We start from the raw sequence: 86,449 nt of genomic DNA, 5'->3' as shown, positions 1-86,449 counted from the left end.
GAAACAGGCTCGGAATTATCATCCGAGTTATCGCCCGATTGTTCATCCGAACTGGGTTCGGCATTATCATTCGAATTATCACCCGATTGTGCATCCGAAACAGGCTCGGAATTATCATCCGAGTTATCGCCCGATTGTTCATTTGAAACAGGCTCGGAATTATCATCCGAGTTATCGCCCGATTGTTCATTTGAAACAGGCTCGGAATTATCATCTGAATTATCGCCCGATTGTTCATCCGAACTGGGTTCGGCATTATCATCCGAATCATCACCCGATTGTTCATCCGAACTGGGTTCGGCATTATCATCCGAGTTGTCGCCCGATTTCTCATTTGAATCGGGTTCGGCATTATCATCCGAGTTATCGCCCGATTGCTCGTCCGAAACAGGCTCGGAATTATCATCCGAATCATCACCCGATTGCTCATGCGAATCATCCGGAGTGTCCTGAGCATTTTCGTTATCCGGTGTTTCTTCGGGATTCTCGTCAAGATTTTCCTGATCTTGCTGTTCTTCTTGCTCTTCTTGCTCTTCTTGCTCTTCTTGTTCTTGCTGTTCTTCTTGTTCTTGCTGTTCTTCTTCCTCTTCCTCTTCCTCTTCGGGGAAAAGTGTTTCTCCGGGGTAAACTATCTTTACATACCCGTCATTGGCAGAAATATATAATTCTGCTTCATCCTCGGTCAGAAAAGCGTTGTAATATACAGAAGTGCCCCAGTTGCCGGTTATATCAAGTACGGTTCTGGATGATGCGGCAGCTTTAAAAGTAATGGTATTTTCAACATTAAGCTCCGGATTTTCAAATTGTACGGTGTGATAAACCTTATAAGGGTCTACACCGCCTATCATTTCATCCTTGTGGGCGGAAATAACGGCAAATCCTGTCGCTGTATCTCCCACACTTTTAAATTCAATAGTATACTCTACATTTGGCTGCAATACGGCAACGGTATGGTTACCGATGCTTGAATCAAGCGGGATTTCAACAATTTCGTCGGTTTCATTAACTGTGGTGACGGTAGTTTGAATATCAAAGGAAGCGCTTGAGATTGTCATGGTGTCGCTGGAAATAACGGATGAGAACAGCGCATAGGCGCTGAATGTCATTAAAAACAGACTAATCAGAATAACAACAACAGACAGTGTGAACCGTGTCAGAAACTTCTTCTCGCGTACATGAATATTGTCGTTTTCTTTATTGTCGGATACATTTTTATAAATCTCGTTCACTATCACACCCTCCTTCTTTGTTAATCATGTTGTTGTGTAGCTGAAACGATTGCTCCGAGATAAACCTTGGGTTGATGGGGAGGTCTGTAATTTGCGATATTGGTGACCTCTTCCGGCATTCTGACTACCAGTGCTATATACGCCTCACCGCCCGGGGCAAGGTATGCCGCGGCAGTGGAGTAGTTGTTGAGAGGCTCGGTTGCAAGCTGCGAGGCAAGAGTTCGTGTGGCAACAAGTGCATCCATCCGGGTCTCAGTGTCCGCAATTGCCAATCCGAATTTCAAATGGTCCTGTAAATTGAAGCTTGTTCCGAAAACATTTATTCCGGGAATATAGCTGTATACGCTTATAGCGGTTTTCCACTCAAATGGTATATCACCGTTGTTCTTCACTCTGATGTATGCCAACTGAGTGTAGCCCGGCTCATACAATGCATCTTTGTCGAAAAGCTCGGTATCGTTCTGAATCGGCTTCCATTCCAAATCCTCCGTTCGGTAGGACACATCGAGCTTAAATTCCGCAACATGGAAAACATTTTTCAATTCCGGTGATGAATCGTGGAACCATGCAAGCGAAGTGCCTGCACCCATGATTCCCCATAATGCAAGCATGAACAGACTGAGGACAAAAGCCAACTGCTTAAACTTGCGGATATTCTTTATTTTCAAGCTTTTTCCTCCTTAATGTAAATTACTGCTTGGTTTTTTTGGATTTCTTTATAAGTAAAATAGAAATTAATACTATTGCAATCAAAGAAAGTGCTGCGATAGCATATAAAACAGGTAAAATTGGCAAATCGCCGGTGGGCGGAGTAATCGGTTCTTCAGGCTCATCGGTGCCGCCCGGAATGCCGGAGCAATCATCTCCACCCGGGCAGTCGGGGCAATGAGATCCGTCGGTGGTATCATGTTCACCGCCGGGACAACCGGGGCAATGTATTATGTCGGGAAGTGTAGGGTCATCAGGCTTTTCACATGTACAACCCGGACAATGCTCCTCTTCTGTGTGCTCATGCGTTGGGTCATCACAGCCCGGACAATGCGATTCATCGGGAGTGTCGGTACTGCCGGGAATGCCGGAGCAATCATCTCCACCCGGGCAGTCGGGGCAATGAGATCCGTCGGTGGTATCATGTTCGCCGCCGGGACAACCGGGGCAATGTATTATGTCGGGAAGTGTAGGGTCATCCGGCTTTTCACATGTACAACCTGGACAATGCTCCTCTTCTGTGTGCTCATGCGTTGGGTCATCACAGCCCGGACAATGCGATTCATCGGGAGTGTCGGTACTGCCGGGAATGCCGGAGCAATCATCTCCACCCGGGCAATCGGGGCAATGAGAACCATCGGTAGCATCATGATCACCGTCGGGACAACCGGGACAATGTATTATGTCGGGAAGTGTAGGGTCATCCGGCTTTTCGCAGGTACAGCCGGGACAGTGCTCCTCTTCTGTGTGCTCGTGTGTGGGATCATCACAGCCCGGGCAATGCGGTTTACTTGGCTTTTCACATGTGCATCCGGGACAATGCTCTTCTTCGGTATGCTCGTGTGTAGGGTCTGTACATCCGGGGCAATGTGCTTCGCCCGGCTTGTCGGGTTCGTCGGGGTCATCCGGATCGCTCGGTGTAACCGTTCCTCCGCCGGAAGGAATGATTACCGCAGATGGCCTTTCTTCAAACATAAATTCCCATTCAACAGCACCGGAAACATTCTGAAATCTGTTATCAAGCTCGGGGGAGACCTCAAGCATTACATTAAGGGTGATTTCACCGTCGGAATGAATTACTCCCAGACGCCTCCAGTCCTTAAGACCTTCAATTTCATGTGCCGCCGATTCAAACACAGTTTCGTCGCCTGTTTTTTTGTCAATGTCAACCGTAAGCGACAAAAACGACAAAAACTCAATTGACAACGGATCGCGATCAACACTAAGTGCACGGAGATAAACAGCACTTTTGAGATTGCTTTCATTCTTTATTGTTATCTCCTGCAAAAACGTATCGCCCGGCATAACATCCTTGAACTCGGGAAAAAGGTCGGGATGAGAGTCGGTGGCTTTCGGTTCAAATACTATTCCGTCCGCTCTGCCTTTATAAATAACACTTACCTCGGCGGCAAAAACAGGCAATGACAGACATAAAATCAAAACTACCGCCGTAAATAAAGATACTGCTCTTTTCATAATTCACCTTATTCCATCGGCCAACCTGACGCGGTGTATGTGTCTGTACCCTCGACAGGATTGTTTTTGGACTGTACTGCGTGTGCAACGATGTTAAGCGAAAGAGTTTTGCCCAAATGACGGTTGTCCACCTTGTCACCCACAATTTCAACACGTGAAAAAACATCGGGAGTAGTCTCGCCGGGCTGTAAAATGCTCTTGTAGTAATACCAGCCGTCAACAAGCTGCCAGTGCTCCCCGTCTATATTCAGCTTAAAGCATTCCTCCGCAGGAAGAACGCTGGAATCGATGCCGTAAACAATCTTTACACGCAGGTAAAAAGGCTGTTCGCATATATTTTCAACGCTGACTTTCTTACTTACCACGTCGCCAGGAACGATATACACACCATCCACCGGGAATGGAGTGCCCTGGTCAGTCATCTCGTGAATCTGCATTCGGATGTCACCGGAGGTTATTATATTGGTACTCTTGCCCACAACAGTATAAAAAGCAAGAGATGCCTGTGTTATCAAGGTCATAATTATCGCCGTGAATGCAAGTATAAACAGCTTAAGCCGTATTTTTTTCAATATAATTTCCTCCTTTCAAAGAATGTAAATGAAAAAGTCAAAACAAAACCTCAAAAACGGATTAAAATATAAGCCTGAAATTTCAATTCGGCAATCAAAAGGCACAAAGCATTTTATGCCCTTTGATTGCCGCCCATCCGACGGATGGGTGGCAGGGATAAATTGTTACATCAAGGGTATATAGCGCTCTGCCATGCAGGCGATGTCTTCCATGGTAAGAAGTCCTTTGCCAATGGCAATTTTCAGTAAGTCGCCGTTGAATGCATCGAATGCATCCTTTGTAATTATACCGCCGAAGTCTTCAAGCGTGAATAAACCGTAGGTTTCAATGTCCTTGTGCATCTTGTCGGCATCGTAAATCATTGAAGACGTATCGACATCGAAGATATTGAACAGACCCGAAATACCGCCGGGCATGGAAAGAACACCTTCTGTGTAGTAGCACAGATGTCCGAATGTTACGGGCGACCATGCGGTGGTAAGCTCTTTTTCAATAACAACACTGTCAAGTGTTGCTGTGTTCCATTCGTCGGATGCAATGTTGCCTTCGGTAACAAAGCTGTGACCGATATAATCGATGTAATTGGAAGCATCGATGTAAACATACTTGCCAAGGTCAAGGTCAAAGAAGCCGTGCTCGTAAATTACTTTCACATCCGAGCCGTCGGAGAAGTAGAGGTGAATTATTTCGTATTCACTCTCGCTCTCGCTGTCAATAAATACGATAGGCGCTTTGTCGTATTTACCTGTCTCAAGATTCCATACAAGAAGCTCTTCGTTTCCTGTCAGACAGTCCACACGCTTCTGACTTCCGTCCGCCAGAGTAATAAGTGTGTCGGGTGTTACGCAGTTACCGCCGCTACTACCTGCTTCCAGCTTTGTCATAGTGCCGTTGCAGAAATCGGAATAATTGTACTGGGCGTCCTTATTTTCTTCGACAGACCATGTGTGTGAGAATTTCAATTCAACGCCGTTGTTGTTATCCTTAAAGGAATAAGAAACGGGGATTGTTCTTGCACTGTTTCCGGAATTTACCAGACCTTTTGAAGAAGCTGCCACAAAATACAGTTTTTCATTACAAACAACAGGCATTGCGTTAACACTGTTGCCACTGTGAACCTGACCGCCGGTAAGTGTTAAAGTAAAATCACCGTTGTCGGGGCTATATGTCCATGTGGTATTTGTGCCGTTTTGTTTTCCGGCAGTTGTAGGTGTGTAATCGGAAAGGTTTATTGTCTTATACTGCTTTTCCGCAACACTCCAGTATTTTATCTGAATACCTTCAAGTGCGGGAGCGGCACCGTGCCATGTTCCGCCGTAGGAGGATGCTACACAAAGACCTGCTTCATAGTTTGAAGCAACAAGAGACGGCGATTCTTTACTGGTTTCCGTTCCCGTAACCTTATAGGTTGCGGTATATTCTTTGCCATTTATTGTTGCGGTCAGGGCGTAGGTTGTACCGCCTGCGGTAACTGCAACGGGAGATGTGGGCTTTGTATTGCCGTTCACCTTGAAATCTGTAACAGTAGTACCGTTGACAGACATGGAAAGCTTGCTGAAATCAAGGGCATAACCGCTTAATTTATCAAGGTCAACATTAAGCTCATAAACCCATCCGTCTGTACCAAACGATTTTCCTGTTGTAAGGCCGTCTGCTGTGTCGGAGTAAGTTACAGTGATGAGGTCACTGTATTTGTCGGGCGTATATTCGCTTTCGGTTTTGAAAGAATCCGCTGTGCCGTTGGTGTTTTTATAAGAGTATACATATGTTTTTCCATTAAGAATGGATACTTCTGCATAGTCGTAAGGTACCGCATCTTTATTTGTTCTGTTATCCGTGATGGTGGTAGTGTTTACTTTGGAAGTCAAAGACTCGGGCATATATGCAATACCAAGGTTCAATGATTCGTTTGTGCCGTTGCCGTCAATGTCATGTAAATACTCTGTCTTTGCCATAACAGTGCTAATTATGGATTGACCTGCGCTGGGAACATACTGCTTGTCATTTTCATCAATCCATGCGTTCTGAACAAGTGTACCCTCAAGTGTAATGGATGCTGCATCTCCGTTAGCATCACATATCGACAGAACACTGAATCCCATAAGGGTTTTACTGCTGTCGTAAGTTGATGCGGTAGGCTTTTGAACTAAAGTTACGTCACGAAGAGTAAGGCTGTTTGCCGAACCAACGAGAATGGATGCAACAGCGCCCAACTCAATGCGGGAGTTGTCAATAACAACGTTACCGCCACTTACGTTGACAGCAGCACGCGCACCCGAAATTCGGGAATTGAGAATCTGGCTGTTACCCGATGCCATTACACCGCTTTTTACGTTGTAATAACGGGTTCTGTCGGTTGTTTCACTACGGTTGCCCGATTCGGTCATATTGCTCTTGTATAATACAGCATAGTCGAAGTTGGGACATACTATCTGCACATTATCCAGCGTACCATTGTTAAGAGTTACAAAGCTGTAACCCATATCCAAAGCCGCAGAGTCACTTCCGCAGGTCATGGTAAAGCCGTTACCGAACAATGTATATCCGCCCGAAACCTCAAGAGAACTGAATCCGCAGTCATTCAACAGTACTACGTTGTTTTTTGTCGCATTTGTTGCGGATGTAGCATTAACGGCATCCACAACCTCCAAGGTAATTGTTGTAGGTGTACAGAAGTCGTAGTCCTGGATTGTTACCTTTACAACGCCTGTGCCGGAGAACTGAATTGTACCCTCTGTCCAGTCGGTTGTATTTGCGGTAAACGTTCCGGAAACGTTGGAGTTTTCGTCTACTTTATCGACGGTTACCCAAACACCGGAGTTATTGATTTTTGCGCCATCCATAGCAGCAAACAAACTGCCTACACTTACAGTGTTTCCATTACCTACACGGTATAAGAAGTCGCCGGTGAATTTGGTTTCAAATTTAACATCCGATTTTTCCTGATCGCCCTCGGTGATGCCAAGGTCGGTAACGATACCACTGTATTTTTCAAGTCCGATGCTGCTTACACCCCAGCTGTATCCGGTGAAGAGCTGATGGAAGGGAAGGTAAATAGCCTGATGGTTTTCTTCCGCGGTGTGAGTGTGCTTACATCCGGTGACGGATGCTCGCTCATCTGCATCAACAACACCGTTGACGTTGTAATCGGTGAAGTTCAATTCGGAATGAGGTACACGGCTGAACTGATAGTCCTCGGAATAGGAAGCCATGGTGTTCTTTTCGAATTCGCAGTAGTAATAATCGTTCCAGTCACCGTAGTTTACGGTACATCCGGTAGCGGAAATGCCGGTCATGTTGGGTATTACTTTGCCATCGTCATTTGTTGTGTTATGACGAACAGAGCCGATGATCATACCGGAATAGCGGTATGCATAGTACTGATAGTTGGCGCAAACGTCATTGTAAACGTCTATTATTGCCGAAACGTGGCAGTTTTCAAAGCTGATGGTGTCGTCGGTTGCGTTGCCGCTTCCATCTACGTTACCGCGGTACATACCCACAAGACCGCCGCAGGCAACGTCCCAGCTACCCCAAAGAGCGGAAATCTTGTTGGAATTATCAACGGTAATGTTCTTTAAAGTAATGTGGTCATCATTTGCGGCACTTGTATTGCCGGCGATACCGATGATACCGCCGTTTCCTGTGTTATATACACGGGGATTGCAGTTTGTGATAGCAATGTTTTCAAATGTTGAATCTCCTGCTGCATACGCGGCGATAACACCCGTGGGTGTGAACTCACCGTCGGATTCGAAGTTATCAACAGTAAGATTTTTGATGGTACCGTCGTAAACGTAGCCGAAAATACCCATTGCGGCATTCCAATAATTGCCGTCGTAGTTGCCTTTCATTACCCAGGTATTCTGATAAATGTCTGAAATAGTGTGTCCGTTTCCGTCGAAAGTACCACTGAATGCACCGCCGTAGGTGTACCATTTTTCCGCGGCTTCACCTTCATTAATTATCGCAGCACCGGAAGCCTTGGTATCCTCGTTAATCTCATAGATTGCTTCGGGCGCATCGTCAAGGCCGAGGGGGGCAATTTCGCCGCCTTCCTTGTGGTATCCGATGGGGTAGAAGATATTGGCATTATCTTCACCACCAAAGTTGATGTCGGCAACAAGCTTGTAATGTGCCTTGCCGTAGGTTTCGTTTTCATTGGAAATGAGTTCGCCCATATATGCAAGCTGGTCGGCATTTGCGATTATGTAGGGGTCATCCTCAGTACCCGTACCGCCCGAGAAAGCGTTTGCAATAGTGCCTTGCCATTCATTTTCGATATCCGCAATAATGGCAACCTCGGAGAATGTGGCAAGAGCCACGGAAATGTTACCTGTGAGTGGATCGTAGATAAAGGTGTTGTGTGCGGTAAGCTGAGAAGCATCCGCAACAGCGGTCATGATATTGTTCACACCGTCTTCGACGTGGATAAGTGTGTAGTTACCGATGTTGAGGTTCTTTGGCATTACGGGGCCAAGGTCAACAATAATCGGCACGTCGTTTGTGTCGGAAACGCCCTCCACGTGAACGTCCACGGGAATGAGTATTTCACTGTTGACAACAGTTATATCGGTGGTTGTATTTTCAAGGGGAGTTACGGTGAGGGAGAGGGTGTCCTGATTGTCCGCCATGACAACGCCCTCGGGTATGGTTGCCGAGGCTGTGCCTGCATCAATGACTGCACCGCCGGAGGGCACTTTACCATTATCGGGAACAACAGTTACCGAGCCTGAAGCAGGACGGATAAGCTCGTCAAAGGTATCGCCAAGGTCATAATCTATACCAAAGCTGTCCTCTTCATAAGAGCTCTGAGATGCAATGGCTGTAATGCTGAAGCCAGAGCCGATGGATTGGTTCTGATACGCGTTGCCCGCAGTGGGAATCATCTGTAAGCCGAGTGTCATAATGATTTCACCCACAGGGGTGGTAAGACTGGTTGAACCTGCCGGAAGAATTGTTCCCGAAGCGGTTGAGCCGCCGTTCATTACATTATTGAGGAAGCCGATGAAATTGAGGTTTTCAAACTGCTCGCGGGTTTCGATTTTTTGGGCACTCTTCGCAAAGCGGACGGCAATAACCTCAGCCAGTTTACCCACAGCACCTTCGGGCATGAGGGTGAACTTATAATTCAGAGCAAGGTCGCCCTTGTTCACAAGCTTTATGTACTTTATCTGGGAATATCCCGGCTCCCAGTTGTCATAACTGAAAATGGTGTTGTACGCATCGTCCTCGATATTGTACCATGGACCGTTTACGGGGTCGTCCGACCAGTACATTTCAAGGTCAATGTTACCTGAGGTTATAATATTCCTGTCGGTAGACACACTTTCTGTAAACCACGCAAAGGTAGAACCCAGCAGCATGGAAAAACACAAAAGCAGTGCTATAAGACTGTGGAAAAAGGCAAACTTAGTTTTTTTCATTACGTAACCGTCCTTGTTGATAATTTAGAATGTTTTTGTCGTTTCAATCGGCAATCAACGGGCACAGATAATAAAATATATGCCCATTGATTGCCGTCTCACCCATGAGGGTGAGAACGGCGCAATTCTCAAAAGAGAATTGTACTGAAATATCAGTTGTTGCCGGGGATAACAAGACCCTGGCTCAGGTCGATGTCGTCGGTGAGGGTGATGGTATCACCATCTTCAGCGTTGTTAATAGCGTCCTGAAGGTCTTCACCGTTGTCAACGTATGTTGTGTTGCCTGCTGTACCTGTAAAGGTATAGGGGATTGTTGCAACATCGATGATATCGGTTTCGTCCGCAGGGTTGGTGAGACGGAGCTTAACAGTAAATGTTTCGCCTGCAAGAGCGTCGTCGATATCAGCTACGCCACAGATGAATTCGCCAACAAGACCGGCTACCATTCCGTATGTCCAGGGATTTTTGGTAACACTGCCGAGAAGAGGAAGTTCTTCACCTGCTGTGAGTGTAACCTCCGTATCATCGAAGCCTAACCAACCGTAAGAACCGTAATTACCGGCGAGGTATATTACAGGAGCATCGCCGGCAATAAGATCTCTGGTAAGACTTACATAGAAATCGCAGTGCCAATCTTTGTAAATGCTGTTTTCTACTTCTTCAACAGACTGATTGGACTTAAAGCTGTATGCTGTTTCCAATTGGTATCCAAGACCGTCGATATCAACACCTACGTGTTCGGGCATAGGTATTACTTCGGCTTCGGGAACTTCAGTTCCGTCGGGCTCGGTAGCAACTGCATCGTATACTAAGGTGAAAGGAGAGAAATTGGTGCTTTCGAAAATGATGTTACCGGTTGTAGCATTGTATACCGCGTCGGTAACTTCTACGTTATTTACACCATCAAAGTGATAAAGCTTAACACCGGTGAGACCTGTTCCGACATGGAACTCAACCTTTAAGGGAACGATATTATCGTCCTTAATACCTGTAACTTCGATATCGTAGGTTACTGCACCTTCATCGGTAGCTACGGTAAATCCGTCAAGGACACTGTCTCTTTGGTCTATGGTTACTTCAATATGTGTTGCATCGTCAGCAATGGAATCGTCTTGCACGATAGCAGAACCGATTTTTCCGCCACTTTCACCTGCACGTTTAATAGGAATTTCGTATGAAGCGGAACCGTCTACAAGTGCTGTTCCGGTACCGGAGAAAGGCATTGCTGCGTCTTTGTCGTAATTATTGCCGAAGCTATCAATTTCCTTCATTTTCTGGGTAGCAACAAGGTTGATACCGAATTCGATAGAAGGAACATTGGTGCCGTTGTGGTTAGCTTCGTTTGTAACGGTTGTAGGCATCCAGAGAGCAAAACCGACGATTTTTTCATCAGAATCTCCGTCATTTTTTGCTTCAAGTGAACCAACACTCATGTTCAAGGCGCCCTTGAGATTGTTGCCGGACATAGCAAGGATGTCATCGCGGCTAACACCCTGTTCAACTACTGAGGTTTTGATGTAGTCGGACAGAGAGAATGAGTCTCCTGCTTTGTTTATGCCTTTTGTTTCGGCATAAACATCAGCACTGAGCTGATAGTTGAGTGCGAGAGAGCCTTCGTTTACAACCTTGAAGTAAGCTACTTTAGTGTAGCCGGGTTCCCACAGGTTGTAACCGAAAATGTCAGTCAGCTCGTTGACAGGCATCCAATCGTCGTTATCATCCAGATAGTAGAGAGCTACATCCAGATTGCCGGACTGAATGGTGTTACGCGCGGAGCTTACGGAGTCGGTAAACCAAGCGAAGGTTGTACCGATAAGCATTGAAACACAGAGCAGCAGTGAGAGAACGCTGAAGCCAAGTGCTTGTGCTGTAGTGCGTTTTTTCATTATTTTCCTCCAGATTTGGCGCGGGGTGTACCTCTCGTCGTTGCGCCGTTTTACGGACGAAAGGGCTTAAAAATTAAGCTGAAATAATTTTTGTTTTGCAATTAAGCATCATACTCGGGCAGCCAGTTGGTGAATGCTGTCTGAGCATCCGCACCTGTGTTTGCAGCCTGTATAGCCTGAGCCAGAACATTTACGGAGAAACCGTCGGTGCCGTAGCTCATGTCTTCCTGTACAAACCAGTAGGGAATGGTAACTGTGCTGAAAAGCTCAGCGGTCGCATCTACATCAAGAGCGTCGTTGAGGTAATAACCGTAGGTGATGGTGTCTGCAGCAGTGTCGGTAGAGGTGAGAGTGTCATCTGCTTCCCATACAGTGCTGTCAACGTTCAGCCAGGTTCTCAGGTCGAGGGTTTCACTGTGGTCAGTGTAAGCCTGTTCAATTTCAGCATAATCGCTGAAGGTCACATAAACTCTGATATACTGGTCATAATCACCTGTGTTTTCAACGGTGGGATTCTTTGCGATTACATCACCGGGAGCGATATGCTCGTAGGTGTTGCCTGTGGTAGTGGTTTCGGTGTTACCGTCGCCATCTGCATCTAAAGCATCATCACCGTCGTTCTCGTTTTCCCAAACTTCAACGGAGAAATCGGGAGTGCCGTCAACGGCGTCGCTGGTGGAAACCTTGAAGGTGTTGGTTACATCAGCGGTAGCGTTGAACCAAGCAAGAGTTCCGAGAGAGAGAATTGCCACTGCACATACCAGAAGAGATACGAGCAGTATGTTTTTCTTGTTCATTTTCATGTAATTTGTCCTCCTTTCTTCAAGAGTGTATTTTAAACCGATTTTTTAGTAATCGGAGTAAAAACTTACTTATTGCTCGACGGGAGCGGATGAATCGTTTTGCTCGGGGGCTTCCTGCTTTTTCTTTTTGAACAGGTCCGGCAGAAAAACAAGCATAGCCAAAGCTGCTGCAATTGCTATTGAAATATATGTACCCGGGGGATTCTGAATGAAATCGGAAGCATATCCCAGATACGGGATTTTGAATTTAGGCACGCCGATAAGATTGTTGAAATGAACGGGAGCGGCGTCGTTTGTGTTGTTGGCATCGCCTTTTGTTATAAAATAGCTGTCGTCGGAGTTTATTTCAACAACACGGTGGGTAGCCACAACAAGATTTTCGTTGAGAACAAAAGTGATAGGGTCGCCCACCTTGACCTCGTGGGGTTTTACTTCCTTTACATATATAAGGTCACCCACGTTGTATTGGGGAGCCATACTGCCCGAGATAACGTTGAATACCCGAAATCCCAAAAGCCTTGCACCCATCAGTATAACTGCAAGTACAACCACGATAACAACAATCAGCGTTGTTATTGCGTTCCATATTTTTCCTAATATATTCTGCATTTCAAATACCTCATGCGGGTTTAATAAGAATTATTACTGCTCGTCAGTGGTTTCCTGTGGGGTATCAGTATCCGACGGATTGGATTTTTCTTCGCTTGTGTCAAGCTGTTGCTTGAGAGCCTTAAGCTCTTCCATTATCTTTGCAGCTTCATCGCGTTCAAGACGAATTTTCTCGCGTTCCTGCTCAAGCTGCAGACGTTCCTGCTCCATTTTTTCGCTCTGTTCCTTTTTGTACTGACGGAACAGACGTACACAGTTTACTCCCTGATAAAGTATAAGAAGCATAAAGGGAACGAATATGCACACAATATATCCCTGAGGGGTTTTCAGAAAATTAAAGAATGTACCCACTCCGGTAAGCTTTGCCTGATATTTTCCCAATACATAAGGATATGTGACGATTGTTGGGTCGTCGTCGCCGGTGGTTGTACCGTAGGTGACAAATCCGGGATTGCCTGAGGCATCGACGGTAAGTCTGCGTATTTTATGCGTGATAACATCGCCGAAGCTTTCGCTGTTCTGCGAAATGTATGTAATGATATCTCCGTCGGTGAGAGTGGTTGCGTCCACTTCTTTTACAAATATAAGGTCGCCTGCCTTAAAGTCTGTCGCCGCCATGGAGTCCGAATTTACGATGTATGCCTTATATCCGAATAAATCTCTGTCATTGCGGTTGAAAGTGGTTACGGATATGACGGTGAAGACCATCATAAATACTGCAAGAGCGACTATAAGCCATATAATCGTGTTCTTGATAATGTTGAACGCCTTTTTCATAAAATACCTCATAAATTACGTATTATTTGTTTCGGAAAAAGTCGAGTTGCGCAAAAATTTGCTAAATTTAAATGTGATTATAAATAAAAAAATGAAAAAAATTGGTTATTATTAATAAAAGCAAGGCTGACTTTTGTGCAAAACGGCTTGGCTAATCATCAAGTTTCGTTTAATATTCCAAAAAAGAATTATTTCTATTATACTTCCAAATTGGAATTTTGTCAAGTACTTTGAACAATATAATTTAATTATAAAAGTCAAACAAGTACTAAATTTTGTTCGGGGTGATAAAATGAAAATCAGGAAACAGGAGTACGGCAACAAGAATGTAATAGGAAGGAATGTGGAACGGCTGAGACTGGAAAAAGGAATAAAGCAAAAGGATTTTATTTCCAAAATGCAGCTTCTCGGATGTGACATTAACCCCACCAGCTATTCCAAGCTTGAAGGACAGGTGCGTGCTGCCACGGACATGGAGGTTTTTGTTATTGCGAAAATACTTGACATTAAAATGGAAGATTTGTTTTGAAAAGAAGAACTGTGTTTCATTTTGAAACACAGTTCTTCGCAGACTCTCGAGAAAGTCGTGATACCGCGACGGAAATAAATTATATTTCAAAAAGAAAAAAATAAATCAAAAAACAATTTAACAGCAGGCGATACATCGAATATCACCTGCTGTTTGTCGCTTTTTGCCGCTTCAAGCCTTATCGTACCTTTGTACGCCGACAGGCTTTAATCGGCAAAATATCCCTGGCTTTTCGAAAGTCTCACAGTGTGCCGATAGGTTTATCGACACACTGAGAAGAACTGTGTTTCGTTTTGAAACACAGTTCTTCGACAATTTATAATTGCATATTTATTATATCGTTATTTTATCCAGTATTCCCGTAAGGTATGCGATGGTGACACCATAGTTGGTCATGGGCACTTTGGCATCCATGGCGCGCTGAATGCGTGACATGACGTATTTGCGGTTGAACATACACGCACCGCACTGAATTATAAGGTCATAGCCCGACAGGTCGGCGGGATAATCTGTGCCCGACGAGAATTCCACCGTCAGCCCCTGACCGATGCGCTTGCGAAGCAGTGCGGGAATTTTCACTCTGCCTATATCCTCGGTGGTGGGAGCATGGGTACAGCATTCCGCGATGAGTACGCGGGAATTTTCAGTAAGGCTGTCTATTGCCGCTGCACCCTCCATGTAGTAGTCAATGTCACCCTTAAGCGCGGCAAAAAGCACGGAAAACGAAGTCAGACGGCTTTTTTCGGGCTTTTTCTGATATACCGTGCCGAAAACCTGCGAGTCGGTGATTATCAGCGACGGTGGTTCCTTGAGTGCATTGAGCGCGTTGTCAAATTTGTCAGCCGTGGTGCAGATTACCGTGCACTTTTTGTCCAGAAGCTCACGTATGGTCTGAACCTGTGGCATAATAAGACGTCCCTTGGGTGCCTGAATATCCTGAGGCATTACGAGAAGTACCACATCGTTTTCACTGCACAAATTCCGTGTTATGCTCTGCACACCGAAATCCTCGGGAACAAGGTGCAAAAGTCCGTCGCGTATTTTGTCGGTGCCGTAACCGTTTTTGGCACTGACTGCAATAACCTTTATTCCCAGCTTTTTTTCAAGCTCTGTGGCTTTTTCATCGGCATTTTCGATAATGTCTGATTTATTAAGCACACCCAGCACGGGTGTGTTTTTATTTTTGAAGAGCTTAAGCCATTCTTGTTCAAGCGAGGTGTCGCCGTCGGTCAGCACCATTACGGCAATATCTACCTTTTCAGCGGCCTTTTCGGTCTTTTCAACACGCTGGGAGCCGAGAATATCCACATCGTCAAAGCCTGCGGTGTCGGTCAGCGTGCAGGCGCCGATGCCCCGTATTTCCATGGGCTTGGCAACAGGGTCGGTGGTAGTGCCGGGTACATCCGAAACAATGGAAACCTCCTGACCTGTAAATGCGTTGATAAGTGAGGATTTTCCGCTGTTACGTCTGCCGAAGAAGCCGATGTGGAGACGGTTGGCGCTCGCTGTGGTAAGGGTTGATGTCATAATATCACCTTTAATTAAAATCTGATATATCTTTTTCCGTTGGCAATGTCCGCCATGTATCCCTTTGTGAGGTCGCGTACCTTGTCGCTGAGTATGTTGGGCATTTCCTTTTCAATAAGTCTTTCGCCCACCTCACGCGTTGCGGGGGAGGCATAGTCAAGAAGGTATTCGCGCAGTGTCATAAGGGCGTTGGGGTGGCAGCAGTTCTGTATCTGTCCTGCCTTGCACAGCTCCATAAAGCGGTCTCCCGTTCTGCCTTCCTTGTAGCATGCGGTGCAGAATGACGGGATGTAACCCAGCTCCATCAGCCATCTTACCACCTCGTCAAGAGTTCTGTTGTCGCTGATTTCAAACTGCGCCGAGTTTTCTTCGGGCTTTTCCGGCTCGCTGTAACCGCCTACACTGGTACGGGAAGCACCGCTTATCTGGGAAACACCCAGCGGAAGCACTTTTTCACGTACGGCAGGGGATTCTCGGGTGGAAATTATCATACCCGTATAAGGCACACTTATGCGTATGAGAGCGCACAGCTTTGCAAAGATTTCATCGCTTATGCCGTTGTCAAACTTGGTGGGGTCGATATCGTCCGCGCGCTTGAGACGGGGAACACTGATGGTATGAGGGCCTACTCCGTGTGCCGCTTCGAGATGCTCGGCGTGCATGAGAAGTGCCGCAAATTCGTAGCGGTACAGCTCCAGTCCGAACAGCACGCCCAGACCAACGTCGTCAATACCGCCCTGCATTGCTCTGTCCATTGCCTCGGTATGATATTCGTAGTTGTGCTTGGGACCCGTGGGATGAAGCTTTAAATAGCTCTCCTTGTGGTAGGTTTCCTGGAACAGAATGTATGTACCGATTTCAGCTTCCTTGAGCTTTCTGTAATTTTCCACGGTAGTGGCGGCGATGTTTACGTTAACACGGCGGATGGCACCGTTTTTGTGCTTTATGCTGTAAATGGTTTTTATGCTTTCCAGTATGTATTCTATCGGGTTGTTGACGGGGTCTTCACCCGCTTCAATGGCAAGGCGCTTGTGGCCCATATCCTGGAGCGCAATAACTTCCTTTGCAATTTCCTCCTGAGTCAGCTTTTTACGGCAGATGTGCTTGTTCTGGTAGTGGTATGGGCAGTAGAGACAGCCGTTTACGCAGTAGTTGGAAAGGTAGAGGGGGGCGAAAATTACTATTCTGTTTCCGTAGTAATCCTTTTTTATCTGCTCGGCAAGCTTGTACATTTTCTGTATGCGGCTTTGGTCCTCACAGGCGAGAAGTACCGAGGCTTCGCGGTGGGTAAGACCTTTTCTGAGCGCCGCTTTTTCAAGGATGCTGTCCACGAGGGTGAGATTATCCTTGTTTTTGTCGGCGTATTCAAGTGTTTCCAGCACTTCCTCATGGCAGATAAATTCTTCGGCTTTGAGTGATTTGGGATTGTACATATCTTTAATTCCTTTCGGTTTAATACTTTTTATCGGGCGTAATCGCCACGTGCGGTTTGTATTTCGTATCCTATACCTCTGAATTGCTCTTTCAGCTTTTCAAGTGCCTGGGCGCTTTCGCAGGCGGTATATGCCTTGTTGTCGTATAATGCGTAGTCGGCGCGTACATCCTCGGGGGAAAGGTTGGGCATAACTACGTTTGCTCCTGCTTTTATGCCCTTTATTCTTCCCTCGGGGTCAAGGGAATTGAGTGCCGTTGTGGCAGGAATAAGAGATTTTGGGTCGATAAGTCGGACTATGGCAAGAAGCCTCAGTGTAAGCTGTACGCTTCCCGCTTCAAACTCCTTAAATGGCGTCTGATGATGAGGTATAAACGGCCCGATACCTATCATATGCGGTTTGAATTCCTGAATGAACAAAAGGTCCTTTGCAATGTGCTCTAAGGTCTGATAGGGTGAACCCACCATAATACCGCAACCCACCTGATAGCCAAGGCTTTTCAGGTCGTAAAGGCATTTTTTGCGGTTTTCTATGGTAAGCGCAGGCGGGTGTAGCAACGAATAATGGACAGGGTCAATACTTTCATGCCGTAGCAGGTATCTGTCGGCGCCTGCCTCCTTCATTGCCTTGTAGCTTTGGTATGAGCGCTCTCCCAGCGAAAGCGTGACGGCACAGTCGGGATACTTTTTCTTTATTTCCGATATTACCTCGCACATAAAGCTGTCGGTGAACAGTGCGTCCTCGCCACCCTGCATCACAAAGGTGCGAAAGCCGATTTCGTAGCCCGTTTCACAGCACTGCATAATGTCATCCTTCGTGAGTCTGTAACGGCACACATTGGTGTTTGACCGACGTATTCCGCAGTAGTAGCAGTCGTTTTTGCAGTGATTTGTAACCTCAATAAGTCCGCGGATAAATATTTTGTTACCGTACACGCTTTTTACAGCATTCACGGCACAGCTGAACAGATAATTTTCGTCGTCGGCGTCCATCGTTTCGAGCAGTGTAAGATATTCTTCGTGCGAAAGCTCGTGTTCAAGCTTTAGTTTATCTATAAGCTGTATGTTTTTTTTCATAGTCATATATTCGAGTATGCCGTTTTGGCGCTGACACCGTCCAGTCTTCCTATTTTGCCCGACATGGCACTGATTATATCCTGAGGGGCATCCATGGCGATGCTTATTATGTTTACCCCTCTTTCACGGTAGGGTATGCCCATTCTGCCGATTATATACTTTCCGTATTCGTGGAGAATTCCGTTGAGCGCATCCACCGATGCGGAGGATTCCACTATTATGCCCACTACGGCGATGCGGGTATTCTGAACATTGTTTTCCATTATTTTCTCCCGTCTTTTCCGCAAGCCCTGCGAGACTTTAACACCCAAGGCATGATACCGAAGCTTTGCCGTAACATGCGTAGAGTCTGTGATTTAAAGATAAAAATGCCTTTGTCCCGAAAGACAAAGGCATAAAAAGACATATTTTGAGCTTTTTTATGAATTTCTCTTTCGGCTCGGAAAAATCCTTGCGGTCAGATATTTTTAATGCTTTGCAATACCTTGTGCTCGGAAGCACCTTGCACTCGGTTTTATGCAACATTATTCTACCACATTCTATAATGAATGTCAATACCAAAAAGAGAATTTGTTAAAAAATTCACAATTCCATAAAACTTGGGAAATTTTCATCCGCGGGGTATATTTTAACCTATGAAGCATACGGGAATATAGCCCACTATTGCATGGTTTTCCGCTGTTACTTCAACAACAACGCGGTTCATGTATTCCAATTTCTCACCTGCGGTTACTTCCAGCTCAAGCGCCGGGGTTCGGGGTGTGTCGGTGTTCAGACGGCATAATGTGACACCGCGGCTGCCCTTTGCCGTAAAGCCTTCGGGAGTGAGAAAACGGAAGTTGAGGGAGTTGGTCTGCTGTGTTTTTGTAAAAAACTTGACGGTGGCTTTTTTGGTTTCAAAAGGCTTTATAAAGGGTGCTTGGGTGTATTCAACGCGTGCGGTAGCGTAAACAAGGTCGATTTCGTAGGAGTAGGGAGACCTGTTGCATAAATCTGTTATGTACTGTTTGCTGTCCATGGGCCACAGCTCATGCTCGTTGCCGTAGTCGGTCTGGCCATCGGTAAACTCCATAGCCCGTGGCTGAGGCCAGTAGGTGCCGTCGCCGTAGAATGGACGCAGTGCGGTATTTACGGAGTTTTCCACCAATGCCATTACCCGGTCGGTAAGCTCGGTACAAGTGGCGGGCACATCGCCTCTGCCCCTTTTGAGAGCAATCGAAACTGTGACAATTTTATCGCCTATATATTCTCTCCAGTCAGAGGGGATTGCGGCTGTTCCGCCCATGATTCCCAGAACGGAGCCTACCGTTGCGGCAGTGCAGTCGGTGTCATCTCCGCAGTTCACGGCGCACAGCAGGGATTTTTTGAAGTCGCCCTCACCGTACAGGAGCCCCAGCACTACGTAACCCAGATTCGCCGGAGCCTGGAACCAGCCCAGATCTTCTGTATCAAGTCGCACCTTTTCACGCGCGTCACGCAGGGAAACTCCGTTGTCGTAGCAGTCAATGGCTATTTTTGCCGCCTTTGCAACACGGCAGTTGTCAGGTATTTTCGAAAAAGCGATGTCAATAAGCTTACGCACGTCCTTTACTACGAAAGCCGCACTTTCAAGAGCGGCGGTGAATATTTCCGCGTAAGTTCCCTCACCCATGCCGTGGTCAACCATGGCATCCTCAATGGCAAGTGCAACGGCGCTGTCTACAATACCGGGGAATAGACATGCCCATATTTCCGAGCGTATCCATGCACCGTTGCTGTGCTTCCATTTTTCGTTGAACAGCTCACCCGAAAGGGGAGGCATGATACCGCGCGCGAGGTTAGCCTTGCAGATGCCGTATTCGTTCCACTCGGGAGTTATTTTTCTCATCCAGTATTCGCCCAGAAGCTGAGAGGTTATGGCACGTGTGCCGTGCTCCTCAACCGCAAGAAGCCACACAAGCTGGAGGTCAAGGTCATCGTTTGGCATAGGCTCACCTTTATCGGTGGTAAAGCCCGTAACGTTCAGAAATCTTCTGTCTCCTTCGAAAGGACCGCCAATGGTTCCGCCGATATTTTTACCCAGCCAGCAGGCGTAGATTTTATCGCGTAATTCCTGTTTGTTTATTCTTATCATGATATTGCTCCTTTTTACAGAGGTAGTAACTATATAATACAGCAAAAAATGGATTTTTCAAGGGCATTATTGCTGTTTGATGATAATATGTAATGCCAAATAAACAATATTCCGTTGACAAAAACGATATTTTATGTTACAATGTACATAGGAGAAGTGTAATTGTCATGAAATACATCCCACTGATTTATACCGCGCTGGAGAAATATGCGCAAAATACACTAAGGCGTTTTCATATGCCGGGTCACGGCGGAGCAATAAAAGACGGTTTTCTGTCGGCTGTGTCGGCATACGATGTGACCGAGCTTAATGAAACCGACAATCTCAGCTGTCCTGAGGGTGTTATAAAAGAAGCGGAAAATCTGGCATCGCAAAAATTCGGCAGCGGCGCAACACTGTTTTCCTGCGGCGGTGCGACGCTTTGTTTGCAGGCGGCGATATTCACCGCGCTTAAAAGGAGACCGCAGGCAAGAGTTTTCTGCCACCGCAGAGTGCATAAATCCGTGCTTAACGCATTTTATCTTATGGGTGTTCAGCCCAAGTGGATAACGGATTATGAGGGTGACTTTTCCGATTGCGACATACTTGTTTTCACATATACCGACTATTACGGAAATATTGTACCTTATGAAAGAATATGTGAAATCAGCCGTAAATACGGCATAATCACCGTGGCGGATAATTCTCACGGAGCACATCTGGCTTTCATGAACAAAGGAATGCTTCATCCCGTAAAGCAGGACATTGATTTTTCGGTGGATTCCTTGCATAAGACCCTGCCTGTTCTTACGGGCGGTGCCTGTCTTAATATAAAGGATAGGGACGATTACGATACCTGCCGTTATGCCATGACGGTTTTCGGCTCCACCAGTCCCAGCTATCTCATAATGGCATCGGTTGACCGTGCACTCAGCGAGGTTGATGAGTGCATTTTTGAAAATACGGCGCAGGTTATACGCGGTATCGAAAAGAGGCTGGGCAGATATTTTATTCATGACAGCGACTCTCTTCACCGCGATCCGTTGAGAATCGTTCTGCGGTGCGAAAATCCGGGAGAGCTGTATAATTTGCTTTACAAAAAAGGCATAAAGTGTGAGTTTTACGATGCCTGCGGTGTGGTGCTTATACCGCCGTACGGCGCAGATGAGCAATATTTTGAACCTCTTGTAAAAGCACTTGAAGAGTATGACGGCGGAATATATTTTCCCACTCAACGCATAAAGTATAAAATACCCGCCGTAAAGCTTTCAATACGGGAAGCATTAACGGCACCCGGCCGTGAAATAACCCTTGAGGAAGCAAACGGAAAAATCAGTGCAAGGGAATATTCTCTTTACCCGCCCGGAATCCCTGTTATAGTACCCGGAGAGGTGTTTGATGATGATATAATAAGCTGTTTAAAAAACAGTTTAAATAAAGTACAAATACTTACAGAAAGAAAGGAAAAAACACTATGAAACTGATAATTGCCATTGTCAATAACGATGATGCTCCAACCGTATCCGCAAAGATCACAAAGGCAGGCTTTAATGTAACAAAAATGGCAAGTACCGGCGGATTTCTGCTCAGCGGTAACACCACCTTCATCTCAGGCGTTGAAGACGACAAGGTGGACGAGGTTATCGATATTATAAAGAAGTACAGCAAGCGCCGTACACAGGCGGCTCCCGTTGATTTTGCCTACACTCCCGCGGCTGTGGGAAGCTTCCCCATGCAGGTTACGGTAGGCGGCGCCACCATATTTGTACTGGATGTTGAAAGGTTTGAAAGAGCTTAAGTGACACCCATCATTCTTAACGAGGATAATCTCAGCTATATGCGGCGGACGGTACAATCCGCCGCCATTCCTCATGCTGTTATAATTGAAGGCGCCGAGGGAAGCGGAAAATACACTCTTGCGCGCCATTTTGCCGCTATGATAAACTGCGAATCGGGAGAGAATGCCCCTTGCGGTGTATGTCCGTCCTGCACAAAGATTTTTAAAGAGGTGCATGCCGATGTTACCTGCGTTGATCTTGCGGAGGATAAAAAGAGCATTTCTGTCTCTCAGGTGCGTCAGGTTATTTCTGAAGCATCGCTTATCCCTTCCGAGGCAAATAAGCGCATCTTCATTATACGCAATGGTCAGGCACTTACCGTTCAGGCGCAGAACGCTTTTCTCAAAATATTTGAAGAGCCTCCCAAGGACGTTATTTTTATAATGCTCACCACCGATAAAAAGCTGCTACTGCCCACGGTGGTATCCCGTGCGGTAACGCTTAAAACACAGCTTCTGCCGCAGGATGTGCTGAAAGCAGAGCTTTGTGCACGAACCAAAAAGGGCGAGGCGGAAACCGAAGCGGCTGTTTCGGTGGCTCAGGGCTCGCTGGGGAAGGCGATGGAGCTTTTAAGCGGTACAAAGATACTCAAGCTTCGTGAAACCGTGGAAAAGTATTTTTCACTGCTTTCAAAACCTGCACCTGTATACGCACTGTGCCGTGAGCTTTCGCCCAATGCTTTTAAGCGGGATGAGCTGCTTATGGTATTTCCGTTTTTTCGTCTTGCTTTCCGCGATATAGCTGTGTGTAAGTGCGGGGGAGGAGCCCCTGTGTTTTTTACCGATACGGAAATTATGAAAAAAGCGGCGGCAAATGTGTCGTCGGAAAATATCATAACTCTTTACGAAAAGACAGATAAGCTGTGCAATGCACTTTTATCGAATATAAATCCATATACGGCAGTGACGGTATTCAATGCATACACCGCCGGATATTTCCGCCTGGGTCAGGCGGGAGAAAAGTAAGTGAACAACTATTTAAGGAACAGATATGGAAAACAACAATAACAACACTCCCGAAAAGGAGCTTACCGGGGCGGCATTTGCCACCTCACATGAAAATAAAAACGAAAACCGTCCTCACCATAACAACGGCGGCAAAAATCATGCGGCTCATGAAAAAAAGCATGACAACACAAAGGCAGATAATGAGATAGCTGAAAAATTGCCGCAGGGCGATGTGGAAATAGTGGGTGTGCGCTTCAAGCCCGTGGGAAAAATATATTATTTTGACCCTAACGGTCTTAAGCTTGAAGGTGAGCAGGGCGTAATTCTGGAAACGGCAAGAGGTATTGAATACGGTACTGTTGCTATTCCCAACCGTATGGTTTCGGGAAACGAAATAGTGTCTCCGCTCAAAAAGATAATACGTGCCGCAACCCCCGAGGACATCAAAAAGCTGGAGAAAAACCGTGAGGTCGAAGCTCGTGCGCGTCAGGTATGGGCGGCTCAGGTGGCAATCCATAAGCTTGAAATGACACTGGTGGATGTGGAGTATACCTTTGACAATACCAAGCTTCTTTTCTACTTTACCGCAGAGGGAAGAATAGATTTCCGTAACTTTGTAAAGGACGTTGCGGCAGTTTTCAAGACCCGTATTGAGCTGCGCCAGATAGGTGTACGCGACGAAGCCAAGCAGATCGGCGGCTACGGTGTGTGCGGACGTGAGTTTTGTTGCCGCACATTTCTGGATGAGTTTCAGCAGGTGTCCATAAAAATGGCTAAGGAGCAGGGGCTTTCGCTTAACTCCGTGAAAATTTCGGGAACCTGCGGACGTCTTATGTGCTGTCTGCGATATGAAAGTCAGGTTTATGAAGAAGAAATAAAGAAAACTCCTCCGGTGGATTCTATCGTGGAAACCCCCGACGGCAAGGGCGTTGTTGTGGAGAGCAATATTCTTGCTGGCCTTATTAAGGTTCGGCTTGATGCCTCCCGCGATACCGCACCGCGTCTGTTCTCGCGTGAGCAGGTGAAGGTTGTGGGTAAAATCAAACGCAACGATAATGCCGAAATAGACGAGGAGCTTAAAAAATTGCAGGATTAAGTCGTAAGGCTTAATCCTCATGTTATAAAGGAGATTTTATGTCACACACTTTTAACGGCAAGTGGCTGTGCGATTCGCGTTTTTTGCGTGAGCCCATCAATGTTCTGCATAAGGAAATGGATAAAACTCCCATTGAAGCAGTTGCAGAGGAGCTTCTTTCACTGCACTGTCTGTTTGTAAAAAAACTGAATATTGATAAAAAATCTCTCGGCAGAATCAAAATGGATATTACCGCCGATGACTATTATAAATTGTACATAAACGGAAGCTTTGTATGTCAGGGACCTGCCATATCATACTATTATCACCAGTACTGGAACAGTGTGGATATAACCGATTATCTTCACGAAGGCGAGAATGAAATTCTTGTTCACGTTTATCACAGCGGTGATATAAACCGTGCCTTTTTCAGTGGCGATATGCGTATGGGCATGATATGTGATTTGTGGTCGGAGGGTGTGCTCATTGCGAAAAGTGACGAATCCTGGCAGTATGCAATTCCCTCATGCTATACGAAGAATCACTATATAGGCTATAAAACCCAGATGCTGGAGGACTATGATTGTACGGCACCTGTTCCTGAATATAAGCCCTGCGCAATAAACGAAAATATTGACTATACCTTTGCGGATGACCCCATTCCGACTATCCCCGTGTACGATAAGGCACCTGTTGCGTCGGAAAAGCTTGCCGACGGCGGTATTTTCTACGATTTCGGCACCGAAATAACCGGTACACTTGTATTTACCGCACTTGGCAAAAAGGGTGATAAGGTCAGGATTCTTTGCGGCGAGGAGCTGTGTGACGAGCCTCAGAGAGTGCGCTACAATATGCGCTGTAACTGCGTTTACGAGCAGTATATGACCCTTGATGACGGCAAATGCGTGTTTGACGAGTACGACTACAAGGGATTCAGATATGTAACTCTTTATCCCGACAACGGTGTGGAAGTATCCGATTTTTACGCCCGTGTGCGCCACTGGTATTTTGATGATGACTACTGCCGTATCGAAACCAACGACAAAATACTGGAAAGCGTTTTCAATATCTGCAAAAACGGTGTAAAATACGGTACTCAGGAGGTGTATGTGGATTGCCCCCAGCGCGAAAAGGGACAGTATGCCGGCGATATGACAATCACCTCCGCCTCTCATCTATGGCTGACGGGCGACAACTTCATGTTCAGAAAAGCCATTGATTCACAGGTGCTTTCCACACGTATCTGCCCCGGAATCATGGCAGTTACCCCCGGCGCTCTGATGCAGGAGATTGCGGATTATTCATTGCAGTTCCCCATACTTGCCCTGCGTGACTATGAGTTTACGGGGGATAAAGAATACCTTAAGAGAAATCTTGAATACAGCGAAAAAATGATGCAGCATTTTGCAAAATTTGCCCGTGAGGACGGACTTGTTCAGGATGTTACCGATAAGTGGAATCTTGTGGACTGGCCGCGTAACCTAAGGGACGATTACGCTCTTAATATAGAAAACCCGATTGCGGAGGGGCTGGGTGTACATAATGTAATAAATGCATTTTATGCCGGCTGTGCCTCGGATATAGACAGAATCAAGAAAATTCTGGGTATCCCGTGCGATGACAGAGCCACCAGGCTCCGTGAGGCGTTCAATAATACTTTCTTCAACAAAAAAACAGGTCTTTACACCGATACACCGACCGCTGAACATTCCTCCATACATTCCAATATGGTTCCCATATATTACGGCTTACAGCCTGAGGGCAGTGAAAAGGCAATAGGGGACTGGCTGGTTGACCGCGTGAAGGACGGAATTCCTTGCGGTGTGTATATGTCTTATTTCCTGCTTAAGGGTCTGTGCAGATTGGGCAGATATGACGATGTATATAAAATTCTCACTTCTCAAGCGGAAAACTCCTGGTACAACATGGTTCGAGAGGGCGGAACAACCTGCTTTGAGGCGTGGGGTGTGGATAAAAAGTCGAACACATCGCTTTGCCACCCATGGGCATCGGCACCTGTATCAATAATTATAGAGGATATTCTCGGATACCGCTTTGACGGAACTCGCGGCAAAAGCCACATTCCGCAGGGCGTAAAAATTGAACTTGTGAGAGGTAGATAAAATGATAAAATATTCATTAGAGTGTCTTGATAAGGTAAAAAGAGCTCATTCTTATAAGAATATTTTCAGCATTCTCTGTGAGCACGGCAACCGATCGGCACTGGAATTCAAAATTGAGGACGAAATAAAGATAATAACCTTTGAACAGATGGAATTCGTCGCAGAATATGTTGCGGACAAGCTTATAAAATACGATATTCCGAAAAATTCATTTATAGCTTTAAAGCTTGAAAACTGTCCGGAGTGGATAGCTTGTTACTGGGGCATACTTATGGCAGGCCACCGCCCGTTTCTTATGGATTACCGCCTGACACCCGAAAACAGCGCTTACTATTTCGAACATACGGGTGCAAAAACCGTAATTACGGGAAATGACACCGTTTTCGGTGAAAATATAACCACAATAAATGCCTTTACTCAGCTTCTCTCCAAGGACCATACAGAACTTTACAACGCCGCAAATGTTACCAAGGAGGGCACGCTGAATGAGCGCCTTGACGCTTATGACTGGGGCGATGAAATGGCAATGTGCACCTCGGGTACGACAGGAGGCTCAAAAATATATACCTACAACGGCGAGGCGCTGGGATATCAGATACTTTCTGCCCGTCCCGTTATTGAGGCAAACGAAAGAGTTTCCTCTGACCGCACCATGAAAAATCTGGCATTTCTGCCGCTTCACCATATTTTCGGCTTCATGGCGTGCTATCTGTGGTATTCCTTCTTCGCAGGCGCACTGGTGTTCCCGAAATCTCAGGCGCCCTCTGTGCTTTTTGCCACCTGCAAGGAGCATAAGGTGACACATCTGCTTGCTGTTCCTTTGCTGGTAAACAGCATTGTAAAGGGTGTACGCCGTCAGCTTTCGGATAAACCGAAATATGTAACGGTACTGTTCAATTTTCTTTGCAATGTCAGCATATTCTTGCAGAAAATCGAGCCCGAATGGGGCATAAGCGTAGCCAAAAAGCTGTTCAAGGGTCTTGTGTTGGACAAATTGGCGGGCGAGTCTCTTGAGGTTATAATTTGCGGCGGCGGACACGTACTGCCGGACTGTATGCGTACCATCAATGCCATGGGCTATTATACTCTGTGCGGATTTGGTATGACTGAGGTTGGTATCACCTCCCTTGAATACCGCAGAAGCATCAAAAAGCGTCTTGCGGGATGTGTGGGAGTTCCCATCCCGTCGGCGGAATACAAAATTGTTCCTCTTGAGGACAGCAACGATGCCAATGTGGGTGAATTGTACATACGCGGTAAATCCATTCACAGCGGACGTATAAAGGACGGACAGGTTCTGCCTCCCGATGTGGATGAGAACGGATGGTTCAGAACCGGTGACATCGGACGTCTTGACAGCGAAGGTGCATTGTATATTGAAGGCAGGGTAAAGGACGTAATAATCAACGAGTCGGGCGAAAATGTTTACCCCGATGAGCTGGAGGATTACTTTGAGGGCTTTGACGGTATAAGCCAGTTCACCGTAGTGGGAATAAAATCTCACAAGGATGACAAATACGAGAATATCTCGGTAGTTTTCAAAACCGACCGCAAGGAATTGACCGAGGAGTACAAAAAGTATCTCGTGGACGAGGTTATGCTCAGAAACGACAAGCTTCCGTTCTACAAAAAGGTTACATCTGTTTACGTCACCTGCGAGGGACTTCCCCTTTCGGGAAGCATGAAGGTAAAGCGTATCGAGACCAAGCGCCTGATAGAAAACGGCGAAGGAGCATATGTCTGCCTTAAAAGCAAAAAGGAAAAAGCGAACGTCTGACAAACGAAACATCCCGAAACGGTTTTGCCGTTTCGGGATTTCAGACTCTCGAGAAAGTTGTGATACCGCGACGGAAAAATATATTAAAAAAAGACGAAAATAAATCAAAAAACAAATTAACAGCAGGTGATACATCGAATATCACCTGCTGTTTGTCGCTTTTTGCCGCTTCAAGCCTTATCGTACCTTTGTACGCCGACAGGCTTAAATCAGCAAAATATCCCTGACTTTTCGAAAGTCTCACAGCGTGTCGATAGGTTTATCGACACGCTGAAATCCCGAAACGGCAAAACCGTTTCGGGATTTTGTTTTAGTTTTATTTCTTTTTGAAATCAATGTTCAGAAATACTATTGCACCCAGCACAAGTGCTATGCCCAGCCAACCGAATAAGTCCGGAAATTCGTCGAAGAATATCATTCCGCATACCGTAGCGACGGCAGGCTCTACCGAAGCCACAATGGAAGCTTTACCGGATTCCAGCCGTTCAAGCCCTGCCGTGTACAGCAGATAAGGAAGAAATCCCGTGCAGATGCCCATTGCAATGCATGACAATATAAGTGAAGGCTGTTCGGATATTACAGATACGACAGGGCGCAGATCGGTAATAATAAAAAGCCCTGCAAATGCAAAAGCAAAGGTGTAAAGCGTTATTGTCATTGAGGAATAACCGCGGTTGATGGCAAACCTGCCGAAAATACTGTATAAAGCGTATGCAAAGCCTGACATCAGCCCGAAGCCCAGTGCGTCGGGAGCGATTTTAACTTCGCTGCCCGAAAGAATACCTGTGACAAACACGCATCCGATAAATGCCGCACACAGGCACAACACCTTCTGAAGCGTCATTTTTTCCCTGAACAGCAGTGCCGACATTACCATTACCATGATGGGTGCGGTATATAAAAGTATTGCCGCCACCGACATTGAGGTTTTTTCAATGGCGGTGAAATAGCAATAGCCGAACAGCGCCAGGCTGACTATTCCCGTGCCGAAAAAACACCACAAATCTTTTGGTTTTACTCTGAAAGAGCCTCTGTCTGCAATCAGTGCCGATACAGCCATGGCAACAGCCGAGACCGCTGCACGCACCATAATTATGTGCAAAGGGGAAAAACCCGACACCGAAAGCCCCCGCACAAAAACACCCATAAAGCCCCACAGCACCCCTGCCATGAAAACGAGTGCTGAGCCGATAAGTCCTTTTTTCATGATTATAACCGTCCTTAAAAATACTTTCGGTATTTTACCACTTTTTGAACGGTTTGTCAATTATAAATTTACTATTGACATACTTTGTGTTTGGTGATAAAATAAAGTATAATGTTTCATGAATAAACGAATGTTCAGTACAAAGGAGAAAAAAATGAAAAAATTACTGCTTCTCACGCTCATCCTTTGCCTTGCGGCTTTGTCCGTAAGCGCTGTGGATTTTCCCGATATGCCTGAGGACTGGTCCGCTCCCGCGCTTAAGGCGGCTGTGGAAAACGGTCTTATAGGAGGCTCCGACGGCGGACTTCTTCTTCCCGAGGATAATCTGACCCGTGCCGAAATGGCAACGGTTATGGTACGTGCCTTCGGCGGCAGCGATAAAGCGGATATTTCTGCATTTACCGATGTCCCCGAAACAGAATGGTACTATGAATACATGGCAAAAGCTGTTAAAATGGGTCTGTTCAACGGCGACGGCAATAAGCTTAACCCCGACGATGCCATTCTGCGTGAAGAAGCATTTGCCGTAATTGCACGCGCACTTGCGCTTTCCGACGGCGACGTTGCCGTTCTTGAGAAATTCAAGGATACGGCAGAGGTTTCCGACTGGGCTAAGGGTGCGGTAAGTGCACTTGTAAGCGCGAAGTACATAAACGGTTCGGGCGAATTCATTCAGCCTCAGCAAAAGATTACCCGCGCCGAGTTTGCACAGGTGATGTATAACATTTTCGGTAAATATATAAGTGCCCCCGGCACTTATAACGAGGATATTGAGGGCAGTGTTATCATATCAAGCGACGGTGTCACTCTCGAAAACTGTACCGTAAAGGGTGACGTTATTGTTGCGGACGGTGTTGTTATCGGCATTGCACTGAATAATATTTCCGTAGAAGGACGCATAGTTTTCAGAGGCGGAAACGCCAACACCATGACGGAGATTTATTCCGACAGAATTGCCATGCCCATTTCCGGTACGGTGGTAAATCACGATATGTACGGAACTCTTATCGGAGGCAAGGATTTCAGTGTAATGAAATATATCCGTCTTGCAAATCCCGAGGGCTTTTTGTACGAGGACGGCAAGGTCATTTCTCCCGACGGTCCTGTTATGAAGTATAAGGATATTGAAATTTCTTTCGGCCTTTTCAAATACTATTACAGAGCATTTCTCAGCCAGGTAGACGGCGGAAACAATGAGATATGGAAACAGGTTAAAAAAGAAATGCCCGAGGATTACGCAGCAATGACCAAGCAGCTTAAGGACAGTGTGGCACAAACTATTATCCAACAGCACATCGCTCTTCCGGTTATGGCACGCGAAAACGGAATTGTTATTGATACTCTCAGAAAAAAAGCGGCAGACAGCGTTGCACAGCTTGAAATGCAGTACGCGCAGTACGGTGTAAGCCTCAGCGAGCTTATGGCAGAGCAGGGCATTACCGCCGATATGCTTATCGAAATGGAAACCGCTTCTCTTGTGGCGGCTGAGCTTGGCACCTTCCTTTACTGTGACGATAACGGAGAAATCATTGTAGACAAGAAAAAAATCGGCACATATATTGAAGAAAAGGGATACATGAGAGCACAGCATATACTCGTTGCTGATGAGGCAACCGCAAATGAGGTGCTGGAAAAGCTTGATAACGGCGAGGATTTCATGGCGCTGGTTGAACAGTATAACACTGACCCCGGTATGACTGAGGAGGGCTATTTATTCTGTGACGGCGAAATGGTGGTTGAGTTTGAAACTGCCTGCAAACAGCTTGAACCGGGAAAAATCAGCACACCCGTGCAGACAACCTACGGCTACCATATAATAAAGCGCCTTGAGTTAACCGATGCCGATTATTCCGCACTGGCAGCAGATATTTCGGCTGCAGAGCTTGGCGAAAAGATGGCTTCCTTTGCAAAAAAAGTGGGTATTGAAGTGATATATTCCGAAATCTTCGACATGGCTGAGCCTGCAAATCTTTATTAATGTATAATAACATTTTTCAAACGCATCATAACGTAAAAGGAGGATAAACCATGAAAATTAAAAATGATTTACTTCGTCTTGCCGACATAATGCGAACAACGTATATTCAAAAGGATATAAAATTGCGTCTTTCGCTTTTTAAAGGTGAGCATGACCCTGAGCCTAAGAGCAAGTCGGTGGGATTTTCGGTAAAAATGAATCTTGCCGAAGCCGCCGCAATCGGTGCCGGTGTGGCACTGGCGGTTGTGGCAATATCCGAATGCCGTCAGAAAATATGTGAAAACCGCGCACTCAAAAGGCTTCTTGAAGAAAAAGAAGAAAAGGAACTCAATTTTTAACTTTTTTAAAACTTTTTCATTCATATCTTTACAACAGGAAAATTATGTGTTATAATACACAATGTGTATCAGCGCAGTGTAGGGACAACGGAACATTATCGTTGTTCACCCGCCCTATGCCGGGCTTTTACATTAAAAAAATAAAATCTTTATGATGAAAGGTGAACAAAAATGCTGAAAGACGAAAAGCAAACAATTATCTCTACCTACCGCACTCACGAAACCGATACCGGTTCTCCCGAAGTGCAGATCGCGATTCTTACCTCAAGAATCAACGCTCTCAACGAGCACCTCAAGGCTAACAACAAGGACCATCACTCCCGTCGCGGTCTTCTGAAGATGGTTGGTCACAGAAGAAACCTTCTCAACTACCTTATGAAGAAGGATATCAACCGTTACAGAGCAATAATCGAAAAACTCAACATCAGAAAGTAATCAGACACTTTGGGGGTGTGGTGTACTACCACATCCCCAAAATTGCTGAATTGAGTGTTTTTTAACCCGTAAAAAACGGCGCGCACAGCGATTAGCAGTTAAAAAAATGCCCGAACATTTCGTTTTTCGGACGTTTTTCTAAGTGCTAATACAGTGTGTTGCCGAAAAAATAAAAGAAAGGCAGAAAAAATTATGTCAGAAATGTTCAAAGACCTGGTTTTTGAAAACCATAAGACTTTCGAGTACACTCTTGCAGGCCGTCCCCTCGTTATCGAGACCGGTAAAATGGCTCAGCTTGCCAACGGCTCCTGTCTGGTTCGCTACGGCGATACCGTTATTCTCGCTTGCGCTACCGCAAGTGCAAAGCCCCGTGACGGAATTGATTTTCTCCCTCTGTCCGTGGATTTTGAAGAAAGACTTTACTCGGTAGGTAAAATTCCCGGCGGCTTCCTCAAGAGAGAGGGACGCCCCTCCGAAAAGGCTATTCTTACCTCCCGTGTTATCGACAGACCTATCCGTCCTCTTTTCCCCAAGGATTTGAGAAATGATATCTGTCTGTCCATGACCGTTCTGTCCGTTGACCAGGACAATTCCCCCGAAATCGCCGCTATGATAGGCGCTTCTGTTGCGCTTTCTATTTCCGATATTCCCTGGAACGGTCCTATTGCAGGCGTATTCATGGGTATGGTAGACGGCGAATTGGTTATCAATCCCAACGAAAAGCAGAATGAGGTTTCCACCCTTCAGCTTACCGTTGCAGGCTCCCGCGAAAAGGTCGTTATGATTGAAGCAGGCGCCAAGGAAGTTAACAACGATGATATGTATAAGGCCATTATGATGGCTCATGACGAAATCAAGAACATTGTTGCTTTCATTGACTCCATTGTTGCCGAAGTAGGCAAGCCCAAGTTCCCCTACGACTCCTGCGAGGTTGACCATGATATGTTTGATGCTATTGCAGAATTTGCAGAGGAAGATGTTAAGGCCGCTCTTGATACCGACGACAAGAACGTACGCGATGAGCGCCTCCAGCCCATCATTGATGCTATCCACGAAAAATTCGACGAAGTATACCCCGAACAGGGCGTTATGATCGACGAATGTATCTATAAACTTCAGAAGAAAATTGTCCGCCGCTGGTTGCTTGATGAAGGTAAGCGTGTTGACGGACGCCGTATGGACCAGATAAGACCTCTGGCGGCTGAAGTAGGTCTGTTCCCCAGAGTTCACGGCTCGGGTATGTTCACCCGCGGTCAGACTCAGGTTATGACCATTGCTACTCTCGGCCCCGTAGGCGATCAGCAGATTCTTGAGGGACTTGACAACGACGAGTTCAAGAGATATATGCATCACTACAACATGCCTGGCTACTCGGTAGGCGAGGCAAAGGCTTCCAGAAGCCCCGGACGCCGCGAAATCGGTCACGGTGCACTGGCTGAACGTTCACTTCTGCCTGTAATCCCCTCTGTTGAGGAATTTCCCTACGCTATAAGACTTGTTTCCGAGGTTATCTCCTCCAACGGTTCTACCTCTCAGGCTTCTGTCTGTGGCTCAACCCTTGCTCTTATGGATGCAGGTGTTCCGATTAAGGCTCCCGTTGCAGGTATCTCCTGCGGTCTTATCACCGAGGGCGAGCGCTGGATGACTATGATAGACATTCAGGGTCTTGAGGACTTCTTCGGCGATATGGACTTCAAGGTTGCAGGTACTAAAAACGGTATCACCTCCATTCAGATGGACCTTAAGATAGACGGTCTTACCCCCGAAATCATCCGTAACGCTCTGGATACCACCTATGCGGCACGTCTTGAAATCCTTGACGATATAATTCTCAAGGCTATCCCGGCACCCCGCGAGGATGTATCTCAGTATGCTCCCAAGATGATTACCACCACCATTGACGTGGATAAAATCCGTGAGGTAATCGGTCCCGGCGGAAAGGTAATCCAGAAAATCGTTGCCGACACCGGTGCTAAGGTTGATATCGAGGATGACGGAAGCATCTTCATCGCCGCTGTTGATAAGGAAGCAGGCTACAAGGCTCTTGCAATGATTAATGCCATTGCAAAAGACCCCGAAATCGGCTCTGTTTACAACGGTAAGGTAACAAGACTTATGACCTTCGGCTGCTTTGTAGAGTTCGCTCCCGGCAAGGAGGGACTTGTACACATCTCCAAGCTGGATAAGAAGCGTGTTGAAAAGGTTGAGGACATCGTTCAGGTAGGCGACATTATCCCTGTTAAGCTTATCGAAATCGACGACAAAGGAAGAATAAATCTGTCCAGAAAGGACGCTCTTCCTGCCGAAGAATAACCGACTTAGGACATTTCCGGAATACACTAATTTAATATGACTAAACGCATGGGGCGGCTGTATGGGCATTATGCGGCGTCGGGCAGAATTTTCTGCACCGATGCCGGTCCGTGCGGCGTCCCATTCGGAGTTTAAGGAATAAATGAAAAAGGTAACCGTTTACACTGACGGAGCCTGCTCGGGAAACCCCGGCGCAGGCGGATATGCCGCGATTTTGCTGTATAACGGCAAAACCAAGGAAATAAGCGGCGGCGAAAGAGAAACCACAAATAACCGCATGGAGCTGTGCGCACTTATTGCAGGCCTTGAAGCTCTCAAAGAGCCCTGTGAGGTGGAGCTGTACAGTGATTCAAAATACGTTATAGATTCCATCACCAAGGGCTGGGTCTATTCCTGGCAGAAAAACGGATGGATAAAGTCGGACAAGAAGCCTGCATTGAACAGAGACCTTTGGGAAAAACTATTGGCACTGCTTCAAATTCACAAGGTTTCTTACGTCTGGGTCAAGGGTCACGCAGGTAACATCTATAACGAAAGGTGCGACAAATTGGCTGTTGAGCAGTCCATGCAGTACAAATAAGAGCGAAAACAATTAACATTAACATAAATGCAGTAAACCGCAAATTCTGCAGGTTTAAAAGAGAGGTTGACGAAAATGTCAAAGTTTGTATACGCCGATAATGCGGCGACAACAAAAGTATCACACCAGGTTATAAACGAGATGGTTCCGTATCTCTGCGAGAACTACGGCAATCCGTCCAGCCTTTATTCAAAGGGACGCGAGGCTAAGGCGGCACTTGAAAATGCCCGCGAGAAAATAGCATCCCTCATCGGCTGTCAGCCTAAGGAGCTGTATTTCACCTCTTGCGGAAGCGAATCGGATAACTGGGCAATACGCGGTATTGCCGAAAGAAATGCTGCAAAGGGTAAGCATATAATCACCTCCGCCATTGAGCACCATGCCGTGCTTCACACCATGAAGGCGCTGGAGAAAAAGGGCTATGAGGTAACATATCTGGGTGTAGGCACAAACGGTATTGTGGACGTTGAAGAGTTCCGCAAGGCTATCCGTCCCGACACCATTCTTGCAACTGTTATGTACGCGAATAACGAAATCGGCACAATTCAGCCCATAAAGGAGCTTTGTGAAATTGCGCACGAAAACAAAATTCCTTTCTTCACCGATGCGGTGCAGGCTGTGGGTCATGTTGATATAGATGTAAATGAGCTGGGTGTTGACATGCTGTCTTTCTCGGGCCATAAGTTCGGAGCACCCAAGGGAATAGGCGCTTTATATATTAAGAGCGGAACACTCATAAACAATCTCGTAGAGGGTGGCGGCCAGGAAAAACGCAAGCGCGCAGGTACCGAAAACGTTGCCGGCATTGTGGCAATGGCAAAGGCGCTTGAGCTTGCTCTGAAAAACGGCAAGGCAAAAAGAGCGTATATCAAAAATATGCGTGATAAGCTTATTGACGGTCTTCTGGAAATTCCTTACACTCGTCTTAACGGCGACAGGGATAACCGTTTGCCGGGTAACGTAAACGTTTCAATTGAGTTTATCGAGGGCGAAAGTCTTATATTGTGGCTGGATATTATGGGCATCTGTGTTTCCACAGGCTCGGCTTGCTCCACCGCATCTCTTGATCCGTCCCACGTACTGCTTGCCATCGGCTTGCCTCACGAGGTGGCGCACGGCTCTCTGCGCATAAGCATAAACGAGGACAATACCCCGGAAGAATGTGACTACATTCTTGAATGCGTTAAAAATACGGTGGAAAAGCTTCGCGCTATGTCACCGCTTTATAATAAATAATCCTTTAAACGGACAGGCAAAAAACTTAATATATTCCCTGACAGCAGTGTTTGAGCACAGGCAACCCCATGAATTTATTTAATTTTGGAGGACAAATTTATGAGCCGTGTAAAACATTTGGTAATGTTGGTATTCAAGCTGTTTCTTGTGGTTTTATGCTTTGCGGCGGCAGCTGTAATGACTGCGCTTCAGAAGCTGCCCACCTCGACCTTTGAGGACCTGAATGGTCGTATGTCACTTGAAAATTGCGAAATAATGGTGATGGACACTGATTTTGGCGAAACGGGCGCATCTCTTTCATATGAGATTGTTGACGGAAAAATAGTTTTTGACCTTGTTCAGAGCGGGGAGAATTATGATGACGTAAATGTTCTCATAACCTATCCCGTATTCGGTTATGACGCTACTGCTATGAGGGAGTATCTTTATGAAACTCTCGGCGATAAGGCGGCTGATGAAGAGGTTTACCTCAAAGCTATGCAGGAAGGTCCATGGAGAAGCAAATATACTTATTCATTAACAGGTGAAGAGAACGAAAATAAGATTTATTATACTCTCACCGATCCCGATTCCGATGAATACATAAAGGAAGCAGTGGGTGAGAGCAGTTCAAAGAAGGCGTATATAAAGGATATGTATGCCGAAAATGGCGAGAATCTTACATTTATGCTTACCTTTGGTGCACCCGGAAAGGGCGCACTGCCGTCGGGAAGATATGTTTTTTCTGCCGACCTTGGTGTGAGCGGTTTATATGATGAGGATGCTCCACAGCTTACCTCATCCGCAAAAATGAAAATTTTCACCACCACCTGCACACAGGCTGTCAAGGACAGAGGGCTTGGTATTTTCAGTGTGGATAGCTGGGTTAATCTCTACAGCGTTGTGGTGCTTATCGGTATGTTTATCTATATCTGGCGCGACCTTCGTTCTGTGGCGAAGATCTTCTGTGCACTGATGGAGTCCATGCCGGAGGGTATCAGTGTAATTGTCAAGGTGTATGTTAACGGTGTCTGTGTGGACGATTACAGCATTATAGAAGGCGGACCGTCGGCAATAGCCGCACTTTTCCTTACGCTCATATGCTATGTTGCGTTTGTTCTTACATATCCTGTCCGTATACTCATCCACCTTGTACGTGATATAGTGTACCTGTTCATGGAGGATTACGATATTGACGGGTATTCAATTACCGGAAACACACTGGGAAGCGTTGGCGTTTATGTTACGCTGTTCGGAATAGGCGGACTTATGAGTGCAAGATTTATTATCGGCGGTATTTGCACTGTTGTAGGGCTTGCAATGTGCATAGCGGCCTACATACTGTGTAAGCGGTGCGAGGAATACGCATAAACAGTAAATTATAAAAGGAGTTTAAAATATATGTACAGCGAAAAAGTTCTTGACCATTTCCAGAATCCCCGTAATGTGGGTGAAATAGAAAACGCCTCCGGCGTGGGTGAGGTTGGTAACGCCAAGTGCGGCGATATCATGAAGATATTTCTTCAGATTGACGAAAACCGCATTATAACCGATGTTAAATTCAAAACCTACGGATGCGGTGCGGCTATTGCAACATCCTCCATGGCTACTGAAATGATTAAAGGCAAGTCAGTGGACGAGGCACTGGAATTAACCAATAAAGCAGTTGTTGAAGCACTGGACGGTCTGCCTGCACCCAAGATACACTGCTCTGTACTTGCCGAAGAGGCTGTAAAGGCGGCTATCGCGGATTACTATCGTAAAAACGGTTGGGAAGTGGATTTTGAGACCGGCTGTGATGGTTGCTGCGACCATTGCGATAAGCACTGATATGAAGAATAAGATTTTAGTCGGACTGTCGGGAGGTATTGACAGCACGTACGTGTGTAAATATCTCTCCGAGCAGGGTCATGAGGTAGTGGGAGCATTCCTCAAGTTTCATGAATACGCCGATATGAGGGATGCCGAGGCTGTTGCAAAAAAGCTGGGCATCCCTTTTGTTACGGCGGATTATACAAAGCTTTTTGACGATGTGGTGAAAAAGAATTTTGTCGACGAATACACCTCGGGACGCACTCCCAACCCCTGCGTTATATGTAACCGCGAGGTTAAATTTCGCGCGCTTATCGAGCAGGCGGATAAATACGGCTGTCAGCTTGCCGCTACGGGACACTACGCAAATATTGTGTGTGAAAACGGTAATTATCTATTAAAATGCGGTGCCGATATGCGTAAGGACCAGAGCTACGTGCTGTGGAATCTGAAACGCGAAATGCTTCCGAGACTTGTTATGCCTATGGGCACATTTGAAAAGGAAGCTGTCAAAAAGGAGCTTTTCGAGGGAGGAATACTTCCCGAATCCACCGAGGAAAGCCAGGAAATATGCTTTATCCCCGACAATGACTACATTTCGTGGCTGGAAAACATAAAAGGCAAATTTCCCGAAGGGGATTTTGTGGATGCAGACGGCAAGGTTATCGGCACTCATAGCGGAATTATCCGCTACACCATCGGACAGCGCAAACGTCTGGGTGCTTTCGGCAGACCTGCCTTTGTATCAGCGATAAATGCGGATAATAACACTATAACCATCGGCTTTGGCGATGAGATAATGCAGGATAAAATAAAAGTTGAAAGCCTTAATTTTGTTTCCTGCGAGCCCTTTGAGGGCGAGGGCGAATTTATGGTAAAGCCCCGTTATAAAGCACCACCGACTCTTGCGCATGTAAAAATACAAAACGGCATGGCGCATGTAGAGTTTGCTTCCCCCGTGCGTGCGCCTGCTCCCGGACAGTCGGCAGTGTTCTATAAAGATGATGTTCTTATGTTCGGCGGACTTATAAAATAAAAGAGGTATAAATCATGCAGAATCGTGCACTTGAATTATTGAAAACCTGGTGCGATACTCTTCTGACCTATCGCGTATCAAGCCATTCACCCAAGCTTGACGGGGCAATTCTTTGTCCCTGCTGTCACTCCATCCACGGCAGAATTGCCGATCTCACATTCCCGCTCACTTTGCTTTATGCGAAAACCGGGGATGAAAAATACATAAATGCTGCCGACCAACTTATCGACTGGACGCAGAGAAATCTGAAACGCCCCGACGGAAGCTGGAGAAACGATGCGGGAAATCAGTGGAAGGGCATTTCAGCGTTTTCTGCTATGTCGGTAGGGGAGGCAATATATAATTTCAGCGACGTTATCCCAACCGATATCAAAGAAAAATGGATGAAGGTGTTTTTACAGCTTACCGAGTTCCTTTACGATTTCTTCCCCAAAATAAAGCCCGTAATCAACTATTACACCGGAACTGCCTGTGAAATGGCACTGGCGTGGAAGCTGACGGGTAACCAAAAGTATCTTGCTATGGCACAGCGCATCCAGTCCGTGTGCTTCAGAAACTTTGACGAAAACGGACTTTTGTACGGCGAGGTGTCGGAGTGCGGAGACATAGGTTTTGTCACCGAGGGCGGATGCCATTACATAGATATGGGTTACAACATGGAAGAATCCTTGCCCATGCTGGTTAGATATTCACTGCTGACGGGTGAAAACAAGGAGTTCTACCGTGACAGATACCGTGACCAGCTTGAGTTTTTACTGGCTGATGGCGGTATTGACGATTCGTGGGGATCGAGACACAACAAATGGACCTGGTGGGGAAGCCGTACTTGTGACGGCGCACTGGAGGGTCTTGCACTGCTGGCGGACGAGCCGATTTTCGCAACAGCCTGCGAAAAGGTGCTTGGTATATATGAAAAAATGACGGTGGACGGACTGCTTTCTCTGCCCATGGCAAAAGAGGCGGACGAGCCTACTTGTCTGCACCACTCATTCTGTCATGCCAAGGCACTGGCAGTGCTTGCGCTGGCTGAGAATGTTACCGCACAAAGAGCCGAGCTACCCTGTGAAAAGAATTACGGCATAAAATTTTTCCAGAACAGTAAGCTTGCATTGGTATCACATAACGGCTGGCGTGCTACCGTCAGCGCGGTAGATACACTTTACACCAAGGGCTGTGAAAACGGCGGCGGAAATATGACTCTTTTAATGCATGGCTTGACTCCCGTGTGTGCCGCCACCATGCGCCGTTACAGCCAGGTAGAGCCGGCAAATATGCAGATGCTGAGAAATTCCGACAGCGTTCCTTGCATGACACCGAGGCTGGACTTCGGTGACTATGACAATCTGACTGAAAGCGGCATTACACTTGAAAAGACCGCACCCTGTGAGGTATGCGCGAAAGGCAAGGACTGGAACATAAAGTACAGCTTTGGCGAAAAGGTTATTATTGATGTTTCAAGCGAGCGTAAAGCAAACTTTATGCTTCCTGTTGTCAAGTCGGGTGAAATAAAGCTTCTTGAGGATGCTGTTGAAGTGGGAAATATACGTGTAGAGGCGAAAGGAATTAAATGCAATTCCGTTCCGATGTTCAACCAGGTGGGCGGATTTTTGTGGTACACTCTTGCGGTTGAAGTAGATAAATTGGCTGTTATTACAATATCCGCAATATAGTTTATATTGGTTTTGGTTCATTTTTTGTTTGTTTTATTGACATTTCAATACAAATATGTATAATAGTTATATATTCTTAAATAAAGAATCCAGGAGGACATTATTATGCCTTACACACTTTACGGCGACGGCGTCCATGACGATACTGCCGCGATACAGGAAATGATTGATAATTCATGTGAAGTGGTTCTTCCTGCTCCCAAGGAGCACTACCTGATTTCCAAGCCCCTTGAGCTTCATTCAAACTGCTCTCTGGTGCTTCCCCGCTATGCCGAAATCCGTCTTGCACCCATGTCCAACTGCGTAATGCTCAAAAACGTTACGGTTGATGCTGACGACGGAGGAGAAATTAAGGGCCTTTGCTCGTACCTCAAGCTTTATTCGCACGATGCACCTTGTCAGAATATCGAAGTAAGAGGCGGTATCTGGAATTTCAACAACAAGAATCAGAACCCCAACCCGCTTTCCTGCGGTAAATATGAGCCCAGAGGTTACAGCGGCTTCGGTATGCTGTTCTTTAATGTGGATAACCTGAGAATGTCCGACATGACAATGAAAGACCCCTGCAACTTCTGCGTTTCGCTGGATACGGTATCTCACTTTAAAATAAGCGATATTACCTTTGATTTTAACGATGGAAATCTCTACCAGAGCAATATGGACGGTCTACATGTTATGGGTCACTGCCATGACGGTACCATTGAAAATCTATACGGCACCTGCTATGACGATATAGTTGCACTTAACGCGCAGGAGGGCTCCTGCGGACCTATTACCGATGTAACGGTTCGCGGCATCTATACCAAGGGCTCTTACAGCGCTGTCAGAATGCTTACCGCATGCCCCGAGGCACCAATCCGCAATATACATGTTACGGATATACACGGTACCTTCTATCATTTCGGTATATCTCTCCAGCATTATTACGGAACAGGCAAGCGCGGTATACTTGAAAATATCACTATTGATAATATTTATGCCGCAAAGTCAGACAGAGACCTTGTAAAATTCTATATGGTGCATAAGTACCGTAAGTACGGTATCATTGATGTTGAAGGTCAGAATGATATAAAGAACCTTACCGTCAGAAACGTTCACCGTGATGAGTACATTGATGATACCGCTACCATACTGATGTTCGAGGATGCTGTTATAGAAAACCTTGTGCTTGATAACATCACCTCTCATAACTACACCTCCGCCGAGTCAATCCCGCTGATTAACAGCAAGGCGACAATTAACGGTCTCAGAGCCGAAAATCTCTACGAGGACGGAAAAAAGATTTCCTTTGAGGGATAATAAAACACAAAAGGCTGTAAAACTCATTTTTGAGTTTTACAGCCTTTTTTTATTGTAAATTTATATTTTTCCGATTTCTTTTACAAGCTTTTCGGCGGTTGCAAGGTCCTCGGGAGTGTTTACACCCAGAATTTCATAGCTGTTTTGTGAAGCGTATGACTCAACATTCAGACCTTCTTGTAACATTATCATGGGTACGTCAGTCAGATACTTTTCACCCTGATTGTTGTTGTAGCCTACTTTTTCCAACGCTCTGAACATGGCTTTTGCGTCGAAAATATATGTTGCGGCGTTGTATTCGCAGATTTCAAGCTGTTCGGGTGTGCAGTCCTTGTGCTCTACAATACCGGTCAGCTTTCCGTTTTCGTCATGAACCATTCTTCCCAGTGCAAGACCCTTTTCACCAATGCAGGAGAGGATTGTGCAGGAATTTTTATTTTTTCTGTGCTGTTCTATCATGGCAAGAATAGTGCTTTTTTCGATAAGCGGGGTATCTCCGCAGATGACCACCAATTCACCGTCATAGTCCTTAAGACCCTCGTAAGCGCATTCGACAGCATGACCCGTGCCCAGCATTTTGTCCTGAACGGGGAAATTATAACCTCTGTCCTTGAATGCCTCTATAATTTTTTCCTTTTCAAAGCCTACAACTATATGTATATCCTTTGCATCGATAAAATCAATGGTTTCGGTAACATATCCCAGAAGCGGCTTTCCGCACACAAGGCGCATTCCTTTGGGAATATGGCACTCCTCAGAAAGAAGTCGTTTACCTTTGCCTGCGGCAAGAACAATAGCTTTCATATTTTTTACCATACCTTTCAAAATAGCATTTTTTATGTATTTGCATAGTATATTACAGAGTAAGCTCTGATTTTGCTCAAATATATTAATGGAGTGATTATTATGCCGATATATGAAAAAGACCCGGTGTTTGCCTGTGCTTGCACAGCGTACGGCTTTAAAAGCCTTTTTGACAGCATATTCGATCCGGAAAAATATAAACGCGTTTACATTCTGAAAGGCACCTGCGGAAGCGGAAAATCCGCACTTATACGAAAAATAGCCCGGGAATGCAGGGAGCGCTCAAGCGAATATGAGCTTTTTTCCTGTTCCTTTGACCCTGATTCTTTCGACGGCATAATAATCCGTTCTCGGGATACCTGCATTGTGGATGGCACATCTCCGCATATCACCGAGCCCAAATACCCGGGTGCGGTTGAAATTGTGCTCAATACCGGCAAAGCGGACGAAAACGCACTTAAAGAAAGACGCAATGAAATAATAGACCTTTGTAAAAAAAGCAGTGCCGCTTTCGGCAAAAGCTACTCATTTCTGCGCGCCTCTCTGGAGCTGGAAAATTCCTATAATAATATTATAACAGAAAATTTCCGGTTTGACAAGATGTTTTGCGCAATTAAACGCTTTTGTGACCGTGATTTTGTGCGCGGAACGGGTTTTATTCGGGAAAACCGCCTTATAAATGTGATATGCAAGGACGGCTTACATAAAAGCGGGGCATTTCTCGGGCGTGCTTCAAAGAAATGTCTTGTGCTGGATAAGCCGGGTGGAGCTTATCTCGCCATGGAGGAAATTGTCAGTACGGCGGCACGGTACGACCAGCCCGTTACGGTTTCGGTTTCTCCGTTGGATTTTGAAAAAATAAACGGTGTATGGCTCCCTGAACTGGATATGGCGTTTGGTATTGAAAACGAGTGCGAGAGCCGTGATGACTGGTATCATGTTTTCAATATGGCGCGTTTTACCGATAAGGTAACGGTGTCAAGATCAAAAAACAAACTGAGATTTCTTAATAAGTGTAAGGATAAGCTTATTCTCCGCGCCGCCGATTCCATGGCTGAGGCATATTTTGCACATATGGAATTGGAGAGTATTTATAACGCCAATACAGACTATTCGGTAAACAATATACTGTATGAAAAGCTGGTAAAGGAAATATTCGGGTAACAAAAACCGGATGTAAAGGTAACTTTACATCCGGTTAATATCATTAAAACATCGCCAAAGCTTCTCTGTGTGCCTTGGGAGTTCCCGCAAGCACAGAGCAAGGTCGGTCGAAGCGAAGCGCGGTATTCTGAAGAGTGGTAACCACACCGCCCGCCTCGGTTATTATAAGCGAGCCTGCCGCGTAATCCCAGGGTTGAAGCTCTAATTCGAAAAACAAATTGCTTCGCTGACAAGCCACATCGCATAAGTCCAGCGCCGCGCTTCCGGTACGGCGGATGTCCATGGAGACAGTGAGAAATTTTTCAAGCATACGCATGGTTTCGGCAGTACGTTCACGGTGATAGGGAGTCGTACCGAAGGATACGATACCGTCTGCAATACCGCCGTTATGCACCGTAATGCGCTTGCCGTTGATATATGCTCCGCAACCGCGTTTGGCAGTGTACATCTGACGCGTGTAGGGATTGTACACAGCGCCGAAAATAGCTTCGGAGTGGTAACATAAAGCAATGGAAATACCGCTGTGGTCAAAGCCCTTTATAAAGTTTGTGGTGCCGTCGATGGGGTCGATTATAAAAGTGTAGCCCGATTCCAGTTTTTGTGCCGTACTTTGCGGGTCTTCACCTTCCTCGGCAATAAACTGTGCCTCGGGAAGCAATTCCTTTAATTGCTCAATAAGCAACTGCTGTACCTTTATGTCGTAGTTTGTGACATAATTGGCATCACCGGGTTTCTTTATGATTCCGCCCGTAATGTCACGTGCCGACAGTACAATTTCTCCGCATTCTTCCATTAGAGAAGTGATTTTAGAGTACATTTTTTCCTCCGTCAATCCATAACCAGTTCACCGAACTGGTCGGGGCAATGGTAATCCGGTTTTTCTCTGTTTACGGGATTCCATATGCCATAATGCTCAAAATCCGTTTCGTCACCGCATTTGTAGAAGTTTCCGCGGTATTTTGCACCCTTTTCGGTGTTGATTTTTCCGAACACCTTTTCAAGTCTTTCCAGGTCAAGACAGTATTCAAGCTGCCAGTAATCCTCTTCAACAGTGGCGGTTATTTCGGGAAGAGTGCCCCACCATTCCTTTACGGGACGGCGACCGTGGCGTCCTTCACCAACACTGCTGTTGAGAGTTCCGAGGGGGTTTGCCTCGAAGTTTATATATGTATCGCCGTTTTCGGGCTTGAAGTTGAAGAAGAATTCCATGCAGGCATCTTCGCATACATGATCCATATAGTTTTTATAGGTTGCCTTGGGGTTCTTTTCGTAGCTTCTCAGACGTACATGGAAGCCTTCTCCTGCTACAAATACTACCCATGCCTGAGTTTTTGGCTCATAGCCGTTATCCATCCACTGGAAGTTGCATATTTCGGCGGTGTTTGCCTTGGAAAAATCCTTTTTGTCCATTGATTTAATAAGATACTGTTTCATTTTATGTAGTCCTTTCGGTAATAGTTAATTTACTCTTGCTCCGCAGTGTGCGCAGAAATTGTCTCCTTTATGTATTCTGCGTCCGCATTCACCGCAATAGCCGGTTTCAAGCGGTTCGCGGCGCGTTCCGCAAAATGTGCAGAAATTGGTGGTATTGGTTTTTCCGCAGATGCACACCCATTCTTCAGCATCACATGCTTCGGTTTTATCCGACACCGCTTCTTTGGAGGGCGCAGCGATAAGTGGGCGGTTGGTGGTAACATCGTCAATACGCACGTACATATCTGTATTTTCAATGCCGTATTTAAGATTTATTTTGTAGGAAATAAGCTTTCCGCTTGTACACAGCTCGGCAGGCGACAATCCAATGGAAATAAGCTCAAGCGCATAATAGGTTATGGCTTTCAGTGCCGTTTCATTGCTTATACCGTCAGCATGAAAAAAAACTCCGCGGATGCGTGTCTGGTGAACGGATATATCAAAATTCTGCATATAATAGTCTCCAATACGTTATTTCACGTACTATTATACACCCACTTGGATGTAATTTCAAGTGGCACACGCAAATTTTACAAAGGTTTTTCAACGTAAGCATAATTCATCGAATAGAAATAAAAATATAATAATAAATTAACAAAATTGTGAACTCAATTATAATATAACGTTAAAATCGCGGTTTTTATGCAGTATATACATAAAAACCTGACCTAAAAGGGTTGCAATTTAACCGATTTTAGGATATAATAGCCAAAGTGAGTTTTTTACCCCTTTATCAGAATGATTGAATATTGTGAATGATTGGGCGCATTTTGCGTTCATGGCTTTTTGCGGAAAAAAACAAAAGCCGTCACGATTAAAAAAAGGAGTGACTTCATGCGGCAACAAAACCGCGAAAACAGGGTTACCCTCATTGGGCGTGTTAAATCCCTGATGAATAAGTTCAAAAATAAAGAGCGCTATAAAAATGCTGCGTACTACACCCTTTCATCCGAAAGCTATTCGCCCGGATTTGTAAGTCTTTTTCTGTGCTTTTGCTCTTCAGGACTTGGGGTAGGCGACAGTTTTTTCAATGCTCTTTACATGTACGTTTCCGAAAAGGACCGCCATACCTCGTCAAAGATGAAAAAGCGTTACGGCGATGTAGTCAGCCATCCCTGCGGATACAGCGAAAACAGTTGTAAAAGTACGGGTTGGGCGGTTATGCTTAAAGTACTCAATTTTATTCCCAAGCTTCATTCCTTGCCTTCGCGCTTTAAGGCGGCACGCCTTAAAAGACGCGCTGACAGCGAAAACAGCTTTATAAAATTTATCAACATCGCCGACAGTCTCAGACGCCGTGCCTGTTACATATTTCCCGCTGTAATGGCACTGGTTGTGGGTGTGTATATCTTCAATGCTACCTCCGAGCGGGTGGTGCTGAATGTTTTTTACGACGGAAAGGATATGGGTACCGTCGAAAGCAAAAAAATGATGGAAGATGTACTTCGCGCCGTGGAGGATAACCTTTCCGAGAGCACGGGTGTTGCGGTGAAGCTTTCAAATAATATCACCTATTCCGCCTCCAAAACAGCTGATCCGAATTATGTTTCGGGAACGGTGCTTTATGCCGATATTATGGCAGAGGCTAAAAAGGATTACACCACAGCTTACGGTCTTTACATCGACGGAACCTTTGTCGCTCCGCTTGAAGATAAGCAGGAGATACAGACTGTTCTCAACGAGATTACGGGCGATGGAAGTGAGATAGCCAACGGAATACAGATTTTGCGTCAGGACTATCCCCAGGATGCCATTAAAAGCAGCGATGAGCTTAAGGAAATGCTGGGCAGAGGACCTGAAAATATGGTTCTGTCCGCACAGCCTGTTCCGGGCTCGGGCAATGTGGAAACTGCTCCTGTTGTCATACGAAATATCCCCGCTCCGGTAAGTAATGATTCGGTGGACTTTTCGAATGCATATGCCATTGAAGACGAAAAGATACTGGAAATCAGCTACAAAACCGAGATATATGAAGAAAAAACGGTGGAAGAGGAATTCACCACCGTGTACGAATACAACTCTAATATGTACACAACCTCCAAATACGTAAAGCAACAGGGTAAAAACGGTACAAAACGTATTACCGAAAAGGTGGTTTACGTAAACGGCAAGGAGGAATCCCGCACTGTTGTGGGGGAAGAGGTTGTGAAGGCAACCGTTGATAAGATTATTGTAAAAGGTCTCAAGCCTGTTCCCGAAAGCGCACCTGATGATATAGAAAAACTTATGGTATGGCCTATCGACGGCAATGTTGATGAGCCTTACGGTTGGCGTCTCAGAGATCATTCCTACATGGAATATCATAACGGAATTGATATGCGTGCACCGCGCGGAACACCTATTCTTGCTGCGGCAAGCGGTGTTGTTGAAAAGGCGGGAAATTACCATAACGGTTACGGAAAAATGGTAATCATTCGTCATCCCGACGGAAAAGAGACATTTTATGCGCACATGAATGACATTTACGTTTCTGTGGGCGACATTGTGGCTCAGGGAACAATTATCGGAGAGGTAGGCTCTACGGGTGATTCCACCGGTAACCACATTCACTTTGAGGTTCGCATGGGGGACGGTACATCACGAAATCCTCTGGACTACCTTGTGCCTAAAGGAGAATAAAATAATATGAAAAGATTTATTGCATTTCTTTTGGCTGTTTTTTGCCTTGCAAGTGTGCTGGCGTTTACCGCCTGCACTAAGCAAACCATGGGCGGACATCCCGTGGGCAAGCTGGAATTCACCAACAATGCGGTTGAATATAAGTTCTACTATCCCGACACCTGGCAGACCCAGATGAACGATGGAATGGCGTGCCTGTATGTTTCGGCAAACGATCCCTCAAATGTGTCTGTTTCATCCTTTAGCCTGGGCGATTTTGCAACACTGGATGATTATATTTCGGGTCTCCCCGAAAGCTTTGCTTCCCAGTGGAACACCGTGTTCGGAGAAACCGATTTCGGAGAACCTGCCGATATAAAGGTTGGCGGATGTGATGCAAAACAGTATATATACGAAGTATCCATCGGCGGATTAGACTATAAATACATGCAGGTGTTTGTACTCAAGGACGGCATTGTCCACACAATAACCTATGCTGCACGTACTCAGCTGTTTGATACTCATTTGCAGAACGTGAACGAAATTCTTTCAAGCTTTACTTTCAAAGAATAATTTGGTAAAAATAAAAATCTGTAAAATCTCATTTTGAGATTTTACAGATTTTTTTATTATCTTCTGTTTGTCCAGCTGGACGGGAACATGGCAATGAGTATGGGGAATATTTCAAGTCTACCCAGAAGCATCGCCAGGGAGAGAATAAGCTTTGATATTGTTGAATAGCCCGCATAGCTTCCCATAGGCCCTACCATTGCAAGACCCGGACCTACGTTGTTGAAGCAGGCGATGGAAGCGGTGAAGTTTGTTTCAAAATCAAAAGGCTCGAAGGACAGCATGAGAAACACCGCGAAAATACAGATTATATAGATTGCAAAATATGTTGTTACACTGCGCTGAACCTGCTCGTCCACATCCTTGCCCTCAAAGCGTACGGCGTATACGGAACGTGGATGAATCATACGTCGGAATTCTCTGCCTATCATTCTGAAGATTATTACTATACGGGATATTTTTAGTCCGCCTGCGGTAGATCCGGCACATGCTCCTGTAATCATGAGAAGAATCAGAACGGCTTTTGAAAACGATGGCCAAAGATTAAAGTCCGCGGTGGCATAGCCCGTAGTTGTGATTATGGAAGATACCTGAAAAAAAGCATTGCGCAATGTATCGGAAAAACTGCCGTAAGTACCGTAAAGATTTGTTGTGATAAGAAGCACCGAAACTGCCACTATTCCGATATATACCCACAACTCCGTACTTTTGAGTATGGAGCGGAAGCGCTTGATGGTAGCAAGATAGTAAAGGTTGAAGTTTATGCCGAATATCAGCATGAAAGCACCTATGACCCATTGCAGATATGGAGAGTATCCTGCAATACTGTCAGCTTTTATTCCGAAACCGCCTGTGCCTGCCGTACCGAAAGCGTGAATGACACTGTCAAACAGAGGCATTCCGCCTGCCAGAAGCAACGCAATCTGTACCAGTGTAATTACTATATACATAATATACAGAATTTTAGAGGTGTCTTTCGCACGCGGCATCAATTTACCTACAATAGGCCCCGGCATTTCGGCACGCAGAATATGAATCGAGCGGTCTGAAATGCCCGAAATAAAGGCAAGAATAAATACCAGAACACCCATGCCGCCTATCCAGTGTGTAAAGCTTCGCCAGAACAGCATGCCGTGGCTCAGCCTTTCCACATCCGTCAGAATTGAAGCACCGGTGGTTGTAAATCCACTGACGGTTTCAAAAAGTGCATCGGCAAAATTGGGTATCTCACCGCTTATAAAAAAGGGGATAGCGCCGATGACTGACGCGAATACCCACGCCAGCGTTACTATAATAAAGCCCTCTTTGGCGTACATCATACTGCTGTGGTTGCGTGTTAAAAAGCAGAGTATAAGTCCTGATGAAAAAGATATTACGGCGGTTATTATAAAATAAATAAAGACTTTTTCGCGGTAAATAAGGGATACGGCCATGGGGAGCATGAGTGCCAGCGCCATAAACTCCATCAATCGCCCTACAACACTGAAAACAAGTTTTTTATTCATTTAGGCTCCTTTCAGTGCACAATGTCGCTGAGGTCGTTAAGCTGATGACCTGCTGCCATGATTATAACTCTGTCGCCCGAAAGGATAACGTCATCACCTGAGGGGATAATTGGCTTTCTTCCGCGTACAATACCTGCAATAAGGATGTTCGGCTTGAGGGTCATGTCACGAAGCGGAATATTGACGTAATCAAAATCAGGTGCGACATTGAATTCCAAAAGCTCCGCACGTCCGTCGTACAGCTTGTAAAGTGTTTCAACATTGCTTCCCATGGAGTTGTGCAGCGCACGCACATATCTCGAAAGTATGTTTCCTACGGTGGTTTTAGGGGAAACTATACACTCCAGTCCCAGCATTTCGGCAGTGGTAGCAAGCTCGGGGCGGTTAACCTTTGCGATAACCGTCGGAACATGCTGCCATACAGCAAAAAATGAACTGAGAATATTTTCTTCATCCGTTCCGGTCAGTGCCACAAAGGCGTCTACCGAGGAAATTCCCTCTTCAAGAAGCACGTCCTGTTGCATGCCGTCACCGGCTATCATTACAGCGCCGGGCAGAGCATTGGAGAATTCGGCACACCTTGCCGCATCACGCTCGATAATCTTGACGGAAATGCCTGCTGACAGAAGCATTTTGGCAAGGTAATAGGAAATTCGGCTTGCACCCAACAGCATTACGCTTGTGGGCTGCTTTTGGGGCATTCCCAGATTCTTCAGGAGCTTGAGCACCTCGCTGTGAGAGGCAGTAAGTCCTATTCTGTCGCCTACGCGGATTTCAAAATTACCGTCGGGTATATATATTTCGCTGTCACGCATAACATTGCACACCAGAAATTTCTCGGAATGTGATTTACGAAGCTGTGCCAGCGTCATGCCTGCAAACGGAGAGTCTGCTTTTACTATAAGCTCCACAATTTCCAGATTTCGCTGGGAAAAGGTGTCTACCTTTACGGCAGAGGGAAATCTGAGAACCTTGAATATTTCGTGAGCGATGGAGCGGTCGGGGTTGAGAGCGACGGTGAGGTCAAGATGCTGCTTGAAAAGCCCGAGGCTTTCGTCGTTGTACTCGGGGTTGCGTATACGCGCAATGGTATACTTCGCACCCATTTTGCGTGCCATAAAGCATCCCAGCATATTTAATTCGTCCGAGCCTGTTACCGCAACAAAAAGGTCGCATTCATCTATGCCTGCCTCCTGCATGGTGTCGGAGTCAACACCGTTTCCGCACAGACCAATAACGTCGTATGTGTTCGTAACCTCTTCCACTGCTTGCGCGGACCTATCTATCGCCACAATATCGTGGCCTTCGCCCGCCAGGCTTTCAATAATAATGGAGCCGATTTTACCGCATCCGAAGATAATTATTTTCATATTTTTTCCTTATGGTTTTATATATTGATATGGTGTGAGAGTATATTCAAGAATTGTGTAATTATTATAATACTTTTTTGGCTTTGTGTCAATAATTATTTTGAGGTGAATTGAATTGATACATTGCATAACAAAAAACAGATACTTAATGATACTTATATCCTTTTTGACGGCACTGGGCATTGCGTCATTTCTGCCGGGAAGTGAGGACTTTGAATTATACGATAATGTTATACGAATACACGTTGTGGCTAATTCCGACAGCGACTATGACCAGGATTTAAAGCTTAAGGTCCGGGACGAGATTATAGCAGTCAGCAATATTTTACTTAAAGACTGTACCGATATACAGAGTGCCCGTGAGATAATACGTAATAATATACCGATTATACTTGAAACTGCCCGTAATGCACAAAAAGAATACGGTGTAAGTATTGATTTCGATAAGGAATATTATCCCGCAAGAAATTACGGCAGTGTACACCTTCCTGCGGGAAAATATCATTCGCTGAGAGTGAATCTGGGCAAGGCGGAGGGTAAGAACTGGTGGTGCATAATATACCCGACCTATTGTCTGAAGCCGTCGGTTGAAAAGCAAAAAATAACTGTCATGGACACCGAAGCGCCCATGACGTATAAGGTTAAATTCAAAATTATGGATATTGTGGGTAAAATCGCAAAATGCCTTACTTCATATTGAAGTATATCAGCAGTACCGAAATATCCGCAGGTGATATGCCCGAAATACGTGAAGCCTGACCGATGCTTTCGGGCTTAATCTTGTTAAGCTTCTGAGCCGCTTCCAGACGTATTCCCTTTATGGCGGAATAGTCGAAATTTTCGGGCAGTCGCTTTTGCTCCAGCTTTTTGAAGGACTCAATTTCAAGATATTGCTTTTTGATGTAGCCTGCATATTTCAGCTCTATCTGAGCGCGTCGGAATACCTGTTCGCTGTCCTTGCCGTAGTCGGGACGCGTGACATCCGCAGGAGCAAGAATACTGTAATCAAGCTCGGGGCGCCGTAAAAGCTCGGCAAGCTTCATACCTGTTGATATTTCACAGGAGCCCGCCTCGGCAAGTATTCTGTTCACCGTGTCTGAGGGGGGTATGACCGCTTTTTCTGCACGGGCTATTTCGCTGTCAATGGCATCAAACAGTGCGGTTTTGTCCGCAATGTATTTTTCACCCAGCAGTCCTGCCTTCATGCCGTACCCCATAAGACGTCTGTCGGCGTTATCCTGACGGAGCACAAGACGGTATTCACAGCGTGAGGTCATAATGCGGTAAGGCTCATTTGTGCCCTTTGTTACAAGGTCGTCAATAAGTGTGCCGATGTAAGAGGAATCGCGGGTGAGTATCATGGGCTCGCCACCTTTAAGCTTAAGTGCCGCATTGATGCCCGCCACAAGTCCCTGTGCGGCGGCTTCCTCGTAGCCCGATGTGCCGTTGAACTGACCTGCCCCGTAAAGCCCCGGGACATTTTTGAATTCCAGTGTGGGCTTAAGCTGGGTAGGGTCGATACAGTCGTATTCGATGGCGTAAGCTGTACGCATTATAAGTGCATTTTCAAGACCTTTTATGGAGTGAAGAAGGTCACGCTGTACGTCCTCGGGCAGAGAAGAGCTAAGCCCCTGGACGTATATTTCGGCTGTATCCTCACCCATTGGCTCTAAAAACAGCTGATGGCGCTCCTTGTCGGAAAATCTCACTACTTTATCCTCAATACTGGGACAGTATCGCGGTCCTACACCGCGTATATTGCCCGAATAAAGAGGCGAGCGGTGGAGGTTTTCCTTTATTATTCTGTGAGTTTCGGCATTCGTGTAAGCAATATAGCACTTTTTCTGATTTCGCGAGGTGAATTCTTCCCGGTCGGTGTAATAGGAAAAGCTGTATGGATTTTCGTCTCCGCACTGTTCTTCAAGCACCGAGTAATCAATTGTGTCGCGGTGTATGCGTGCGGGAGTGCCCGTTTTGAAGCGAAGAATATCTATGCCCAGCGCTTTAAGGCTGTCGGTGAGATAGTTTGCGGGATGCATGTTGTCGGGGCCTGACGAAAAAGACACATCTCCCACAATTACACGTCCGCACAGATATGTTCCCGCACAGATTATGACAGCTTTCGCATTGAAAACCGCACCGTAACGTGTGGTGACGTCAAATCCGTTTTCTGTTTTGGAGATGGCTGTTACCTCGGCTTGAATGAGCGAAAGGTTTTGTGTGTTTTCGATGGTTTTTTTCATCAAAATCTGATAGCGTCTGCGGTCTGCCTGCATACGCAGTGAATGCACCGCCACGCCCTTTCCCAGATTGAGCATGCGGCTTTGCAGACAAACCTCATCTGCCGTGCGTCCCATCTGACCGCCCAGGGCATCTATTTCGTAAACAAGATGTCCCTTTCCCGTTCCGCCGATGGAAGGGTTGCAGGGCATGTTTCCCACTGCGTCCAGATTGAGCGTGAAAAGTATGGTTTTAAGCCCCATTCTCGCCGCGGCAAGAGAAGCTTCGATACCGGCATGCCCTCCGCCCACAACGGCTATATCGCAATTAAGTTCCATAAATTACTCCGTAATCGGTAAATTTTATAACGTCTATTTTCCCACGCAGAAGCGTGAAAAAATGCTGTCTACTATTTCACGGCTGACGCTTCTGCCATCCAGCTCGCCAAGCTCTGCAAGCGCACTTTCAAGTAGCATTCCGCACATATCCTTCATGCCGTTTTTAAGATTGTCAAGAGCATCCGCAACCTTTTCGCGGGTCTTGCAGATGTCGGCATACTGACGGGCATTGGTTATAAGACCGCCGTCGGAGGGGTTGATGCGCTGACTGTCATAAAGCAGGGTTATTTTTTCGTAAAGCTCATTCAGACCGTCGCTGCTTTTGGCACTGATACACACATTGTCAAATGGAATGTCCGGCACCGAAAATGTATCGGTGTCATTTTTGTTTATAACGGCAATAACCTGCTTGCTTGAGTTTTTGAGTGAATCAATAATGTATAGGTCGTCCTCACTCAGTGGCTTTGAACCGTCGAAAACCGCCAGTATAAGCTCACTCTTTTCCATAAGCTCCAAGGACAGCCCCACACCGATTTTTTCCACCGCGTCGTCAGTATTGTCACGTATTCCTGCAGTGTCGTGCAGATTGAGAAGTATGTTTCCCACGTTTACACGAATATCGATAACATCGCGTGTAGTACCGGGAATATCGGTGACAATGGCTCTGCTTTCACCTGCAAGTGCGTTGAACAATGAGGACTTTCCTGCATTGGGTTTTCCCACAATTGCAGTATCCACACCGCCCGTAACGGCTTTTCCCGTTTTGTAAGAGGCCTTGAGAATATCCGTCAGTCGGAGAATTTCGGTTACTTCTTTTTCAAGCTGACAGTCGTCCATATCCTCAAGGTCCTCCTCGGGGTAGTCGATGGAGGCATAGAGAGTGGATACCACGCGCACCAGATTGTCGTGTATTTCATCCAGCTTTTTGCTGAGCTTTCCCGAAAGCTGGCTGTGAGAAAGAAGCGCCGCCGCCTCACTGCCTGCATCAAGAAGCTCCGCAACGGCTTCCGCTTGCGTAAGAGTAAGTTTACCGTTCAAAAAGGCGCGTTTGGTAAATTCGCCCGCCTGTGCCATGACGGCGCCTGAGCACAGCGCCGCCTCCAGCACCATTGCAGTTATCTGTACACCGCCGTGGCAGGATATTTCCACCATGTCCTCACCTGTAAATGAATTGGGTGAGGAAAAGCGTGTAAGTACGCCGTGATCGATAACAACGCCGTCCTTTATTACACCGCCGTACACCGCATGACGGGAGGGAAAATCCATAACGGACTGTCTGTAATTCGGCTTGAAGCATCTGTCAGCCACACCGAAAGCATCCTCGCCCGAAATGCGTATAACGGCTACACCGCCCTTTCCGTAGGGGGTGGATATTGCGGCGACGGTACTCATGAATTGAGAAGTATATCCTGAGAGCTGCTGATGAAGTCGTTCATTTCCTCAACTGTCAGCGAGCGCTGGGATATTACGGCAAGCATGTATATCTGCTTTGCTATTTTAGCCGCCTTTTCCTTGCCGTCGGCAGAGGCAATCATGCTCTCAACTTTCTTTATAAGCGAGCTTGCCATGTTGATGACAAGCTTTTCATCGGTTGGCATGGGAGGCATGCCGATGTCGTTTCTGGAATACATCTTCATCATATCCGCAAAACGTCTTTGCTGTTCTGAAAGCAGAATTACCGCAGGGATATTTTCATCCTTGAGCATTTCGCACTTGACTTCCATATCCTTTTTATCAAGAGCTTCTTTGAAGAAATCCTTCAGAATTTCGTTTTCGGTAACGTCGTTTTCGCTCTTGAGAGCGTCGTCCATGTCGGAGTCAACACGCACGAACTTCATTTCCGCTTCCTTTTCCAGGAAAGAAATAAACTGCTGGTCTATCATGGCATTGAGCATAACAACGGTAATGTCCTGACTCTTGAGAAGCTCGATATATCTGTTCTGCTGAACAGCGTCGGTAGCATAATAGATTTTGTCTTTGATTTTGCCTTCGGCATACTCCGCACGTGTAACATATTTGCCATCGGTGGTCTTGAAAAGGATAATGTCCTTTACGCGGTCGAAGAATTTTTTGTCACGCATACAGCCGTATTCAATAAAGGGCTTTATGTCATCCCAGAAGCTTTCATAGTTCTCGCGCTCCGTGTTGAACAGGGAGTTTAGCTTGTCGGCAATTTTCTTTATGATGTGAGCGGATATTTTGGAGACATATCCGTTATTCTGCAGGTAGCTTCTGGAAACGTTGAGAGGCAACTCGGGACAGTCCAGAACACCCTTGAGCATCATGAGATACTCGGGAATTACTTCCTTTATATTGTCCGCAACGAATACCTGGTTATAGTAAAGCTTTATCTGCCCCTCTAAGTTTTCATACTCGTGCATAAGACGGGGGAAGTAGATTATACCCTTGAAGTTGAGGGGATAATCTGCGTTTATGTGCACCTGGAACAGCGGTTCGCGGTAGTCATTGAACAGCTTTTTGTAAAAATCCTTGTAGTCCTCATCCTTGCATTCCGAGGGAGATTTTTGCCAAAGAGGTTGTGTGTCGTTGATGGGGGAGAGGGGCTTTTCGGTTCCGTCCTCGTTCTTTTCGGGCTCTTTGCCAACCTCTGTGAAATAGATTTCAATGGGCATAAAGGAGCAGTATTTGTCCAGAATGGAGCGCAATTTTGCAGTGTCGAGAAAATCCTTTTCGTCGTCATTTACATGCAGGATAACCTCTGTACCGCGTTCGGCCTTATCGCCTTCTCCCATGCTGAACTCACCTGCTTCGTTGCAGGTCCAGAATGCCGCTTTTTCGGATTCCACAAAGGATTTTGTCTTTATATCCACAGTGTCGGCCACCATGAAAGCGGAATAAAAGCCCAGACCGAAGTGACCGATGATGCCGGACTCGTTCTTTTCGTCGTCATATTTCTGTATGAATTCAAGTGCGCCCGAAAGAGCTATCTGGTTGATGTACTTTTTGATTTCATCCGAGGACATACCGATACCGTTGTCCTTAACGGTAAGGGTTTTGTTATCTTTGTCGATGATAACATCTATGCGAGGGGAAGCACCGTCGTCTGTTGCCTCATTGAGAGAAACCAGTCTGCGGTATTTTGTAATTGCGTCACTGGCATTGGAAACCAGCTCACGCAGAAAAATTTCCTTGTCGGAATAAAGCCATCTTTTGATTATGGGAAATATATGTTCGGTTTGTACCGAAATTCCGCCTTTTTCAAATTTGTTGTCCATTTCAAGCTTCCTTTCTGTTCAAAAGATATAGTAATATAATAATAGCATTAATACTATATTATACCAACTATTCTTGAACATTTTATTAATGTTTATTATGAAAAACTTAAATCGAACGAATTTTTAAATCATCCCAGCATTACATCCAGTACCATCATCACCGTAAAACCGCTTACTATGCCCATAGTGGCAAAATACGGGTGCGCTTTGCGGTTTTTCTGACACTCGGGAATCAATTCATGAACTGCCACCAATATCATGGCACCTGCCGCAAAGGAAAGAGCAAAAGGCAGAATTGCCTGCATGTGCACCACAAGAAGAGCACCCGTAACACCCGCGAATGGCTCCACCATACCGGATGCCTGCCCCATGAAGAAACATTTGCGCCGCGAGTAGCCCTCTCTGCGTAACGGGAGCGAAACCGCCGCACCCTCCGGAAAGTTCTGAAGCCCTATGCCTACCGCAACGCTTATTGCACCCATTAGCTCTTCTGTTGTGTATGTACCGCTTTGCAAAGCACCGAATGCCACACCCACCGCAAGACCTTCCGGAATGTTATGTAAAGTTATGGAAAGAATGAGCATTACTATGCGGTTGAACCCCTCCGAGGGCTGCGCATTTGCTCGCTTGGCGGCGAAGGTGACGGTTTTGTCGGAAATCCACATAAATACCGCACCGCACACAAATCCCGATGCCGCCACAAGATAGGGCGGGATTTCTCCCGACCTGCGTGCAAGCTCAATGGCGGGCTGTAACAGTGACCAGAAGGATGCGGCTATCATTACACCGGAAGCAAAGCCCAGCATTAAATTCATAAGCCCGTAACGCGGTTTTTTGCAGAAAATAACGGTTGCCGCGCCCAGCGCTGTAACAAACCATGTCCCGCAGGTTGCCACAAGTGCTGTTAAAACAATATTGTTCATTATTATATATAACCTCCTTAGTCAACATTATATGCCGTATTCGGTGCGCTGTGCGGCACACCGTCTGCGAACGTCTGTACGACCGCCATATATTTTAATGTATGGTAGTATACATAAACTGGTATATTGACTTTTTTAAAAAATTGTGTATAATGTAGATACCAAATTATACTCTTAAGGAGGAGAATATGAAAAAGTTATTTTTGATGTTGGCAATCGTTTTGGTTGCTTTCACCATGACCGCTTTTGCAGACGACGGAATTGTCTGGGATATGACTACCGCAGACAATGCCATGTGGTCTACCGGCGGTTGCTATGCCGTTACCGACGGCGGAGCATATCTTCTGCAGTCCACCAACAATGACATGCAGATTAAGACCACACTCGCAGACAAGGAATTTGCCGCTGCTGAATATCCGTACTTTGGTATGAAGTACAAGGCAAAGGCAACCAAGCCCCAGATGGCTCTCTTCTGGACAAATACTACATACCCCGGATTTACCGATAAGGCTGACGCTTTGTTCGACCTTATAATCGATGAAACCTGGGCAATTACCGTTGTTGACCTTCGTGAGGTCGAAAAGTATGACGGAAGCTGGGCAGAAAATATCACCTCTCTCCGTTTAGACCCGATCAACGGAAGCGATACGGATACTACTGTTATTATTTCCCGTATGGGCTTCTTTAAGAGTGAAGCTGATGCAACCGCATACCTTGAAAAGGGTGCTAACGCAGAGCCGGTAAAAGAAGAAATTGTTGTGCCGGATATCGGTAATGTTGACCTTGCAAATGTCAAGGCAATTACATTTGATATGACAAACTCTACCACACAGGCTATGTGGACTACCAACGGTGGTAAGAGCTCCGTCGGCGAAGAAGGTACATTTTTCATTCAGTCCACCTCCGGTGACGTACGTATCAATACCACCATTGCAGAGCCCTTCAGCGCCGCTGAATATCCTTTCTTCGGTATGAAGGCAAGGATAAAGGCTGACAGCAATCAGGCAGCTATTTTCTGGACCAATGAAACATTCCCCAAGTTTACCTCGGATGCCGATGCACTTTTCGGTGTTGCCAATAAAGACGGCGAATGGGGAATTACCATCATCGACCTGCGCGAAAAAGAAAAATATGCTGATACCTGGGCAGGCACCATTAACAGCATACGTCTTGACCCCATCAACGCAAGTAACGAAAATACTACTATAGAAATTTCACGCATGGGCTTCTTTAAAACCGCTGAAGAAGCACAGGCGTGGCTCGAAGAAGGTGTAGGCGTGCCCGAAGATTCGCTCAAAAATGCTAAAGATGTTGATGCTTACTGGAACTTTGCAAATGAAGAAGACCGCCAAGCGTGGTTTGTAAGCGGAGGCGCTTCCCACCTCGAAGCAGGCATGTACTTTGTTCAGGCTACCAGTACTGACGTCATGATGACCGTTAAGACCGGCGACAAAAAGTTCCATGCTATGAAGTATCCTTACTTCGCTCTTAAGTACAGATCTGTTGCAAAGAATCAGGGCGCGGCTTTGTTCTGGACCAACAGCGAATATCCCGATTTTACCTCCAAGGCGGACTTCCTGTTCTCTACCATAAACGACGGCAAGTGGCATGATGTTGTTCTTGATGCCCGTATTATTGAAAAGACTGAGGGAGCATGGAACGGCCTTATTGAAACTATGCGTTTTGACCCCGTTAACCCCAGTACTACCGAGTGCGGTATGTACATCGCGGCTATCGGCTTCTTTGAAAGCGAACAGGCGGCAAGAGATTACCTTGCTTCCGTTCAGGTTGCCGCAGACTATGACAGCATGAGCACCTTCCGTGAAAAATCACAGGTATCTTATGTACCCGGCGGAACTCTTTCCGAAGGCTACGTCAAAGAAGACTACCTTGTAAAAGATTCTACTGCAACCGGTAATGTTGTAATGTACAAGGATGCAGACGGAACCGAGAAGATAGTTACTCTTTCGGATGTAAACGGCAAGGGCTTTATCACCTTCTCTCCCAATCATGCTGCAGAATACTACCTGGGTACCAGCGGCAAGGAATATGTAGATACTCCCAACCACTGGGCAAAGGATTATATCGATTACACCTCCGCGCGCAAGCTGTTCGGCGGAACCAGTGAAACAGAATTCAGCCCCGATGACTCCATGACCCGTGGTATGTTCGTAACCGTACTCGGCAGACTTTGCGGAGCTGACGGCACCACAACAGGTATGTACTACGACCCCTACATCAAGTGGTCCATCGAAAAGGGCTATGCAGATGTAACCGACGCGGCGGCATTCCGTCCCGAGGACTCCATCACCCGTCTTGAGATGGCTAAGTTCATCAACAACTATCTCAATGATTGCGATTACAGCATGATTAAGAACACCTACCCCGCATTTGCAGATACCGCGGCTCTTACCGATGCTGAAAAGGCGGCTGTTGAAAATGCACGTGCATATGGTATTATAAACGGTAAGCCCGGCAATACCTTTGACCCTGCCGGACTTCTCACCAGAGGCGAAACCGCAACTGTTATGACACGTCTCATCAAGGCTATGCTGGGTGTTAACATCAGCACTGCTTACTCTCCCGATTACTTCAAGCGCGACCGTATTAAGGTTGGTACAAAGGCTAACTTCGACCCCAATCAGGTTGATGACGAATATCTGAGATATGTTGCAGAGCTGGGTCTTGACTGGTTGGTTGTAACTCCCTCCAACTCAAGCGGTGATGTACGTAACAAGATACTCAACTTCGCAGATGCAAACGGTATCGAAGTTTACCTTGATGATAAGGCTATTCTCAGCGACTACTCCAGCGACGCGGAATACTACCTCCACCCCAGCTACACCGGTACATATGTTGAAGACGAGCCCGGCACAGACAGAATGCCTGCTCTTGCTGAAATCGCGAACGGTTACCTTGAAAAGACCGGACGTCATCCCCATGTAAACCTGCTTCCTATGTACGCAAATGCAGCTCAGCTCAAGATGGGCGCAGGTGCGGCAGCTATCGAATATTTCGACGGCGACCCCGACCTTTACTACAAGCATGTAGCTACCTGGGCAAGCCTTTCCGATGCAAAGATAATGTCTGTTGATATTTATCCTCTCAACTCCGATAAGAACAAGCCCACATATGTTGAGTATATTGAAAGCATCAACATCTTCGCACGTGCGGCACGTGACTACAATAAGGACTTTGTGGCATACATCCAGGCAGTAGGCTGGAATGCTTCCAAGCGTGAGCCTTCCGAAGCAGATTTCCGTTGGCAGGTATATTCCATGCTGTCCTTCGGTTGTAAGGGCTTTGTATACTGGCATTATTGGGTAGACGGTATGGGCTACAAGGAATACGGTATGGTTAACAGAGACGGTACTCCCACTCATATCTACTATGCCGCACAGCCTACCATCATGGAAGTTAAGAAGCTTTCCGATGTTTACTGCCAGTACAAGAATCTGGGCGCATTCAACCTCAACTGCACCGAAAAGACTCCTTATCTGGAAATGTCCGGCGCAATTGAATTCCCCGCAATCAACGTTCAGTCCACAAGTCCTCTGCTTGTAGGCTGCTTCGAAAAGAAGGATGGCACAAACGGCAAGGCATTTACCGTTGTTAACATGAACGATCCTACCTGGAACAAAACCGCTGACTTCACCTTCACTCTTAACGGTTACACCACCGCAACCGCTTATGTTAAGGGCGAGCCTGTTGCACTTACCGCAACTGACGGTGTGTTCAGCATGACTCTCGAAAACGGTCAGGGCGTATTTGTAACAATAGAATAAAAATCAAAAAAGGAGCATCCGCAAGGATGCTCCTTACAGTGTGTCGATAAACCTATCGACACACTGTAAGACTTTCGAAAAGACAGGGATATTTTGCCGATTTAAGCCTGTCGGCGTACAAAGGTACGATAAGGCTTGAAGCGGCAAAAAGCGAAAAACAGCAGGTGATATTCGATGTATCACCTGCTGTTAATTTGTTCTTTGATTTATTTTCGTCTTTTTTAAATATATTTTTCCGTCGCGGTATCACGACTTTCTCGACAGTCTGAAAGGAGCATCCGCAAGGATGCTCCTTAGTTTTTTTAAAGCTGTTTGATGTATTTATTCATATGCGAAAGGTCATAAAATCCGCACATTTGCGAGATTTCGCTTTTGGTGTGCCGGTTTTCGGCAATCAGCTCGTATGCCTTTGCACTTCTGCAGTCAATAACATATTTCATGGGCGATACATTCAGATATTCTCTGAAAAGGCGGTTGAGTGTGGCTTTGGAAAGATTGGAATTTCTTGAAATGTTCTCAAGTGACAAATCTCTGTCCAGATTGTTTTTGATATATTCGGTTACGCTTATAATACGCTCAAAGCCCTCACCATGGCAGTTCTGACCTGTTATTTTTTTGCGCATAACATCGCATAATCCGCAGATAAAAGCGAGTGAAAGGACATTTTGATACACATAACTTTCCTCTTTTTCTGCCGCAAGGATTGCGGAAAGCTGGAGTTTTACTACATTCAGTTCGTCGTATGTCAGTGTAAGGTTGCATTTTTTGGAGGAAACTGAGCGCACTGTCGGCTCAACATCAAACAAAATACCGAATTCGCGCATACTTGTCAGCTCCTCTTTATAGTGCTTTATAAAATCGGATTTTATAAGTATGTGGTATATGTCTATTTTCTTGTCACTGTAATACCCGTGGGAGGTGCCGGGCGGTATAATGAAAACATCCCCTGCCTTTGCTTCAACATAGGTTTCATTTATATAATGCCTGCCGGTGCCGCCCGCGATTATATTCATTTCATAGAACTGATGGGAATGCATTCTGAAATCATAGTTTTTGTGCAGATAGGTGTTGATATAATGAAATCCGCCGCCTTTGAAGCAGTCCTCGTCATACCAGTAATGCTTTCCTTTCTGCACCTCGGGTTTTTCGGGATACGTATCAATCAGCTCCTCGTGATTCGATTTTACCTATTTTAGCCTTGATTATACTATTATTATATCAGAATTTGTGATATAATGCAAGTGCAAAACCTAAATACGGAGGTAAAAATAATGATAAAATTGAACAGACAGAAATATCTTGACAAGCTTCATGCCTGCTGGTTGGGAAAAAATATCGGCGGAACTTTGGGTGCGCCCTACGAGGGAAAGAGAACATTTCAGAATATCACCGATTTTGCCACACCAAAAGGACAGAATTACCCCAATGACGATTTGGATCTGCAGCTTGTATGGCTTGCCGCAATCGAAGATGTAACTCCTGCTTATTTCAGCACAAAAACACTTGCAGAATACTGGATGGACTGGATTCCTCCCCACTGCAATGAATACGGCATTGCCAAAAGCAATCTCCGTATCGGACTTTTGCCTCCTATGAGCGGTGAGATAGACAACGACAAATGGAAGACCTCTAACGGAGCGTGGATACGCAGTGAAATCTGGGCTTCTCTGTGTCCCGGTGTTGTGGATACGGCTGTAAAATATGCTGTTATGGATGCTATGGTGGACCACGGTCTCAACGAGGGTACATATGCGGAAATATTTACCGCTACAATAGAAAGTGCCGCTTATGTGGAAAGCAATATAAGAAAGCTTATAGAATACGGACTCAAAAAGATACCCGAGGATTGCAGAGTTGCTCAGACCGTTCGTCTGGTTATGGAATGCTACGATAAAGGCATTGAGTACAGCCAGACAAGAGAAAAGGTTGTTGAATTCAACAAGGATCTGGGCTGGTTCCAGGCACCCGGAAATCTGGGCTTTGTTGCCATAGGTCTTCTGTACGGCGAGGGCGATTTCAGAAACTCCGTTCTTTATGCGATTAACTGCGGCGATGATAGCGACTGCACAGGTGCAACCGTCGGTTCCATAATGGGAATAGTTGGAGGAACTCAATCCATTCCCGAGGAGTGGAAAGAGTTTGTGGGTGACAATATTGTCACAGCATTTATCAACGGAATGTACAGTCACAGAATCGCAAAAACCTGTACAAATCTTAAGGACAGAGTTGCGGCGCTTGTGCCCGCGGTAATGAGAGCCAACAGAGTTTCCTTCGGCTTTATAGACGGTGTTGACGAAGTGTCTGACGAGGATTTTGAGGCAAATAACCGCCTTCACAGCTCGGACTTCCTTAATCGTTCGCCTTATTCCTACGATATAACCGACAACCGTCCCTTTGATGTTATGGTTGAATTGGATAAGACGCCCAGAGTAACCCCCGGTGAAGAAAGAAAGGTTAAGCTTACTTTCACCTGCCGTGACACGGTATATGAATCCAGAAAGCTTCAACTGCGCCTTATTCTGCCCGAAACCTGGGAAGCAGGCTACTGTCAGAAGACCCTTGCGCTGGACTACATACAGCGCGGCCACGGTATTTATGGAAAGGCATCCGTTGAATTTACGGTACGTGCAGGCGAAAGAATCGATGTTACCAACCGCGTGTACGTTGAGGTAACCTCGCTCACGCTTCCATATCCCGTTATGATACCTGTAATTTTTATTGGCTGAGATACATAAATATAAATAATGATTGGTTTTGGCAGGCTGATGATTTTCATCAGCCTGTTTTTTTGAAAATGTGAATAGCTACTATACATTTTGAAGTATGCTCACTGTGAATAATATAGTATATTGACTTTTTTTCAAAATGGTGTATAATGTAGGCGAAGTGGATGTTTATATTTTATTCTGTTGTGTCAAATTGTGGAGAATAAAAAGGCATAATAAGCTATATCGGACAACTGTTTGAAAATAACCTGACGTGATACTGTCGGGATTAAAGAAGGGATATAGAAATGTATACTAAAGAGTACATTACGCGCAGAAGGCTGAAATTCGGTGCAAAAGGAAGTTTCAACCCTGCTTTTCTCACAAAAAAGTACCTTGAAGACTTTCGCGACTGTGGATTTGACCTTGTTCAGGTGGTTCCCTCTTGCTCATACGGCAAGGAAAGAGAAATGGTATTGGACTTTTTTGACGAAAATGGTATTGAGGCATACATGGACGAAAGAGACGTATGTCTTGACCCCGAGGTAATCAAGGAATATATACATCACCCCAGCTATTGCGGAACCTATATCAAGGACGAGCCCGGCACCGACGAAATGCCCGAGGTTGCCGAAAGATGCAAGAAGTACCTTGAGGTAAACGGAAATTACCCACACGTAAACCTTTTGCCCATGTACGCAAACGCGGCTCAGCTTAAATACGGCGCGGGCGTTGCAAAAATAGAGCACTATGACCAGGACCCTGATATTTACCGCAAGTATTGCGAAACCTGGGCAAAGCTTACCCCCGTAGACCATATGTGCGTGGATGTATACCCCCTGCGCTCCAATCCGTTAAAGGCTACATATGATAAATATATTGAAAACCTTAATGTTTTTGCAAGCGTATGCCGTAAATACAACAAGGAATTTTACGCATATATTCAGGTGTTCACCTGGGACAGAGGTGTGCGTAATGCCACCGCCGAGGAAATGATATGGCAGATGTACTGCATGATGACCTTCGGCTGTGTGGGATTCTTTATGTGGCGCTATGGCGGAAAGGGCTCTATACAGGAACACGACCTTATATACCCGGACGGAACACTTACCGATCTTTACTACGCGGCAAAATACGCAAACGCCCAGGTCAAGAAAATCGGTGATGTTTATATGCAGTACAAGAACCTGGGTGCATTCAACGTAAACTGCACCGAGGAAACTCCCTACCTCGATATGTCTGATCCCTATAAGTGCGACTGGGTCGGCTTTGATACCGAAGAGCCGCTTTTGGTCGGTTGCTTTGAAAAGCGTGACGGCAATGGCAGGGCGCTGACAATAGTCAATATGAACGAGCTTATAAAGAGAAGAAAGATAACGGTAAAATTTTCCGTTAATAACTGTACTAAGCTTACAGCTTATATTAAAGGTGAACCCATTGTTCTTACACCGGAAGACGGCATGTACACCATAAAACTCGGATACGGTGACGGTGTGCTTGTAACGATTGATTAAAAGGAGAACTATCATGGAAAAGAAATTCGACAAGGCATATTTTACCCGTGACCGCATAAAGCTCGGTACAAAAGGAAGCTTTGACCCCAAGTATGTGGACGACAATTATCTCAAGACCTTTGGGGAATGCGGATTTGACTGGGTAGTTGTAAATCCCAGCAATGCATACGGTGATGTACGTGACAGAATAATGGATTTCTGTGACAAAAACGGCATTGAGGTGTACCTTGACGACAGAAAAACCTACAACGACAAGGAAGCACTCAAGGAATATGAGTACCATGAATGTTATACAGGCTCTTATCTGAGCGACGAGCCGGGCTCGGACTATATGCCTGAGCTTTCCAAAAAGACCAATGCATATCTCGAGGAAACAGGACGTCATCCTCACGTTAACCTGCTTCCCATGTATGCAAATGCGGCTCAGCTCAAATACGGTGCAGATGTTGCGGCTATCGAATACTACGATCCGGACCCTGATTTGTACTATAAGCACGTTTCTACATGGGCGGGTCTTTCCAAGGCTAAATATATGTCCGTTGACATTTATCCTCTTAACTGCAACCCTGATATGAAGTACGCTACCTACGGAAACTACATTGAGAATATCAATATCTTCGGACGCGTTGCACGTGAGTACAACAAGGAATTTGTTGCTTACATTCAGTGCTACGGCTGGTGCAGAACAAAGCGCGATGCGGATGTTGACTCTCTGCGTTTCCAGGTATATTCCATGCTGTCATTTGGCTGTAAGGGTATTGTTTTCTGGTCCTACGGAGCTGAATCCAGCTATACCCAATGGGCGCTGGTTGACCACGAGGGCAATCCCAGACCTGTTTACCGTGATACCAAGCAGGTCATCGGTGAAATCAGAAAAATAAGCGATGTTTACTGCACATATAAGAATATCGGCGCATTCAATGTCAACTACGATCCCGAAACCTGTGCATATCTGAGAATGACCAATCCTGTTGAATTCCCCGATATCAAGATAGATGCCATTGACTACTTTGACAAGCCTTCGCCGCTGCTTGTAGGCTGCTTTGAGGCTAAAGAAGGCAAAGGTAAGGCATTTACCGTTGTAAATATGCGTGAGCTTATTACTCATCTCAGAGCAAAGGTCAAGTTTACCGTTGATGAACAGTACACCAAGGTTACCGCTTACATCAAGGGTGAGCCTACTGTACTTACCCCCGATGAAAACGGCGAATACATGATCCCGTTGGAGTGCGGTGAGGGCGCATTTGTAACCATCGAATAATGCTGAATAATATATAAGGAGTATTGACATGGAAAAGAAATTTGACAAAGATTATTTTACCCGCGACCGCATTAAGCTGGGTACAAAAGGAAGCTTTCAGCCGGATCAGGTAAACGAGGAATATCTCAAGGTTTTTGCCGACTGTGGTTTTGACTGGGTTGTTGTAAACCCCAAAAACGCATATGGCGAAGTACGCGATAAGATTCTTGATTTCTGCGACAAAGAGGGAATTGAAGTATACCTTGACGACAGAAAAACCTGCTATGACAAAGAATTGTACAAGGAATATGAAAATCACGTTTGCTACACAGGTTCTTACCTGAATGACGAGCCCGGTACCGACGAAATGGACGAGCTTGCCGAAAGAGCAAAGAAGTATCTTGAGGAAACCGGCCGTTATCCTCACATCAACCTGCTTCCCATGTACGCAAATGCGGCTCAGCTGAAATACGGTGCAGGCGTTGCTAAAATCGAATACTACGATCCGGACCCCGAGCTTTACTATAAGTATTGCACAAAGTGGGCTCAGCTTACTCCTGCAGACGCCATGTGTGTGGATATTTATCCCTTGCGTTGTATGCTTGAGAATCAAACCCAAAGGGCTACCTACGCAAACTACATTGAAAATATCAACTATTTCGCACGTGCTGCACGTGAGAACAACAAGGAATTCTATGCTTACATCCAGGCATACGGCTGGAACCCAAGCATGCGCCATGCAGACGTTGATTCTTACCGTTGGCAGATATATTCCATGCTGTCCTTCGGCTGTAAGGGTATAGTATACTGGGCATACGGCTCCGAGGCTAACTTCACCCCCGAGGCAATTGTTGACCTTAACGGCAATCCCACACCTCTTTACTATGCAACTCAGTACACTATAAAGGAAATCAGAAAGCTCAGCGATGTTTACTGTGCATACAAGAATATCGGTGCATTCAACGTTAACTACAACGAAGAAACCTGCGCATATCTGAGAATGACCAATCCCGTTGAGTTCCCTGCAATCAAGGAAATCAAGGGTTATACTCCCTGGGACGAACCGTCTCCTCTGCTTGTGGGCTGTTTTGAAAAGAAAGATGGCAAGGGCAAGGCATTTACCATTGTAAATATGCGCGAGCTTCTTACTCACTATCAGGCAAAAGCAAGATTTACTCTTGATGAGCAGTACACCAAGGTCACTGCTTACATCAAGGGCGAGCCTACTGTACTTACTCCCGACGAAAACGGCGAATACACCATCAGACTGGAATGCGGCGAGGGTGTATTTGTAACCATAGACTAACTTACGTTTTTCTCCTTATTCACTGTAAAGAGTTTTTTCATAGCAAGAGCGCCTGCGGCATTGCCGCAGGCGCTCTTGTTTTTACTTACTGTTTATCCGCAAATTGTTGAATAAGAAGCGTCTGACGCTGGGAATCCAGCACACCCTTGGTGTCCATAATGGTCTTTTCGCCCTTTATTTCTTTCATGAATGCGTTGAGGTAGTCCATAGGCTTTGCGGGACAGGGGATAACCGTTTTTTCGCCCTTGTAAAGCTTTATGCACTCTTCGGCAAGGTTGAAGCTTATCATGCCCTCTGTGCCCCATATGCAGAATTCCCAGTAGGTGGGGAGAGTGCCGCTGAATTTAGGTGCTGAATAGGTAACATCTGAGGTTACACTGATTCCGTCCATTTCGATAATAAATTGTCCGCCGTCCTTGAAATCCGGCTCTTGTGTTGCAAAAGCATTCCAGCATTTTGCAAAATTCACCTTTGTAAGATTTTTGCCGGTCATAAAGCGGATAAGGTCAATGCCGTGAATGGCAATATCGTTTATTGTTCCGCCTTGCTTTCCTTCTTCAAAGTACCATGCGGGACGGTTACCGTAGTCGAGACAGTGCTGCCCGGTGAAGTTTACGGTTTTCACATCACCTATAACGCCATCCTCTATCATTGCCTTTACTTCCATGGCGGGAGTGCAGTAACGCAAATCCAGCATACAGCATACCTGAAGCCCTGTTTTGTTAACCAGCTCTTCTATTCTGTCAAGCTCCTTGAGGTCGGTGCATACGGGCTTATCGCATATAACATGCTTACCGCTTTCCAGCGCCTTTATAACCATACTTCCGCGTCTTGAAAAATAGTCACCGATAGCAACGGCGTCTACCTGAGGGTCACCCAGCAGCTGTTCGTAGGTGTTGTAGCAGAACTCTGCCCCGATATTTTTAATCGTCGCTTCTCTTGCGGGTGTGTTATCCTCAAAACAGCCCTTGATAGTGACCTCGGGATGCTCGGATGCGGTTTTGTAAAGCCCCAGAATGTGTCCGTGGCGAAATCCGGCAAATGCTATATTCATAAAAATCTCCTTGAAAATATATTTGACTAAATTATAAAAGCAAACGTAAAATATGTCAATATTTACACTAGTTTTTGCAATGTTTTCATGAGAAGTTGCAATGTCTAACGGTGTTAACAAAAAGGATATAAATATGGTGTAAAATATTGTAAAGTGTTTTTAAGGAGTGAGGTAATGACATTAATTGAAATTTTCGAAACCTGTCAACTTGATAACATTGCAACAGGTCTGAGACTGGGTGCGGATAAAATAATTTTTCTGGGCTTTAAAAAGGTTATGAGCGAAAAGCGCAGGAATTCACTGGAAAACTTCATAAAACTCAAAGGACTTGACATACAGCTTGAGTATCAGCCTGTCAGCGCAAGTGATTACGGCTATACCTTTAGTATTCTGCAGGATATAGTGTCGAAAAATCCCGAATGCTGTCTTGATATTACCGGCGGTGAGGAAATTTTGCTTGCGGCTATGGGTGCTGTTTCAGCTCAGAATAATATACCCATGGTACAGATGGATGTGCGAAGCGGCAGAATGATACCCATCGCTTTTGCCGAAAGCATACCGCAGACCGAAAAAAGTCAGATGACCATTGAGGAAAGCATCGTACTCAACGGCGGACTTATCGTAAATGACGAAAACGATTTTGAGTGGAATCTTACCGAGGATTTCAAGGCGGATATAGAGACTATGTGGAATATCTGCAAGTCGGGCTGCGGATACTGGAACCGCCAGTGTACTTCTTTTTACGATATTGAGCAGTTTACAAAGCCGGACGATGTGATGTTTGTATATATCGACCTTGAATTTGCAGAGAAAAAAGGCTTGAATATAACACTCAACCCGCGTATTATGGATGCACTTATAAATGCAGGGCTGATATATGATTATATGTACCGTGAGGATAATGTGCTTTCCTTCCGCTATAAAAATGAACAGGTTTATCAGTGCCTTACCAAGGCGGGAAATATTCTTGAATTGTATGCATATGTGCTGTTAAATGAAATATCCGCACAACAACCGGGCTACTATGACGATGTGGATATCGGCATTTACGTTGACTGGGACGGAGTTATTCAGGATACAACCATGACCCGCGAAAGAGACACCCGTAATGAGATAGATATAATGCTTATGCGTGATATAGTGCCTGTATTCATTTCATGTAAAAACGGCGAGGTAAAAAAAGAAGCCCTTTACGAGCTTAATACCATGGCACAGCATTTCGGCGGAAAATATGCCAAAAAGATAATGCTTGCTACATATATGTCGGGCAATGAGCAAAGCAAAAAGTACATAAAACGCCGTGCGGACGATATGAATATCGACATTATCGACGGCATTGAAACCATGACCCGCGAGGAATTCAAGCAAAAGCTTATAACGAGAGTGAAATAAAAGCCAAGACCACCGCGTTCAAACGGTGGTCTTGTTTTTATAATGTGATTATTTCGCGGATTTGGTTTTGATTTCGCCGTTGGGAGTTGTAATGAGTGCTTCGCATTCGTAAAGTCCGCAATCAACAGGCTCTACCGAGTAGCGTACACTTCCGCCGAACACCGCTTTAAGACCTGCCGCATAACGGTAGTAGATGTAAGCGGGGATAGCCGACCAGCCGTGGCAAAGGCTTCCCGCGTTGGCGAATGCCTGGGCGCCGTCGATGGTTTCCCAGAAGGTGGTGGCGTTGTTATAAAGCATGTGTCCCCAAAGAGAGGCAATTTCGTTCAGTACAAATCTTGCATACTTTTCGGGGCGCTTCATGAGTGCATCGTAAACGAATATCTTATGGCTGAGAGTTGCCTCATAACCGTTTCCATGTGCAATGTTTTCAAGAACGTCATCCAGCTTTTCCTCGGGGCAGGCTCCGCAGTAGACAATAAGTGCCTGGGTAAGCTGGCTGAGGTGAGATTTTTCACCGCTTTTTACGTTAAGATAGGTATTGTACGCCTTGATTTTATCATCCCAGAACTCGCGGTCCATGGCGGCATTAAGGTCGTTGTGAAGCTTTGCGTACTTTTCGGAGCTTTGCTTGTCATCCGCAATGAGCATTATTTTTGAAAGGGAGCTGAGCGCCATGGATACAAAAGCATTGAGAGGTGCATCGTAGGTCATGTCATCAGGGTTCTTTACACCGTGACCTCTGTTCATGCCGGTCTGCCATTCATAGAAGTTCCAGTACTGAGGCTCATGCAGTATCTTGATAAGACCCTTGTCACCCATTCTGGAAACAAACTCATCGGTAATGCGTTTTACGGTATCCAGCATTTCAAAGGCAAATTCGGTATTGCCCGAATGGAGCACATATTCGTAAACCTGTGTTACAAATATTGCGCAGAAGCAGGGTATTGTGATGGATACACGCGCAGGGGAGCAAAGCTCGGTGAGATTGTCCTCGCGGATTGATTTTGCAATAAGTCTGAGTGAAGCCTTTGCAAAATCATATTCGCCAAAGCAGTAATATCCGCACAGCATCTGGTTTCTGGAATCCATGGCATAAAGAGCCTGTTCTCTCCAGGGGCAGTCCTCGTAGTGATCATGCATGCAGTGCTTGAGGGTGTTTATACATACCTCATATATTTTGTTGTGCAAGTGGTCTGAGCACTTGAAGTATGGCTTGTCGCTAACGGGATAAACCGTGGGGCGTATGCCTGCATAGTGAATTTTGGCACTTCTTGCGTAAATGTTGAGCTGGAGGTATCTCAGACCCATACGGCGCATGGGATTGAAGAACTTGTTGAGACCGGCTTTTGCGTGGTAGCGGTTGGTGAATACACGTGCACCCACATATGCTCTTACACGAAGGTCTTCAAGGTGCTCACCGTGACCGATGAGAATGTCACATTCCTCGGGCACATCAATTTCAATGTCTGTATAGCCTACACATTCGCTTCCCAGGTCCACAATTACGTAAATACCGAGGCTGTCGGAAATGGTTGCATCCAACTTGATACCGTCCGCACAGGGAATGGGCTTGGGTGCACCGTTGTAGCGGAAAGCCATGTAAGCATTCTGCATTTTTTCGCCGATGGTTCCGTATTCTCCGCTGTCCTTTATTTCGCCCCAGGCAATGATATTAGCGGGCTTCTGTTCGCCGATTTCAAGCTTTTTGATGGGGCGTGCATTGAGAATGACCTCTTTTTCCTGAATATCGGCATTTTTAAGAGCGATTTTTTCGCCCTCCTTTGTGCAATCATATTCAAAACCGAAGCCAAGCTGGTTGCTGACCATCTGAACTCCCTCGGATTTGAAGCAGGAATTGAGGCATACCTGTGTATTTTCACCGCTTGAAGTTATGGTTTTACCGTCACACTCAACGGCATACAGAAGACCTGCGGGCTCCTTGCGATAGGTGGAACAGTTTCTGCCCTGCCAGTAGCCCACAATGCGAATTTCATTTTCTCCCTCATTGAGAAAATCCGTAATATCCAGTGTATCATACACCTTGTAATTGAGGTAATCGGCAAACTGACCGCTTTCAACAAATTTTTGATTGATGTACAGCGTATAGTTGGAGTCTACACTGATGTACAAGGTGTATTTTTTGCCTTTTTCTGCACGAAGCTTGTCGTAAAAATCAAGATATGTGTTTTCGGTGTGGTAATCATTATGCCAAATCCATTTTGCTGACGAAAGAGCAGTGTTCATATCAAAACCTCCATGTTTTAATTATAATAGATTGTAGCATATTTTACCTGTAAAGTCAATTATTTTTCACAAATTCTTTCATATATTGCACACATCGGAAATATAATGCAGTAAGAACTTAAAAAGGAGCATATATGGAGCGGTTTATAAAAGCGGCGGTGTACTTGCCTTCCCGTTTATCGCAGGCGGTATATGCCCTTGCAAAGCGAGGAATGGGGCGCAATGTGTGCGAAATACGCCTGAGAGAGAATATGCCGCTGGCATTTTCCACCTATAACGGTTGTGTTTTTGTAAACGAAAATATGGAAACCTGTAAAATGGAAAATGCCATCATCACAGCTCCGCGCGATATAATCTACACTGTAAATTGCCTGTGCTCCGGCTCGGTTTACAGATACGGCGACACACTGAAAAAAGGATATATCGTTACTCCCGACGGCATACGCGCCGGAATATGCGGTCACGCACTTTACGAAAACGGAGTCCTCAGTGTTGTGGATAACTATACCGGCATAAATATTCGCATTCCTCGGCGGATTGAGGGTTGCGCCGCACCTGTAATGAGGAATATAGCTCTTGAAGGACTTAATTCAATGCTGATTTTTTCATCTCCCGGTGTGGGTAAAACCACACTTATCCGCGAAATGGCAATACAGCTTTCCCGTAAATACGGTGTGGCGGTAGTGGACGAAAAGGGGGAAATACTTCCGGCGTGTTTTGCGGGAGATTGCGGAATGTGCGATATCCTCACAGGATATTCCAAGCCGGAGGGTATGGAGCTGGCAGTACGCATGATGTCGCCGCAGGTAATTATATGTGATGAGATCGGCATGGCGGATGATATATCTGCCATACTTTCCGTACAGAACAGCGGTGTGCCGCTTATAGCCACCGTCCACTGCGGGACAAGAGAATCGCTTTTTTCAAAGCCAAACATAAAAAGATTGTGCGAATGCGGAGTTTTTTCACGTTTTGTACGGCTTGAAAGGGGTAAGGACGGTATGGAAATATTTATCGAAAAAGACTGATATGGAATTCAGAATACTCGGATATATACTTATTGCCCTGTGTCCCGCCGCTGCAGGCTGGCTGATGTCGCTTAGCGTAAATGAGGAGGTTAGACGTCTTGAGGGCATAATTGAGCTTATCAGCTTTATAAAATACGAAATATGCGAGCGCATGAGTACCCAGCAGGAGGCATTTTCCCGTTTTGAGCATCCCGCTCTTTCAAAATGCGGATTTATATCCGTACTCAGAAGCAGCAGGGTGGAGGGCAACAAATCTGTTCTCACATCGGCATTGGAAAGCTACGGCAAGCTTTTTTTGTCTTTTGACGAATGTGAAAGAATAGTGCGCGACTTTGCCGAAAGTCTCGGAAAGCTCCCCAAGTCTGTTCAGGCTCAAAAGTGCGACGGTGTGTATAAAAGGCTGAGTGAGATGTATGAAAGAAAACGGGAAAAAACAGCTGTCGAGGCAAAGCTTTACCGAAGCATGGGAACTCTTGCAGGAGCTTTTGCGGTGCTGCTTTTGCTGTAATGTTGTGGTGTGGAAAGGAAAATGAAGTGGATATTGCTTTTATACTGAAAATAGCGGGTGTGGGACTGACGGTGGCAATAGCCTATCAGATGCTTCAGCGCATGGGTCGTGATGAGCAGGCAATTCTTCTGTCACTTGCAGGGGTGGTTATGGTACTGCTTCTCATGGTAAATGAAATAGAACGTTTGTTTTCTTCGGTGCGAAGTATATTCGGCGTATGAACGAAATAATGGCGGTATGCGGCGGTACGGTATGTGTAGCGGTTGTAAATATCGTTCTCAAAAGACTTGCACCCGACTGGGCGGCACTGGTCAGCGTTTTTCTGGGAATATTTTTGCTGCGCCGCGCTGTGGGGCTGATGTATCCCGTAATAATTTATGTTCGGGAGCTTTTCGGCGGCTCGGAGTACAACACTTACCTTTCCTGTGCACTTAAGGCATTGGGAATAGCCACGGTTACCAATATAACCTGTGAGACCTGCCGTGATCTCGGCGAAAGCTCTGCGGCGGCAAAAGCGGAGCTTTGCGGAAAGGCGGCGATACTTCTGTGCTCGATACCTGTTTTAAAGGAAATTTTTTCATACATAAATTCATTTTTGCTGTAATACTTGCACTGGTTTTTATTTTCCCCTGCCGTGCAGATATGACCCGTGAAATAATGGAGTTCTCCGGAGCCTCGGAGCTTGAAAAACTGGTGCCCGAAAGCGTTACGGAGCAGGGATTTGAGGGCGTTTCCCCCAACAATTTGGGAGAACAGAATATATTTGAAAACATAGCCTCATTTTTCATAAGCGGTATAAAAAAAGAGCTTAAAGGCTTCGCATCGCTGTGTGCTTTTATTGTTTTGTGTGCTTTTTTAAGGTTGAACGGACGTTTTTTTACGCAAAGCACGACTGTTACGGACTATGTGTGTATACTTTGTATTTCGGGGTATCTGTATGTTTTTGTGGCGGACACACTTAATTATGTTACCCGCGCCGTACATGAGATGGACACATTTATGAGCGCCATGCTTCCCGTAATGACCACTCTTTACACCGTCAGCGGAAATGCCGCCTCGGCGTTAAGCCAAAGCGCAGGTATTTATACGGCACTGACGCTTTTTGAAAAAATAAACGCCGCATTTCTTACGCCGCTTTTCGGTTTTTTGTTTGGGCTGAGCATAATGTGCCGTATAAGCAGTGTGGATCTGTCGGGAGTGGTAAAATTTATAAAAAATTTCATAATACGCACCTGTATCACCGTTATGACACTGTTTATATCGGTGCTGTTTTTTCAGAGCACTCTTTCCGGTGCTGCAGATACACTTGCAATGCGCGGTGCAAAATACGCAGTGTCTCTCGTGCCCATTATCGGTGCGCTTGTGGGAGAGGCGACACGTACCGTGGCGGCAAGCATAGGAGTTATAAAGACCTCGGCAGGCGCTTTTGCGGCGGTGGCAGTTCTGTATACCTCGCTGATACCTGCCGCGGCACTCATCATAAAGAAAACAATTCTCAGTATGTGTGCTGTCGCGGGTCGGATAATGGGTGCTGTGGCCGAGGCGGAGCTTATTGAGGATATTAACGCAGTTATGAGCATACTTCTTGCTCTGGTGCTGTCGGTGGGTGTATTTTTTATACTCGCGGTGACAATCTTTGTAAAAACGGCGGTGGCAGTATGATACGGGCACTGGGTGAATGGCTTGCCGCCGCTTCGGCGGCGGCACTTGGGGCAACTGTTATACAACTGGTTACCCCCACAATGAAAAACGGACTTGAAAGGTATGTAAAATTCGTCAGCGGGGCGGTTGTGCTTCTCATATTTATAACCCCATTGTTTTCATTTTTATCCGAAATAAATGATTTTTTTGATAATTCGGGAATAATCCGCCATGAGCAAAATATATATATTACAGAGGAGCCACCTACCTCGAAATGGATACTCTCCGAAACGCTGACGGAACTCGAAAAGGGAATAGTGAAGTTGGTAAGGCAAAAATACGGTGTCGGGATCAAAACGGAATTTGATACCGATATATCCGATTCCGGTATAGAAATAAAAGCAGTGATAATCTCATGCGACGGCATAACGTACGGAATTAAAACCGAGATAGCGGATTTTTTGCGGGACTATCTGGGTGTAGAGGTACGAGTAAAAAGCAATGAATGAATTTATAAACAAAATACGCACGACAAAGGGTGTCGGAATTATTGCGGCGGTGTTTTTATTGGGGTTTATGATAGTTTTTATTTCACCCGGTGAGGACGAAAACACATCCGCCGACAGCTTTGACTGCGCGCAGTATATTTCACATACCGAAGAAAAGCTGAGCGAAATGATTTCACGTGTCAGCGGTGCGGGCAGTGTCAGCGTGATGGTGACACTGGAAAGCTCCACCGAGCAGTATTACCACCGCAACACCAAAAGCCGCAGCAGTAAAAACGGTGATGCTGTTTCTTATGAGGCGGAGGAAGCCATAGTGCTGGAGAAGGATGACCCGATTCTTGTAAAGGAAATATTTCCCGAAATAAAGGGAATCGCCGTGGTGTGTGATGGCGCACGGAGCAGCTCGGTGACCCAAAAGATAATCAATCTTGTAGCTTGTGCACTTAATGTGCCCAGCAACAGAATATATGTAACATATTAAAAAAGGAGATATACTATGAACAATTTAGCCAAAATAACACTGACCGACGATGTAATGGCATCCCGACTTTACGACGGACTTCAGAACAGCCCCGCGGAATCCGTAAATAAGCCTGAAGAAACCGTACAGCAGGAACCCGACGAGCAAAACTCCGTCAAAAAGAAAAAATTCACCTTTAAAATGAAAAAGCCGATATTCAAGGTGAAAAACCTTGGAATAAATCCCGCAAAAAAACATAAAATGACCCCGGGAGCTTTGCGTAAAAACACACTTGTGGCATGTTGTGTGCTTCTTATTGCGGCGGCTGTATGGCTGAATTTCACCTTCGCCGAGACCCCGGCGGGACAGCTTGTTGACGGGCACGGAGAGGATGTTGAGGCACAGGGGAAGATTCTCGGTGAGTCTGCCTTTGTGGGAAGCGAAGGCGATGTGACGGAGGACTATTTCTCGGTAGCGGTAATCAACCGTCAGCGTGTACGTGACGAAGCTATTGATATGCTTCGTGAGGTGGTGGATAACGTAGAAACCAATTCTGCAATACGCGAAAATGCTTTTAATGAAATGACACGTATGGCGGGTGAGACCAACAGCGAAATAAATATTGAAAACCTTGTCACCGCCAAGGGCTTTGAGGAATGTGTTGCCGTAATCAGCGGAAATACCGCAAATATTATCGTTAAAAGTGACGGGCTTCTTCCCGAGCATATAGCTCAGATACAGGAGATTGTTTACACCCAGTCGGGAACTGCAATAGAGAATATAAAAATAATTGAAAAACAGTAGAATATCTTATAAAAAAGTGTCTGCACGAGCTTCTTGTGCAGACACTCTTTTTTTGGAAAAATTGCACTGTTATCAATACTTTTGGAATATTCATCCGCTTGACTTTTTTGGTGGATTTGTTGTAAAATTATAGAGTAAAAAAAACTGCTTTTTTAAGTAAGCATTGCAGTAGTTAAAAAGAAAGGAAAAAAACATGAAAAAAGTCAAAACATTGCGCATTTTTCTGATTGCTTCATTGTTGGTGCTTTGTCTTGCGACCGTGTGTATGGCGGCTGTAAGTGTGGAGAACGTCACATCGGTTGTCGGACCTCAGGTAAAGCTGACTGCGGACGTTACCGGCACTCAGGCAACCTCTTATCAGTGGTACACCTGCGATGACGCAAACGGAACAAATTCTCAATCCATTACAGGCGCAACAAATGCGACCTATACCACCCCTTATCTCGACAAAGCGGGCAATACATATTATAAGGTAGTGGTAAACGGTACCGAGTCGGCCGTTGCGACGGTTAGTGCGACCATGCCCACCGAGCCGGTTGTATTGATGTTCAATAATGCCGCAGACCTTGTAAACTGGAGTAATGTAGGTCAGCAGTTGGTGAATATTTACGGCAAAAACGCTTATATGTTTGTGCCGGGATACTCTGACGGACTTGTCAAGATTACCAACGCAAGCATTTATAATGATTTTTATCTTCAGGGCTATCCCTATGTTGTTATAAGCGCAAGCTACCCCGAAACCGATGCCAATGTGGTGGACATATATCTGGGTACCGACCGCTTTACTGCCGACAGCTATGGTTTTACCAAGCGTTTCATCGGTGCGTCTGCCGCTTGCGATGACGGCTTCGGTAAATTGATAATCAACACCGACGACGGTACATATAAAAGCTATTTCGACGGTGCTCTTGTCGGAAGCGGTACTTCCACACTGGGCAAGAATGACGGTCAGTGGCAGGGAAAAATGACCCTGCTCCGAGTTGACTTCACCAATGGCGAAGCAAATATCGGAAAGAAAGCTTACATTGAGTACGTAGGATTCTTCCCAACCGAGCAAATGGCGATTGATTATGCGGGCGCAATGCCTTATGATACGCAGGCAAAAAGTGTTCTTGCCCCTGTTAAGCAGGCGGTACAGAACGGTGAATTTGTTGTTGATTACGACGAGGACGCAACCAAGGACACCTATGCCGCTTTCGTAAAGAGCAAGATAGATGCCCTCACTGCAAATGCTGTTTCCGCACTCAAAATACAGGGCATCAATACTGTTGATGTTACTATATCCGATGCTGTTTACGCTCCCGCCGAAAACATTTGGGAAGACGGTGCGTATACCTTTACACTGAATATACTTACAGGTGATAAGGTTTTCCGCCGTTCTCTTATCAAAGAGACAATTACTGTTGATATCAAGGGTATAGATATACCGGATATATATGTACCGGATGTCGATGGCGAGGTAGGTGAGACGGCACAGCTGAAGGTTGTACTGTCCGACGTTAATGCCGACTCTTATCAGTGGTATACCTGCGACGATATAAACGGCACAAATCCCAAAGCTATTGCAGGCGCGACAGATGCTGTATACAATACGGGTATTCTCGGCAATGCAGGCACCTACTATTACATGGTTAAAATAAACGATACCATGAGCAGTAACGTTGCAACGCTTACCGTTGTAAAGTATGTCGATCCGGTTATTATCAGATTCAACAACGAAAAAGACCTTGCAACCTTCACTGTAAACGGTGAAAAGGAGCTTGTAACTGTTGACGGCAAGGACGCTGTTAAGTATATTGCCAACGGGGCTGACGGAAAAACCGTAATTGAAACCTCGGCAGGCTGTTTTGACTTTGATGTTAAGGATTACCCTTACGTTGTATTCAGTGCAAGCTACCCCGATTATACCGACAATGCTATTGACCTTTACCTTGCTACCGACGGTGTTGCTCCGGAAAATATAATGTGGGGCTATTCCACTGCTCTTACCGGCATGACGGTTTCATGTAATGACGGATTTGTAAAAACCATCGTCAACGCAAACAGCTATGAGTATAAGAGCTATAATTCCCGCGGTGAAGTGATTTCCGCAGAGGGTGCCAAGGCGGGTACCGACGGTATTACAAAGACGGGACACTGGAACGGAAAAATAAACAACTTCCGAGTTGACTTTTCCAACGGTAATATCGGCAAGCCCTGCTATATTGAGTATATAGCTTTCTTCCCCACTGAGGAAAAGGCTGTTGCATACGCAGGTGAAATGCCGGGCGATGCCAAGGCACAGGATGTCATGGATGCTGTTAAGGCGGCGCAGGCTAATGGCGAGCTTACTCTGGCATTCTGCGATGCGGAAAGCAAAGAAAGCGTTGAAGGCTTTGCGACCGATGCTATTGAAGCGCTTACCGCAGAAAAGCTGGCAGAGCTGAGAGCCGAGTTTGACACTGTCGAATTCAGCATAAAAAATGCTGTTTACAACAGAGCTTCTACTTACGGCAGGGGTGTGTATACCTTTGACATCTGCCTTCTTGCGGGCGACAGAGCGTACGGACGCACTGTTGTTACCCAAAACGTAACTATGACACTGGAAGAAAAGCCTGCACCTGTTGTAGTAACCTTTGATTCCGCACAGACCGTTACCGCTTCCGGTATCAGTTCAACAATTGCATCGTTCGTTGAAAAGAATACCGCAGGCGAGGACCGTTCTTACATGCGTATTCAGACGGTAGAGGACGGAAACGATGTTGACGTAAACTACAAGAATTTCTATACCCAGTCGGGCAGCACCTTCAACTTCCGCGAGTATCCATACATGAAGATTTCATACAGACGTAATATTCCTACCTCTGTTCAGGCGGATGAGCTTATGATGGTATATGCGGCGGATAATGCACAGGCTTACTTTATAGACCCCGCTTCCGACCCTGCTAATCCTTACTGGGAACAAATGGTTGTGGATATGCGTGATGCCACTCTTGACAGTGAAAACACTGCAATCACTTTCTACAAAGAGGGCGCTTCTGCTCCCACCTACGGCAGTCTGAAGTATTATAAAAACCAGAACCTCTGGACGGGCTTGGACGGCGAAAATATTGTCACTCCCATTGCAATACGTCTTACCCGCAACGGTAAAGCCTCCCGTACCGTGGACATTGAATATATTGCATTCTTCGCTTCAAGAGATGAAGCTGTAATGTACCCCCGGAGACTCCCCGAAAACGCAGAATATGACTTTGATAATCTTAACGCGAAAAACACCTTTGAAGCTGACTCGGGCGTTGTAACCAAAGCTCAGGCTGAAAAGGCGGTTGAAAAGTATCTCGACACCTTTATTTTCGCAACCAACCATACCGTTGATAAGGAAAATGCCGTGTTCATCGCACCTACCTCTAAGGCACCCGGCTCCTACAAGGTTGACGTATGGTTCGGAGCTGAAAGAAAAGAAGAGTACACCGTTACCGTGACTATGACCATGGCACAGCTTCCCGAGCCTGTCATTCTGTACACCGATTGCCAGACTACCTTGGATTCACTTAAAACCGAGGTCAATGCAAATATCAAGGTGGAAGACGGCGTATTCAAGATGACCACCCGAGACATCACTAATGATGACGGCTTTGCTTTCAGAGTTTATATGCCCGATACCATGGAGCAATTCAAGGTTACCACACTGCCTTATCTCAAGATGAAGTACAAGATGAGCGGTATCACCAAAGATGTCGGCGGAAAAACCGTGAATCCCGCAGAGGTTGGAGGTCAGATATTCATCTGGATGAGCGACCCCTCATACCCCGCACTGAGTGATTTCGCTCAGTACCGTGGCTTTACTCCTTACGGCGGAAATTTCGAGGACGGTGATGTGATAGAAGTTATCCTTGATTTGTCCTATGATATTCCCACCAACGGCATATGGGTCAGAAATATCACCAAGGGTGAAACGGAATACACGGTTCACAGCGGACTGAGCGGAAGAAACGAGTCGGCAGGCACTGATAAGAGCTTTGTCAGAACAGAAAAAACTGTATATGACTCTATACGCTTCACTCCCGTACGTTATCCTGCGGCACAGCTTGACCGTAAGTCAGAATTCTATTATGCAGGCTTCTTTGCTACTCTCGAGGAGGCACAGAATTTTGATTCCGAAGCAGCTGCCGCCGAAAGACTTCAAAGTGTAAAGGATAAGCTGGAAAGCGGCATCGACATGAAGTGGGGCGTGGTTTCCAGAGAAAAGAGCGACCTCACCGATGACCTGGCAGGCACTAACCCCAACGGAAGCCTTAAGCTGGACGGCATTCAGACCCAGGGCGTAATCGCAAACAAGGGTATCAAGACCTGGCTTAAGGAAACCCTCGGAATGGATGCTCCCTTTACCATAAATGACTATAAAGCTTCCACCCCCACCGAAAAGGGATATTATAACTTTGATATCACCTTTGAAAGCGGTTATCAAAAGCTTGTAATGGATGACCTTGTAATCAATATCGAGAAAAAGCCCGGCGATTATATCATCTGGCGCTTTAACGATGAAGATATTGCTAAAAAGCTGAGTGTTCCCAGTCCCTCTGAATATTGGATAGAGGATAACCTCTTGAAAATAAAGCATATCGAGCCTAACGACCCCAGCAGATTTGCTGTTACCATTAATGTTGAGGACATGGGCACACAGCCCTTTGACCTTGAAGACTACACCTATGTGTTTATGAAGTATAAGCGCTCCGGCGACCTTGCTCCCAGCGCATTTACTGCCGTAACTCAGGACGGAACAAAAATTTCACTCCCCATCGTCGGCTGGGGACAGCGCGAGAAAGCATGGTACTACACCATTTTCGACCCCACCGTGCGCGATATTGTAACCCCCTGGTCCTTTAACTATAACATTACCTCCGGCGGCGAGCGTGAGGAAATAGTTTCCTGCCCTTTCTATGACCCGCCCGTTGCACCCCCTTACCGCGGACTTGCCAAGAGTTTTACCTTTGAATTCGGCGCACGTCAGTATGCAATACGTTATGTCGACATAGAGTTTATTGCATTCTTCCCCTCCATGGATGACGCCAAGAACTACATGGAAAATCTGGAGGCGTGGGAAGACCTTGTTGCAGACACTACGGCTGAATTGAAGAAGTATGAGGCGGATACCGTTTCCTACTACGATGCAGACACTCAGACCGTAGCCGAGGCTAAGGCAAAGTCCATCATTGAGGATAAGCTTTCCTACAAAAACGATGTGACTGTCACAGTGAACACCGTAAGCTACACCGCACCCGTACTCGGTCAGACCGACGGAAGCTACACCTTCACCGCAAAGGTGACCAAGGACGGCAAAGAGGTGTACACGACCCGCGAAATAACTCTTACAATAGATAAAAATGCTGACAACAGCGCTATTGTATATAAGTTCACCAATCCCAAGTTTATAAGCACTGTTGAGGGCGCCTCCGATGTATGCGACTACATCGGCATGAAGCTCAAGGACAAATCTTTCGTGCTCAATATAGGCGCGGATAAGCCCAACGCAGTAAGCGGTATTTATAATACCATCAAGTTGGATGCGGATTTTGAGGGCGGCTTTACAGCAATTATCAACGGCACAACCGAAATCCCGTACAGCGGTGCAGACGGCAAGGTTTACCTTGACATAAGCGGCATTGATGAAACCGTTGACAGCATCAAGATTGTATTTGAAAACACCGGTGCTTATGTAAGAAATATCGGCTTCTTCGCAAGCGAATCGGAAGCAAGAAACTATGACTTCGACAAGCTCCCTCAGATACTCAGCGATGCAAAAGCGGCATTCAAGGGCGAGGAATATATTTACGCTTACAGCAAGACCCGTGCAATTGCAAAGGCGATGACTGAAAGAATATATGTTCCTCAGAAGCTTGCAAATTACAACGGCGTGAAGCTTGAAAGTCTTGAGTACGCAAATTATGTTGCATCTACCGCAACCAAAAAAGGCTCTCTTGACGTTACCGCCAAGCTTGCTTACGGCGATAAGAGTGCTACTTACTATGCCGATGCCCACTATACCATAACGCTGGCACCTTTCACCGAGGAGATAATCCCCACCCAAAAGAGCGAGGGACACGAATTCCTGGGCTATGATACCATCACTGCCAATAACAACTTTGCTTCGGCTGCCAACACCATTGAGTTTAACATCATGGTTGCTCAGTCACAGCTTGGTAAGGTTATGACAATTGTTGAAAACGGCTCGGCGACTGTGAGACTGGTTGACGGCAAAATCACTGTTAACGGCACACTGATTGCCAACACAGCACTCAAGGCTGACACCTGGACACATGTTGCCATCACCTCCGGCGGTAAGATTTATCTTGATGGTGTACTTGACAAGAGCGGTGATGCAGTTGAGTTTACCAAGACCGCTCCCGTGATAGGCAACGGATTTGTTGGACATCTGCTTGATGTACGCTTCTGGAGCGATATACGCACTGAAGCTGAAATCAAGGCTAATATGGCAACTCGCACCGACAGCACAGGTCTTCTTGCAAACTGGATGCTGACCGCTGACAGCTATTGGTGGTTGGAATACCGTGATTCTTCTGCATACGCTAACACCGCGATCTTCAACAGTACCGGCTGGTACAAGATGGAAGCGGGCTTGCAGGGCGATTATTCCATAGTTCAGTTCGGTGATACACAGAGCTATTTTGCAAAGCCTCCCTACAAGTACGAAAGACTTCCCAGAATATTTGAATGGATCGGAGATAATATCGATACTTATAATATCGGACATGTTCAGATCCTGGGCGACGTAACCCAGACCAACACCTACTTTGAGTGGGATGTAGCCCGTGAGTCCTTCGATTACATTGAGGGCAAGGTTCCTTACTCCATCCCTCTGGGCAACCACGACTATCCTTCTATTGCTTCCGGTGTAGGTGCCGAGCTTCGTGATACCACCACCTTCAGAAATGTATTCAAGTACGACGACTACCTCAAGTCCTACGGACCGGAGGGAGATAATACCTTTGGCGGCACCTTCCGCGGCGAAAAAGAGCTTACCAATATGTACAACCTTGTAACCATCGGCGGTGTTGACTATCTCTTTATCACTCTCGAATACAGTCCCCGCGATGAGGTTCTTGAATGGGTAGGCGAAATCCTCACCAAATACCCCGAAAGACAGGCAATACTTACCACTCACTGCTACTTCAGCATGGACGGTACTCTTACCACAGAAAACTCAACTCGTAATTTTAAAGACGGTAACGAGGGTCAGGACATTTACGATAAGATAGTCACCAAGTACCCCAACCTTATTCTTGTTAACTGCGGACACTCCCAGGGCGATGACACCAAGCAGCATCCCCACAACCGTGGCTCCAACTACAAGGATTCTCCCACTGCGGATGACTTCGGAAACGACGTTATACAGATACTTTCCGACATTTCCGCATACGCGCTTCACTACCCCGGTCAAGTGGCCTCCGACGGTAAATTCTACGACTTCGGCTCTGACGGAGCCAATATGGTTCAGTTCGGTGCAGACGAAGGTCTCATCTTCGTGATGATGTTTAAGGATGGCGGAAGAACCATGCACACCTACGTATATTCTCCTCTGTACGACACATTCTTCCGTACCGTAAACGAACAGACACACACCATTAAGTCAATCAAAGCCGAGCCTGCTCTTAATGTTGTAGGCACCGAGCTCAGAGAAGCCGACACCGAGCTTCCCATGGGTATGCGCTTCAAGATGACTCTTTCCAAGAGCTATAAGAACTTCACTGAGCCCAACAAGATTGAAGTCAAGGGCTACGGCATGGTGCTTGTCCCCGCAGATGTTGTTGAAGAGGGCGTCGAAGTAACTGCCGATATGTTCAAAGGCACAAACCTTGAAAACATGGTTGCAGTAGAAGAGTGCAGCGATGCAATGTATTACAGTGACGAAAACAGAACCGACTTCACGGTAGTTATTCATGGTATACCCACTCCCGACACCGACGAGGGCTATGCATACTCCAGAGAAATTCTGGCAAGAGCATACGTTGACTATACCGTCAACGGCGGCGAGGTACAGAGACTGTACAGCTACAAGACCTTGTCCTGCTCCATGAACAACCTTGTAAATCCGTAATACCAAAAACAACCGCAGTGCTTAGCACTGCGGTTTCCTTTATTTTGTAATAGCCGAAAAGAGCCGAACAAGAGTGAGGTAAGATACGAAAACGAAGTCGACAAAAAGCCTGTTTAGGGCATTTTCTTCGTTAAAATCCTCGCAAATCCGATAGGATTTGACTGCGGTTTTGCCTT

65 protein-coding genes (1 of these 65 cut by a window edge) are annotated in these 86,449 nt (G+C 45.9%); 37 read left to right on the top strand and 28 right to left on the bottom strand.

What is annotated here, in order from left to right; all coding sequences use genetic code 11:
• The 9 genes from E7588_05890 to E7588_05850 form a co-directional block, all read right to left on the bottom strand.
• Positions 1 to 1,229: the 5' portion of a hypothetical protein gene (locus E7588_05890; protein ID MBE6688792.1), read on the bottom strand. It extends 397 nt beyond the left edge of the window; the window shows 1,229 of its 1,626 coding nt (coding positions 1-1,229); it begins with the start codon at positions 1,227 to 1,229; its stop codon lies beyond the left edge, outside the window.
• Between the two features lie 20 nt (positions 1,230 to 1,249).
• Positions 1,250 to 1,897 carry a hypothetical protein gene (locus E7588_05885; GenBank protein MBE6688791.1) on the bottom strand — a complete coding sequence of 216 codons (648 nt, stop codon included), beginning with the start codon at positions 1,895 to 1,897 and terminating at the stop codon, positions 1,250 to 1,252.
• A 22-nt stretch (positions 1,898 to 1,919) separates the two neighbouring features.
• On the bottom strand, positions 1,920 to 3,413 hold the full coding sequence (locus tag E7588_05880) for a hypothetical protein (GenBank protein MBE6688790.1): 1,494 nt from the start codon (positions 3,411 to 3,413) through the stop codon (positions 1,920 to 1,922).
• Between the two features lie 8 nt (positions 3,414 to 3,421).
• The gene (locus tag E7588_05875) at positions 3,422 to 3,985 is read right to left on the bottom strand and encodes a hypothetical protein (protein MBE6688789.1); all 564 of its coding nucleotides are present in this window, start codon (positions 3,983 to 3,985) and stop codon (positions 3,422 to 3,424) included.
• Between the two features lie 165 nt (positions 3,986 to 4,150).
• Positions 4,151 to 9,412 carry a hypothetical protein gene (locus tag E7588_05870; protein ID MBE6688788.1) on the bottom strand — a complete coding sequence of 1,754 codons (5,262 nt, stop codon included), beginning with the start codon at positions 9,410 to 9,412 and terminating at the stop codon, positions 4,151 to 4,153.
• 152 nt (positions 9,413 to 9,564) lie between these two features.
• Positions 9,565 to 11,298 carry a hypothetical protein gene (locus E7588_05865; GenBank protein ID MBE6688787.1) on the bottom strand — a complete coding sequence of 578 codons (1,734 nt, stop codon included), beginning with the start codon at positions 11,296 to 11,298 and terminating at the stop codon, positions 9,565 to 9,567.
• Between the two features lie 101 nt (positions 11,299 to 11,399).
• Complete coding sequence (locus E7588_05860; GenBank protein ID MBE6688786.1) at positions 11,400 to 12,101, bottom strand: hypothetical protein; 702 nt, start codon at positions 12,099 to 12,101, stop codon at positions 11,400 to 11,402.
• 69 nt (positions 12,102 to 12,170) lie between these two features.
• A complete protein-coding gene (locus tag E7588_05855) occupies positions 12,171 to 12,710 on the bottom strand; it encodes a signal peptidase I (GenBank protein ID MBE6688785.1) in 540 nt (179 codons plus the stop codon).
• 33 nt (positions 12,711 to 12,743) lie between these two features.
• Positions 12,744 to 13,499: a signal peptidase I gene (locus E7588_05850; protein ID MBE6688784.1), complete on the bottom strand. Its 756-nt coding sequence runs from the start codon at positions 13,497 to 13,499 to the stop codon at positions 12,744 to 12,746.
• Between the two features lie 280 nt (positions 13,500 to 13,779).
• Here E7588_05850 and E7588_05845 point away from each other — a divergent pair, with 280 nt between their 5' ends.
• Positions 13,780 to 14,016, top strand: coding sequence for a helix-turn-helix transcriptional regulator (locus E7588_05845; protein MBE6688783.1), 237 nt, complete (start codon positions 13,780 to 13,782; stop codon positions 14,014 to 14,016).
• A 333-nt stretch (positions 14,017 to 14,349) separates the two neighbouring features.
• Here E7588_05845 and hydF read toward each other — a convergent pair whose 3' ends face one another.
• The 5 genes from hydF to E7588_05820 all read right to left on the bottom strand — a co-directional run bounded on the left by hydF (position 14,350) and on the right by E7588_05820 (position 20,165).
• Entirely contained in the window at positions 14,350 to 15,543 is a 1,194-nt protein-coding gene (gene hydF, locus E7588_05840) for a [FeFe] hydrogenase H-cluster maturation GTPase HydF (protein ID MBE6688782.1), read from the bottom strand.
• Positions 15,544 to 15,557: 14 nt separating this feature from the next.
• Positions 15,558 to 16,976, bottom strand: coding sequence for a [FeFe] hydrogenase H-cluster radical SAM maturase HydG (hydG, locus tag E7588_05835; GenBank protein ID MBE6688781.1), 1,419 nt, complete (start codon positions 16,974 to 16,976; stop codon positions 15,558 to 15,560).
• A 29-nt stretch (positions 16,977 to 17,005) separates the two neighbouring features.
• The gene (hydE, locus tag E7588_05830) at positions 17,006 to 18,058 is read right to left on the bottom strand and encodes a [FeFe] hydrogenase H-cluster radical SAM maturase HydE (protein MBE6688780.1); all 1,053 of its coding nucleotides are present in this window, start codon (positions 18,056 to 18,058) and stop codon (positions 17,006 to 17,008) included.
• Positions 18,055 to 18,315, bottom strand: coding sequence for an iron-only hydrogenase system regulator (locus tag E7588_05825; protein ID MBE6688779.1), 261 nt, complete (start codon positions 18,313 to 18,315; stop codon positions 18,055 to 18,057). The genes hydE and E7588_05825 overlap by 4 nt, the downstream gene beginning before the upstream one ends.
• A 365-nt stretch (positions 18,316 to 18,680) precedes the next feature.
• The gene (locus E7588_05820; protein ID MBE6688778.1) at positions 18,681 to 20,165 is read right to left on the bottom strand and encodes an ADP-ribosylglycohydrolase family protein; all 1,485 of its coding nucleotides are present in this window, start codon (positions 20,163 to 20,165) and stop codon (positions 18,681 to 18,683) included.
• 92 nt (positions 20,166 to 20,257) lie between these two features.
• Here E7588_05820 and E7588_05815 point away from each other — a divergent pair, with 92 nt between their 5' ends.
• Genes E7588_05815 through E7588_05790 form a run of 6 tightly spaced genes read left to right on the top strand, consistent with a single transcriptional unit; the run spans position 20,258 to position 27,904 of the window.
• Positions 20,258 to 21,622, top strand: a complete 1,365-nt coding sequence (locus E7588_05815; GenBank protein ID MBE6688777.1) for a hypothetical protein — start codon at positions 20,258 to 20,260, stop codon at positions 21,620 to 21,622.
• Positions 21,619 to 21,942, top strand: coding sequence for a transcriptional regulator (locus tag E7588_05810; GenBank protein MBE6688776.1), 324 nt, complete (start codon positions 21,619 to 21,621; stop codon positions 21,940 to 21,942). Before E7588_05815 ends, E7588_05810 begins: the two co-directional genes overlap by 4 nt.
• Complete coding sequence (locus E7588_05805) at positions 21,943 to 22,947, top strand: hypothetical protein (GenBank protein ID MBE6688775.1); 1,005 nt, start codon at positions 21,943 to 21,945, stop codon at positions 22,945 to 22,947. It abuts the gene before it with no gap.
• Positions 22,948 to 22,972: 25 nt separating this feature from the next.
• Positions 22,973 to 24,025, top strand: coding sequence for a stage 0 sporulation protein (locus E7588_05800; GenBank protein ID MBE6688774.1), 1,053 nt, complete (start codon positions 22,973 to 22,975; stop codon positions 24,023 to 24,025).
• A 38-nt stretch (positions 24,026 to 24,063) separates the two neighbouring features.
• Positions 24,064 to 26,127, top strand: a complete 2,064-nt coding sequence (locus E7588_05795) for an alpha-L-rhamnosidase (protein MBE6688773.1) — start codon at positions 24,064 to 24,066, stop codon at positions 26,125 to 26,127.
• A 1-nt stretch (position 26,128) separates the two neighbouring features.
• On the top strand, positions 26,129 to 27,904 hold the full coding sequence (locus tag E7588_05790) for an acyl--CoA ligase (GenBank protein MBE6688772.1): 1,776 nt from the start codon (positions 26,129 to 26,131) through the stop codon (positions 27,902 to 27,904).
• A gap of 316 nt (positions 27,905 to 28,220) precedes the next feature.
• Here the strand turns inward: E7588_05790 and E7588_05785 are convergent, their stop codons facing one another.
• Positions 28,221 to 29,111 carry an EamA family transporter gene (locus tag E7588_05785; GenBank protein ID MBE6688771.1) on the bottom strand — a complete coding sequence of 297 codons (891 nt, stop codon included), beginning with the start codon at positions 29,109 to 29,111 and terminating at the stop codon, positions 28,221 to 28,223.
• A gap of 118 nt (positions 29,112 to 29,229) precedes the next feature.
• On the opposite strand from E7588_05785, the gene E7588_05780 reads away from it, so the two are divergent.
• From E7588_05780 to E7588_05730, 11 genes are all read left to right on the top strand, one after another.
• Positions 29,230 to 31,089: a hypothetical protein gene (locus E7588_05780; GenBank protein MBE6688770.1), complete on the top strand. Its 1,860-nt coding sequence runs from the start codon at positions 29,230 to 29,232 to the stop codon at positions 31,087 to 31,089.
• 50 nt (positions 31,090 to 31,139) lie between these two features.
• Positions 31,140 to 31,427, top strand: coding sequence for a hypothetical protein (locus E7588_05775; protein MBE6688769.1), 288 nt, complete (start codon positions 31,140 to 31,142; stop codon positions 31,425 to 31,427).
• Between the two features lie 171 nt (positions 31,428 to 31,598).
• Complete coding sequence (gene rpsO / locus E7588_05770; protein ID MBE6688768.1) at positions 31,599 to 31,862, top strand: 30S ribosomal protein S15; 264 nt, start codon at positions 31,599 to 31,601, stop codon at positions 31,860 to 31,862.
• Positions 31,863 to 32,063: 201 nt separating this feature from the next.
• Complete coding sequence (locus tag E7588_05765; protein MBE6688767.1) at positions 32,064 to 34,175, top strand: polyribonucleotide nucleotidyltransferase; 2,112 nt, start codon at positions 32,064 to 32,066, stop codon at positions 34,173 to 34,175.
• A 142-nt stretch (positions 34,176 to 34,317) separates the two neighbouring features.
• Positions 34,318 to 34,755, top strand: coding sequence for a ribonuclease HI (gene rnhA / locus E7588_05760; GenBank protein ID MBE6688766.1), 438 nt, complete (start codon positions 34,318 to 34,320; stop codon positions 34,753 to 34,755).
• Between the two features lie 75 nt (positions 34,756 to 34,830).
• Complete coding sequence (gene nifS, locus E7588_05755) at positions 34,831 to 35,991, top strand: cysteine desulfurase NifS (protein ID MBE6688765.1); 1,161 nt, start codon at positions 34,831 to 34,833, stop codon at positions 35,989 to 35,991.
• Between the two features lie 99 nt (positions 35,992 to 36,090).
• Positions 36,091 to 37,341 (top strand): hypothetical protein, encoded by a 1,251-nt coding sequence (locus E7588_05750; GenBank protein ID MBE6688764.1) that lies wholly within the window; start codon positions 36,091 to 36,093, stop codon positions 37,339 to 37,341.
• Between the two features lie 30 nt (positions 37,342 to 37,371).
• Positions 37,372 to 37,800: a Fe-S cluster assembly scaffold protein NifU gene (gene nifU, locus E7588_05745; GenBank protein ID MBE6688763.1), complete on the top strand. Its 429-nt coding sequence runs from the start codon at positions 37,372 to 37,374 to the stop codon at positions 37,798 to 37,800.
• Positions 37,766 to 38,818, top strand: a complete 1,053-nt coding sequence (gene mnmA / locus E7588_05740; protein MBE6688762.1) for a tRNA 2-thiouridine(34) synthase MnmA — start codon at positions 37,766 to 37,768, stop codon at positions 38,816 to 38,818. The genes nifU and mnmA overlap by 35 nt, the downstream gene beginning before the upstream one ends.
• A gap of 14 nt (positions 38,819 to 38,832) precedes the next feature.
• Complete coding sequence (locus E7588_05735; protein MBE6688761.1) at positions 38,833 to 40,488, top strand: hypothetical protein; 1,656 nt, start codon at positions 38,833 to 38,835, stop codon at positions 40,486 to 40,488.
• 105 nt (positions 40,489 to 40,593) lie between these two features.
• On the top strand, positions 40,594 to 41,787 hold the full coding sequence (locus tag E7588_05730) for a hypothetical protein (protein ID MBE6688760.1): 1,194 nt from the start codon (positions 40,594 to 40,596) through the stop codon (positions 41,785 to 41,787).
• Positions 41,788 to 41,847: 60 nt separating this feature from the next.
• Here E7588_05730 and E7588_05725 read toward each other — a convergent pair whose 3' ends face one another.
• The gene (locus tag E7588_05725; protein MBE6688759.1) at positions 41,848 to 42,603 is read right to left on the bottom strand and encodes a UDP-N-acetylglucosamine diphosphorylase; all 756 of its coding nucleotides are present in this window, start codon (positions 42,601 to 42,603) and stop codon (positions 41,848 to 41,850) included.
• A 90-nt stretch (positions 42,604 to 42,693) separates the two neighbouring features.
• Between E7588_05725 and E7588_05720 the strand changes: the two genes are divergently transcribed.
• A complete protein-coding gene (locus E7588_05720) occupies positions 42,694 to 43,755 on the top strand; it encodes a hypothetical protein (GenBank protein ID MBE6688758.1) in 1,062 nt (353 codons plus the stop codon).
• A gap of 43 nt (positions 43,756 to 43,798) precedes the next feature.
• Here E7588_05720 and E7588_05715 read toward each other — a convergent pair whose 3' ends face one another.
• Genes E7588_05715 through E7588_05705 form a run of 3 tightly spaced genes read right to left on the bottom strand, consistent with a single transcriptional unit; the run spans position 43,799 to position 45,681 of the window.
• A complete protein-coding gene (locus tag E7588_05715; protein ID MBE6688757.1) occupies positions 43,799 to 44,572 on the bottom strand; it encodes an inositol monophosphatase in 774 nt (257 codons plus the stop codon).
• Positions 44,573 to 44,583: 11 nt separating this feature from the next.
• Positions 44,584 to 45,189 (bottom strand): hypothetical protein, encoded by a 606-nt coding sequence (locus E7588_05710; protein MBE6688756.1) that lies wholly within the window; start codon positions 45,187 to 45,189, stop codon positions 44,584 to 44,586.
• Positions 45,190 to 45,213: 24 nt separating this feature from the next.
• On the bottom strand, positions 45,214 to 45,681 hold the full coding sequence (locus tag E7588_05705) for a hypothetical protein (protein ID MBE6688755.1): 468 nt from the start codon (positions 45,679 to 45,681) through the stop codon (positions 45,214 to 45,216).
• A 381-nt stretch (positions 45,682 to 46,062) separates the two neighbouring features.
• Here E7588_05705 and E7588_05700 point away from each other — a divergent pair, with 381 nt between their 5' ends.
• Entirely contained in the window at positions 46,063 to 47,847 is a 1,785-nt protein-coding gene (locus tag E7588_05700) for a hypothetical protein (GenBank protein MBE6688754.1), read from the top strand.
• A 6-nt stretch (positions 47,848 to 47,853) separates the two neighbouring features.
• Positions 47,854 to 48,399, top strand: coding sequence for a hypothetical protein (locus E7588_05695; protein MBE6688753.1), 546 nt, complete (start codon positions 47,854 to 47,856; stop codon positions 48,397 to 48,399).
• Positions 48,400 to 48,455: 56 nt separating this feature from the next.
• On the opposite strand, the gene E7588_05690 is transcribed toward E7588_05695, so the two are convergent.
• Positions 48,456 to 49,901, bottom strand: coding sequence for a TrkH family potassium uptake protein (locus E7588_05690; GenBank protein MBE6688752.1), 1,446 nt, complete (start codon positions 49,899 to 49,901; stop codon positions 48,456 to 48,458).
• 11 nt (positions 49,902 to 49,912) lie between these two features.
• Positions 49,913 to 51,271, bottom strand: coding sequence for a Trk system potassium transporter TrkA (gene trkA / locus E7588_05685; GenBank protein ID MBE6688751.1), 1,359 nt, complete (start codon positions 51,269 to 51,271; stop codon positions 49,913 to 49,915).
• A gap of 148 nt (positions 51,272 to 51,419) precedes the next feature.
• Here trkA and E7588_05680 point away from each other — a divergent pair, with 148 nt between their 5' ends.
• Positions 51,420 to 51,971 carry a hypothetical protein gene (locus E7588_05680; GenBank protein MBE6688750.1) on the top strand — a complete coding sequence of 184 codons (552 nt, stop codon included), beginning with the start codon at positions 51,420 to 51,422 and terminating at the stop codon, positions 51,969 to 51,971.
• Here E7588_05680 and mnmG read toward each other — a convergent pair.
• The 4 genes from mnmG to E7588_05660 form a co-directional block, all read right to left on the bottom strand.
• The gene (mnmG, locus tag E7588_05675) at positions 51,958 to 53,829 is read right to left on the bottom strand and encodes a tRNA uridine-5-carboxymethylaminomethyl(34) synthesis enzyme MnmG (GenBank protein MBE6688749.1); all 1,872 of its coding nucleotides are present in this window, start codon (positions 53,827 to 53,829) and stop codon (positions 51,958 to 51,960) included. The two genes, E7588_05680 and mnmG, sit on opposite strands and share 14 nt — an antisense overlap.
• Before the next feature lie 33 nt (positions 53,830 to 53,862).
• A complete protein-coding gene (gene mnmE / locus E7588_05670) occupies positions 53,863 to 55,221 on the bottom strand; it encodes a tRNA uridine-5-carboxymethylaminomethyl(34) synthesis GTPase MnmE (protein MBE6688748.1) in 1,359 nt (452 codons plus the stop codon).
• Positions 55,218 to 57,065, bottom strand: a complete 1,848-nt coding sequence (gene htpG, locus E7588_05665; protein MBE6688747.1) for a molecular chaperone HtpG — start codon at positions 57,063 to 57,065, stop codon at positions 55,218 to 55,220. The genes mnmE and htpG overlap by 4 nt, the downstream gene beginning before the upstream one ends.
• Before the next feature lie 128 nt (positions 57,066 to 57,193).
• Positions 57,194 to 57,988 carry a ZIP family metal transporter gene (locus tag E7588_05660; protein ID MBE6688746.1) on the bottom strand — a complete coding sequence of 265 codons (795 nt, stop codon included), beginning with the start codon at positions 57,986 to 57,988 and terminating at the stop codon, positions 57,194 to 57,196.
• A gap of 188 nt (positions 57,989 to 58,176) precedes the next feature.
• Here E7588_05660 and E7588_05655 point away from each other — a divergent pair, with 188 nt between their 5' ends.
• Entirely contained in the window at positions 58,177 to 61,773 is a 3,597-nt protein-coding gene (locus tag E7588_05655; protein ID MBE6688745.1) for an S-layer homology domain-containing protein, read from the top strand.
• 302 nt (positions 61,774 to 62,075) lie between these two features.
• Here E7588_05655 and E7588_05650 read toward each other — a convergent pair whose 3' ends face one another.
• On the bottom strand, positions 62,076 to 62,909 hold the full coding sequence (locus E7588_05650; GenBank protein ID MBE6688744.1) for an AraC family transcriptional regulator: 834 nt from the start codon (positions 62,907 to 62,909) through the stop codon (positions 62,076 to 62,078).
• Between the two features lie 99 nt (positions 62,910 to 63,008).
• Here E7588_05650 and E7588_05645 point away from each other — a divergent pair, with 99 nt between their 5' ends.
• The 4 genes from E7588_05645 (at position 63,009) to E7588_05630 (ending at position 68,538) form a co-directional block, all read left to right on the top strand.
• Positions 63,009 to 64,499, top strand: a complete 1,491-nt coding sequence (locus E7588_05645; GenBank protein ID MBE6688743.1) for an ADP-ribosylglycohydrolase family protein — start codon at positions 63,009 to 63,011, stop codon at positions 64,497 to 64,499.
• A 287-nt stretch (positions 64,500 to 64,786) separates the two neighbouring features.
• Positions 64,787 to 65,992, top strand: coding sequence for a hypothetical protein (locus E7588_05640; protein MBE6688742.1), 1,206 nt, complete (start codon positions 64,787 to 64,789; stop codon positions 65,990 to 65,992).
• 13 nt (positions 65,993 to 66,005) lie between these two features.
• Positions 66,006 to 67,253, top strand: a complete 1,248-nt coding sequence (locus E7588_05635; GenBank protein ID MBE6688741.1) for a hypothetical protein — start codon at positions 66,006 to 66,008, stop codon at positions 67,251 to 67,253.
• Positions 67,254 to 67,281: 28 nt separating this feature from the next.
• Positions 67,282 to 68,538, top strand: coding sequence for a hypothetical protein (locus E7588_05630; protein MBE6688740.1), 1,257 nt, complete (start codon positions 67,282 to 67,284; stop codon positions 68,536 to 68,538).
• Between the two features lie 85 nt (positions 68,539 to 68,623).
• On the opposite strand, the gene E7588_05625 is transcribed toward E7588_05630, so the two are convergent.
• Complete coding sequence (locus tag E7588_05625; GenBank protein MBE6688739.1) at positions 68,624 to 69,592, bottom strand: Gfo/Idh/MocA family oxidoreductase; 969 nt, start codon at positions 69,590 to 69,592, stop codon at positions 68,624 to 68,626.
• 174 nt (positions 69,593 to 69,766) lie between these two features.
• On the opposite strand from E7588_05625, the gene E7588_05620 reads away from it, so the two are divergent.
• Positions 69,767 to 70,984 carry a DUF1887 family protein gene (locus E7588_05620; GenBank protein ID MBE6688738.1) on the top strand — a complete coding sequence of 406 codons (1,218 nt, stop codon included), beginning with the start codon at positions 69,767 to 69,769 and terminating at the stop codon, positions 70,982 to 70,984.
• A 48-nt stretch (positions 70,985 to 71,032) separates the two neighbouring features.
• Here E7588_05620 and E7588_05615 read toward each other — a convergent pair whose 3' ends face one another.
• Entirely contained in the window at positions 71,033 to 73,231 is a 2,199-nt protein-coding gene (locus tag E7588_05615; protein MBE6688737.1) for a hypothetical protein, read from the bottom strand.
• 134 nt (positions 73,232 to 73,365) lie between these two features.
• Between E7588_05615 and E7588_05610 the strand changes: the two genes are divergently transcribed.
• The 9 genes from E7588_05610 (at position 73,366) to E7588_05570 (ending at position 86,273) form a co-directional block, all read left to right on the top strand.
• Positions 73,366 to 74,259: a hypothetical protein gene (locus E7588_05610; GenBank protein ID MBE6688736.1), complete on the top strand. Its 894-nt coding sequence runs from the start codon at positions 73,366 to 73,368 to the stop codon at positions 74,257 to 74,259.
• A gap of 1 nt (position 74,260) precedes the next feature.
• Entirely contained in the window at positions 74,261 to 74,767 is a 507-nt protein-coding gene (locus E7588_05605; GenBank protein MBE6688735.1) for a hypothetical protein, read from the top strand.
• Between the two features lie 26 nt (positions 74,768 to 74,793).
• Positions 74,794 to 74,988, top strand: a complete 195-nt coding sequence (gene spoIIIAC / locus E7588_05600) for a stage III sporulation protein AC (protein MBE6688734.1) — start codon at positions 74,794 to 74,796, stop codon at positions 74,986 to 74,988.
• Positions 74,985 to 75,371, top strand: coding sequence for a hypothetical protein (locus E7588_05595; GenBank protein MBE6688733.1), 387 nt, complete (start codon positions 74,985 to 74,987; stop codon positions 75,369 to 75,371). Before spoIIIAC ends, E7588_05595 begins: the two co-directional genes overlap by 4 nt.
• Before the next feature lie 38 nt (positions 75,372 to 75,409).
• Entirely contained in the window at positions 75,410 to 76,429 is a 1,020-nt protein-coding gene (locus E7588_05590; protein ID MBE6688732.1) for a hypothetical protein, read from the top strand.
• Positions 76,426 to 76,917: a hypothetical protein gene (locus E7588_05585; GenBank protein MBE6688731.1), complete on the top strand. Its 492-nt coding sequence runs from the start codon at positions 76,426 to 76,428 to the stop codon at positions 76,915 to 76,917. The genes E7588_05590 and E7588_05585 overlap by 4 nt, the downstream gene beginning before the upstream one ends.
• A complete protein-coding gene (locus E7588_05580; protein ID MBE6688730.1) occupies positions 76,910 to 77,395 on the top strand; it encodes a hypothetical protein in 486 nt (161 codons plus the stop codon). Before E7588_05585 ends, E7588_05580 begins: the two co-directional genes overlap by 8 nt.
• A gap of 15 nt (positions 77,396 to 77,410) precedes the next feature.
• Positions 77,411 to 78,178: a SpoIIIAH-like family protein gene (locus E7588_05575; GenBank protein ID MBE6688729.1), complete on the top strand. Its 768-nt coding sequence runs from the start codon at positions 77,411 to 77,413 to the stop codon at positions 78,176 to 78,178.
• A gap of 193 nt (positions 78,179 to 78,371) precedes the next feature.
• Positions 78,372 to 86,273 (top strand): hypothetical protein, encoded by a 7,902-nt coding sequence (locus E7588_05570; protein MBE6688728.1) that lies wholly within the window; start codon positions 78,372 to 78,374, stop codon positions 86,271 to 86,273.
• Positions 86,274 to 86,449 lie beyond the last annotated feature (176 nt).

Source organism: Oscillospiraceae bacterium, assembly GCA_015065085.1.
GTDB lineage: Bacteria > Bacillota > Clostridia > Oscillospirales > SIG627 > SIG627.
This window is presented reverse-complemented; position numbering and strand designations above follow the sequence as displayed.

Excerpts from the sequence above, each read along its gene's own strand:
- E7588_05880 (MBE6688790.1), bottom strand. The coding sequence starts at position 3,413 with ATGAAAAGAGCAGTATCTTTATTTACGGCGGTAGTTTTGATTTTATGT.
- E7588_05870 (MBE6688788.1), bottom strand. The coding sequence starts at position 9,412 with ATGAAAAAAACTAAGTTTGCCTTTTTCCACAGTCTTATAGCACTGCTT.
- E7588_05865 (MBE6688787.1), bottom strand. The coding sequence starts at position 11,298 with ATGAAAAAACGCACTACAGCACAAGCACTTGGCTTCAGCGTTCTCTCA.
- E7588_05860 (MBE6688786.1), bottom strand. The coding sequence starts at position 12,101 with ATGAAAATGAACAAGAAAAACATACTGCTCGTATCTCTTCTGGTATGT.
- E7588_05855 (MBE6688785.1), bottom strand. The coding sequence starts at position 12,710 with ATGCAGAATATATTAGGAAAAATATGGAACGCAATAACAACGCTGATT.
- E7588_05850 (MBE6688784.1), bottom strand. The coding sequence starts at position 13,499 with ATGAGGTATTTTATGAAAAAGGCGTTCAACATTATCAAGAACACGATT.
- E7588_05845 (MBE6688783.1), top strand. The coding sequence starts at position 13,780 with ATGAAAATCAGGAAACAGGAGTACGGCAACAAGAATGTAATAGGAAGG.
- hydF (MBE6688782.1), bottom strand. The coding sequence starts at position 15,543 with ATGACATCAACCCTTACCACAGCGAGCGCCAACCGTCTCCACATCGGC.
- hydG (MBE6688781.1), bottom strand. The coding sequence starts at position 16,976 with ATGTACAATCCCAAATCACTCAAAGCCGAAGAATTTATCTGCCATGAG.
- hydE (MBE6688780.1), bottom strand. The coding sequence starts at position 18,058 with ATGACTATGAAAAAAAACATACAGCTTATAGATAAACTAAAGCTTGAA.
- E7588_05825 (MBE6688779.1), bottom strand. The coding sequence starts at position 18,315 with ATGGAAAACAATGTTCAGAATACCCGCATCGCCGTAGTGGGCATAATA.
- E7588_05820 (MBE6688778.1), bottom strand. The coding sequence starts at position 20,165 with ATGATAAGAATAAACAAACAGGAATTACGCGATAAAATCTACGCCTGC.
- E7588_05815 (MBE6688777.1), top strand. The coding sequence starts at position 20,258 with ATGCCAAATAAACAATATTCCGTTGACAAAAACGATATTTTATGTTAC.
- E7588_05810 (MBE6688776.1), top strand. The coding sequence starts at position 21,619 with ATGAAACTGATAATTGCCATTGTCAATAACGATGATGCTCCAACCGTA.
- E7588_05800 (MBE6688774.1), top strand. The coding sequence starts at position 22,973 with ATGGAAAACAACAATAACAACACTCCCGAAAAGGAGCTTACCGGGGCG.
- E7588_05795 (MBE6688773.1), top strand. The coding sequence starts at position 24,064 with ATGTCACACACTTTTAACGGCAAGTGGCTGTGCGATTCGCGTTTTTTG.
- E7588_05790 (MBE6688772.1), top strand. The coding sequence starts at position 26,129 with ATGATAAAATATTCATTAGAGTGTCTTGATAAGGTAAAAAGAGCTCAT.
- E7588_05785 (MBE6688771.1), bottom strand. The coding sequence starts at position 29,111 with ATGAAAAAAGGACTTATCGGCTCAGCACTCGTTTTCATGGCAGGGGTG.
- E7588_05780 (MBE6688770.1), top strand. The coding sequence starts at position 29,230 with ATGAATAAACGAATGTTCAGTACAAAGGAGAAAAAAATGAAAAAATTA.
- E7588_05775 (MBE6688769.1), top strand. The coding sequence starts at position 31,140 with ATGAAAATTAAAAATGATTTACTTCGTCTTGCCGACATAATGCGAACA.
- rpsO (MBE6688768.1), top strand. The coding sequence starts at position 31,599 with ATGCTGAAAGACGAAAAGCAAACAATTATCTCTACCTACCGCACTCAC.
- E7588_05765 (MBE6688767.1), top strand. The coding sequence starts at position 32,064 with ATGTTCAAAGACCTGGTTTTTGAAAACCATAAGACTTTCGAGTACACT.
- rnhA (MBE6688766.1), top strand. The coding sequence starts at position 34,318 with ATGAAAAAGGTAACCGTTTACACTGACGGAGCCTGCTCGGGAAACCCC.
- nifS (MBE6688765.1), top strand. The coding sequence starts at position 34,831 with ATGTCAAAGTTTGTATACGCCGATAATGCGGCGACAACAAAAGTATCA.
- E7588_05750 (MBE6688764.1), top strand. The coding sequence starts at position 36,091 with ATGAGCCGTGTAAAACATTTGGTAATGTTGGTATTCAAGCTGTTTCTT.
- nifU (MBE6688763.1), top strand. The coding sequence starts at position 37,372 with ATGTACAGCGAAAAAGTTCTTGACCATTTCCAGAATCCCCGTAATGTG.
- E7588_05735 (MBE6688761.1), top strand. The coding sequence starts at position 38,833 with ATGCAGAATCGTGCACTTGAATTATTGAAAACCTGGTGCGATACTCTT.
- E7588_05730 (MBE6688760.1), top strand. The coding sequence starts at position 40,594 with ATGCCTTACACACTTTACGGCGACGGCGTCCATGACGATACTGCCGCG.
- E7588_05725 (MBE6688759.1), bottom strand. The coding sequence starts at position 42,603 with ATGGTAAAAAATATGAAAGCTATTGTTCTTGCCGCAGGCAAAGGTAAA.
- E7588_05720 (MBE6688758.1), top strand. The coding sequence starts at position 42,694 with ATGCCGATATATGAAAAAGACCCGGTGTTTGCCTGTGCTTGCACAGCG.
- E7588_05715 (MBE6688757.1), bottom strand. The coding sequence starts at position 44,572 with ATGTACTCTAAAATCACTTCTCTAATGGAAGAATGCGGAGAAATTGTA.
- E7588_05710 (MBE6688756.1), bottom strand. The coding sequence starts at position 45,189 with ATGAAACAGTATCTTATTAAATCAATGGACAAAAAGGATTTTTCCAAG.
- E7588_05705 (MBE6688755.1), bottom strand. The coding sequence starts at position 45,681 with ATGCAGAATTTTGATATATCCGTTCACCAGACACGCATCCGCGGAGTT.
- E7588_05700 (MBE6688754.1), top strand. The coding sequence starts at position 46,063 with ATGCGGCAACAAAACCGCGAAAACAGGGTTACCCTCATTGGGCGTGTT.
- E7588_05695 (MBE6688753.1), top strand. The coding sequence starts at position 47,854 with ATGAAAAGATTTATTGCATTTCTTTTGGCTGTTTTTTGCCTTGCAAGT.
- E7588_05690 (MBE6688752.1), bottom strand. The coding sequence starts at position 49,901 with ATGAATAAAAAACTTGTTTTCAGTGTTGTAGGGCGATTGATGGAGTTT.
- trkA (MBE6688751.1), bottom strand. The coding sequence starts at position 51,271 with ATGAAAATAATTATCTTCGGATGCGGTAAAATCGGCTCCATTATTATT.
- E7588_05680 (MBE6688750.1), top strand. The coding sequence starts at position 51,420 with ATGATACTTATATCCTTTTTGACGGCACTGGGCATTGCGTCATTTCTG.
- mnmG (MBE6688749.1), bottom strand. The coding sequence starts at position 53,829 with ATGGAACTTAATTGCGATATAGCCGTTGTGGGCGGAGGGCATGCCGGT.
- mnmE (MBE6688748.1), bottom strand. The coding sequence starts at position 55,221 with ATGAGTACCGTCGCCGCAATATCCACCCCCTACGGAAAGGGCGGTGTA.
- htpG (MBE6688747.1), bottom strand. The coding sequence starts at position 57,065 with ATGGACAACAAATTTGAAAAAGGCGGAATTTCGGTACAAACCGAACAT.
- E7588_05660 (MBE6688746.1), bottom strand. The coding sequence starts at position 57,988 with ATGAACAATATTGTTTTAACAGCACTTGTGGCAACCTGCGGGACATGG.
- E7588_05655 (MBE6688745.1), top strand. The coding sequence starts at position 58,177 with ATGAAAAAGTTATTTTTGATGTTGGCAATCGTTTTGGTTGCTTTCACC.
- E7588_05645 (MBE6688743.1), top strand. The coding sequence starts at position 63,009 with ATGCAAGTGCAAAACCTAAATACGGAGGTAAAAATAATGATAAAATTG.
- E7588_05640 (MBE6688742.1), top strand. The coding sequence starts at position 64,787 with ATGTATACTAAAGAGTACATTACGCGCAGAAGGCTGAAATTCGGTGCA.
- E7588_05635 (MBE6688741.1), top strand. The coding sequence starts at position 66,006 with ATGGAAAAGAAATTCGACAAGGCATATTTTACCCGTGACCGCATAAAG.
- E7588_05630 (MBE6688740.1), top strand. The coding sequence starts at position 67,282 with ATGGAAAAGAAATTTGACAAAGATTATTTTACCCGCGACCGCATTAAG.
- E7588_05625 (MBE6688739.1), bottom strand. The coding sequence starts at position 69,592 with ATGAATATAGCATTTGCCGGATTTCGCCACGGACACATTCTGGGGCTT.
- E7588_05620 (MBE6688738.1), top strand. The coding sequence starts at position 69,767 with ATGACATTAATTGAAATTTTCGAAACCTGTCAACTTGATAACATTGCA.
- E7588_05615 (MBE6688737.1), bottom strand. The coding sequence starts at position 73,231 with ATGAACACTGCTCTTTCGTCAGCAAAATGGATTTGGCATAATGATTAC.
- E7588_05610 (MBE6688736.1), top strand. The coding sequence starts at position 73,366 with ATGGAGCGGTTTATAAAAGCGGCGGTGTACTTGCCTTCCCGTTTATCG.
- E7588_05605 (MBE6688735.1), top strand. The coding sequence starts at position 74,261 with ATGGAATTCAGAATACTCGGATATATACTTATTGCCCTGTGTCCCGCC.
- E7588_05595 (MBE6688733.1), top strand. The coding sequence starts at position 74,985 with ATGAACGAAATAATGGCGGTATGCGGCGGTACGGTATGTGTAGCGGTT.
- E7588_05590 (MBE6688732.1), top strand. The coding sequence starts at position 75,410 with ATGACCCGTGAAATAATGGAGTTCTCCGGAGCCTCGGAGCTTGAAAAA.
- E7588_05585 (MBE6688731.1), top strand. The coding sequence starts at position 76,426 with ATGATACGGGCACTGGGTGAATGGCTTGCCGCCGCTTCGGCGGCGGCA.
- E7588_05580 (MBE6688730.1), top strand. The coding sequence starts at position 76,910 with ATGAATGAATTTATAAACAAAATACGCACGACAAAGGGTGTCGGAATT.
- E7588_05575 (MBE6688729.1), top strand. The coding sequence starts at position 77,411 with ATGAACAATTTAGCCAAAATAACACTGACCGACGATGTAATGGCATCC.
- E7588_05570 (MBE6688728.1), top strand. The coding sequence starts at position 78,372 with ATGAAAAAAGTCAAAACATTGCGCATTTTTCTGATTGCTTCATTGTTG.